Below are 115343 nucleotides of genomic sequence, written 5' to 3' on the forward strand. Positions count from 1 at the left end.
ATGTCTAAACCAATGAATATCTTTGGAATAGTTAAGGCATCTTGTAATTGCATAATCTTCGTTTTTAGTAACTCTAAGTTATGCTTTTACATAGATGCTACAACGGATTTGGGCAATAGGCTTAATGGAAAGTTGGTTTTGTATTTGGGATGATTTTCAAATCCGAAAATAGGCCTTAATTTAGTCCCAAACCTGCTGTAGTAACAGAACGTTAGCTCTCCGAAGTCTCCCGACTTCGGAATCGTCATGAGAAAATCCAAATAAGAAATATCTGCAGACTATTTAAAACCAACCAAAAAAACAGAATAATACATGAAAAAAATAATGCTACTCCTTGCCTATTTTACTTTTAGTAATTTTACTTATTCCCAAGTTGACAAAGTGGATAATGCTATTAAAGACTTGATGCAAAAAAACAAAATTGTTGGTTTGCAATTAGCAGTAATTAAAGATAATGTGATTGTTAAAACAAGTCATTACGGCTTAGCATCAGTCGAAGATTCAATTGCGGTTGATAGCCAGACTGTTTTTAGCATTAATTCTATTACTAAGGCATTTACTGGAGTTGCGGTTATGCAATTAGTAGAAAATGGCACATTAAATCTGGACGAACCTATTTCAAAATATTTGGATAAGCTTCCTAAAACTTGGCAAAATATTACCGTAAAACAAATAGTAACTCATCAATCAGGACTACCTGAAATTTGGGATTCACAAGGAAATATGTTGTCTGAAAATAGTGAGACTTTATTTCAAAAAATAAAAGAATTACCTCTTGTTTTTAAACCTGGTAAAGAATTTAGAGACAGTCAAGCAAATTATCTGCTGCTTGGAATGCTTATTGAAAAAATAAGTGGACAGCCATTTGAACAATTCATTACAGAAAACCAGTATAAAAAAGCGAGAATGAAGAACTCCATCAAAGCTGGAATAGGCGATTTTTACAACATAATTAAGCACTCCGCAAAGCCGTATTCTTATTTTAGAAATAATATTCTAACCAATGTGTATCAACCAATGCCTTCAAATTTATTTCCTGCAGGTGGAATCTATTCAACAGCAACTGAAATGGCACAATGGGTAATCGCATTACAAAGTAATCAATTAATTAATGCTGAAAATCTAAATACGCTTTGGACTCCAATTCGATTAGAAAATGGAGAAATATATCAAGAAGACGGTTTTCTGAATCAAAGTTCGATTGGTTTTTACTCCTCTTCAAGAGTTAAAAACCCTGTAATTGCCTCTCTCGGTGGAAATAGAAATGCTTTGTACATTTATCCAAAAGATAATGTTTCAGTAGTGATTTTGACGAATTTAGTAGGTTCTCGTCCAGAAAATTTCATCGAAGAAATAGCAAATTTATACCTAACAGAATAGAAATAACAATACTGCCAAGCGTCCCGCTCGTGAACACGAACATAAGCAAGCAGCTTATTGAGAAATATCAAAAAGGGCTCTAACTATTATAATTTCAACACAATAAAGATGAGAATATTTAAACCAACCCATAAATTGCTGACTGTAATATTCACTTTATTTACACTTTCCTTTAGCACAAATACTGTGGCTCAGAAAAAAATTCAAATGGTAAGATTGGCAAAAATTAAAGTTGATCCGTTGCAATTGGACAATTATAATATTGCGTTAAAAGAACAAATGACTAATGCAGTTCGTCTTGAACCAGGAGTGTTAACGTATTACGCCGTTGCTGACAAAACCGAACCATCACACATCACAATACCTGAAATATATGCTGATACAACGGCATACAAATCTCATATAGAAACAACTCATTTTAAGAAATATAAGGAGACAGTTAAAGATATGGTTAAATCTTTGGAACTTGTAGATGTAACTCTAATTGGCTCGGCTAATAAGATGAAAAAATGACCTTCCCAAATAATTAAAGAATATACACTAAAACAACTTGTATATTCTGTGAATTGGAATCATCACACCTTGTTTTAACATCACATTTTTGTCTGTAACGCCCCAAACGGTAGTATCTACTATTTTTTTGGATTCATCATCTTCAAAGAAAATTTTAATTTTTGAATGTTCTAAATTTCCCAATGATAAAGCCCTATTGATATCGCTTATTCTGGTTTTTATTTCGTCAACATCGTCAAGAACATCTGTTGTCGGAAATTTAAGAAGAGCGATGTCTTCTTTATCGATGATTGTGAATTCATCTGTCATAATGGTGAAAATTTAATGAATACTAAATTACTTGTATTGTAGTAAAACTTAACCCGTTTTATTAGCCATAATACCTATACAAAAATAAAACCTCCTTGACTTTGTTAATGCCAATTTTATATTAATTTTTTCTTTGGCTTAATTCCTAAAAATTCAATACAATGAACCTACAGACAATTTAAAACCTAAAAAACGCATTGCCTCTATTTTCTACTCTTTATAAAATTCACTATTTTTGCAATCTAAAATTTTAGTCATGCCAAACAAAAAATACAAAATAGCGGTCATTCAATTGAATCTTAATGATATTGCCGAAAACAACTTAAAAAAATGTATCAGTTGGGTTCGTGATGCCGCCAACCTTGGTGCCGAAGTGATTTCGTTGCCGGAATTATACAGCAGTCATTATTTTTGTCAAAGCGAAGATGTAGATAATTTTGCTTTGGCAGAACCATTGTACAGTACTTCGTTTATTGCTTTTAGCGCTTTGGCAAAAGAGTTAGGCGTGGTGATTATTGTTCCTTTCTTCGAAAAAAGAATGGCAGGAATTTACCATAATAGTGCGTACATCATTGACACAGACGGTTCAGAAGCAGGATTGTACCGCAAAATGCACATTCCGGACGATCCACATTTTTATGAAAAATTCTATTTCACGCCTGGCGATTTAGGTTTTAAAACAATACCAACCAAAAAAGGAAAAGTAGGAACTTTAATTTGTTGGGATCAATGGTATCCTGAAGCAGCACGTTTGACTGCTTTACAAGGTGCTGAAGTGTTGTTTTACCCAACAGCAATTGGATGGCATCCACAAGAAAAAGAGCAGTACGGTGAAAACCAACATGGTGCTTGGATGAGTGTTATGAAAGGTCACGCAGTTGCAAATGGCGTATATGTTGCTGCAGCAAACAGAATTGGTTTAGAGCAATATTTACCTGATACGGCGGGAATTCAGTTTTGGGGATCTTCGTTTATAGCGGGACCACAAGGTGAAATTTTGGCGCAAGCCTCACACGACAAAGAAGAAATCCTGATTGCCGAAGTAGATTTAGACTTACAAGAAAATGTGCGTCAAAACTGGCCGTTTTTTAGAGATAGAAGAATAGACGCTTTTGGTGATATTACCAAAAGGGCGATTGACTAAATCGTCTTTCGATAATAAAAAAATCCCTGCTGAGAAATAATTCTAAGCAGGGATTTTTATTTAAAGTAAACTTCTAAATCTAATTCAAATCCGGTTGAAATATTTTAACGACACCATCGCCTTCGCTACTTACCACAACTAAACTTCTTTTAGTAGGACTTTTTGAAGCTGGAATAAAAAGCAATCCTTCAGGCGCATCACCGGTTTTAAAAGTCTGTAAAAATTTTGGAGCAGCAGGATTCGAAACATCATACACCATAACGGCATCTACTCGTTCCAATCCAACAAAGAGAATCGTTTTATCGCCCATTTTAGTCACCACAACTGATTCTGGCTCTACTGATTTATCATCACTTCTGGCATCATCATAAATACCCAATTCTTGTGCTTTCTTGTCTAATTCATTTTTACTGTCGAATACTATTTCTCCTGTGTTTCCATTCCAAATTGAGAAAGAACGTGCTCCAAAAGAAACTAATTCATCAAAATCACCATCGCCGTCCGTATCACCCATTTTAGTATTGATATTCAATCTTCCCATGCTAGCTTCTGCTTTTAAAGATGCAGCATTAGGAAATACAATTGGATCCAAAATAACAGACGAACTGCTGATTCTTTTTACATCTACAAAAGCAGAATATTCTCTGGCATCTCCTTCATTTGCAGTAACAAAATAAGGGGTTTTATTGATTTCAAAATTAGTTTATAGCATCCGGTTGAAACATTCCTTTTAGTTTCCATGTATTAGCCAAAACGCCACCATCTTTATCACTGATATCGATAGCATTTTCGGCAAGATTGTAATCTTTGTAGCCTAAAGGAAATACATTCGTGATTGTTTTAGTAGCCAAATCAATTTTAGCCACTCCGTTATTTTCCTGTAAAGTCACCCAAGCCGTTTTTGAATCAGCAGAAATCGTGATGTATTCCGGTTCTATATCAGAGGCAAAATTATTTGTTGGACTTGCAATTCTGAATCCTTTAGTTTTCAGTGTACTCAATTGAGTGCTAAAACTTCCGAAATTTAAAGTCGTAACCGCATAATTAGCATTAACGGCAATAATAGATACAGAACCGTCCGGATCTATTGAATATGTATCATTTGGTTCTCCTTCATTAGCAGTCATGATATAATTCCCGTCAGGAGAAAATGTAATCATGTCCGGCAAAGCACCAACCGTAATTTCTTTGATTACACTGTAATTAGCGGTATCAAAAACAACCACTTTTCCGGCATCTTGCTTATTTGGCTTTGCTTCTAATGCCACTGCTAACTTTCCATTATAGGTAGCAACACTATTTGAAGCTCCATTAAACGGAGTTAAATCGATACTTGTTAGAAAAACCGGACTGGATGGATTAGACAAATCAATAACATCAATCCTGTTCGTATTACTGTTGTTTACAGTAAATAATTTTTTAGAAACTTCATCATAAGCACTTATTTCAGCAGCTCCGGCGCCTCCAATAGTTATCGAACCAATTTCTTTGAAAGTTGCTACATTTTCATTTACAACCAACTCAGGAGATTCTTCCTTATTAGAGTCATTTTCGCAACTTGACAAAACCATAATTGCCGCTAATAGTGTAATACCATATTTTTTCATAACTGTATTTTTAATTTTTTCAAAAATAACTAGCTGAAGCCCGACAAGAATTAACTCAATATTATATAATCATTACCAAAACTATTCTTATAAAATTTATGAAATGTCCGAAATGAATGGTTACCAACTATTTTAAAATCCTATTGAATGTTTATATTTGTAGTCTTTAAAATTAGAAACGCTGTATGACTACAAATAATAGAAGATTCCCTGCCGAATGGGAAAAGCAACAAGGGATTTTACTGTGTTTTCCTCACAACGGAAAAGACTGGCCAGGAAAATACGATGCGGTTCAATGGGCTTTTGTCGAATTCATTAAAAAAGTGGCTACTTTCGAAACTGTATTTTTAGTGGTTGCCGATGAAAACCAAAAAGAAAAAGTCAATACGATGCTGGAAACGGCTCATGTTACGCTAACAAATATTTCTTACATCATTCATAAAACCAATAGAAGTTGGATGCGTGATTCGGGTCCGATTATTGTAAAAAACGGAACCGAAAGAGAAGCTTTGAACTTTAATTTTAATGGTTGGGCCAAGTATAAAAACATTCAATTAGACAAATTTGTACCTGCGAAAGTGGGTGAATTCTTGAATATTCCTTTGACTCAAGTTATGTACAAAGGAAAACCGGTAATTGTAGAAGGCGGAGCGATTGACAGTAACGGTCGTGGAACTTTATTGACATCAGAAGAATGTTTGATGCATCCCGATATTCAGGTTCGGAATCCAAATTTCACCAAAGCAGATTACGAAGCGGTTTTCAAGGAATACCTTGGAATTACAAATGTGATTTGGCTAGGTGACGGAATTGAAGGAGATGATACTCACGGTCATATTGATGATTTATGCCGATTTGTAAATGAAGATACGATTGTGACAATTGTAGAAACTGATCCAACAGATAACAACTACAAACCATTACAAGACAATTTAAAACGCTTGCAAAACGCAAAACTGGAAAATGGAAAATCACCTGTAATTGTAGTTTTACCGATGCCAAAACGTTTGGAATTTGATGGTTTGCGATTACCAGCGAGTTACGCTAATTTCCTAATTTTGAACAATTGTGTTTTGGTTCCTACTTTTAACGACAGTAATGACCGAAAAGCGTTGAACATCCTTGCAGAATGTTTTCCTGACAGAGAAATCATCGGGATTAGCGCTACAGATTTTATTTGGGGTTTTGGAACATTACATTGCCTAAGCCAACAAATTCCGGAGTAGCTTTAGAAAAAAAATAGATCACATAAAAAAAGACTTGTAACAATAATTGCTACAAGTCTTTTTTATTTTATTATGCCAAAATACTATTTATCTCTGGTAAAGGGTATTTTTTGTCCTTCAGGTATAATCATATCAAATCCGTTTAGGCTGTCATTAAATTCAAATTTAAGCCCAGCTTGTTTCGATTCAAAACTGTTTTTTCCTGTTGATTCTACTGTGAAACTCGGATAATTTGTTATCAAAACATTTAACACACCATTTTTCTCTGAAAAAGTAATTTTAAGTGGCGCCATTTTAGTTGAAAACGTTCCTAAATAGCCATCCAGAATTACATCTTTTTCAATCAAACCTTTATCTGCAGTCCAAGTGTTATTTGCTGTATTGGTATCCGGTAAAACATGATCAGGATCTATTGTAATGCTCTCAATTTCTTCTGTAGAATTGTGTTTAAATGACCAAGCTTTGTTTCTTTGCCAAACTTCAACTGGTAACTTAACACGAGTTAGTTGCCCGCTTTTCGTTTTTACGTCTAAACTTACCGGCATTGCCATTTTTTCTAAGTTTTCAATCGAAATTACAACTCCTTGTTTTGGATCATTTTTAACGTATTTTATCGAATTAATTCCTTGGTCTAATCGCCAATTGTATTGGAACCAACCTCTCCAAAACCAACTCAAATCTTCTCCAGCAACATTTTCGATTGTCCTAAAGAAATCGTCCGGTTGCGGATGTTTGTATGCCCAACGCTCTACATAGGTTTTCAAAGCTAAATCAAAACGCTCCGGTCCAAGAACTTGTTCACGCAAAATCACTAATCCAGAACTTGGTTTAGAATACGCCAAAAGACCAATGTTGCGCTCCTTCATGTTATCTGGAGAACTCATAATAGTCTCTAGATTTGGGCTAGTGTACACTTCTGCTCTTTGCTGCATATCCACTGGCTTTTCTTTGTATTCGCCATTATTAAAATCTACTGAGCTCAATGAATTAATAAAAGTATTAAAACCTTCATCCATCCAAGCAAACATTCTTTCGTTTGACCCAACAATCATAGGAAACCAAATGTGTCCAAATTCATGATCTGTAACGCCCCATAAATCCTCGCCTTTAGACTCCCAGCTACAAAAAACAATTCCTGGATATTCCATCCCACCTTCGTTTCCGGCAACATTCGTAGCCGCTGGGTACGGATATTCTAACCATCTTTTAGAATAATTTTCTATAGAGGCTTTCGTGTATTCAGTTGAACGTCCCCAAGCTAAGTCTCCTGCACTTTCAACCGGATAAACGGAAACAGCTAATGATTTTTTACCGCTTGGCAAATTGATTTTTGCTGCGTCTAAAATAAATGCCGCTGATGATGACCAAGAAAAATCACGGGCATTTTTAATTTTATAATTCCATGTTTTAGTAGTTGCGGAAACAATTTTTGATGAATTTTCAACTTCGGCAGCTGTACGGATAAAAACCGTTTTATCACTTTGTTTTGCTTGTGCTAATCTACTTTGCTCCACAGTAGAATAAACTGCTGTAGGATTTAGTAATTCGCCTGATGCAACCACAATATGATTCGATGGCGCTGTAATGCTCACATCAAATTCACCATATTCTAAGTAAAATTCCGAAGCTCCTAAATACGGATTCGTATTCCAACCTCGTACATCATCATACACACACATACGCGGATACCATTGTGCTATCGTGAAAATCTTACCATTTTTAGTTTCTAAAACTCCCATTCTATCTGATCCTTCAAATGGTGCTATAAACGAAAAGTCGATTTTTATTTTAACAGAACCACCTTTTGCATTTAATCCCTGCGGAAGAAAAACCTGCATTCTAGTATCAGTAATAACATATTTTGCAGTAGTTTCAGTAGCGACTCCTTTTAAAGTTGTGATAACTTTCACCGATTTTATCTTATGACCGCCATCAAAAACTTGGCCTTGAGCCCCATTTCGGCTTCCTGTCAAAGGTACAACTGCATTTCCACGGGAATCTGCTTTGAATAAATTCTGATCTAAATTCATCCAAACAAAAGCCAATTTATCAGGACTGTTGTTCGTGTAGGTGATGATTCCTGTTCCAGAAATTTCGTTGTTTTTATCATCCAGTTTTGCCGTTAATTTATAATCGGCACTGTTTTGCCAATATTCAGCTCCAGGTTGCCCACTTGCTGAACGTGTACTTGTTCCATTTTTAGAGTAAAAATGTGGAGCAAAAGCATCATGATAATCGTATTTTGAAACTGCATTACCGGATGCATTTGTTGGGGTTTGTTGCGCCGAAACGGACGTAACTCCCAATAATAAAGTCAGATGTAAGATGACTCCGAAGCGAATATTTTTCATTTTCTTATGATTTATATCACAAATTAATGAAAAAAAAGAGGATTTTAAACTATTAAGAAAGAATTGATTCCATTTAATTTAAATAAAATCAAGCTTAAACCTAATTAGAATTAAAAATTATAAAATATATTTACCATACAAAATCAATTTTTTAAATTAACGAAGACCAATTTTGACAACTACAATAAAAAACTCAATACTAACCGCTGAAATCAAACATTTTGGCGCTGAATTAATTTCCTTAAAAACAAATCAAAATAAAGAATACATCTGGGAAGGAAATTCAGACTTTTGGGGTAAGCACTCTCCTATTTTGTTCCCAATTGTTGGGACTTTAAAAGATAATTCCTTTGATTATAATGGAATGGAATATCATTTATCGCGACATGGATTTGCCAGAGATATGGAATTTGAGTTAATTGATTCGACAGAAAATAGTGCAACTTTCTCGATACAATCTTCTGAAGAAACAGTAAAAGTATATCCTTTTGAATTTGAATTACAGCTGATTTATACATTAGAGGAAAATAATTTATCAATTGCATATAAAGTAATTAATAAAGGAAAATCTACGATGCCGTTTTCTATTGGTGCGCATCCTGCTTTTGCTTTGCCAAATCACTTTGAGAATTATGCAATAGCTTTCGAAAAAGAAGAATCTTTAGAATATTATCTTTTGGAAGATGATTTAATTTCAAATAAAACGAAGAAATTAGACGTTACTAATAAAAAGATTCCGTTGACCTATGAATTGTTCGAAAATGACGCTTTGATATTCAAAACATTACAATCCAATTCGTTGACTATTTTAGAAAATGAAAATTCAATTTTAAGAGTACATTTTGAGGATTTTCCAAGTTTAGGAATTTGGACAAAAATGAATGCGCCTTTTCTTTGTATTGAACCTTGGTTTGGTTATTCGGATACCAATGAAAATTCTGGAAATCTATTCGAAAAAGAAGGTATTCAAGTTTTAGAATCCAATGCAACTTTCCATTCAAAATTCAGTATTGAAATCCTTTAATTAAAAAATGTAAATATGTTAACTATAAATTTCAGTCCATTTCCAAATTTAGAAACCGAACGCTTGCTTTTAAGAAGATTAGATTCTAATGATATAAAGGAGATTTTCGCGTTGCGATCCAATCCGGAAACGATGAAATATATTCCAAGACCTTTAGTAAAAACAGATGAAGACGCCTTGGAACATATCGCCATGATTGACAGCAAAATAGATAGTAATGAAGGTATCAATTGGGCGATTACGTTGAAAAACAATTCCAAACTGATTGGAATCATTGGTCATTACAGAATAAAACCCGAACATTATCGCGCAGAATTAGGTTATATGCTACTTCCGGAATATCATGGAAAAGGAATTGTTTCCGAAGCGGTCAAAGAAGCTATAAAGTATGGATTTCAAGTAATGAAATTACATTCACTAGAAGCAATAATTGACCCGGACAACCATGCTTCAGCAAAAGTTTTAGAAAAAAATGGCTTTGTTAAAGAGGCTCATTTAAAAGAAAATGAATTTTATGAAGGGCGATTTTTAGATACAATAATTTATTCTATTTTAAACAAATAGTGTTTATTCCTGTCTTCCTCCATAATGTTAAAATACGTTTAAACTGACAATATTGACTTTAAACATAAAAGGCAATCAAACATTAATAGCTATATTTGCGCCTGTTTTTAGTCAATATTTGACTAAAAAAGTAGAAACCATTCTTTATGAAAAAATTATTTATCGCCACATTTTTGTTCTTTTCTTTTTTATCACAAAGTCAAACTTATATAAAAGCAAATGTATTTACTACTTTATTAACCGTTCCAAATGTTGGTGTTGAAACCAGTATTGGAGAAAAATCTACATTACAATTTGATGTTTTGGGTTCTTTTTGGAAATCAATAAATGGCAACCCTCGAGAATTTTATACTTTCACCTCTGAATATAGATATCATTTTAAAGAAAAACACAATGGTTTTTATGCAGGTGCGCATATTGGTTCTAGTGCTTTTAATTTTCAAAAATGGAACTACATAAATACTGATAAATATGAAAAAGGTTTTGGATATTTCATAGGTTCAACTATTGGATATCAAGTAAAAATCAATGACAAATTTATGTTGGATTGTTTCTTAGGTGGCGGTTGGCATCAAGGTTTTTATAAAGGCTATAGTGTAACTACAGGCGAGCGTTATGACGTGGCTAAAGAGTATAACAAAAGTGGTGAATGGTTTCCTTATAGAGGCGGTGTAATGGTTTCTTATAAGTTAAACTAGATTTATTTGGGTAATTTAGCTGCTGTTTTTATATACAAATCTTCCACTTGCTTTCTTGCCCAATCCGTTTTTCTTAAAAAAGTCAAACTAGATTTTATGCTTGGATTATCTGTAAAACATTTAATTTTTATCAATTCTCCTAATGTATCAAATCCGTAATGATCTACTAATCGTTCAACGATTCTTTGAAGCGTAATTCCGTGAAGCGGATCTTTCGATTTTGAGTTTTCCATTTTGCAAATATATTAAAATCGTAAATACTAATTTTTAAATTTATTAAAATGAAAAAGTATCTAATAATAATCGCTTTATTTGTTTTACAAATTAGTTTTGGACAACAAAGTACAACCACATATTACTTCATACGTCACGCTGAAAAAGTAGATAATTCTCAAAATCCTGATTTATCTGAAATTGGTCTTGAAAGAGCTAATCTTTGGAATAAAATATTCTCTGAAATTAGTTTTGATGAAATATACTCAACAGATTATAAAAGAACAATCCAAACTGCAACTCCTACTGCTACAACTAAGAAGATTCAAATTAAACTATATAACCCAAAGACTATAGCAATTGAATCTTTCCAAAAAGAAACGCTCGGTAAAAAAGTTTTAATCATTGGTCATAGTAATACCACACCTAATTTTGTTAATCAAATTATTAATCAAAAGATATATGCAGATATTGAAGATACTACTTTTGGTAATCTTTATATAGTAACTATAAATGGTGAAACAATTACACACCAACTTCTGAAATTGCCATAAGTTATTGCTAAACCTTTAATTTTTGCTACATTTGCATTATGCTAAAAACAATAAACATATTAAACAAAAGAGCTCGATTTGACTATGAAATAATCGAGACTTTCACTGCTGGAATTGTTTTAGCCGGTACCGAGATTAAATCTATTCGATTAGGGAAAGCAAATATTACAGAAAGTTTTTGTGAATTCAGTAATAATGAACTTTTTGCAATAAATACTTACATTGAAGAATACACTTTTGGTAATCAATTTAACCACAAGGCTAGAAGTGAACGTAAATTACTTTTAAATAAAAGAGAGCTAAAAAGCTTAGCAAGAAGCGTTCAAGCGAAAGGATTGACAATAGTCCCTTTGAAATTATTTACCAATGAAAAAGGAATAGCTAAACTTCAGATTGGCCTTTGTAAAGGAAAGAAAACCTATGATAAGCGCGAATCTCTTAAAGAACAGGATACCAAACGCGATCTAGACAGAATCAAAAAATCATTTTAAATTAAAAGAAAATTGAAATAAATTATTTTTTACATTAAAAAAATGACTAAATTTGTCAAGACAATTACAAACATTTTTTAAAAATGAAAACACTACTCAAAAATGCAAGAGAACAAAAAGGACTCAAAACTAGAGAAGTGGCACAACTTTTAGGAATTGACCAAGCCTTAATCAGTAAGTTTGAAAGTGGAACCAGAAAACCCACTAGAGAGCAAATTATAAAATTAGCATCTCTACTAGAAATAGATTTAGAGACAATAATGGTTGCTTGGCTTAAAGAAAAAATTCTTTATGAAATTGGTCAGGATGAATTTGCTTTAAAAGCATTATTAGTTGCGGAGCAAGAATTAAGATATCAAAGCAAACCATCCAAGAAAAAACTATCTACTACACTTCAAAAAATTCTTGATGAAATAGATATTTTAAAAACAAAACTGGATAGTTTTCGTCAGTTTGATAGTTACCGCATTGCTCAGGCTCTAGAACTGGAATATACTTTTGAAAGTAACCGTATCGAAGGCAATACTATGACGTTGCGTGAAACTGATTTGGTTATCAACGAAGGTTTAACGATTTCCGGAAAAAGTATGCGGGAACATCTTGAAGTGATTAATCATCAAGAAGCGATTGCCTACATCAAAGATTTAATGCAAAGAAATAGTTCCATAAATGAACGCGAAGTACTGTCTATTCATAATCTTATTTTGAGGGGTATCCACCCTGAAGATGCGGGTCGTTATAGAAAAGTACAAGTGATGATTCAAGGAAGTAGCCACATGCCACCACAACCTTTTTTAGTAGCTAAGGAAATGGAAGATTTTTTTATTTGGTACGAAAGTAATAAATCAACGCTTCACCCGATAATTTTAGCTGCTGAAATGCACGAACGTTTAGTGACAATCCACCCATTTATTGATGGAAACGGCAGAACTTCACGTTTAGTAATGAATCTAGTTTTGTTGCAACATGGCTATATCATCGCTAATATAAAAGGTGACTATGAAAATAGAATGCGCTATTATCAATCGCTGGAAACAGCGCAAACTAAAAATAATAAAGAAGATTTTTTGTTATTCATTGCTCAAATAGAAAAAGAAAGCCTAGAACGGTATTTAAATATTATTGGTCAATAAAAAACCCGTCTCGTTATTTTAAGCGAGACGGGTTTTATTTAATTTTTATCTTCTAATAAAGGAACGAATCGAAACTCACCAAACTCATGTTTTTCGAATTGAGTTTCATTTTTCCTGATTAGCAAAGTCATGATTTGTACCTCTTCGCCTAATGGAATGACTAACCTTCCTCCTATTTTTAGCTGCGCCATCAATGGCTGTGGAATAAATGGAGCTCCTGCAGTTACGATAATACTATCAAAAGGAGCATAACCTTGCAATCCTTTGTATCCATCTCCAAAAGAAAGATGTTTGGGACGAATATTCAGTTTTGGAAATAAAATAGAAGTTTGCTTAAACAATTCTTTTTGTCTTTCAACGCTAAATACTTTGGCTCCTAACAAACATAAAACAGCTGTTTGATATCCAGAGCCTGTTCCTATTTCTAAAATTTTATGCTCTTTTTTTACTTCTAATAATTGAGATTGAAAAGCTACAGTGTATGGTTGCGATATCGTTTGACCTGCACCAATGGGAAATGCTTTATCTTGATAGGCATAATCTTCAAAACTGGAATTCAAAAATAAATGTCTTGGAATCTTTTTTATCGCCTCCAAAACACTTTTATCAGTAATCCCCTTTTGCTCTAAAACGCTTACTAATTGATTCCGAAGTCCTTGATGCTTGGCTGTGTCTTTCAAAATTTACTATTTTATTTTGGTAAAAATAGAAAAGAATTTCTGAATTCAAATGTTGGATTTTAAATTTTAAATTAACTGAATAATTGTCTCATATCAATAATAGATTAATCATTTTATTGCTATTTTTGTAAAAATTACATCGTTATGCTGAAAATTGGAGTATTAGGTGCTGGTCATCTAGGAAAAATACATTTGCGTTTATTACAACAATCTGATAAATATGAATTAGTTGGTTTTTATGACCCAAATCAAGAGAATGCCGAGAAGGTTTCTAAAGAATTTGGTTATAAACATTTTAGCACAATTGCAACTCTTATTCATGCAGTTGACGTAATTGATATTGTAACACCAACTCTCTCTCACTACAAATGTGCCAAAGTAGCCATCAAATCCGGCAAGCATGTTTTTATTGAAAAACCCATTTCAAATACGGTAGAAGAAGCCGAAGAAATTATTGCTTTGGCCAAAGAATATAATGTAAAAGGTCAAGTTGGGCATGTAGAACGTTTCAATCCGGCATTCATCGCTACTAAAAACATGATTGAAAACCCTATGTTTATTGAAACCCATCGTCTTGCTGAATTCAATCCTCGTGGAACAGATGTTCCTGTAGTCTTGGATTTGATGATTCATGACATTGATGCTATTTTGAGCGTAGTAAAATCCAAAGTAAAAAATATTAGTGCAAGCGGGGTTTCAGTAATTAGTGATACACCGGATATTGCCAATGCCAGAATAGAATTCGAAAATGGTTGCGTTGCCAATTTAACTGCAAGCCGAATCTCGATGAAAAATATGCGTAAGTCTCGTTTTTTTCAGAAAGACGCATACATTTCAGTAGATTTCTTAGAAAAGAAATGTGAAGTGGTAAAAATGAAAGATGCTCCGGAAGTTCCTGGTGACTTTGATATGATTTTACAAAATGCCGAAGGTGTAAAAAAACAAATTTACTTCTCCAATCCAGATGTAGAACAAAATAACGCAATTCTTGACGAATTGGAATCTTTTGCAGATGCAATAATCAATGATAAAGAACCTGTTGTTACATTGGAACAAGCAACTGAAGCACTAAGAGTAGCGTATCAAATTATTGATTGCTTCAAAAAGTAATCTTTAAATCATAAAAATCAAAATATTTTAATCCAAAATAAGAATGAAAACAATAGCCGTAATCGGAGCAGGAACAATGGGAAATGGAATCGCCCATACCTTTGCACAAAGTGGTTTTACCGTAAAATTAATAGATGTTTCAGAGAAATCATTAGATAAAGGAATGGCAACCATCGCAGCTAATTTAGACCGAATGATTGCAAAAGGGAGCATCACACAAGAAGACAAAGCTAAAACGATCACCAATATTATCACTTATACAGATATTAAAGATGGTGTTGTAGGTGTTGATTTAGTAGTTGAAGCTGCGACTGAAAATGTAGAATTAAAACTAAACATTTTCAAGCAATTGAATGAAGCTTGTTCTCATAATACGATTTTGGCAACCAATACTTCTTCCATTTCAATTACTCAAATTGGAGCTGTTGTGGCACATCCAGAACGTGTTATCGGTATGCATTTTATGAATCCGGTGCCAATTATGAAATTAGTAGAAATCATTCGTGGTTACAACACAAGCGACGAAGTGACGAAAACAATCATGACTCTTTCGGAGAAATTAGGAAAAACGCCTGTTGAAGTCAACGATTATCCTGGTTTTGTTGCCAATAGAATTTTGATGCCAATGATCAACGAAGCTATCGAAACCTTATACAACAAAGTAGCTGGTGTTTATGAAATTGACACTGTTATGAAACTTGGTATGGGACACCCAATGGGGCCTTTACAATTAGCAGATTTCATTGGTCTTGACGTATGTTTAGCTATTTTAAATGTAATGCATGACGGTTTCAAAAATCCAAAATATGCTCCTTGCCCGTTATTGGTAAATATGGTTCGTGCAGGAAAAATGGGGGTTAAATCAGGTGAAGGTTTCTATGATTATTCTGAAAGCAAAAAAGCAGAGAAGATTTCTAAACAATTTATATAGTCATAATAGTCAAAAGTCGAGAGTATAAAGTTAATTACTTTAAACTCTCGACTTTTGGCTTTTAACTTTTGACATAATTATGGCTAAAATAGTTCCTTTCAAAGCAGTTCGTCCTACTCGTGATAAGGTTTGTCTCGTCACTTGTCGTTCTTATGAAGAATATGTAAATGCTGAATTAGCAGCACAATTGGATTTCAATCCATTATCTTTTTTGCATATTCTAAAACCAGCTTATACCAATCAGGAAAGCGTTTCTTTTGAAAAAAGATATCGACAAGTACATCAAAAATACGAGGATTTCAAAAATGAAATCATTTTAGTAAAAGATAAAAAACCTGCTATTTATATTCATAAAATTGTTACTAAAACACATTCATTCACAGGGATTATTGCAGGAACAAGTGTAGCAGATTATTGTAATGATATCATCAAAAAGCATGAAGATATTATTGCTTTTAGAGTCCGATTACTCAAAGACTACATGAAATATTCAGAGTTCAATACTGAACCTGTTTTAATGACATATCCAGATAATAAAACCATAGAAAACTGGATTTTTAATTGTACCCAAAAATTAGCTGATTTTGAATTTTCAACCACAAAAAAAGAGATTCATTATCTATGGAAAATTGAAGATGGATTAGAAATCAATTGGCTTCAAAATATATTTGAAAAAACAAACAATCTTTATATCGCTGACGGTCATCATCGTACCGAAGCACTCAGATTATTATCTGAGGAAAATGATGATCCAGAAAACACTGCAAAAAATCATATTCTGAGCTATTTAATTTCTGAAAATAACGTCAAAATATATGAATTCAATCGTTTAGTAAAAGATTTAAACGGTTTATCAAAAGAAGATTTCATCAAAGAATTAGAAAAGGATTTTATTCTTGAAAACAAATTCCAACAACCTTTTCAGCCTTCTCAAAAGCACCAATTCGGAATGTATCTGGATAATGCCTTTTATAGCTTAATTTTACGAAAAGAAAATGAAGTTTTCAAAACTGCTTTGGATAGTTTAGACACACAAATTTTATACAAAAAAGTGTTACTGCCTATTCTTGCCATTGAAGATTTACGTAATGATGAGCGAATAGAATACCTTTCAGGAAAACAATCCGTATTGGAAGTAAAAAACAAAATTGATCAAGGAGAATTTGAAATCGGTTTTATTCTATTTCCATCAAATATTGGAGAAATAAAAGCCTTGGCTGATGCCAATTTGATAATGCCTCCAAAAAGTACGTATATTGAACCAAAGTTTAGAAGCGGATTAGTCGTTTATGAACTTTAGGTATTGATAACGATTTAAAATCAAAACATTAAAATGTCAATAAAAAATAATTTACTCAATATAAAAGCTACATTACCGGAACATGTAACCCTAGTTGCGGTTTCTAAAACCAAACCTGTTTCAGATTTAATGGAAGCTTATGAAGCTGGTCAACGCATTTTTGGAGAAAACAAAATCCAGGAAATGTCGGAGAAATGGGAACAAATGCCCAAAGACATTCAATGGCACATGATAGGTCACGTTCAGACTAATAAAGTCAAATTTATGGCACCATTTGTGAGCTTGATTCACGGTGTAGATAGTTTGAAATTATTACAGGAAATCAATAAGCAAGCACTAAAAAACAATAGAATTATCGATTGCTTACTACAAATTTATATTGCGGATGAGGAAACTAAATTTGGATTAGATGATGAAGAACTTGCTTCACTCCTATCCTCGAGTGAATTTCATGAAATGAAAAACATTAGAATCGTTGGATTAATGGGAATGGCTACTTTTACAGACAATAAAGATCAAATCAAGAAAGAATTCCTGCATTTGAAAACAGTTTTCGAAAAAACAAAAGAACTGAAAACTGAAAATTGCCAACTAGAAATTATCTCAATGGGAATGTCCGGAGATTATCAACTTGCAATTGAATGCGGAAGCACTATGGTTCGAATAGGAAGTAGTATCTTTGGGGGACGAAATTAATTATCGATTAACGCTTTTAACCCGAGCGATAGCGGACTGGCGAAGCATTTTAGATGTTTCTTAACTTGAAACATTAAACATTAAACAAAAAATTTGTACGCAATACTCGACATAGAAACCACTGGAGGACAATTCAACGAAGAAGGAATAACTGAAATCGCCATCTATAAATTTGATGGACATGAAGTTGTAGATCAATTCATCAGTTTAGTAAATCCAGAAATTCCAATACAGCCCTTTGTAGTAAAACTTACTGGGATTAATAATGCCATGTTAAGTTCTGCTCCAAAGTTTTTTGAAGTTGCAAAACGCATCATCGAAATGACAAATGACTGTGTTATCGTAGCTCATAATGCCTCGTTTGATTACCGAATATTAAGAACTGAATTCCGCCGATTAGGATATGATTTTGAAGCCAGAACACTTTGTACGGTTGAATTATCAAAAAAATTATTACCAGAGCAACCTTCCCATAGTTTAGGGAAACTCGTTCGTGCCCTTGGAATCCCAATGGCTGATAGACACCGAGCCAGTGGTGATGCTTTGGCAACTGTCAAATTATTCAAAATTCTTTTAGAAAAAGATTTAGAGAAAGAAATTGTAAAAGATTTTATAAAGCTAGAAATCGAAAAAGGAATTGCCCCAAAATTACTGGATATTGTGGCTAGCTTACCTTCAAAAACTGGTGTTTATTATATCCACAATGAAAAAGGGAATTTGGTTTACATTGGCAAAAGCCGAAACATAAAAAAACGTATCAACCAGCATTTTACTGGGACTTCCACAAAATGCAAAAAAATACAAGCGGAAGTTTTCACAGTTACGTATGATGAAACTGGAAGTGAATTGATTGCATTATTGAAAGAAAGTGAGGAAATAAAAATCAACAAACCCATTTATAACAGAGCACAACGAAAAAGTATTTTTCAACTGGCTTTGTATGCTGAAAAAGATAAAAATGGGTATCTCAACCTAAAGCTTCAAAAAGCTGATGGTCGAAAAAAAGAAATCACCTCCTTTACTTCCCTGCAAGAAGGCAAAAATGCCTTGTTCAGAATCACTTCCCATTATAACTTGTGCCAAAAACTTACCGGTTTATATGTTTCTAAAACAAACTGTTTTCAATACAACATAAAAGAATGTGATGGAGCTTGTGTTGGTGAGATTTCACCTGAAGAATATAACGCAAGAGTTCAAGAATTTATAGATAAAAATAGTTTCGAAAATCAAAATATGGTACTTGTTGACCGAGGTAGAACCATCAATGAGCGAAGCGCCGTTTTGATTGAAAACGGAATTTATAAGGGCTATGCTTTCTATGATTTAAACTATCAAATCAACAATATCGAAATTCTTAAAAATATTATCATCCCCATGCAAAATAATAGGGATACTCGTAATATTATTCAAAGTCATGTTCGAAAAAGTAAAACATTGAAGATTGTTAAATTCTAATGGTATGCTAATAATTACAAAATAATTATGCAAAAGTCAAAATTTGACGCTTTTAGACACAGAACTAATGTCGTAATTTACGGAACCAACACAGCTTCCGGACGATTATTTGATCTTATTCTTTTAGGCGTCATTGTAGTTAGTGTCGTTATAGTTATGCTAGAAACGGTAAAAGGTTTTGATACAAAGTACCATTATGAACTTATTGTATTGGAATGGATTATTACAATTTTCTTTACTTTAGAATACATTCTTAGAATAATTTCTATAAAAAAACCCTTAAAATACATTTTCAGTTTCTATGGTATAATTGATTTGATAGCGACATTACCCATGTATTTTTCCCTATTTTTTGTTGGAACCAGCGTTTTAACAGTTGTTAGAGCTTTACGATTGTTGCGATTATTCAAAATTTTGAAACACCCACAATTCTCCAGCCAATCCACGCATCTAAAAGAAGCGTTGATTGCCAGCAGAGGAAAAATACTTATTTTCATTTACTTCATGTTAATCAGCAGTGTAATCATTGGCTCAGTAATGTACGTCGTTGAAGGAGAAGAAGGTGGTTTTACCAGCATTCCCATCAGTATTTATTGGACAATCGTGACACTTACAACAGTAGGTTATGGAGATATTTCTCCTATAACCCCGCTAGGACAAGCCATCGCCTCGGTAGTTATGATAATGGGTTACGGCATTATTGCTGTTCCCACAGGAATTGTTTCAGCGGAATTTGCCACTAGCAACCGCAAAAAACCAAGGTCTGAGAGAATCAATCCTTGTAATGTATGCGGTACTGAGGGACATGAATTTAATGCAAAATACTGTTTCCATTGCGGAGCAGAACTATAATTTATTAATTGGAAGCAATTCCAGCTGTACACTGCAACTCCTCGTTATTTCAGTTGTTTTTCTAAGGCATAAAAGGAGCTTCCTCCAGTCGCTCTTTTACACCAAGAAAAACTAACTTCCATAACTCCGGGGTTTCCGTTTCCATCTGGGCTAAAAAAATATGAAATACTTAATCACTATCGTCGGACCTACAGCTATCGGGAAAACTTCCCTAAGCATTGTTTTAGCTAATTATTTCAAATGTGATATTGTTTCCTGCGATAGCCGGCAGTTTTTCAAGGAAATGACCATTGGAACTGCTGTACCAAACAAAGCCGAGTTAGCAGCAGCTACCCATCATTTTATCCAAAACAAATCCATATTCGAAAATTATACCGTTGGTGATTTCGAGAAAGAAGCTATTGCTAAACTTGATGAATTATTTTTGACAAATGATTACGCCATTTTAGTTGGCGGTTCCGGATTGTATGTTGATGCAATTCTAAAAGGTTTTGATGAATTTCCAGAAATAGACGCTGCAGTCCGTGCTGAGATAACTACTAATTATGAAAAATTAGGAATCGGATATTTACAGCAAAAACTCGAAGTTTTAGATCCAGATTATTACAAAGTTTTGACCGCCGAAAATCCTCAAACGCTACAAAACCCGCAACGAATGATGCGTTTCGTCGAAGTTTGTATTGGTGCTGGAAAACCGTATTCTTCTTTTTTAAACCAGAAAAAAAACAGCCGAAACTTCACTTCTATTTTAATTGGTCTGGAAGCTGACAGAAAAATCATTTACAACCGAATCAATCAACGCGTTGATATAATGATGAATGAAGGACTTCTTGCTGAAGCAAAAACGTTATTCCCAAATAAAGAATTGAATGCACTGCAAACTGTGGGTTACAGAGAGTTATTTAGTTATTTTGACAGAGAAATTTCACTAGAATTTGCCATCGAAGAAATAAAGAAAAATACCAGACGATTTTCTAAACGCCAATTGACCTGGTTCAAAAGAAATGAAAACATTAAATGGTTTGATTTTGAAACTCCGTATGAAGCTGCTGTGGATTATATCAATTCAAAAAAAGTAAAACAATAAATCTTATATTTAAAAATACAAATTCATAATTATTTATATGCCTATCTCTCCAAATTTCACTTCCGTATTAAGCAAAGACTGGGAAATCAATTTTACACAATGCGCACCAAACGGTTTTTTAAAATACACTGATTTATGTAATATTTTACAATTAACGGCTGCTGCACATTCAGAGATTGGCGGAATCAGTTTTACGGACATGCAGGAATTTGACCAAGCATGGGTTTTAAGCAGAATGCGTGTCGAAATAACCAAGTTGCCAAAATGGGGTGATACGGTAATTGTAAAAACATGGATCAATTCGTTAGAAAACTCCCGTTCCGTTCGGGCGCTCGAAATGCACGTAAATGGAGAAAAAATTGTGGGTTCAGAGACTTTTTGGGCAGTTTTTAATACTAAAAAGCGTCGACCGGAAGGATTGGCTTTACCGTTTCAACATTTTGAATTATATCCCGAAAAAAGAGCTACTCTTGAAGGTTTTTCTAAAATTAACTTCAATCATGAGAAAGAAATTGTTTTTGAAAAAAGTGTGTTTTTATCCGATTTAGACATTGTAAATCATGTTAATAATGTCAAATATTTGGAATGGTGTATGGATCTTGTTGATGAGAAATTAATTCTAAATCAAAAAATTAAAAGTTTTGAGATGAATTTCTTAAAGGAGCTATCACTAAAAGATAAAGTCATCATTCATGAAAGTATCTCCGAAAAAGAAACAGTTTTTAGTATTACAAAAGAAGATAAAACAAGTTTTGCTTTACAATTGAACTGGAAATAAATATCTTTTTAATCCGTAAAAAAAGCCTCAATTTCTTGAGGCTTATATCTATTTATTCTGCTACTTTATTCTTAACAACTAATCTGAATCCTTCTCCGTGGATGTTTAAAATTTCTACATCTTCATCAAGTTTCAAATACTTTCTCAATTTAGCGATGTATACATCCATACTTCTTGAAGTAAAATAGTTGTCATCTCTCCAGATTTTTGTCAATGCTAATTCTCTTGGCATTAAATCATTTTCGTGAAGAATCAACATTTTCAATAATTCATTCTCTTTTGGAGATAGTTTTATTGGTTCATCATTATTAAAAGTTAAAAAACGAAGTTTTGAATTCAAATGAAATTTACCAATATTAAATTCAAATTTTACTTGCTCTGCTTTAGTATCAGATGATTTTCTTTGGATTATTGCTTTGATTTTCATCAACAATACTTCAGAATCAAAAGGTTTATTCAAGTAATCGTCAGCGCCTGCTTTATATCCTTTCAACACATCTTCTTTCATAGATTTTGCTGTTAAAAATATAATTGGCACTTCATTATTTTTTTCTCTGATTTCTTTAGCCAAAGTATAACCATCTTTGTAAGGCATCATTACATCCAGAATACATAAATCATAAGTATCCTTTTTGAATTTTTCGAATCCTTCCATTCCATTTTTGGCCAAAGTAACATCAAAATCATTTAGCATTAAATAATCTTTCAAAACTGCACCAAAATTAAGGTCATCTTCGACTAGAAGTATTTTTTTATTTACATTTTCCATATTCTAATTTATTAATGGTAATTTTATTATGAAGGTACTCCCTTTTCCCTTTTCACTTTCTACATATACTTGACCGTTATGGTCGTCAACAATTCTTTTTACGTAAGCTAATCCTAACCCGTGACCTTTAACATTATGAATGTCTCCAGTATGCTCTCTGTAGAATTTTTCAAAAATTCTTTTTTGAGCTATTTTACTCATTCCAAGACCACTATCCTTTACTTTGATAATGACCATATCTTTGATATTTTCAGTAAAAATTTCAATTTCTGGAACATTAGGTGAGTATTTTATTGCGTTTTCTAAAATATTTACAATGACATTGGTAAAATGAACATCATTGATTAAAACTGTGGTTCTAATAGCTTTAAAATAACAGGTAATTGTTCCTTGTCTGTCTTCTAAAATCAAATTCACATGATCTATTGCATCTTCAATAATCTCATGAATATTATTTGATTCTTTAGTAATATCTAATTCTTTCTTTTCTAATTTAGAAATTCGAAGTACATTTTCTACCTGCGCATGCATGCGTTTATTCTCATCTTTAATCATTTGAAGATATCGCAAAACCTTCTCTTTATCATCTATTATTTTTGGATTTCTAATCGCATCCAAAGCTAAATTTATAGTTGCAATTGGAGTTTTAAACTCGTGCGTCATATTATTAATGAAATCGTTTTTGATTTCAGAAATTTGACGTTGACGAATTAATTGATTCAATGCACTCGTGTAAGCAATTAAAATAATCAGTGTAAAAACAATAGAAAGAACTGTTATACTAACGAGTTCTGACAATAAAAATTTCTTCTTTAGAGGAAATGTTACTAACAATTGATATTTACTATTCCCTTCATTATCAGTGAAAATAGGAATTGAATAGGTAGCATCTTTATCATATTTAAAATCATTTGATTTAATTTTGGTAGCTAAATTATTGCTGTAAATACCAAATTCAAATCTTGTTTCAATACCATATTCTCCTAATTCTTTTTTAATCAGTTTCTGTAAAACATCACTGGAAACACGTTCTTCAAGTGGCATTGCAGACAAAACATCCTTAGAGGAAATTTCAAAAAGAGCATTGTCTAAAATATCCAGATTGCCTGATTTTTCAATTCTAACATCAGGAATCAAACTTTGGCTCACTCCTGATTTATCTATTGAATTATTGTTATAAACTTCAGTTACCCGTTTGGAACTAAAGCTCTTAAATTTTTCACTATCAAATTTTTTATCAAAGAACGTTGGTGAAATATTATAATCTTCAGAAATTATACTGTTTGAATATATAATCGTTTTATTTGTTCTTGGATTTTTTTGAACATAATAAAACTCTAATATATCATCCTTTTCAGGTACTTTTCCTGTACTGTCTTTATAATGATTTATTTTATCATAAAAACTATATGTTTCTTGCTTCTGTATCTTATCTGCTACATTACCAATAACTTGCTTAACATGAAATTTAAACTGCTCATCATTGTTTTTGAATGAAGTATTAAACCAATACACTTGAACAAGAATTATCCCTATTAAGGACAGACTCATCAATAAAACAAGTAATCTAAAAAAAAGTTTATTCATCGAAACAAATTTAGTATTTTAACAATATATTAAATAATAGATTAACCAAACATTAACACCTATAGCACATTTTGTTTAATCTTTAAAATTTTAAGAATTTTAACAACTTCTAATTTTGTAGTTTCTATAGAAGTATTTTCTATGATGAAATCGCTTTTTGAGATGCGTTGTTCATCAGTCCATTGTGCATTTATTCTTTTTAAAACAAGTTCTCGTGTCGTTTTATCACGCTCAATAACTCTCTGAATCCTTGATTCTACTGGTGCTGTGACAGTTATAACCAAATCGCAATTTTTATAACTACCACTTTCAAATAAAATAGCAGCTTCATAAATAACATAAGAAGCTGCAGTATGTTGCAAAAGCCATTGTTCAAAATGTTTTTTTACTGCAGGATGAACAATTTTATTAAGTTTTTCTAATTTTTCAGGGTTATTAAAAACAATTTTGGCTAATTCTTCTCTGTTTAACTTCTCATTTTCAAAAACTGTATCACCAAATACATTTTTAATAGCTTCAGTAATTTCTGCAGATTGCATGATTTTTCTGGCTTCGTCATCAGCAATGTACAATGGAATGCCAAATGATTTAAAATAATTTGCAATGGTGGTTTTCCCACTTCCAATACCGCCAGTTAAACCAATTATTTTTGTCATATTAAACTTTGAAAAATAATTCAGGGAAAGCCTCTTGAGGATTTTGTTTCAAAATAATAATTTTATAAAAGGATTTTAGAAAACCGGTTCCGTAACCATAAAATTGTTTCCAAACGGCTATCAATGATAAATATCCAATTTTCAAGCTTTTATTTTGATAAGAAGACACCAAAAACAGGACCGAAAAGTAAACAAAATACAATTGAAGAAGCAAATCAAAATTAAAAAATAGCATCAATAAAAATGAAGTGAAAAACCCAACTATGAATACCGAAGGAAAGAAAAAAGTTAGTTTATTGTATTTTGGATACCAACTATTCAAAATTGGTCGTGCTTTCCCAAATTTATTTACCTGAATAGAAAACTTATCCCAATCAATTCTTCTTTTGTGATATACGAATGCATTAGGAAAAAGTTTAGTCTCAAAACCTAAATTCCACAAACGAATTGATAAATCCGGGTCTTCACCAGGATGAATATTTCCAAAACCTTTCGATGCTTCAAAAGCTTTTCTGGACAATCCCATATTAAAACTTCTAGGCTGAAATTTATCTATTTTTTCTGAACCACCTCTAATTCCACCAGTGGTTAAAAAGGAGGTCATTGCAAAATTAATTGCTTTCTGAATATCTGAAAAACTATCTAAAGCTTTATCAGGTCCTCCAAAACAATCTACATAATTCTGTTTTAAAGCTTTATCAACTTCTGATAAATACTCCTTTGGAATAATACAATCTGAATCAAAAATGATAAAATAATCTCCTCTGGCTTTTTTCATACCGTAATTTCGGGAATCCCCAGGTCCTGAATTTTCCTTGTAATAGTAAGATATATCAAGTCTGTCCCCATATTTCTGAGCTACATCTTTACAAGCTATGGAGGAACCATCTTCAATAATAACAATTTCAAAAATTTCGTTATACGTTGAATGAGATAAACTCTCTAAAAGTTCATCAACTTCATCCGGACGATTGTAAACTGGTATAATTAGGGAAAATAACATAAATTATGAATGTGGTATTAAAGATGTTTTTTTAGGCTCAAAAAATTTTAACAAATATAATCTTTATCCATAAAAAAACCATCAACTATTAATTGATGGTTATATAAATAATTTGTTGCTTTTATTCAAACATTTCCATCACTTCCTGACTTACTCCCATGTTTGAGAAACCGCCATCATGCAATAAGTTTTGCAACGTTACTTTTCTGGTCAAATCAGAAAATAGTGTCAGGGTATAATTAGCACAATCTAAAGCAGATGCGTTTCCTAAAGGAGACATTTTTTCGGCAAAATTTATAAATCCGCCAAATCCTTTTACGCCCTGTCCAGCAGTTGTAGGCGTTGGGGATTGCGAAATGGTATTGACTCTGACTTTTTTATCTCTACCAAAGAAATAACCAAAACTTCTTGCAATAGATTCTAAAAATGCTTTGTTATCTGCCATGTCGTTATAATCTGGAAACACGCGTTGTGCTGCCATATAAGATAGAGCAACAATACTTCCCCACTCATTCATGGCATCTTTTTTATACAAAACCTGCATTACTTTATGAAAAGAAACGGCTGATACATTCCAGCCTTTCTCGGTATAATCGTAATTCTGATTGGTATAATGATTGCCTTTTCGAACATTTACTGACATGCCTATAGAGTGTAAAACAAAATCTATTTTACCGCCCAGAATTTCCATAGCTTGATCTACTAAATTTTCTAAATCAGCCACAGATGTAGCATCTGCAGGGATAATTTGAGAGTTAGTTTTTTGCGCCAGCTCATCAATCGTTCCCATTCGTATAGAAGCCGGAGCATTAGTAAGTACAAAAGTTCCTCCTTCTTCAAACACTCTTTCAGCCGTTTTCCATGCAATTGAATTTTCATCCAAAGCGCCAAAAATGATTCCTCGTTTTCCTTTTAATAAGTTATACATAATACAAGTAATTTAAGTCTGTTCTTTAAAAAAAAAAATAATGCACCTTAATTTCGAAATGAATAAAACCATTGTGAAATTAAGATGCATTACAGAAACTAAATATTTAATTTAGTAATTATTAGGATTAAGCAATACTTTCGATGTTTACCACTTCGTTTGCATCTGCTTTATAATCAACGCCTTCTACGTCAAAACCAAATAGATTGTAGAAATCTTTTCTGTATCCTTCTAAATCTCCTATTTCAGATAAATTTTCAGTTACAGCTTCAACCCATAATTTAGCTACTTTTTCTTGAACATCAGGACGCATTTCTAAATCATCAATACGGATTCTTCCTTTTTCATCAACTGGAATTTCATTTCCAGTATACAATCTTTCTTGGTACAAACGTTGAATTTGTTCGATACAACCTTCGTGAATTCCTTCTTCTTTCATTATTTTATACAACAAAGAAATATACAATGGAATAACCGGAATTGCAGAACTTGCTTGTGTTACCAATGCTTTATTTACCGAAACAAATGCTTTCCCATCAATGTCAGCTAAACTGTCAGTAATAGCAAATGCAGTCGCTTCAAGATGATCTTTCGCACGACCTATTGTTCCTTTTCTATAAACCGCTTCGGTCAATGATGGTCCAATATAAGAATAAGCAACAGTTGTAGCGCCTGGAGCCAATAGATTTTGAGCTTTTAAAGCATCAATCCACATTGACCAATCTTCACCGCCCATTACAGCAACTGTATTTTCAATATCCTCACCACTACAAGGCTCAATTGAAATCTCTGAAACTTTACCAGAATGAAAATCAACTGTTTTATTGGTAAAAGTACTTCCTATAGGTTTCAAAACAGAACGATGCAAAACACCGGTAACCGGATGCATACGAACAGGAGATGCTAAACTATAGATTACTAAGTCCACTTGCCCTAAATCCGCTTTTATAAGATCTAATGTTTGTTGTTTTACTTCATTCGAAAAAGCATCTCCATTGATACTTTTTGCATATAAACCAGCAGCATGAGCTTCATTTTCAAAAGCTGCAGAATTATACCAACCTGGTGAAGCTGTTTTACCTTCTGTTGGAGGTTTTTCAAAAAATACACCAATAGTTCCTGCTGCAGATCCAAAAGCACTTGTAATTCTCGAAGCTAAACCAAATCCGGTTGAAGCTCCAATTACTAATACTTTTTTAGCCCCGTTTATAGGTCCTTTTGATTTAATATATTCAATTTGATTTTTAACATTTTGTTCGCATCCTTTTGGGTGAGATGTCGTACAAATAAATCCTCTCATTCTAGGTTCTATAATCATACTCTTGGTTATTCGTTTTTTTATTTATTCGTGTAATAGTTTTATCGCTGATGCAAAAATCTTGCTTTTATAAGGAAACAAATATAAAGTAAAAAATTAGTTCAGCAAGGCTTTAGCGTGATTTAAGGCCGAATCAGAAACTACAGTTCCTGATAACATTTGAGCAATTTCTACGACTCTTTCTTCTCCATTTAATAACTTCAGTTCAGAGAGAGTATCTTCGCCAACAGTTGATTTAAATACTTTGAAATGTGCATTTCCTTTAGCAGCGATTTGTGGTAAATGGGTAATGGCAAAAATTTGCATTTCCTGACTCATTTCCTTCATAATTTCTCCCATTCTAATAGCAATTTCTCCAGAAACACCGGTGTCGATTTCATCAAAAATCAATGTTGGCAATTTGGAGTATTGTGCTAATATCGCTTTAACAGCAAGCATAATTCTTGACATTTCTCCACCGGAAGCTACTTTTTTCAATAAACCAAAATCAGTGCCTTTATTAGCCGAGAATAAAAACTGAAGCTCATCTTTTCCATTTTGGAAATATGTTTCAGTAGTCTTAATATCAATATTAAAGCGAACATTTGGCATACCCAAAGTTTCTAAAATGGTAATCAACTTTTGAGATAAAACCGGAATCGAATCCAATCTATTGTTATGAATTGTGGTCGAAAAAGCATCTAATTCGATTGTTTTTTGTTCAATAGAAACAATCAGCGCCGCAATTTCTTCTTCCATATTGCCTAATTCTAAAACTGAATTTTCCAGATTAGCTTGAATTTCCAATAATTCATCCACAGAGGAAACCTGATGTTTCTTTTGCAAATTAAAAATCACCTGAAGCTTTTGACTAATGAAATCCAATTGTTCCGGATCATTAATAAGTTTTTCAGAGCAACGATTCATTTCATCCGAAATATCATCAAACTCAATTGTTACGCTTGTAATTCTTTCTAATAAAGAATGATATTCAGTCGAAAAAGAGGCGATTTTTTGTAATGAAACCTTAATTTCATTCAAATTATGCATCACACCTATTTGTTCTTCATTGGCTATAGCCAAAGACCTATCAATAGATTCTTTTATAATCTCAACATTATTTAATTTTTCAAAATCAGCCTCAAGAGTTTCTTGCTCGCCAGATTTTAATTGAGCAGCAACTAATTCATCCAGTAAAAAAGTATTGTATTCCTGCTCTTTCTTAGATTCGCTTTGTTTTTTAAGCAACGAATTCAATTTGGATTTATCCGATTTATAGCTTTTTAAAAGCGCCTGATATTCCAGAATTGTTTCTTTATTATTTGCAATTGCATCAATAATTTCGAACTGTACATTTTCATCTGAAAGTTCTTGGGTTTGCTGTTGCGAATGAATATCAATTAAGAACAAACTCAATTCCTGCAATTCCTGAAGATTAACAGGACTATCATTGATAAAAGCTCTGGATTTTCCCGAAGGCAGAATTTCACGTCTAATTATGGTATCATTTTCATAGTCCAAATCATTTGCTTCAAAAAAAGAAAGCAAATTATACTTAGAAATTTCAAAATGAGCCTCAATGATACACTTTTCTTCTTTGTTTTTTAAAGAAGTCAAGTCGGCTCTTTTCCCTAAAAGCAGTCCTAATGCTCCTAAAATTATTGATTTTCCTGCACCCGTTTCTCCTGTGATTGTTGAGAAACCTTTTGAAAAATCGATAGACAATTTTTCTATTAAGGCATAGTTTTTTATCGAAAGTGACGTTATCATTTACTATATTTTTTTGTGATGTGAAGCTGGATTAATCTAAAAATTGGAAATCAATTAATATTTCATCAGCATCCATTTACTTGAATTCAAAGGAGAGATTTTATTCAGATTATCGACTAAATCTGAGATGGTAATACTAGGTCCGCCAGAAAATACAGAAACGATTTCATCTGATTTAGCATCGAAAAAGACACGAGTTAAGAATGCGTTGGGTCTGGAAGCATTTAGTTTGGCCAAATCGATTAGTGATCCTTTTACTTTTTCTTTGGACGCTTTTAAATCCTGATTCATTAAATCTAAACCTACATGATAATCGAGCATGGTTTGACGTATTTGTTTGAATGCCGGAGATAAAATATCATTTATCAAAAAGTAGCGATTTTGATTTCCATCAGCTTGACTCCATCCTTTAGAACCGCCTTGTTGTGCTATATTTGAAATATTTTGAGCAATTTCAAAATACGAATTTCCAGATTCAGAAACAAAAGTATCTGCATCCATTCCTAAAATCATATAACTGTAAAAAGCCAATACAGAAACTAAATTAGAATCGAATGTAGTAGGACTAAAAATTAGATTTTCAAACTCTATATACCTAAAATTAAAGTCTTTATCATTATAATTTAATACCGAAGATGAATATGAGGAATTAAAAATAGGTCTTGAAGATTGCACTTGAATGGTTGCCGTAAATTGATCTGAGTTGTTTGAGGAAACAGTAATATACATCGAACAATTAATTTTCTCATTTTGCTTAACCGTTTGCCCAGTCCAATCCGTTTTATTTACAAACTCACTTATGGAAGTTTGTAATGTTTTAAAAACTTGCTGATTTGTAACACTCAATTTTTGTGCATCAACCGTTACCGTACAGTTTAATTGTTGCGCTTGTAAAAGCCCAAAAGAAAAAAGCAGAAAAAAAATAATTATTTTATTCATCTGTAGATTCGTATTATTTCTTAACGGTTAACAATAGTTCAAACACTAATATTGTCTATGTATCATCCGCAACCCTATTTCATAAAATGCACTTTTACCTTTTCTAGAATATCATCAGCAACAGCTTCTTTTGATTTCAATTCCATTGGCTCAATATTGAAGTTTTTATCAATAAAGGTAACTTTATTCGTTGCTTTACCAAAACCAGCACCTTTATCTTGAAGCGAATTTAAAACAATCAAATCTAAGTTTTTTTTCTGAATTTTCAAGGTTGCATTTTCAATTTCATTTTCTGTTTCTAAAGCAAAACCTATCAAAAACTGGCTTTTCTTTTGTTCGCCTAAAGAAGCTAAAATATCCTTCGTTTTTTCGAGTTCAATTGTAAAATTATCAGCTGCTTTTTTTATTTTTTGTTGTGCAACATTTTTTGGTTTGTAATCTGCAACGGCAGCTGCTGCAATCGCAACATCCACATCTGGATAAAACTGATGACAAGCCACGTACATTTCTTCTGCAGATACAACAGGAATAACATTAATTAATGGATTTGAAACTTTACAATTTGTAGGTCCCGAAACCAAAATCACCGAAGCACCTAGATTTGCAGCGCTTATTGCTATATCAAAACCCATTTTTCCCGAAGAATGATTTCCTATAAAACGCACAGGATCTATTGCTTCGTATGTGGGACCGGCAGTAATTAATATTTTTTTTCCTTTAAGAGGTAATTTGCTATTTAAATCAGCTTCAATAAAAGCAATAATATTTTCAGGTTCAGCCATTCTTCCTTCACCGGATAATCCGCTTGCAAGTTCACCGCTTTCCGCAGGAATTATGACATTGCCAAATTGAGTCAGAGAAGAGAAATTAGCAATAGTAGAAGGATGTTTGTACATGTCTAAATCCATTGCAGGAGCAAAATAAACCGGACATTTTGCTGATAAATAAGCTGCAATCAAAAGATTGTCACAAGTACCATTTGTCATTTTAGACAAAGTATTTGCAGTTGCTGGAGCAATAACCATCAAATCAGCCCAAAGAGCTAATTCAACATGATTATTCCATTTTTCATTCTCGTCGTCTTGATTATAAAAACTGGAATGTACGGGGTTTTTGGATAACGTAGATAACGTAAGAGGAGTTACAAAATCCTTAGAAGCAGGTGTCATTATCACTTGGACATGTGCACCTGCTTTTATGAAAAGTCGTACTAATGTGGCTGTTTTATAGGCTGCAATTCCACCAGAAACTCCAAGTAGAATTTTCTTACCGCTTAAAACTGACATAGTAACTATTATTTATTTGAATCTCTGTGGTAAATTTTACCATCTAACCATTCTTGAACTGCTAAAGCGTGTGGCTTAGGTAGTTTTTCGTAAAACTTTGAAACCTCAATTTGCTCTTTGTTTTCAAAAACTTCTTCAAGACTGTCATTATATGTAGCAAATTCTTCCAATTTCTCTGTCAATTCTTTTTTAATTTCAGAATTGATTTGGTTTGCTCTTTTAGCCATAATGGTTATCGCTTCATACACATTACCAGTAGGTTCTTCAATAACAGTTTTGTTGTATGTTATTGTATTTACTGGAGCATTCGTCTTTTTTAAATCCATGACTTTATTTATTTAGTAAATTTTTGTAAATCTTTATCTATTCGAGCTAACATTTCGCTTGCTTCTTGCTTGTATTTAGTATCCGCTTTAAACTTAATCAAATTCAATTGTGCCGCTTTTGCAACATTTAATCGCTCTTCCATTTTTGATGGAATACTATTAATTGCTAATTGATACGCTGAATCTAACTTGTAATATAAAGCATCTTCTTTAAACGGTGTTCCAGGATAATCTGCTACAAAATTGTCTAAAGCAACAATTGCTGATTTATAATCAGAAATTGTATTGTATCCTTTAGCATTTTCGAAAACCTTTTGCTCTATTTTCTCACTCAGTACTTTTACAGTTGCATTCGCTTCTGTCAAGTACGTTGAATTAGGATAATTATCAATAAATGCTTGTAATTTATCTAATGCTTTAGTAGTATCTGTTTGATCTAAACTATAAACTGGTGACAACATAGAATAGCTTTTTGCTCCCAAATATGCTGCTTCTTCCAGTTTTTCACTTTTTGGATATCCTGAAACAAAACTCTCAAATTGGTATCCTGCCAAGTAATATTGTTGCGTTTTGTAATATGATTGAGAAAACATATAAAACAATTTTTCAGCTTGAGGTTTCCCTCTGTACGCTGGAGCAATTTGTTCAAAAATACGAATCGCTTTAGAATATTTCCCCGCATCGTATAATTTAGTGGCCATTTCAAATTTAACAGCTACATCTTCGGTTTTTAATGCTTTTTGGTATTCGTTACAAGAACTGAATAAAACTACAAGAAGCAATAGAGATATTATTTTTTTCATTTTTTTACTTTTTTTATGATTTCTTGGTTGAAACAACCCATAAAATCATACCGAAGTTTCGGTGGCAAATTTAGTTATTAATTTAGCGACTTCAAAATATATTTTTTGTTTAAAAAAAGACTCTTTTTTTATCCTTGTTTATTGACTTTTTTAACAAATTGATCAATTCTTTCTGCTAAGGAATCGTCTACTTTTACTAATGGTAAACGCACGGTGTTTTCTGAAATTCCCAGTGATAGAAACACTTGTTTGATTCCTGCTGGATTTCCTTGCTCAAAAATCATATCAATACAATCTGCTAAAAGGTATTGTGATTTGAATGCTTCATCCACTTTACGATTCAATCCTAATCGAATCATTTCAGAAAATTCCTTAGGAAAACCTTGCCCAATTACAGATATAACGCCTGATCCTCCTGCCAAAACCATTGGCAAAGCAATCATATCATCTCCTGAAATTACCAGAAAATCTTTTGGTTTGTTTTTTAACAATTGCATGGCTTGAACGATATCACCTGCAGCTTCTTTTATGGCTACGACATTTTCAAAATCATTAGCCAAACGTATAACCGTTGAAGGCAACATATTGCTGGCCGTTCTTCCTGGTACATTGTATAAAATAACTGGAATTGGAGATGCTTCAGCAACTGCTTTAAAATGCTGGTAAATACCTTCTTGTGTAGGTTTATTGTAATAAGGAGAAACCGATAATATTGCTGCAAATGAAGACAAATCTCTTGTTTTCAACTCTTCTACAACTTTTAAAGTATTGTTTCCTCCTACTCCAAGAACTAATGGCAAAGCACCATTATTAGCTTCGATTACGGTACTAATAACTAATTCTTTTTCGTCTTGAGACAATGTTGCATTTTCGGCAGTTGTACCTAAAACCACAAGATATTCAATTCCTCCGTCGATTGAAAAATTTACAATTCTTTTTAATGCTTCGGTGTCAATTGAAAAATCTTCTTTAAAAGGGGTTACAAGAGCAACACCAGTACCTATTAATGATTGCATATTAGTTTTATATTTTGTTTAATAATTTTAAATATTTGAATAGCTCACTTACAAAAAGTGTATAATTATCAACATCTGTTTTAATCATAAAATGATTTAATCTTTTGTCTATTGATGAAAAACCAACTTTAAATTGCGCTTTTGAATTATGAGTGATTTTTAATAAAATTGCTTTTTCTATGTCGTAATAACTGATTAACAAATCAAAATTTTCATTGATAAAATCATTTACTTCCAGAGAAGAAATTTCTCCATTCCATTTTAAATCTCCTGAAGTAAATACAGGATATGTTTTCTCTGCTGTTTTCTTAAATTTATCTCCGTAAACAATTGTTGTTATATTTTCTGACGCAATTCTGTTTGCTGTTAACTGTTTAATCAATAATTCAGTTTTGGCAAAATGAGTGGCATCAACCAGTAAACCAATTGTTTTTACAACATTAACTGACTCAATATTTTTTAAATTTTGAAAGCTTTTTTTTAATGTTTTTTTTACAAAAAAATCCTTTATATAATTCAAAAACATATTACTTTTACTTGATTACAAAATTAATTAATTAAGTCGCATTTAAAATGGTAAATCTAAAAAAGTATAACGATGTTTCTAAACTTTTTGTTATATTCTTAACATTTTTTTTTGTTGCTTCCTGCAGCAAACAAAATTACTACGTTACTAAGATAGAAGGCAAACGAATTCCAATCACCGAAAAGGAAATTCAAGTCCCTCAAATTGAAAATTTTATCAAACCTTACAGAGAACACATCAATAAAGATTTAGACAGCGTTCTTGCTTATTGCCCAGAAACATTAGATAAAAGTACAGGCAAATGGCAAACTACAATTGGTAATTTGATGGCAGACGTTACTTTAATGAGAGGAAACATTGTATTTCAAGCCAGAGAGAAAAAGAATATTGATATTTGTTTACTCAATAGCGGGGGAATTCGTTCTATACTCCCAAAGGGAAATGTAACTGCAAGAACGGCTTTTGAAATTATGCCTTTTGAAAATAGTTTAGTTGTGATTGCTTTAAAAGGAGAACAAATTCTTGAAATGGTCGATTATTTTATCGCAGAAAAAAAACCACATCCACTGGCTGGACTAACATTTACCATTGGCAAAAACAACCTTCCTAAAAACATATTAGTACAAGGAAAGCCTGTGGAAAAAGAGACTATTTATTACGTAGGAACAAATGATTATTTATCTAATGGCGGTGACAATATGAATTTCTTTAAAAAAGGGGTTCAGAAATTTGATTTAGAATATAAACTCCGAAATATTCTTATTGATTATTTCAAAGCAGTAGATACAATTCCTGTAATAAATGATGTTAGAATTACTGTTGAATAAGGAATTCGAATTTAGAGAACAAAATAGTTTTAGAAAACGTAAAACCCAAGCCCCGATTACTTCACCTAACTTTTATTCTCATAGGAGTTCAGTGAATTTCATTTGAAGTGAAAATCATTTTTTATCGTTTTTCACGATAAAAAATATTGCAACGAAAAGCGGGAAATAGCTCCAAAAAAATATAAAATGAAAAGAAGAGAATTTATAGAAAAAACAGCTGCAGGTTCAGCTTTACTGAGTTTAGGTTTATCATTAAGCAGCTTTGAATCTTCACAGAAAAAACATCTTACTATTTTACATACAAATGATGTACACAGTTACATTGATCCTTTTCCTGCAGATCATCCCAGAAATGCAAATATGGGTGGCGTGGCGCGAAGAGCAGCCTTGATTGAAACGATTCGAAAAGAGAATCCAAATGTATTATTACTGGATGCAGGCGATATTTTTCAGGGAACGCCTTATTTTAATTATTATGGCGGAGAATTAGAATTCAAATTGATGAGCATGATGCAATATGATGCTTCTACGATAGGAAATCATGATTTTGATAACGGTGTTGAAGGCCTGCACGCACAAATGCCGCATGCCAAGTTTGAGTTCCTATCAGCCAATTACGATTTTAAAAATACCGTAATGGACGGTTTTGTAAAACCGTATAAAATATTCAACAAAAACGGCATTAAAGTAGGTGTTTTTGGACTTGGAATTGAGCTTGAAGGATTAGTTGATAAAGGAATGTACAAAGAAACCGTTTACAACAATCCAGTTGAAACGGCTCAAGACATGGTTCGGATTTTAAAGAAAGAACAGAAGTGCGATTTAGTAGTTTGCTTGTCTCATTTAGGATATAAATATAGAGATGAGCCTAATAAAATATGTGATTTAAAATTAGCGGAACTAACGCAAGACATTGATTTAATTATTGGCGGACACACACACACTTTTCTAGATAAACCTACCGTTGTAAAAAACCTTGCCGGTAAAGAAGTACTGGTAAATCAAGTGGGTTGTTACGGGATAAATCTGGGCAGAATTGATTTTTATCTGGATAATGACAAAGCAAAAGCTTTTGAAGGAAAATCGATTATTGTATAACAGTAATCGATTCTTTTATAAAATCAAAATATCGTTTCACACTAATGATTTTTTGAAAGGACTAAAAAAGTTTGTTGCGCTATTCGTTATTTGCTGCTAACTCGGCATTCAAACTTTCAGTATCAATAACAAATTTGTAAAAAGCATAATAACTTGTTACATGCAAAACCATTCCCAACGGTTTAAAATAAGTTGGCGGCAGGTTGTTTAAAAAAAGTTTCTCGATAAAAACAGTAAAATAAAATCCTATAGATAGCACTCCAAAGATTGACAGCCAAGGTGTATTTGTAGTTTCATTCATAAAATAATTCGACAAAATAACTCCTCCAAGAATGGAAACTAATATATTTTGGAGTAGCAAAGGGTAATAACTTCCCTGAGGAATTCCATCCGAAATAGATAGCATATATGAAAAAATAAATATAAAAGGAATTACTGCTATTAGTATTGGAATAATATCTTTGACTTTATTTAACTTTATAATATAAAAAATAAGTACTATTCTGTGAACTATAATTCCGGCTACTCCCAATCTTAAAAAAAGTGTTGATTCTGAAAGAATGAAAATACCGGTAAGGAACAAAAAAAATAACGTCATAAAAAAAAACATATTTCTTTCCTTAGAAGTAACCCAATAAAGATAGATTAGTAGTAAGGCTACCAAGGGTCTGAATGCAAACATAATTGCTTTGAATGAACATAATTCTGCTAGAACTTCAATAAATGAAAAAGAAAAAAGCAAAGCAATGATTACTTTTTCCTGTGAAAAATTATACTTTTTTATCTGTAGCCACATTAGCGTTATTAATTAGATTCATAAAATCATCCTCGGAGATTATTGATATGTTTAACTTCGTTGCTTTATCGAGTTTAGCAGGTCCCATATTATCTCCTGCAACAACATAATCCGTCTTTGCCGAAATAGAGCTTCCCACTTTTCCACCATTATCTTCGATTGCCTTTTTCAAATCGTCTCTTGAAAATTTCTCAAAGACTCCTGAAACAACAAATATTTTTCCGGAAAGTTTATCTGTAGCATTTGGGTTTATCTTTTCAACAATTTCAAATTGAACACCAAAACTTTTCAGCCTTTCAATTATAATTCTATTTTCTTGGTTTTCGAAAAAGTCAAGTACACTTTGCGCAATTCGTTCTCCAATTTCGTCCACCAAAATCAAATCCATCAATGTGGCCTGACTCAATGCATCAATACTTTTATAATGTTTGGCTAGCTTTTTGGCAACAGTTTCACCGACAAATCTAATTCCAATAGCAAACAAAACGCGCTCAAAAGGAATACTTTTTGAATTTTCTACACCTTTAACCAAATTTTCAGCAGATTTTTGAGCCATACGCTCCAAAGGAAGAATTTGCTCTACTGTCAATTCATATAAATCAGCATAATTGTGAACCAATCCGTTATTGAAAAGCAAAGCTACCGTTTCTCCTCCTAAACCTTCAATATCCATTGCTTTTCTGGAAATAAAATGCTGGATTCTCCCAATAATCTGCGGTGGACAGCCATAAAAGTTAGGACAATAATGATTGGCTTCGCCTTCGGTTCTCACCAAAGCCGTATTACATTCTGGGCAATGTGTAATGTATTTTGTTGGCTCTGTATTTTCTGGACGTTTAGTAAAATCAACAGCAATAATTTTTGGAATAATCTCTCCTCCTTTTTCTACAAAAACAGTATCTCCTACACGAATATCTAGTTTCTCAATTTGATCTGCATTGTGCAAAGAAGCACGTTTCACGATGGTTCCTGCTAGTTGTACCGGCTCTAGATTGGCAACTGGCGTAATGGAACCCGTTCGTCCTACTTGATACGAAATTGAATTTAATAATGTTGAAACTTGTTCTGATTTGAACTTGTAGGCAATTGCCCAACGAGGTGATTTCGCAGTAAAGCCCAATTCATCCTGATAATGAAAAGAATTTACTTTCACCACCACACCATCTGTTTCATACGGAAGGTCATGTCTGTGAATGTCCCAATAATCTATAAACTCGAAAACCTCGGCTAAATTATTGGCTAACTTTGCTTCTTTCGGTACTTTGAAACCCCAATTTCTGGCCGTTTCTAATCCTTCGAATTGCGATTTGAAAGGAAGATTATTTCCAATTAAAAAATACAACAGGCAATCTAACGGTCGTTTTGCTACTTCAGCACTATCTTGCAATTTTAAACTTCCTGAGGCTGTATTTCTGGGATTTGAATACGGTAATTCACCTATTTCGATTAAATCCTGATTCATTTTTTCGAAACCGGCAAAAGGCAAAATGATTTCACCGCGAACATCAAATGTAGCCGGAAAATTTCCTTTTAATTGTAACGGAATTGACTTTATGGTTTTGATATTATTAGTCACGTCATCTCCTTGAAAACCGTCTCCACGCGTAACAGCACGCTTTAGTTTTCCATTTTCATAAGTAATGCTGATGGATGCGCCATCGTATTTTAGTTCGCAGGTATATTCTAACGGAACATCTCCTAAAACTTTTTGAACACGTTTTTCCCAGTCCATTAATTCTTCCTTAGAATAGGAATTATCAAGGGAATACATTCTGTGTTCGTGAGTAACGGTTTGGAAATTTTTGGTAATTGCACCTCCAACTCGTTGAGAAGGGGAATTTTCATCAAAAAATTCTGGATATTTATTTTCTAAATCCTGAAGTTGTTTTAATTTTAAATCAAATTCAAAATCGGAAATTGTGGGTGTATCTAGCACATAATAATTATAGTTGTGTTGATTTAATTCTTCCCTTAATTTTTGAATCGTATTTTGAATATCCATAGAAAATAAAATTGGCTATTTTAGTTTTGAAAAAGTGTACTAAAATAACCAATTTAAAAGAAATAGCAATACAATTATGAAGTCATAATTGTATTTATTTGTTGGTATAAAAGACCATCGCTTAAAAACGAACCTTGTTGTATCAATTCAAAAATAGAAGTATTACGATCTTCGGTAAACTCTTTTTTTCCAACTTTCATTTCAATAGTTTCTGTAAACATATTATCGCTAAGCCATTGCAATCCATCTTTGGTTAAAAAATCAACTTCAGGAACTAATGATTTTAAAACTATCGATTGAACATAAGTATCAAAACAATGAAAAAGAAAAATATGGTTTTTAGAAAAATGTTCTAAATACGTTGCTTTTGAAAGAACACCTTCCCAAATCAAATCAGAAAAAACGTCTAATTCTTGTTCCGCAACTTCTGGTTTTTCAGCTTTTATTTTATCCCACTCGGCTTTATCAATTGCTTGGGTAGCTAAAAAAGTGCTGAATTCCTGATTCAATTCTTCAAATTGTTCTTTTGTTAGTCTGGAGTATTTCATTATTGTATTTTAATATTTAACTTTTACCTTAACTCTCTTTTAAAATTATTAAATCAAAAAAAAGCCCTCTCAAATGAGAGGGCAAATTTAATCTATTTTTATGTGTTTTTAGAAAATATATCTAACTCCAAACTGTGCTTGCCATCTTGACAATAAACTTGCATCATAATTGAACGTTTTAGTTTGAGTTCCATTAAAAGTGTATGTTGGTATTTTTGTAGTTTGATTTACAGATACACCAATTGGTTGAACACTTGTTGGTACTTGAACTAATCCCCAATCAGAATTAATCAAATTCCCTAAATTCAATACATCAATACTAAATTGGATTGTATTCGTTTTAGTAGCAGCAGAAGAAACTTTAAAATTATAATCTTGCATTACTTTAAGATCCCATTTTCCTCTCCATGGAGATAAAGCTCCGTAACGCTCTGCATACTGACCTCTTCTTTCACTCAAATAATCATCTTGACTGATAAACGCATCAAAAGCTGCTCCTTGTCCAACTCCAGAAAAAGCCATAGAACTAATCTCTGCAGTTGTAGGAATATAAATCAAATCGTTAGTTCCTGAACCGTCATTATTGATGTCACCACCATAAATATAATTAAAACGACCACCTTGAGCATACTCAAAGAAAGTAGAAATTGTAGTCGCCCATTTGTCATTACCATATTTCCATTTTTTTGAAGCTACACCTATAAAACGGTGTGTATCTCCATATTTAGAATTAGATAAAACAGCGTTATTTACGTTTCCTAAAGCTGGGTTAAATGCGAAAGCATCACCTGTAATTTCTGCTTCAATAGAATTCACATCTTGAGATTTCAAATAGTTATAGGCAACACTAGCAAACAATCCATTATCAAATGTCTTTTGTACTTTGATAGAAGAGTTAAACGCACTTCCTTTATCAGAATTTGTCATTACGTAAGCATTATTACTTTGCTTATCAGTAGCATTGTTATAAATTAACCTGTTATCAACACCTGCAAGAGTTGCTGAAGGCGTTCTTAAACCCCAATTTTGTACATGAACTCCATTGATATCTTTATTATATGACATGTCAACCGTAACTATGTAGTTGCTTTCAAATTTATGATCAACACCTAAACTTGTTCTCCATACTTGTGGCCATTTATAATCTGGATCCATAATTTGGAAAAAACCATCATCAGCACCGCTCACTTGATTCCCTAACCAAACAAAAGGAATTCTTCCTGTAAAAATACCGGTTCCTCCGCGAAGTTGTGTTGTTTTGTTTCCATTTACATCCCAATTAAATCCAAGTCTTGGAGACCATAGTAATTTATCACTTGGCAATTTTGTTGAAATTAAAGGAACTTGATTTCCTGTTTCTGGGTCATAATACTGAGTAGCATTATTTCTGGTAGAACCATTTTCTGTATCTATATACTTTTGAATCAAATCAGCTGTGTTGAAATATAAAGGTTTGTCAGCTCTTAAACCAAATGAAAATTTAAAATTATCATTTACACTCCAGTCGTCCTGCATATAAAATGCAACTTGACCTACATTTAACTCTGATAATTTCCATCCATTATCTTCTCCCACACCAAAAGAGTTTTTAGCTGTAAATTGATTTTGTGCATAAAGTAAATTCTGAGCAATTATACTTGTTGCAAAAGGCTTAGCAGCATCAGCTAAAAATGCTGTAACATTTGAGTACGGTGTATAGAAAGTTCCCGCATAACCATTAGGATTACCAAAATTATCATATCCGGCTAAATTAAATGAATTTTGAAACTGAAATTTTTCAAATGAACCACCAAAAGTAAAAGAGTGATTTCCAACCGTATAATTTAAGTTATCTGTAACTTGAAAAACTTTTTGATCCAATGTATTATTGATAGAAAATGGCTCGTGACCTGCAATAATATAATTTGATCCTGCTCCGTCTTGAATATTAATTACTGGAGCTGGTGAAGAAAATGGGTTTCTAAAATCATCAAAATGCGTATAACCAGCCTGTAGTTTATTGGATACCTTTTCATTGATCTTAGAGTTCAGCTCTAACAAGAAAGAACTCAATTTATTATTGATTTGATATCCAGAATTTTGAAATTGTAAAATAGAAGCATTTGGACCTCTAAATCCTAAAGCTGATGGGTGAGCCGGTTTATCTTTGGAGGCATCCAAAAAGTTATAAATAACAGCTAATTTATTATTATCATCGATATTCCAATCTAATTTTACAATCCCTTTTCTTGAGTTTGAATTATGAGAAAAACCTTGATAAGCACCCGTATTATATCCTAATGAAGATAACGCATTTGAAACATTAATCAAATCTGTTTCTAAAACTCTAGATTCATTAACGCCTGTTACAGCATCACCGTTATTAGCAACAAAGTTCGATCCTAAGTCACTTCTTTCGTCAATTTCAAAATTAGTAAAGAAGAATAATTTATTTTTAACAATTGGTCCACCAATACTAAAACCAGCTTGAGTTTGCTCTAATGAAGGAACAAAAATCTTTTCACCTTTAATTTTACTTCCAGTCATATCTTGGTTTCTAAAGAAGCCGTACACTGTACCATGAAATTCATTTGTTCCTGACTTCGTAACTGCATTCACCGATGCTCCTGTAAAACCTGATAAAGTCACATCATAAGGAGCCGTAGCTACCTGGATTTGCTCAATTGCATCTAATGAAATTGGCTGAGCTCCGGTTTGTCCACCAGGAGTTGCAGCATCTAAACCAAAAGGATTATTAAATACAGCTCCATTCAAAGAGAAATTATTGAATTTCTCATTTCTACCACCAAAAGAACCGCCACTTGCAGTAGGCTCTAGTCTAGTAAAATCCGAAGCTGATCTTGATATTGACGGTAATGTAGTCAATTCCCTGCGACCAATAGTTGTTTCAGCACCAGTTCGTCCACTGGAAAAAACTTTATTCTTTGCACCAGTAACTTTCACTTCATCTAATTTCTGACTTTCATCTTTCAAAAGAACATCCAGACTAAAAACCTTCCCTAAATCAAGATAAACATCATTGAATTCTTCGCTTTGATAACCTACAAAAGTTACTACAATTTTGTAAGGACCACCAATTCTCATATTCAACATACTGAACCTTCCGTCTGCATTTGACAAAGCGGAATACTTAGACCCTGTAGGGGTATGAATAGCTAAAATAGTTGCAGCTGGAAGTGTTTCACCTGCTGTACTTTTTACAATTCCTTTAATACTTGATGTAGTAGTTTGTCCCATCATGGCAACAGAACTACAAAAAATCAGAAGTAATGTAATAATTTTTTTCATTTGCTTAATTGTGTGTTATTTGTGGGGCAAAATTAGGCAAAAAAAAATCACTCCTAAGAGTGATTTTTATATTTTATTAACAAAATGTTAATGAAATGTTATTTTTCAGCAACAATTTCGTAATCTAATTCAACGATAACATCTCTGTGTAAACGAACGCTAGCAGTATATTTACCAGTACGTTTAACGATTCCGCTTGTGATGAATTTTCTTTCGATTTGTTGTCCACCTTTAGCTAAAGCTTCAGCGATATCAATATTCGTGATTGAACCGAATAATTTTTCACCACCTGCTTTTGCAAAGATTTTAATTTCGATAGCTTTTAAAGCTTCAGCTAATGCTTTTGCATCTGCTACAACTTTAGCTTCTTTGTGAGCTCTTTGTTTTAGGTTTTCAGCTAACACTTTCTTTGCAGAAGAAGTTGCTAAATGAGCGTGACCTTGTGGGATCAAAAAGTTACGACCGTAACCATTTTTTACCGTTACAATATCATCTTTAAATCCTAAATTTTGAACGTCTTGTCTTAATATAAGTTCCATGTTGTTGTCCTTTGTTATAGAAGTTAGGTTTCATGTTTCAGAAAACCAACAACTGAGTTAAATTATTATTTTAGTAAATCCGCCACATATGGCATTAAAGCTAAGTGACGCGCTCTTTTTACAGCAACTGAAACTTTTCTTTGGTATTTTAATGAAGTTCCTGTTAAACGACGAGGAAGTATTTTCCCTTGCTCATTAACAAATTTCAATAAGAAATCAGCATCTTTATAGTCAATATATTTGATACCTGATTTTTTGAAACGACAATACTTTTTAGTTTTGTTAGTTTCTATGTTTAAAGGAGTAAGATATCTGATATCTCCGTCTTTTTTTCCTGAAGCCGATTGTTGTAATGTTGCCATGATAATTAAGCTTTTGTAGATTTTAATTTAGTTCTTCTTCTTTCAGCCCAAGAAATAGCGTGTTTGTCAAGACTTACAGTCAAGAAACGCATTACTCTTTCGTCACGTCTAAATTCAGTTTCAAAAGCAATAAGAACTTCTCCAGCTACTTTGAATTCGAATAAGTGGTAAAAACCACTTTTTTTGTTTTGAATTTCGTAAGCCATTTTTTTAAGGCCCCAGTCTTCTTTCGACACCATTTCTGCTCCTCTACTAGTAAGAAAATCTTCAAATTTGCTTACTGTTTCCTTTACCTGAACTTCAGATAAAACGGGATTTAAAATGAAAACAGTTTCATAATGATTCATAAATATATATTTATTTGTTATTTTGGGTGCAAAAGTAATCAATTAATCTGATTAAACAAGTGTTATTTCATTTTATTCGACGTAAGGCAAAAAAATCCGCTCAATTAGTTTTTTTTTTTAAAAAAAGTAATATATTTACTCTGCCAAATCTAAAATACTAAATTATGAAACTAAACTGTGTTGTAGTAGATGATAGTTCTATTCAAAGAATGATTATCGCAAAGTTAGTTAATAATCATCAAAATTTACACTTAATCGGTGATTTTTCTAATGCAATAGAAGCTAGAAGTTGTATGTCAATACACAATGTGGACCTTATCTTTTTAGATATCGAAATGCCCGTGATTAGCGGCTTTGATTTCTTAGATGGTTTAAAAGTAAAACCTCAAATTATTTTCATAACCTCAAAAGCTGAGTATGCTATGAAAGCCTTTGATTATGATGCTACGGACTATCTTCAAAAACCAATTGCAATCGACAGATTCAACGCTTCGGTTAAAAGAGCCATTGATTTACATCTACTAAAAAAAGAAAATAAAGAAGAAGAAGGAGAGCATATTTTCATTAAAAGCAATTTGAAAAAATTGAAAATATTCACTTCAAAAATAAAATGGATTGAAGCTTTTGGTGATTATGTGAGAGTAGTTACCGAAGAAGACAGTAATCTGGTACTTTCTACCATGAAAGCTTTTGAAAATGATTTATCAAAAGAGAAATTTGTACGCGTACACAAATCCTACATTATCAATATCGACAAAGTAGAACGTTTCAATAGTAAATTTGCTGAAATTGGGGTAACTAAAATTCCTTTGAGCAGACACAAAAAGGAAGATTTAGTAAAAGCACTTGCCTTTTCATAGACAACTAAATTTTAATAAAAATCGACGTTAGACGTAACTTTTATAGCTCTGTATTGAGCGACAGCTTCAAAACTATTCAACATTTTCTGGATAGTTTTTTTTGTGTTTACAATTGATGTATTCTGAGGAATCTTAATTATAATCGTACGAATATATTCATTCCTAATTCTACTTATAGCAGGCTCTTCAGGTCCAAGTACCGGCATATTCAGGTTCTGACTCATCACTTGATACAACCACATAGAACCTTCTTTTAATTTATTAAAATCACGTTGTTTCAAAGTAAGTTTTATAATCCTGAAATACGGTGGGTATTTATATATTTGTCTGTCATACAACTGTTCTTTATACATGCCCAAATAATCATTATTAGTAACTTGCTGTATTGTATTATGATTTGGTTTATACGTTTGAATAACTACTTTTCCTTGCTTCTCTGAACGTCCAGCCCTTCCTGCAACTTGAGTCATCATTTGAAAACTTCTTTCGAAAGCCCTAAAATCAGGATGATACAACATATTATCCGCATTCATGATTCCTACCAAACTCACGTTATCAAAATCCAACCCTTTGGCAAGCATTTGCGTTCCTACTAAAATATCCATTTCTCTATTCTTGAAACTATCGATAATTTTTTCGAATCCAAATTTTCCCCGAGTCGTATCCTGATCCATTCTTCCAATTTTTGAATTTGGAAAAATAGACACTAGTTCTTGTTCTATTTGCTCCGTCCCAAAGCCTTTTGTAGTCAAATCAACACTGGAACAGGAATGACAATGCGTAGGTTTTGCCATTGTATATCCACAATAATGACAACGCAACTGGTTTTTATGTTTATGATACGTCAAACTCACATCACACTGCTGACATTGCGGTACGTGACCGCAGGTGATACATTCTATTACAGGAGAATATCCACGTCTGTTTTGGAATAAAATAACCTGCTCACCTAATGATAAAGCGATATTGATTTCCTCAATCAAAACATCACTAAAATGTCCTGTCATTTTTTTACGAAAGTATTTATCTTTCAAATCCACCAATTCAATATTCGGCATCATGACATTTCCAAATCGTTCCGAAATCTCAACAAGTCCAAATTTATCCGATTTGGCATTGAAATACGTTTCAATACTTGGCGTAGCCGAACCCAAAAGTACTTTTGCTTTATGCGAATGAGCCAAAACTATGGCTGCATCGCGAGCATGATAACGCGGTGCAGGATCTACTTGCTTAAAAGTCTGTTCGTGTTCTTCATCGACAATTATGAATCCGAGGTTATAGAATGGTAAAAACAAGGATGACCTAGCTCCTATCACCACTTGTGCTTTCTCAGAATTTACCAAAACTTGATTCCAAACTTCGATGCGTTCATTATTATTATATTTCGAATGAAAAACAGCTACTTTATTACCAAAATAAGTTCGCAATCTACCAACCAATTGAGTAGTCAAAGCAATTTCCGGCAATAAATACAAGATTTGTTTTCCAGTTTCTAAATATTCTTCGATGAGCTTAATATAGATTTCTGTTTTCCCGCTTGAAGTGACACCATGCAATAAACACACTTCTTTTTGAATGAAACTCTCTTTTATTTCCTCAAAAGCTTTTTGCTGAGCTGAACTCAACTGCAATTGATCCTCGCGTATTTTTCCTGTGAAATTTACTCGGTCTTCCTGAAGAAAATAATCTTCGAATATTTCTTTTTCTATTAATGCCTTAACAATTGCCGATGAAGAATTGGCCGCTTCTACCAGTTTTTTAACGGTAATTGGCTTCTTCTCCACAGCACTCAATTGAAAATAATTCAATACGATTTCTTTTTGCTTGTTGGCACTTTTGAGTGTTTCTAATAATTCGCTCAACCCTTCGTTTGATTCATATTTAGGATGCAAACGAACATAACGGACTAACTTCGGTTTGTAGTTTTCCTGTATTTCTTCCTGAAGCACTAATATGTTTTTGTCAATCAATTTTTGAATTACAGGAAAAATATTCTTCTTATTCAAAATAGACATTATATCCTGTACTTTCAAGGAACTTTGCTGTTGCAAAGCTTCGTAAACCAGAAATTCATCATCCGAAAGTAGACTTGTATCAACAACCAAATCCGTTTTTTGAGAAATAACGGTTTCGCTTTCCAGCAAAAGCGCACTTGGCATGGCACCACGATACACGTCACCAATGGCGCACATATAATAGGAAGCAATCCATTGCCAGTGTGCAATTTGGATTTCAGTTACAATGGGTTTTTCATCCAGAATTTGATGAATTTCCTTTGCTTCATATAAAGTGGGTTTGTTTTGATGGATTTCAATTACTAATGCCGTGTAAATTTTACTTTTTCCAAAAGGAACTGCCAACCGCATCCCAATTTTTATATAATGGAACTCCGCTTCAGAGACGCTATAGGTAAAGGTTTTGGCTAGAGAAAGTGGTAAAATTACTTCGACGAAATGCATTTCTATTTTATTATGAGTTTTGAGTTATGCTAATTCTTTACTTTGAACTCATAACTCACAATTTAAAATTATTTTACTCTATTCCAGGTTTGTGTTCTTCCAAATAATGCTACGCCGATATATCCGCGAACTTTTAATTTGTCATTTCCTTCAAGAGCCAAAAAGCATTTGTACAATTTTCCAGATGTTGGGTCAAGAATTTTTCCAGAGTTGTATTCATTACCATCTTTTGTAAGTCCTTTAATTATAACAAGACCTAGAACTGGTTTATTTTTTTCATCACCTGAACAATTTACACACAAGCTTTTTTTCTTTTCAGCATCTAAAATGTCGATGATTTTTCCATATATCTTTCCGGAACGCTCGTAGATTTCCACAATTGATTTGGCTTTTCCTGTTTGATCATCAATAGTCTTCCATTTCCCGATAACGGTATGATTTTGACCATAGAAAACCATCGAAATAAATAATGCGAGTATTGTTATGCTTTTTTTCATTTTAGTATTTTTTTTAGCCTTTATAGCAATTACCAATTGTAACGAATAACTGGAAACTGCTCTTAAATTAAAACTATTTTGATTTGAAAAATTATTCTTTTTTTGCTTTCAATTTATTTACTGTTGCATTCAATTCGAAACCCAACAGCAATATCATGCAGTTAATCCAAATGTAAAACATCAAAATCAATAATGTTCCTATCGACCCGTATAATTCATTGTATTTAGAAAACTTTATGACCCATATACCAAAAGCATAAGAATCCAAAAGAATCAATATGGTAGTAAACACGGAACCTATTGATATAAATGCTCTGTTTTTGTCATGTTTTGTACCAAACTTAAAAAGTATAGATGTTGTTCCTAAAATCATTAAAACAACAAATGCATATCTTCCCAAAACAATTAACGCAATTTGATCACTCAGTATTGTTTTTTGAATAAAAACTTCAAAAACTACTATTGTTGCAACGGTCACAATCAATAAAAAAGACAATAATAAGGACATTCCCAAAGCAACTATATATTGCCTGATAAATCCTCTTTTTATGAGAACATGACGGGAAGATTCAAATCCTCCAAGGATTCCATTTAAACCGTTTGCCATCAACAAAATCGACAATAAAAACCCATAAGACACTAATCCCGAGTGACTATTATTAAGAATATCATTGATGATTTTATAAATAGCATCATACGTATTAGGCGGTACTCCTTCCTTTACAAACAGTAAAAAATCATCCTGAAAACCCTCAATAGGAATGTACGGAATAAGGTTTAATATGAATAAAGCAAAAGGAAATAATGCCATAAAGAAACTAAATGCAATCGCACTGGCATGATACGTTAATGCGCTTTCGACAATTCCTAACCCGTATAATTCCAACAAGTCATATAACGACAATCCTTGTAACCAAGGAAGCTTGATTTTTTTTAGCACATTAACCAGATTCCGTAGTATGGGAATTCTTTGTAATTTAACTTCTATTTCTTTACTCATATCGCTTTTAAGCTCAAATCCATGTTATAAATAGAATGTGTCAAGGCCCCAGATGAAATATAATCTACGCCACATTCTGCATAATGCCGAATGGTGTTTTCGTTAATATTTCCCGAAGATTCTGTTTGGCATTTATCACCAATCAAAGCTACTGCTTTTTTAGTATCGTCATAATTAAAATTGTCTATTAAAATTCTAAAAACACCTTCACTTTCCAGTATTTCTTTTATTTCATCCAGATTTCTGGCTTCAACAATAATTTTTAAATCCAGATTATTTTCTTTTAAAAAAGCTTTGGTTTTGGCTATAGCCAAAGTAATTCCGCCAGCAAAATCATTATGATTGTCTTTGAGCATAATCATATCATACAAAGCAAAACGATGGTTTTCCCCTCCACCTATTTTTACAGCCCATTTCTCACAGGCTCTGAATCCTGGCGTGGTTTTACGCGTATCGAGGATTTTAGTGTTAGTTCCTTCTAATAAGCGAACGTATTCTTTGGTTTTAGTGGCAATCGCTGACATTCTTTGCATTGAATTCAAAACTACACGTTCAGATTTCAAAATAGATTGTGAACTTCCCGACACATGAAAAACAATATCCCCTTTTTTTACTGGAGTTCCATCCTCGATAAAAGTTTCTATTTGTAAATTAGGATCTACATACTCAAAAATCATTTTGGCAAAAGCCACACCTGCAATTATGCCATCTTCTTTTACAAGCAACTTCGCTTTTCCAGTTGCAGTAGTTGGAATACAAGCTAAAGAACTATAGTCGCCAGGACCTACATCTTCCCGAATGGCATTTTGTATCAGTATGTCTAACTCATTTTTAAACTGTATATCGCTAATCATTTTATAGGAAATTTATGGAATGCTAAAGTAAGATTTATTTCGTGGATTTAAAAACATGTACACTGCGTTCTTTGAAAAAAAGAGATAAACAAATGTGTTTTAACAAAGTATTACATCTAAATTAAGATAAGAATACCATTCTCTTTTAGCATTGCTAATATCTAATTTGTTAATTTCATCCAATAAAATCAATTCTTTTATACTGTAGTGTATTATTTAAAATCTTATATTTGAAGTAGTAACTAAAAAACTGATTATGAAATCTTTTTTAAGCCTTCTTTTTGTATCCTCGATACTATTGACCTCTTGCAAAAAAGAAGTTGAACCACAAAATACCGCAACTCCTACAAATGTAGTTCCCTTTACTGAAGTTGGTAAACAAATGAAGACTGAAGCTTCAACATCAACTCAGGTTCAACAAACTACCAATACGGTAAATCCAAATAATGCTGTAGCAAATGGTGGTCAAGTAGCTGCCGGAATGAACCCAGCCCATGGTCAGCCATCACATCGTTGTGATATTCCCGTAGGTGCTCCATTGAATTCTCCACCAGCATCAACTGCAAGTAAACCTGTAGTTCAGCAACAAAATCAACCAGTTCCTACATCTTCTTCTGTTACAACATCAACACCTGTTGCATCAACACCAACTCCTGAAGGAATGAACCCGCCACATGGTCAAACGAATCACCGATGTGATATTGCCGTTGGTGCAGCATTGCCTAAATCATAATTGAATTAATTATCAAAATAAAACTGGCGTAAATTCTAAAGAGTTTACGCCTGTTTTAGTTTTTTGAATTAATCTATTTAAAAAAATAAAACAAGAACTTTTCTAGAAAAAAATAATTTACAAACCCCACAAAAATGAATGCCATAAAAATTTTTGATTTTAATTTAGAAAGCGACCTTGCAAATTGGAAAGTTGTAAATGACGTAGTAATGGGCGGAGTATCAGAAAGTAAATTCTATCTGAGTCCTAATGCAGAGGGAACTTTTGAAGGCACAGTATCTTTAGAAAATAATGGCGGATTTTGTGCTGTAAAATATACTTTTGAATCATTAATTTTAAAAAGCACTACATTTTTTTGTATTCGGATTAAAGGAGACGGTAAACAATATCAATTTAGAGTAAAGACCAATCGAACTGATTCACATTCGTATGTATTTCCTTTTCAAACCATCACAGATTGGCAAACAATTGAAATTCCAATAACCGAATTGTATCCCGCTTTTAGAGGACAAAAATTAAATCAGCCTAATTATGATGGTTCTAATTTAGAAGAAATCACTTTCCTGATAGGTAATAAAAAAGAAGAAACATTTCGATTGCTAATTGATAGCATTGAGGTAAAATAAATCTTATTAAAGCTTTTTTTGTACAAACTTAAAGTCAGATTGTTAATTTCTACCAAAGAAAAAGACAAATTGAAACTGTTAATTTCTCTATCTTTGCGCCTCTGAAATCCAGCAAAAATGAACATCAAATTGATTGCTATCGGTAAAACTGATAACAAAGCCTTACAATCTTTAATAGACGATTATACCAAACGTTTATCTTTTTACATTAAGTTTGATTTAGATATTATTCCTGATATCAAGAACGTGAAAAACTTATCTGAAAGTCAACAAAAAGAAAAAGAAGGCGAATTGATTTTGGCTAAAATTACGCCTACGGACCAACTTATTTTGTTGGACGAAAACGGAAAAAACTTTTCCAGTGTAGGATTTTCAGAAGAATTACAAAAGAAAATGAACTCCGGAGTAAAGACTTTAGTTTTTGTTATTGGCGGACCTTATGGTTTTTCGGATACCGTTTATGCCAAAGCACAAGGAAAAATATCGCTGTCTTTAATGACATTCTCCCATCAAATGGTGCGGTTGTTTTTTATCGAGCAATTGTATCGCGGCTTCACGATTTTAAGAAACGAACCGTATCATCACCAGTGATTATTTTGTTTAAAATTTTCTTTGTTTGATGTTTAGTAAATAAATTCTTCCTGTTTTATATTAAATTCTGACGATGGCAGTTTTATACTATTTATAAAAATTTTGTTTTGAATGTAACTTCCAAAATTCAAGTTTTTATCAAAACAAAAAACATACTGGTTCGATTTACTACTTGGAAGTTTATTCAAATAGGTTTGCAAATCTTCTTGTTTTACCACGATATCATCTACTAAAATTTCATTGTTTTTAGTAAAAAAGACCGCAACTCCTGACTTTGGTTTTTCCATTTTGTAATACACATCGGTAAAAGGAATAAAAGCCAAATTTTTTCCAATCGTATCTGCGTACGAATAATAATTTTCGGCCTTTTCATTCTTGTGTGCTTTTTCTTCGCGCTTTTTTTGTTGCAACTTCATGATTTCCGGAATGGCAAGTCGTAACGGCAATCGTTTGTCAACATTTAGAATCCAATTAGTCGAAATAATACTGTTTTTTCGGTTTACTTCTACCAGTGTATCTTTTCCTTTTGTTCTAAAAAAAATATAGATTGGCGAAAGATCATCCACATTTTTAACAATTGAACTATTTGCTTTTGGCAACAAAATATCTTCCTTGTTTCCACAAGAAAACAGAGTAAAAAGAACAATCAGCGTAAAATATTTCATGATTATAAATTGATTTTATTAAATAATGTAACGCATTCCATAGCTTCTTTTACTTCGTGAACACGGAGGATTTTAGCCCCTTTGGTCATTGCCAAAGTATTCAAAACCGTAGTTCCATTTAACGAATTTTCAATTGTGGTTTCGAGCGTTTTATAAATCATTGATTTTCTGGAAATCCCAACAAGAAGTGGTAATTCCATGATATTAAACAATTCCATTTTTTGAAAAACTTCATAATTTTGAGTTGTTGTTTTGGCAAAGCCAAAGCCCGGATCGATAATCAAATCATTGATTCCAAAACTTCTGGCAACAGCTATTTTCTCCGAAAAATAGAACAACATTTCTTTTACAATATCATCATACTCCGTGAGTGTTTGCATCGTTTGCGGATTGCCTCGCATGTGCATCATAATATAAGGAACATTGTATTTTGCAATTATCTCAAACATTTTTTCGTCCAGACTTCCTGCTGCTATATCATTGATGATAGCCGCGCCATTTTCTATCGAAGTTTTTGCCACTTCACTTCTAAAGGTGTCAATCGAAATTATGGTTTCTGGAAAATGCTTTAGAACCAAATCAACAATAGGAACAATTCTCGAAATTTCTTCTTGTTCCGAAACAAATTCAGCGTTTGGTTTGCTAGAATAAGCGCCGATATCTATAAAAGTTGCGCCATCAAGTAGCATTTTTTCGACTTGAGAAAGTATTTCTATTTCATTTTTATACTTTCCACCATCAAAAAAAGAGTTGGGTGTCACGTTCAAAATCCCCATTACTTTGGGAGTTGATAAGTCAACAAGTAATCCTTTGCAGTTAATAGTCATTCGTTTACAGTTTTAAAGACTTCAAAATTCGACATTCAAAAAAATTATCTTATTTTTGAAAAAATTTCAAGACAAATATACACCAATAATGAAGAATACTTCAAAGGAATATGATACTGTGATTGCGACTTGTCGCGCGCTGTTTATCAACAAAATGAAAGATTACGGTTGTGCTTGGCGCATTTTAAGATTGCCTTCATTGACGGATCAAATCTACATTAAGGCCCAAAGAATTAGAAGCCTACAGGAAAATGAAGTTCGCAAAATTGATGAAGATGAAACGGGCGAATTCATCGGGATTATCAATTATTCTATCATGGCATTGATTCAATTGGAATTAGGCGTTGTGGATCAACCCGATTTAGACGTTGCAAAAGCAACTGAATTATACGATGCCAAAGTCAAATTGACCAAAGATTTAATGGAAGACAAAAATCATGATTACGGGGAAGCTTGGCGCGAAATGCGTGTAAGTTCACTAACCGATTTGATCTTACAAAAACTACTTCGTGTCAAACAAATTGAAGACAATAAAGGAAAAACATTAGTTTCTGAAGGAATCGACGCTAATTATCAGGATATGATAAATTATTCGGTTTTTGCTTTGATTCTAATGGGTTTTGGAAATTAATAATAAAAAGCAATCGCAAAAAATGAAAAATATAATTACTCAATTTTCTAGAATTTTCGTTGGAATCTTATTTATTATCTCCGGATTAATCAAGCTGAATGACCCTATTGGTTTCTCCTATAAATTAGCTGAATATTTCAGTGAACCTGTTTTCAACATGCCGTTTTTTGTTCCGTTTGCACTAGGAATCGCTTTATTTTTAGTCATTTTGGAAGTGGTTTTGGGTATTATGTTGCTCATTGGTTACAAAACCAAATTCACTATTTGGAGCTTATTAATCCTGATTGTACTGTTTACTTTCCTAACTTTTTATTCGGCTTATTTTAATGTAGTAAAGGATTGCGGTTGTTTTGGAGACGCTTTAAAACTAACTCCTTGGCAATCGTTTACGAAAGATATTGTTTTACTTTTCTTTATTCTGATATTATTTTTCAATCAAAAATTAGTAAAACCTTTGTTTACCAATAATGTACAAAACATAGTTATTTACGCCAGTATCGTTTTGTCTTCATTGATGGGAGTTTGGGTTTTAAACCATTTACCATTAATCGATTTCAGACCTTATAAAGTAGGAAACAATATTCAAAAAGGAATGCGAATTCCTGACGGAGCAGAAAAATCTGTGGTAGAAATGGTCTTTATTTACAAAGTTGGTGGTGTCGATAAAGAATTTACTGAAAAAGATTTGATGGCAACTCCTGAAGGCGCCGTATTTGTAGACAGAAAAGACAAAGTTATCACAGAAGGTTACGTTCCTCCTATTCATGATTTTACAATGGAAAAAGACGGATCTGATTATAAAGAAGAATTTTTAGAAGCACCAAAATTGATGTTGATAACTGCTTATGATTTAACAAAAGCGGATCACAGTGGAATGGCAAAATTAGAAAAACTGAATCAAGATGCTAAAGCAAAAGGATATCAGGTGACTGCAATGACAGCTTCTTCACCAGAAGAAATAGCTGCTGCAAAAAAACAATTCGGATTGACATTTGACTTCTATTTTTGTGATGCCATAACGGTAAAAACGATTGAAAGAGCCAATCCAAGTATCGTACTAATTGAAAAAGGAACAATAAAACAAAAAGTTCATCATAACGATATTGCAGATTTAAAATTCTAAATAAACCATAAAAACTATAAAGTCGTAAAGTCCGAAACAGGAAACTTTACGGCTTTTTTGTTGAAAAGTATGGCAAGTGCTATTCCTAAAAAACCACTAAATCAAAATCATTCAATTATTTTTAAACTACAACGATATTGCTTTGTCATTTTCGAATAATGCTTTCAAAATTTCTTATTCTGTATAACGCATTCAAATTGTTTGATTAACTTTGTTTAAAAACTATACTATAATGAAAAAAATAATAGCATTACTACTTGCGTTTGTCACCTTCTCTTGCACATCTACTGCGCAAAAAACTAAGTTCTCAAAAGAAGCTTTATCTGAAACTCTTTTAGCTACTGACGGAAGTCAAGTTGCTTTTAAGGATATTTTGAAACAGTACAAAGGAAAAACACTCGTAATTGAAGTTTGGGCTTCATGGTGTGGTGATTGCGTAAAAGCAATGCCTAAACTAAAAGAATTACAAGCTAATAATCCTGATGTTGCTTATTTGTTTATTTCAATGGATAAAACTGCTGATAAATGGAAAGCTGGAATTGAAAAGCATCAATTAAATGGTGGGCATTTCATGGCAAATGACCAAATGAAAGGTGTATTTGCAAAAGCTGTGGATGTGGATTGGATTCCAAGATACATCATCGTAGACAAAACTGGAAAAATAGTATTATACCGCGCTATTGAAACAGATTTTGAAAAAATCAATGAAACCTTAAAAAGTTTGAAATAATCGTTATAGAATTATTTTACAAACCATTATAAAATTAAAACCAAAAACTAAATATAACACAACGAAAATGAGAAAGAAGATTGTTGCAGGAAATTGGAAAATGCATAAAAATGCAGAACAAACTGAAGATTTATTGAATGAACTAATAGCAAAAATACCAACAGACACTACTGTTCAAGTTATTGTAGCTCCTACTTTTGTGAACTTAGCGTCTGCTGTAGATCATTTAGAGTTTACTAATATTGATGTTGCTGCACAAAACGTTCATCAAGCCGAAGGTGGCGCTTTTACGGGCGAAATCTCAGCAGATATGTTAAAAAGTGTTGGTGTAGATATCGTAATTTTAGGACACTCAGAGCGCAGAGCCATATTTCATGAAACAGACGCTTTGATTGCTAGTAAGGTAAATACAGCTTTAGAACATGATATGATGGTTATTTTTTGCTTCGGAGAAGAATTAAAAGACCGTCAATCAAAAAATCATTTTAATGTGGTAGAAAACCAATTGCGAGATGGTTTATTCCATATTGAATCAAAAGACTGGGACAGTATTGTTTTGGCCTATGAGCCAGTTTGGGCAATAGGAACTGGAGAAACAGCTTCTCCGGAACAAGCGCAAGAAATGCATGAATTCATCAGAGAAACAGTTCGTAAAGCTTTTGGAAGTGATATCGCTGAAAGCGTATCTATCCTTTATGGAGGTAGCGTGAAGCCTGATAATGCAAAAGAAATATTCTCAAAACCAGATGTAGACGGAGGTCTTATTGGTGGTGCTGCACTAAAAGCAGATGATTTTGTAGCAATTGTGAATGCTATCTAAATTTATATTTAAACTTCATAAAAAAAGCGGTGATTTATTTCACCGCTTTTTGTTTAAATCCCTATTTCTATCTGAAAACGTACATACCAATTGTTCTTTGTACTTCCGTCGAAATAATTTAAAGTGTCAAAAGTCAATTCGCTTTGTAATTTAAAAGTATGTTCCCAAATATATTTGGTCAAACCAACAGTATATTGTTTAGAATTTGGAGCCAAAGTCCTAATATCCTCTCCTACTTTTTGAGTCGAATACCTCCCGATAATTTCATAGTTTGAAGGAAAATTATAACTCAACTGATGATCAAATCCGTTACCTACATAAGCATAATTAGATTGTGAAATGTCGTTTGGGTTTAAAATAACAGCATTCCTAGAAGTAGTTCTCGACATGTAACTTGACATTGCTGCCCAGCCATTATATTTCAGCATAGCATCAAGCATAACTGATTTCATAGTGCGGGCTTCGAATAAATCATTACCTAATTGTCCTTGTGTTCTTTTAGCATGATTATTTTGCTGAAAAGCTCCAGAGAGCATCAATTTTGGCTTTTTTTCTCTTACAATATCCCCTTCAAAATAGGTCCCGTCCCTAGAAAAAGCCCCAAAAGGCAACAGCTCCACTTTACCGGTTAAGGCAACTCCTGCATCTGCATTTCCTGTTATATTACGTCCTTCACCTGTTGAAACAGCAGTTTTAAAATTATAGGAAAATTTATCTTTAAACTCGTTCATGTTATGCACTTGAAAACCAAAATCCCTGTCTATTGTAAATCGGGCATTATTAATTGATCGATCGGTTAGCTGTAATCCGCCTGAAGAATTTACACGCTGACGGTTTCCCGGTAATTTTGTTTGCCCAAAACTGATATTCCAGTTTTTATTAGGTCTGTAAAAAACAACCGCATCACGAATAATATTAATATTTTCTCCTTCTTGAATTTCTCCCACATCGCCCGGGGCAAATGATAATTGGACTGCATATAAAAACTTTGGTGAACCTACATAACCGTCAAATCGCAAACGCAAACGTCTGATTTGTCCATCATAAACCCCATCTTCGCCTTCATTTTCAGTATAAGTAACTCTGTTTTGCATTCGAAACCTAATATTTAATTGGTATAAACTGTCAGGAGAAGTAATTCCAATCCCTTTACCAAAGCTATAATAAGGAAGTGCAGATAATTTTAAGTCATTATCTTGTTTATTTTGCTTTATAGTAACTTGAGCATTGCTAGCAATACTTAGTAGAAAAACAAAAAATAAAATGATTTTTTTCATTGTACAGTTGTGTATTAATGGTGCAAATGTAAAATAAAATTTGATTTACAAATGCCGTTTAAATAGTGATTACTACCTTTGCAAAAAAAATAAGCATGTCAAACATATATATTGGGTATCATTTTACTATTGAGCCTAAAGAACTAGGTTCTGAAATATTAATTGCAGAATTAGGAGAAAGAGCATTTGAGAGTTTTACAGAAACTGAAACCGGTATTTCTGCTTTTGTACAAAAGGATTTATGGGATGAAATGATTCTTGATGATATTCATATTTTACAGTCGGAAGAATTTACGATTGATTATACATTCGAAGAAATCGAGCAAGTAAACTGGAATGAAGAATGGGAAAAGAATTTTGAAGCTATAGATGTTGATGGAAATTGTCATGTCCGTGCGCCTTTTCACCCAAAAACAGATGCTGAATTCGATATTGTTATCGAACCAAAAATGAGTTTTGGAACAGGTCACCACGAGACAACCCACATGATGATACAGCATTTATTAGAAATGGATGTTACTGGAATGAAAACACTGGATATGGGATGCGGAACTGCTATTTTAGCAATACTTGCCGAGATGAAAGGAGCGCAACCAATTGATGCCATTGATATTGATAATTGGTGTTATTTAAATTCTATAGAGAATGCACAGCGTAATAATTGTAAACACATTACAGTTTATGAAGGTGAAGCAGCATTATTAGTTGGTAAAAAATACGATTTGATTATTGCCAATATCAACAGAAACATCTTGTTGAACGATATGCAAAGTTATGTTGACAGTTTAAACCCTAGTGGCACACTACTTTTAAGTGGCTTTTATCAGGAAGATATACCATTTATAGATGCTTCTTGTACTGAAAAAGGACTAACTTATGTTAAAAAATTTGAAAGAAACAATTGGGTATCTTTAAAATATGTAAATTAGAAGTATTATTTTTTTATTAATTACGAAAGTACAAAAACCTACAAAATGAGTACTAAAGAAAAAGTAAGAGAAAGAGTTAGTATTAAGGAAGCTATAAGTTTAGACAATGAAATAGTGGTTTACAACGATGATGTAAATACTTTTGACCATGTCATTGAAACTTTAATTCGTGTTTGTAATCACACTCCCGAACAAGCAGAACAATGTTCATTAATTGTACATTATAATGGAAAGTGTACGGTAAAAACAGGCCCATACGATAAATTAAAACCACAATGCACTCAATTATTAGAAGCAGGATTAAATGCGGAGATAATTTAAGAATAGTAAAACTTCCCTTTGAAAAATAAAATACTGTGAATAATTCATAAACATTCTCTTTTATTCTATATTTGAATAAAAAAAAGTGTTTTTATGGAAGAATATGGTAAAATTTTAGTTTTTGTAATGCCCGTCTTTTTGATATTGATTATCATCGAGAAAGTTTATGGGCATTACAAAGGGGAAGACACCGCTCCAAATATGGATTCTGTTTCAAGCGTAAGTTCTGGAATGGTTAACTCCTTGAAAGATGTTTTGGGGCTTAGTATAACTCTGGTTTCTTACGATTGGATTGTATCTAAAATAGCCTTATTCAATCTTGAAGCTAACTTTTTAACCTATTTTATTGGATTTATAGCTATTGATTTTTATGGCTATTGGAGCCATCGTTTGTCACATCAAATTAATTTTTTATGGAACAAACATGCCATTCACCACAGTAGTGAGGAATTCAATTTGGCTTGTGCCCTACGCCAACCTGTTTCCAGTTTCGTCAATTTGTTTACCTTTTTATTAATTCCGGCAGCTCTTTTAGGTGTTCCCTCCAAAGTGATTGCAATAACCCTACCGATTCATTTATTTCTTCAATTTTGGTACCACACCAAACACATTAAAAAGATTGGTTTTCTAGAAAACATACTGGTTTCTCCCTCCCATCATAGGGTACATCATGCTATCAACCCTGAATATATGGACAAAAACCATTCACAAATATTCATTATTTGGGATAAATTGTTTGGTACTTTTCAAGCGGAATTAGAAAGTGTTCCACCTGTTTTTGGAATCACAAGACCAGCTAGAACTTGGAATCCAATTCGGATTAATTTTCAGCATTTATGGTTACTAATTACCGATGCTTGGCGCGCCGAAAACTGGAAAGATAAGTTTACCATTTGGTTCAAACCAACGGGCTGGCGTCCAGAAAATTTTGAAGAAAAATATCCAGTAACTAAAATCACCAATGTCTATGATTTTGAAAAATATAGCCTTCAACATTCTAAAAAACTGATGTACTGGTCCTTGTTTCAAGCTATTATTACGTTGTTACTTATTAGTTATATGTATAATTCTATCGCCATAATAGGTTTGCCAAATGTATTTATTTACGGAGCATTCATTTTTCTTACGGTTTACAGTTATACGGAACTTATGGACACGCGAAAAATTTCTGTGTTTTGGGAAAGTATCCGGTTTGTATTTGGAATTGGACTGATTTTCTATTTTGGAGATTGGTTTGGCATGGATCAACTCTTTCCTTTTGCGAGTTATATTATTGGCGGTTACCTCCTTTTATCCTTAGCTGTAACGATATATTTTGTCAGCATTAATTTTGAAAAAGAAACAATGATTGTAGCTCAATCTTAAAAAGATAAAATGAAAAGTAACTTAATATTAAATAGGTTCATCGGGTTTAGTCTAGTCTATCTTTTGATAATTCTTTTTGGAAGAGAAGAAATTGCCTGGTTTTTGAAACCATTTTTATTGCCGTTTCTAATTCTGGCTGTTTATATACACGAAAGATTTATTACCAAAAAAGTTCTTTTGACATCTTTGACTTTGTCGTGGATAGGCGATATTATTTTGATGTTTGCTGACAAAGGAGAATTATATTTTATTGCCGGATTGATTGCTTTTTTACTTTCGCATATTTCTTATATTATACTGTTCAGCAAACAATTAAAGATTTATTTAAAGAAAAGCAAAATCATTTTCTGGGTGGGATTTACAGCAATTGCCTTTTATTTAATCGTAATGATGCTGATTTTATTACCAAGTTTGGGAGATTTAAAAATCCCTGTTTTTGTTTATGCTCTGACAATTTCCATCATGTTGTTATTTGCGCTCAAAGGGTTCTTAAACTGGCAAAAACCTGCAAGTATATATATTTTAATTGGTGCTATCGTTTTTGTAGCTTCAGACAGTATTTTAGCCTTTGATAAATTTTACGCACCATTGCAATACAGTTCCTTCTTGATTATGGCAACTTATTTAATTGCACAATACTTGATTGTTATTGGTATTTTGAAATTAAACAAAAAAAAAGTAGCATTCCCTCACGAGAATGCTACTTTGCTATGAAATTTCTAACGATTAATGAGGGAATTTATTTTTCAATAACCCATATAAATAAGTTCCCAAAAGAGCCCCGAAAAGCACTATCAGAACGGTCCAAAAACCTGCTCCAAGCAAGATGAATATTGGACCCGGACAAGAACCTACCAATGCCCAACCCAATCCAAAAAACAATCCGCCAATCCAGTATCGAGCAGATCCTTTTTCTTTATCTGGAATTTCTATAGATTCTCCTTTTATGTCTTTTATGTTATTTCTTTTTATGATTTGAATCCCAATAATTCCTGTCAAGATAGCCACCGAAATAATTCCGAACATGTGAAACGACTGAAATTGAAACATTTCATAAATGCGATACCAAGAAACGGCTTCTGATTTAGTCAGTACAATTCCGAAAACAAATCCAACTAATAAATATTTTAGTATATTTTTCATGCTTTTTATTTTAAATTTTAAATGATGATTGCTTAACTACTTTACAATTAATGGCAATAAGAAATGCGCCATTATCAAACCGCCGATGAAAAATCCAATAACTGCTTTCAAAGAGGGAATTTGTAAATTACTTAATCCTGAAATGGCATGTCCAGAAGTACAACCACCGGCATAACGAGAGCCAAAACCAATCAAAACGCCACCAATAAGCAATATGAAAATACTTTTTGGAGATTCCAAAATAGCTGTTCCAAAAAGTGCATCCGGCATTAATTTTCCGTTTGGAGCTTCAATACTAAGTTGTGCTAATTGTGCAATTGTTTTAGGGTTAATGTCTACATTTGAAGCATCACTCATAAAATGAACGGCAACAAAACCGCCTAACATAGCACCAAGAACGACTACTAAATTCCAGCGTTGTGCTTTCCAATCAAAATCAAAAAAAGCGACTCGTTTTCCTAAACCAGCCATCGAACAAAGCGAACGCAAATTAGAAGACATTCCGAAAGACTTCCCAAAATAAATAAGTGTTAACATAATCAAGCCGATTAAAAAACCGGAAACATACCAAGACCACGTTTGAAAAATAATATCCATATTGTTTTTTTGTGCAAAGATAAGATGCATTTTACGAGATTTTGGAAGAAATGCTAAATCAGGTGAAAAAGTGTGTATCCAAATTATTACGGGAACACGCAATAAGGTCTAAAGTTCTGTTTATATTTGTATTATTTAAATTACATGGTATTGTAATTGCTATTTAAATTTTACCTAATAAATTTACACTAAACATGAACAAATCAATCTTTTTTATTGCGTTACTAATTAGTATGGCTTCTTGCTCCAGTACACAATCTACATTGAAAAATACGGATGATAATGCACCAAACCTTACACTTTCTAAAGACAACACTTTTGTAATTACGGAATACAGTAAAGACAAAAAATATGGTTATGATAAAGATTATCCCATCAATATTTTCTTTAATAACACTAAAAACGAGACAATCAATCAAGGTCGGTTTTTGAACGCATTAGCAGGACCTAATGGTGAGAAAATCACGTTTACTAAATTAGAAAGCTGTTGTCCGTTTCCAACAAAAAGAAGTGAAATGGGTGCTGGATTTCTGGATGTTTATGAATTAAAATGGATTGGTCAGAAAAAACCAGTACTACTCTATTTGAACATCTATGAAAAAGGAATTTTGATGGTTCCAACGGGACTTTCATTGAAAAAATAATAGACTTAAAATCCCAAAACATCCTTACAAACCAAATCCCTAACTCTTATGGTCCCGAAGCCTCGGGAGAAATCCTCCCGTTTTTCAGGGAAATTGCAATCTCGTCCTAATGACGAGACAGGAAAAAGCTCCTAATAAAACGTTAATCCAATAAATTATTTGAAAATCATAAATCGGAAATCGTAAATCATAACTACCTTTGCACTTTCTAAAAAATTCATATTATGAACCTACAACATATTCCACAAATTAAATATACTGACAGCGGTAATTTCTTCCTACTTGCTGGTCCTTGCGCCATTGAAGGTGAAGAAATGGCGATGCGAATTGCCGAAAAACTAGTTGGAATTACTGATACTTTACAAATTCCTTTCGTTTTTAAGGGCTCTTTTAAGAAAGCAAACCGTTCTAGAATTGATAGTTTTTCAGGAATTGGAGATGAAAAAGCATTAAAAATCCTTAGAAAAGTTTCGGAAACATTTAAAGTTCCTACTGTTACGGATATTCATACGAATGAAGATGCGGATATGGCTGCTCAATATGTTGATGTGTTGCAAATCCCTGCTTTTTTAGTGCGTCAAACCGATTTAGTCGTGGCTGCTGCCAATACCGGAAAAGTAGTCAACTTGAAAAAAGGACAGTTTATGAGTCCGGAAAGCATGAAACATGCGGTTCAAAAAGTATTGGATTGTCACAATGAAAACGTGATGGTTACGGATAGAGGAACAATGTTTGGTTACCAAGACATGATCGTTGATTTTAGAGGAATTCCTACGATGCAACAATATGCTACTACTGTTCTTGATGTTACTCACTCACTACAACAACCCAACCAAACGGCTGGTGTAACTGGTGGAAGACCAGATATGATTGAAACTATTGCCAAAGCTGGTATTGCTGTAGGTGTAGATGGAATCTTTATTGAAACCCATTTTGATCCTGCTAATGCAAAAAGCGATGGAGCAAATATGTTGCATTTAGATTACTTTGAATCCTTAATGACCAAGTTAGTTGCCATTAGAAAAACAATAAATACATTTTAAATTTAGGACCCAAATACAGTGAAGCATTTTTTTTTATTTTCAGCATTCCTAATTATACTATTTACTAATACTACAATTGCACAGGAAAAAAAAATAATACAAGATCGATATACCAGTCATAACAAAGGTAAATTTTTTGTTTCATGGGGTGGAAATAGAGACAGTTATTCTAAATCTGATGTGACTTTTCGAGGTAAAGACTACAACTTTACTCTGGAGAACATTCAAGCACATGACAAACCAAAAGGATGGCATGTTGATTATATTAATCCATCTAGAATGACTATTCCTCAAACTAATTTTAGATTGGGATATTTTATAAATGATCATTACAGTGTTGCTATAGGAGTGGATCACATGAAATATGTGATGACGCAAGATAAAGCCGTAAACATTGATGGTTACTATCCTAATCCCGGATCATATAATGAGTTATTGCCAAATAATCAGGTGCTTTTGACCGAAGAGTTTCTACTTTATGAACACACCGATGGTTTAAATTATGTCAACAGTGAATTTTCAAGACACGATGATATTTCCTCTATTTTTAAAATCGAAAATACCGACAAAATTCAAGTTAATTTAACTGAAGGAGTTGGTTTTGGTTTATTGTATCCAAAAACAAATACAACATTATTAGGAAAAGAACGTCATGATGATTTTCATGTTTCAGGGTATGGTACTTCTTTGAAAGCAGGTTTAAATGTTACTTTTTTCAAGCACTTTTATATACAAGGAGAACTTAAAGGAGGCTACATCAATATGCAGGATATTAGAACAACGCAAAGTTCTGAGGATAGTGCTTCACAAGATTTTTTCTTTTTTCAGAGAATCATTGCAGTAGGAGGAATATTCAAAATATAATTCATCCTCAATCAAAAATTAAATAAGCTGTCATATATGATGGCTTTTTTTATGAATTTGATTTAAAAAAAACTAAAATATATAAAATTAATATCTGTTTGATTATTTGATTTTTTTTCTTTTTTTTAAATTTTAATTAGTTAAATTTAACCATCGGATTTGCTTGTTTCAAGTTGGGTAATTTTAATACAATATAATTCTTTAAAATTATAAATGATCAAAAATAACACCTCCACTTCTTCTTTAAAAACAGACTATCACTTTGATAATTTTTTTAATATATCAGCTGATTTTATATGTATCGCAGGATTTGATGGCTATTTCAAGAGAATAAATCCGGCTGTTTCAAAATTATTAGGCTTTACGGAAGAGGAATTATATTCTCGACCAATCAGCAGTTTTGTATATACTGCCGACCTCCAAATTACTTTAGAAACCAGAGAACAAGTATATAAAAATAAGCCTCTTTTGAATTTTGAAAACCGCTATTTAACTAAAAGCGGGGAAATTGTATGGTTATCATGGACATCAATGCCTGTTGATTCCGAGAAATTAGTGTATGCAATTGCCAAAAACATTACCCATAAAAAAAGAATGGAAGAAGAGCGCAATTTGCTCATTGCAAATTTGACGCAAATCAACAAAGAACTAACAGTTTTGTCTCATAAAACTTCGCATGATTTAAAGTCACCGATAAATAACATGCTTTCTGTTTTCAGTCTCATTGATGTTTCAAAAATCAATGATCCAGAAACGTTGGAGTTAGTAGAAATTCTTAAATTAACTAGTGAAAATTTAAAACAAACTTTAAATGATTCTATTGATCAATTAGTAGAAAACGAGAGTATTAATACTCAAATTGAAGAAATAAATTTAAATGAATCCCTTAGTGAAGTGCTTACTTCCATAAATTCTTTAGTTTGCGATTCAAAAGCAATTGTTAATGTTGACTTTTCCGCATTTGAGAATATTACTTTTAACAAAGCATACATCAAAAGTATATTTTTGAATTTACTTACTAATTCCATTAAATATGCAAAACCACATCATGTACCCGTTATTACTATCCAAACCAGAAAATTAAATGGAGTAAATCAATTAATTTTTTCTGATAATGGACTTGGTTTTGATATGGATAAGGTGAAGGATAAGATTTTTGGATTGTATGAAAAATTCCACAATAACATAGACAGCAATGGTATAGGATTATATTTAGTGTATAATCACATTACTAGTTTAGGCGGGAGAATCGCCGTGGAGAGTAAAATAAATGAAGGTGCTACATTCACAATTTCCTTCAAATATTGAAAAAAAACAGCATGTAGCATCTTCAAAAATTAGGGTGTTTTTATTTTACAATTCCATTCTGATCTATCAAATACATAAGTGAAGCCATAGTTGCCGCTCCTAGTTCCAACTCTCTTTTATTGACAGCATCAAAAGTGTCATTTGCAGCATGATGATAATCAAAATAACGCTGTGAATCCGGCTGTAATCCTACCTTTACGATGTGACTGGATTGTAACGGACCAATATCAACACCAGAATGCCCTTTTACAAATTTGTGGATTAAATAGGGTTCGAATAACGAGGCCCAACTACTAATTTTATTGAAATTAGCTTCATCAGCTTCAATTGAAAAACCTCTTGGAGAAAACCCGCCCGAATCACTTTCTAAAGCGAAAATATGGTTCTCGTTGTTTTTATTGGACTGTGTTTCATATTCTTTTCCGCCTCGAACACCGTTTTCCTCGTTCATAAACAAAACCACACGCAACGTGTTTTTAGGTTTGTAACCAATATTTTTGAAGATATTCAACACTTCCATACTTTGGACACATCCTGCTCCATCGTCATGAGAACCATCTCCAAGATCCCAAGAATCCAGGTGACCTCCAACAACCATTATTCTTTCAGGATGTTCAGATCCCGTCATTTCACCAACCACATTATAGGATAAAACATCCTCAAATGTTTGACATGATTGTTTCAAGTAAAAAGTTGCATTGGGATTCGATTTCAAACTTTTACTCAAAAGTTCGGCACCGTTGGTACTAATAGCAGTTGCTGGAATCCGTTGCTCTTTTGCAATGTCGCCGTAATTAGTTGCACCGGTATGCGGGAAATCATCTAATCTTAAGTTCATAGAACGTACAATCACTGCCAAAGCACCTAATTTTCCTGCCTCTCTGGCTCCTGATGATCTCTGGTCCACGCAACCACTGTAAGCTTTAAATGTTTCTACAAACTCAGGATTCATGGGTCTGTTAAAGAAAATGATTTTACCTTTAACTTTTGCTTCGCCAAGCGCTGCTAGTTCTTCTAAACTTTTTACTTCTATCACATTGGCATTCAATCCAGCTTTTGGTGTCGCTACAGAACCTCCTAAGGCACAAATGGGGAACGTTATTTTTTGTTTCCCTACCTGTAAATAAGCGATTTCTTTTTCGCCTCTCACCCATTTTGGCACCATTACTTCTTGAAGGTACACTTTATCTAAACCCAAAGTTTCTAATTGTGCTTTAGTATACAAAACGGCTTTTTCTGCTCCTGTGGAACCTGATAATCGGGATCCGATGGTATTGGACAAATGATCCAGCCAAGGATAACATTTGGCATTGGTTAAGGAAGATTTGTAAATTTCCTTTAAAGTTTGTTCCTCTTTAGTTTGCGCAAATACGGTGATTCCACCAAATAAAAGTGCGGCTAAAACAATTGATTTTTTCATAATAAATTTGGAGCTTTTTTTGGTATTCTTCTTTATAATTTTGGTTTTGGTTGCTGTTGCAATTTCGTAATTCTTTACGAATATATAAGGTGAGATTCAAAAAAAAAATCCTGCAAGTTTTAAAGCTCTTGCAGGATATCCTATTTAATTTATCAGTTCGAAACTGATTGCTGTTCCTCCTCCTGGAGCTAAATTCAACTTAATTTTTGATTTGCTGGACACTGTCATCGTGCTAATTTTATAAGCAATTGGATTATTTTTCCAATCGGCATTTTTAGCATCTTCATAAATGATCGCTTTGTATTTTTTTCCTTTGGTTAAGAAGTCTAACTTTATTTCTGATGTTCTGGCATTCTCATCGGTGATTGCTCCTAAAAACCACGTTTCCTTTCCTTTGGTTTTTCGGGCAACCGTAACATAATCACCCGGCTCCGCTTCTAAATATTTGCTTTCATCCCAATCCGTTTCAACATCTTTGATAAACTGAAAAGCATCTGGATATTTATCGTAATTTTCTAATAAATCAGCCGCCATTTGCAACGGCGAATACATGGTTACGTATAAGGCCAGTTGCTTGGCTAAAGTGGTATGAACCTGCTCCGTTTTATTTTTATCATAATAACTCATTTTGATTTCAAAAATTCCTGGCGTGTAATCCATAGGTCCGCCCAGTTGTCTTGTAAAAGGCAAAATAGTTTCGTGCATCGGTGGATTTCCAACGCTCCAAGCATTGAATTCATTTCCACGAGCTGCTTCGGCAGCGATATAATTAGGATACGTTCTTCCAAAACCAGTTGGTCTTGACGATTCATGAGAGTTAATCATAACCTTATAATCGGCAGCGCGTCTTACCACAAAATTAAAATGATTCACCATTGATTGTCCATCATGAAACTCGCCACGCGGAATAATTTTACCCACATAACCTGATTTTACTGCTGGATATTCGTATTTTTTCATCAAATCAAAAGCACGATCTAAATGTCTTTCGTAATTACTGACAGAACCCGATGTTTCATGATGCATAATCATTTTGACATTTTTTTCTTTGGCGTAAGCCGAAAGAGAAGCAATATCAAAATCCGGATACGGCGTTGTAAAATCAAAAACTTCCTCTTTCCAGTTTCCGTTCCAATCTTCCCAACCTACATTCCAGCCTTCTACCAATACGCCATCAAAACCATTTTTTGCAGCAAAATCAATGTATCGTTTCGTATTTTCGGTAGTAGCACCGTGCTTTCCTGACGCTTTTGGTGCATCTGCAAAATTAGTGGCATTTTGAGAACCTGCATAATCCCAAGTCGATTTCCCTACGTGCATTTCCCACCAAATTCCAACATATTTCATAGGTTTTATCCAAGACGTATCTTCTAATTTCGATGGTTCGTTTAGGTTTAAAATCATTTTAGAAGCCACAATATCTCTGGCATCATCGCTAATCATGATAGTTCTCCAAGGCGACACACAAGGCGTTTGCAAATAGGCTTTGTCACCAATGGCATTCGGAACTAATTCGGCTTTTAATTTATAATTTGTCACATCAGCATTCAAATGCATGACCGGATAATTAACGACAGCCGCTTCAAAAATATTGAGATACAAACCTGATGGCGCTTTCATCATCAACGGTGTTTGAACCATGTATTTCCCTGGAATCGATTTCACTCCAATTCCGTTGTTCATATTAATTTTGCTATTATCAATTTCAGAAAACTTAGTTTCGTTGTATTCGTATTCATTGCTGTCGAAATCGCCTGGAAGCCAAAATACCTTATTATTTTCGGTTAAATTGAATTGGGTAACCTCATCAGAGATGATGAAATAATTCAGCTCCGCTTGTTTTGGAAAATCATATCTGAAAGCTACTCCTTCATCAAATACTCTAAAAATGATATTCATTTTTACCTTAGTTTCCTTGTTGATCAGCGAAACATTAAGTTCATTATAGTGATTAAGAATACTAGCTTGTTCTCCCAAAACTGGTTTCCATGATTCGTTGAAGCTGGAAGTTTTTGAAGTCAGGATATCAAAATTAGCGTCTAAAGCTGGTTTATCTTTTAATTTTATACCTAAAGCGCTTTCTAAAACGACCGCTTTGTTTTTGTAATTTACGGAATAGAAAGGTTGCCCATTTGTTCCTAATTTGAAATTTAAGGCGATTTTACCTGATGGCGATTGAACGCTTTGGGCATTCCCAAAACTGAACAAAGCGATTAGAAAAAGAGAAAATAAATATTTCATTTTTGAATGATTTTATTGAATGGATAAAAGTAAATAAAATAGCTGTTTTTCATAGTATGACTTTTAACAAATACTGCATTTTTATTTAAAAAAACCCTTCAGTACTACTACTGAAGGGCCGATCATAAATAAACAAACCAAACATTTACTTAATCAACACAAAATCAACTTTATTATTAGTGCTAGAATCCGTACCTATAAAAACCTGAAAAGTACCAGGTTCTGCGATAAACTGTAAATCCGAATTATAAAATTTTAATTCTTCAAGAGAGATTTCAAAAGTTACTGTTTGTTTTTCTCCTTTTTTAAGAGCAATTTTCTGGAATCCTTTTAACTCTTTTAAAGGCCTTGTAACAGATCCTACTAGATCTCTTATGTACAACTGAACTACTTCTTTACCATCATAATTTCCTGTATTGGTCACATCAACAGTCACTTTTACTTTTTCATTGAAGTTCATTTTATCGGATGAAATTTTCAAATTCGAGTAATCGAATGTGGTATAACTCAATCCAAAACCAAACGGATATAGAGGTTCATTTCTTTCGTCGATATAATTCGATCTAAATTTTTCGAACTTCCCTTCTTTATTACCTAACGGTCTTCCCGTATTTTTTTGATTGTAATAAATCGGCACTTGACCAACACTCCTTGGAAAAGTAGCCGTTAATTTTCCTGAAGGGTTTTCATCTCCAAACAAAACATCCGCAATAGCACTTCCTGCTTCACTTCCTGCAAACCAAGTATTCAAAATAGCCGGAACTGTTTCGTTTTCCTGTACCAATACTAATGGACGACCTGTAAATAAAACTAACACAACCGGTTTTCCTGTTTTCAATAAGGCTTGCAATAAGTCTTTTTGCGCTTGTGGAATCTCTAAGTTCGTTCTGCTACTGCTTTCTCCGGACATTTCTGCTGATTCACCTAAAGCCGCTACAATTACATCAGATTGATTGGCAATTTTCAAGGCTTCAGCCAATAATTCTTGGGAAGTTCTGTTGTCGCGGTGTAAGGTTTTACCAAACATGGTTGCTTTTTCTTCGAAAGCTGCATCATAATCCAGATTGCTTCCTTTGGCGTAAAGCACTTTAGTATCCTTCCCTGCCACTTCTTTGATTCCTGCTACTAATGAAATGGATTTATCCATATTAGTAGCCACACTCCAAGTACCTGCCATATTTTCTTTGGCATCAGCCAATGGTCCGATTAAAGCAATCGTACCTGATTTTTTCAAAGGAAGTAACTGATTGTTATTTTTTAATAATACTAACGATTGTGCTGAAATTGCTCGTGCTTCGGCTCTGTGGTTTTTTGTGAAAATTTCTGTTTTCGCTCTATTTTCATCACAATATTTATACGGATCATGGAACAAACCCAAATCATATTTCGCATTCAAAATAAGACGCGTTGCATTATCGATTTGTTCGATCGTTACTTTTCCTTCCTCCAATGATTTTTTTAAAGTCGTCAGGAAACCTTCGCCCACCATATCCATTTCAATTCCGGCATTCAAAGCCAAAGCAGAAACAGTTTGTAAATCTCCCATTCCGTGTTCAATCATTTCCGGAATTCCGGTAAAATCAGTAACTACAAATCCGTCAAATCCCCATTGTTTTCTTAAAACATCTGTCATCAACCACTTATTTCCAGTAGCAGGAATTCCATCAATTTCATTGAAAGACGCCATTACCGAACCAACGCCGGCATCAATAGCGGCTTTGTAAGGCGGAAAATAATCGTTATACATTTTTATTCGGCTCATATCAACCGTGTTGTAATCACGTCCTGCTTCTGGCGCACCATACAAAGCAAAATGTTTCACACATGATAAAATGGTATTGTTCTTAGACAAATCATTTTGTTGATACCCATTGACCATTGCTTTTGCAATTTGGCTTCCCAAAAATGGATCTTCACCCGAACCTTCTGAAACTCTTCCCCAGCGTGGATCACGAGAAATGTCTACCATAGGCGAAAACGTCCAGTTGATTCCATCAGCACTTGCTTCTTTGGCAGCGATTTGGGCAGAGCGCTCAATTAATTTCATATCCCAAGTAGCTGACAATCCCAGCGGAATAGGAAAAGTCGTTTCGTAACCGTGAATAACATCCATCCCAAAAAGTAACGGAATTTTCAAGCGGCTTTTTTCGACAGCAATTTTCTGTACTTCTTTTATTTTCTGAACTGATTTGATGTTGAATAACCCACCTACTTTTCCGTCTTCGATATTCTTAGCCACATTAGAACTACTGGCTGCACCGGTAGTAATATCACCCGAAGTTGGCAAATTCAATTGTCCAATTTTCTCTTCCAAAGTCATTTTCGAAAGTAACTCTGCAACGAACTCTGTTTTCGGTTTAATTTTAACCTCCTTTTTAGATGTCTTTTTTTGGCTATAGCCAAAAAGCGAAATTCCAAAAAGTAGTATGATCAATTTAATTTTCATTTTGTCTGTTTTTTATTTGTTTGAACATCCAATCATAAATTTCTTGGTTGTCATATACTCGTGACCAACTGTCGTGATTGGCATCATCAAAAATTGTCAGCGTCACATTAGTATTACAGGTTTTTAATTTTTTATACATCGCAATAGAATACTCTACATTCACGACATCATCCAGTAATCCATGAAAAATCCGGGTAGGAATGGATGCAATTTTACAGTTTTCAATCATTGGAATTCTATCTACGTAACCTGCAATAGGCACCAAAGCGGCAAAGATTTCAGGATGTGCAACAACTAGATTCCAAGCGCCCCAAGCTCCCATACTAAGACCTGTGAGATAAATTCTGCTACTATCAATATTGTTCTCTTTTTGGATTTTTAAAATCAAACGATACAATACTTCCTCATTCCAATATTCATTTTCCGGACATTGCGGTGACAATACATACGCGTCTAATTCGTGACTTTTCAAATACTTGAATGGTCCATGCTCTTTTACTTTTTGGATATCTGTTCCTTTTTCACCAGAACCGTGAAGAAAAACAATCAGTGGCTTTTTATCTTTAGTATCCTTTGGAATATGTAAAGCATACGCTAATTCGCGTTTTTGAACGATTTCGGTTTTTATTGTACCAATTTCATCCTTTTGGGCAAGAGAAACAATGGAAAATAATAACGCGACTATTGCTAATTTATATTTCATCTAAAAATTTATTTTAAAATCCATATTGAGTGGACGAAAAACCTAATGTTTTCAACCCCACTTTTACCTCAGGTGCCTGCATAAATAATTTCCAAATCAATCCGGTACGATGATTCTCAATCATAGGAACAATTGCTCCTTGATCAATAGCTAAATAACGTGGTGTTACCCAATTATAATGAGGCGAAAAGGCATCATAAGGTCCGGCAACTCCAACTAAAGTGCTCTTTTTTTCATCGTATAAATAATGTAAAAACTTCATGCTTTCCGCAGGTGTAAATGGAAAAGAAGATAAAGCTGCTGTAGGTGAAATTACTCCCGTATCATTCAATGGTTGGTGCGCTGTATATCCTGTAGTACCGTCGGGATTTCTGGTGTAACTAGCAGTAAGTCCCCAACATTTATCGGAATAACCCGCCCATTGTTTTGGATTGGCAATACAATATTGATTGATGATTTTAGAATGATTTTGTGTCACTGTCCAATAATTGGCATAGGCATCCGTTAATCCTCGTGGATCCATTCCCAAATAGGAATATTGCGCCCAAAACAAAGGCCCAACATTTCCTGTAGCACCATTATAATTAAAAATTACCGGTATTCCATATTGAGAATTTCCGTTTGTGATTGCACCGTTACGAGCCCAAGCTTGATGATACGCTGCAGCTGGAATTGGATGTGTTGGAGAAGCAGCACCCATTACGTAAGTAATTAAACATTCGTTATAACCTTCTAGTTTGAAATTCATTTCCCAACCATAATTAGGAGACCAGTGCCAATACATGGCATTTTCTCCTTTTGTGTACCAATCCCACTCTACGCCTTTCCACAACTCATCTGCTTTGTTGGCTAAGACTTTTTCAGCAGTGTTTCCGTTTTTAAAATATTCTCTAACGGTTAATAATCCTTGACATAAAAAAGAAGTTTCAACAATATCTCCACCATTATCTTTTGTTCCAAAAGGGATTACTTTTCCTGTCGTCCCATTTATCCAGTGCGGCCATGCACCATGAAAACGTTCTGCGTTTTCCAAAAAGGTCATTGCTGTAGTAAGGCGAGAAACTGCTTCGGCTCTTGGTACAAAACCTCGTTCCACACCTACAATAAGTGTCATCAACCCAAATCCTGAACCTCCAGTTGTAATAATATTAGCTTCAAAACTAGGATCTTCAGTAAGGTAACGTTCCCGTGCCAATTTTGAATTGGTTTCGGCATATTCCCAAAAATATTTGATAGCATCTTTTTGTACTTGATCCATCGCTTCGGTATCAGTTAAAGGAACTGAAGGCACAGTCGGACTCGTTGGTAATGGAGTACCGCCGCCTTTTCCTTCAGGAGACGATGATGAACAAGAAATAAAAAGATTTAAAAAAATTAGTCCGTATAAGTACTTTTTCATTTTTATAAAATAAAAGTATTAATAATTGAAAAAACACCTAGTTTATAGAAAACTAGGTGAATAAGAGTGCTTTTATCTGTTGTCTTTTTCTAATTTATATAAAGCAACAACTTCATTATCTGAAAGAGCAGCATTGTATATCCTGAACTCATCCATCATGCCTGTATAATTCAACATCCAGCCATCAGCAGCTCCCCATGGAGCACCTAAATGCTGTTGAAATCCTCCAATAATGAATTTTGAGACATTCGAATTGGCAAGATCACCATAACCAACTCCACCGGTAAGAGGATCACTTGCGTATCTCTTACTTATTGATGTAGGCAAATCAAGCTTTTGTCCATCAATATAGATGCTGTAAGTAGAACTAGCTCCGCTGTATGTCCATACAACATGTTTCCATGTTCCAAACATATTTGTTAGAACATTTGCACCACCATGCTCTATAAACTGACCTGACCAAGCAATACTAGGAGTTACATCTTTTTGAATGTGATTTTTTACTAACATCGTTGTTGCAGGACCTGTACCTTCAACTAATGAGAAAATATTACCCCAAAAATCTGTAGTTTTTGGCAACATAAATAATGACTGTGCTCCTCCTGTATGTGGATTTGTATTAATCCACATAGAAACGGTAATACTTTTTACATCAACCAAAGAACTTGCCACTGCGCTGTAAGCAATAAAAGAACTTGAAGATCCTTTATAAGCCATTCCTTTAATCCCGTTTCCATAAGTTACATTTTTACCTACTCCACCTGTTATTCCATTTTTTGAATCAGCAATACTGTTCTCAAAACTAAATTTAGTAATTAAGTTTGCTGCAGCAACATCATCTGAACTTTCATACCCACCAATTGCTTCATAAGCAATTGGTGCATTAACTTTATCTATACTATCCTCGTTACAGCTCACAAAAAATTGTGAAACTAAAACAGAAGCAAATAAGAAAATATATTTATTTTTTTTCATTTTACTTTTTTTTAAAATTAATAACCAGGATTCTGTGTTGATAATCCACCTGCTTGTGTAATGAAAGCTTGTGGCAATGGAAACAATTCATGTTTACCTGCAACAAATGTTTTTCCATGAATAGCAAATGCAGCGACAGCTTGTCCTGTTCGCACTAAATCAAAGAATCTATCGTGCTCAAATGCCATTTCTACTCTTCTTTCTTTCCAAATCGCAGTTTTTACATCGCCTTGAGAAACAGCAGTTGTATTCCCTAATCCAGCTCTTGTTCTAATTTGGTTCAACAAAAGAATCGCAGCAGGAGTTTGATTCAATTCATTTAGCGCTTCGGCTTTCATTAATAAAACCTCAGCGTATCTCAAATATTTGATATTCACATCGGTTTCCCAACCATCTGTAAAAGCAGAAGAATATGCTTTATAATTGTATCTTGGATTTTCAACCGTCAATGGTACTACCCTGCCATCATATAATGTAGTTCCTGCAAAAATGATTGTTGCATTTTTTCTTACATCACCCGTTTCATAAGCATTTACTAAACTTTGAGATGGTGTGTTGAAACCCCAACCCCAACCACCGGCACCACGAGCACCTTGTGTGTTAGAATAACCTGAAATTCCTTTGGCTGGTACAGAACCTGTTCCTTGGATTTCAAAAATAGATTCGGCATCATTCTCTCCTGCCAATTTATACATAGAAGCATAATCCGAAACAATAGCATATCCTGTAACCAAATTACAGTTGTCCACAACTTTCTGCCAGTTCTTTTGGTATAAATTTATTTTTGCCAATAAAGCGTAGGCAGCTCCTTTTGAAGCTCTTCCTTTTTCAGATGCAGCATATTCTGATTTATTTGGCAATACCGCAATAGCATCATTCAAATCACTTTCGATATAAGCATATACTTCGGCACTTGATTTACGCGTTAACTGCATGATTCTGTCTTCTTCAGAAGAAGGATTTGGTAAATGATCAATAATAGGAACACCACCATAGGTTTTCACCAAAGTAAAATACATAAAAGCTCTTAAAAACTTAGCTTCACCCAATAATCTTGCTCGTAAAGCAGGATTAGCTTTGTCTAATTGCGGAATAATACTTAATGCTTGATTGCATCTGTTAATTCCTTCGTAATTAGCTGCGAAAATCTCACTTGTTGATGGCGTTGAAGCATTATAGGTCAAGGCATCCATTAAATCTTTATCTGAGCCTGTATCTCCTGGAGACGATCCTTTGTCAGCATCATCAGAAGCAATACTTGACAACCCAATCCAAGAAAATGAAGTCATGTTCCAATCTAAAAACTTACTGTAGATTGCCGTTACAAAAGTGGCTGCTCCTGCATCGTTATTGAATAATTCAATATCTTTTGTAGAAATAGATTCTGTTTGATCTACATCTAAATAGTCGTTTGAACATCCCGAGAAAAAGTATGCGGATAGCGCAAAAATTGATATATATATCTTTTTCATTGTATTAAAATTTTAAATTAGCACCAATAACAATTGATCTTAATGTTGGGTAGGCATCCAACTCAATACCTTGTGTTCCATAAGGATCTCCATTACCATTTAGTTCCGGAGAGAAACCTGAGAATTTTTGAGTGATAAATGGATTTATAGCATTTACATATATTCTGCAAGAATTTAAAAATTCTCCTTTCATAGGAATTTTATATCCTAAAGTAATATTGTTGATTCTAAAGAAATCGCCTGATTCTAAATAATAAGTTGATGCTACCGGAACTTGATTAAACGGACCAGGTTTTGAAGCAGTTGTATTGTTTACTGTCCAAAAATCTGTTGCTAATGAATCTTCAATATTTTCTCCTGTAAAACGTTGTGCTTTTTTACCATTGTACACTTTAGCACCAGAAGTACCGTATCCGTCCACTGAGAAATCAAAGTTTTTATAGTTCATCCCTAAAGTAACGCCATACGTTGATGTTGGTAAAATCGAACCTACATACTTTTTATCTGCATTAGCATCTAAAGCATCTTGAGTTACTTGTGTACCTACGGCAGTATTGTATAACATTTTACCATTTGTAGCATCAAAACCAGCATATTCATACATATAGAAACTACCTAATGGTTTCCCTACAGAAGTATTATCTAATAATTTTGTCCATTGTCCATTTCCTAAATCTCCTCCGGTAATTGGCGCAAGCGTAGCATCTTTTAAACCTGTCAATTCATTTTTATTGTTAGAAAAATTTCCTCCAACCCAGTAACTTAAATTATCGGTTAATTTATCGTCCCAACGCAAAGCAACTTCATATCCTTTATTAGACACTTCTCCAACATGTGCCGGTGAAGAATTACTTATTCCTGAAGTAATGTAAGGTCTTGTGTTCAAAATAACATTTGTTGTTGTTTTATCATAAACATCAAACGATCCTTTCAATCTGTTGTTCAATAATTCAAAATCTATACCTGCAGACGTTTCTTCGGTAATTTCCCATGACAAACTTGGATCTACTTGAGAATTGATTGTAGTTCCTTCATTCAATAGAGAACCTCCTAAATAATACGTAAGACCAGAGCTGTATGCTTGGTTATTAAGAGGTACATTTTGGTTTCCTAGTTTACCCCAACCTCCTCTTAATTTCAATAAGTCTATTCCTTTTACATTAGCCATAAACTCTTCTTTGGTGATAACCCATCCTAAACCAAAGGCTGGAAAAGTTCCCCAACGATACTCTTTACCAAAATTTGATGAACCATCACGTCTGATTGTACCTGTAAATAAATATCGGTCCATTAATTTGTATTGGAAACGACCAAAATAAGAAGCTATTTTATTTTCATTAAAAACCTCATCTCTGTAATTAACAACTGTTCCTACATAATCAACACCTGCTAATGACCAGTAATTTGAATCTGCATTTACATTTTTTCTGGCAACAGTCAATTGTTCTCTAGCTCCTCTAACCGAAGTTTCGATACCTGCTGTTAATTCGACATCATGTATCTCTGCAAAAACTTTATTGTACGTCAAATAATTAGACAGGTTCCAATTGAAATATTGATTTCTGCCTTTTGTCAATAAATTAATATTTTTATCCGCTGGATAAATAATACTGCTTAACTGACCCGGATTATTATTAGATTGCCAAATTGTTTTAGTGTCTTCGTAATTATAATTTTTCCAAGAATAATATTCCCCGTTAAATTGTGACGTGAATTTTAATGATTTTACAACATCATAATCTAATTTCAAACCACCTTGTAACGTTATGCTTCTTTGCTCTTCATCAAAATAGTCTAATTGAGCAACTGGATTTCCAACATTGTTAAAAGAAGAACCGGCAGTACCGGCAAAACCATCAGTACCAACATAAGAAACACCGTATTGTCCATTTGAAAAACGAACGGGAACAATAGGAGATTGTTTGTAAGCGTTAGTAAAAGCACTTAATGGTTTTGGAGTTGAATTTGCTGAACCAAAACTGAAGTTTTGATTTAAAGTCAGTTTTTTAGAAATTTTGAATTCGTTATTGTTTCTAAAAGTGGTACGACTGTAATCCAATCCGTTAAGAATTGCTTTCTCTTGATAATTTCCTAAACTAAAGAAGTATTTAATATTCTCCGTTGCACCAGAAACCGAAACGTTATTTTGAGTATAGGAACCTGTTCTCGTAATAGCATCAAACCAATCTGTATTTACGGGTTGATCCTGTGAAAAAGTAGTGGTTTGCAAAGCTGAATTTGAATAATGTGAGTACTTATTACTTCCTGCCATTTTTACTTTTTTCAAAGGTGCTCTAAAACCGGCAAAGCTTTCAAATTCTACAGAAACCTTGTCTCCTTTACCTTTTTTGGTTGTAATAATGATTACACCATTAGCAGCTCTGGTTCCATAAATTGCTAATGCTGATGCATCTTTTAAAATTTCGTACGAAGTAATATCATTCGTATTTATGTTATTGATATTCTCCGTAGGCATTCCATCAACAATATATAAAGGAGTTCGTCCACCTAAAGCGGTACCTAAACCTCTAATAATTACTGAAGGCGTACTTCCCGGTAAGTCCGAAGAAATTACCTGAACACCCGCCGCTTTACCTTGTATGGCTTGCGAAGCATTCAATACCTTGGTTTTAGATATTTCCTCTGCTTTTAATGAAGTAATTGCCGTAGTGTTATCAATCTTTTTTCTGGTTCCGTAACCAATGATAACTACTTCTTTTAATTCAGTGTCTTTGGATTCTTGTAATTTTATGCTCATGGATGATGCTGTTGCAGGAACTGATAAAGCTTCAAAACCTACCATGCTAATTTTTAATACCTCGCCTACTTTGGCATTGATACTAAAATTACCGTCAAAATCGGTATCAGTTGAAGTTTTAGGATCAGCCGCAACTATCATGGCTCCCGGAATCCCAATTCCATCCTTATCTAATACTTTTCCCTTAATTACTTGTCCAGACATGTAGGCCGGTAGTAAAATGAGTGCTAAAAAGCTAAAAATAATATTTCTCATATAGTAATGATTTGTTAAAGTTAGTGGAGCCAAAGTAAATAATTACAACGTTATAGTAAGCAAAACGGCGATACTACACGAATACATCAAAACAGCAAAACAAGATCCTAAATCTATGTTTTACTGCGGATAAGAGCGGTTATGAGACACTGCACTACATCTACATGATGTAGTAATGATGTGTTGCAATTCCATAATAAATACACTGAAATAATATATTATCTATAAAAAATAAAGCTTATTTATACAGTTAATAAAAATTTAGAGAGGTTTTCATCCTGAACAAGGTTTAACTTCTTTCTTAAGCGATAACGATGAAGCTCTACGCCTCTGAAAGAAATATTCATCATGGGTGCAATTTCCTTGGAGGAAAGATTCATTTTTAAGTAAATGCAAAGCTTAATATCCTTTGAAGTCAGGTTTGGATATTTTTTTGAAAGGTTAATTATAAATTCATTGTGGATTTGATTCAAATTTGTTTCAAACGTTTCCCATTCATGTTTGTTAACGGCATTGATTTTTATGGCTTTTTTAATTTCACTTTTTAGCTTATTAAAATCCATATCTGAATCCAGAATACTTTGAATATTTTCAATCATTTCACTTTGTTTCGCAATCGAAAGTGATTTGCCTGCAACCTCAGAAGATTTGGTTTGCAGTTCCAGTTCTAAAATGTGTTTTTCATACTCCTGAATGTTCAACTCATTTTCGGCTTTTAATTCCATCTCCAGAATTTTCTTTTGATGTTTCAACTCTTCATCACGCAACTCCAGTTTTTGTATGTATCGCATTTTATTCCACTTGTAATACAGATAAAATATACCTCCAATCACAACTAGATATAATAAAATCATCCAAAAAGAAAAATACCATGGTTTAGCCATAACAAATTGGAAATTGGAAATTTTATCATACGTAAGGCCGTCGTGAAGGTAAACGGTAATCTCATTGGAACCACTATTTAAATTGTTCAAAACAATCAAACCTTCATTTACAGGAATAAATTCTTTGGCTCCATTTATTTTATAAAACAAGTTAGGTCTTGTTGCGCCAAAAGCACCTGATATCACATGTAAGCGGAGCTCAGAATTGTACGGAATCTTTGAATTGTTTTTAACCAAATCATCATTAACAAAGGCTTCTACACTTATATTTGATGCTTTCTTGTTTGCATATTTTAATTGTAACGAAATAAAACCATCATCAAGGTTTAACAGATAATTATCTTTGTTTTTAAATACTTTTAGATTGTCATTAATGATTTTACCTTTGTAATATTTCTCTTGAATAATATTGCGGATAAACTTATTTTCATGCGCATAAATATGATACAAAAGTCCATCTTGAAGTATCAGAAAATGATTTTCATCAATAGAAACAATGTTTGATACGTTTTTAAAATTAGTATTAAACAATTCATTTTCTTCTAATTGATTGGTGATTGAGTTATAGGTATACCACGATTTATTTATTAAAAAAAGGATTTCATTTCTGAACTCAAATATTTTTACTCCAAAATCATTACTTATTTTACTGTGTTGGGTAACATTCTTGATATCGGTTGTTTCATATGCATCATTATAAAGAATTCGATACAAGCCTCTATTATTATCCGCAGCCCAAATTTCATTTTTTCTATTTTGCGCGACATATTTAATCGGTTTCAATATTCCTTTTATAACTATCTTTTGATTCAAATCATTAATATCATTATAAATAATTACGCCACTGTATGTTGCTTGTAAATAGGAATTATTAATATTGCTTTTGACTAAATTCCAACCTCCGTTTATAGTACTTAACTTAGAAAACAATCCATTCTCGTATACAAAAGTGCCTTCGTTATGGCCTATGAGGTATTTGCTATTTATTTTACTGATGTTCCATGCTTGTCCTTGCGTGTTAGGGATCAACGAAAGTAGTTTGTCTTCATATTTAAAAACACCATGATTAGAAGCCATTAAATAACCTTTTGAAGTACTCGCAACAGAATAAACGGAACCTAAAATACCTGAATTATCATAAAAAATAGAAATCGGAGAATTAACCTCAATATGAGCAATTCCGTTGTCTAACCCTAACCATAAATCATTCTCTTTGTCGAGACCAATGCTCAAAATGGAGTTGTTCATCAATACATTATTTCGATTGATGTTTTTGTAAGTGCCAGAATTCAAATCAAAAATATAAACTCCTTTATTTGCAGTTCCTATAATCAATTTATTGTTTTTAATGAATTTGGCGACATTGATATTTGCGGCTTTTAAAATGGTATTTAAAGGACTTTGCCATTCTTTCAAAATACCGTTTTCTTCCACATAAATTCCATTTTTTTTAGTGAAGAAATACGTTTTATTTTGGTGTTTTTCAATAGCATGAATGACGTTGTTCTCTAAAACGGACCAGCCTTGAATCTTTTCAAACTTGGAATTCTTCATTTTATAAATTCCTTTTTCTACCGATGCCACTAATAAATCATTGCCAACGGGAAAACAATAGGAAACCAGAAAATCAAATTTACTTTTCTTGATTGTTTTTCCATCATACTGAAAAAGACCGTTAAAAGACTGGAAATAAATTTTACCTTTAAATTTAAATATCTTCCAAACCTCCTCATTATCACTTTCATCAAAAACCTTAGAGGTATCAGAAATAGAAACATAAATCATCTTCCCATTTTTTCGATACCAAAAGCCAAATTCTTTATACGAACCGGAATAAATCCTGTCGCCATCCACCATTATAGAACGAATTATAGTTTTATTAGGCAGCGAATATTTTTCCCATTTTACACCATCATACCGCAATAAATAATAATTATTGGCAAAATACATCGCATTATCATTGCCCTGCGCTACATTCCAAATTTGATTATCTCCTTGATAATCAGATTTATTATAATTTTCCACAAAAGGAAGTAACTCCTGCGAATACAATTGAAATGAGATAAGATAGAGTAGGATTATTGCTGTAATTCTTGCTTTCAAAATGTGGTGTTTAGTATCCAAATATAATTAGATTTATTCAATAAAAAGTATAAAAAAAGCCTCTGAATTCAGAAGCTTCTTTGGGTTTTTTATTTTCTTACTTTATCAGTAATTCAAAGACTTGATTGGCAATTTCAATCTCTTCATTGGTAGGAATAACTACTATTTTAGACTTGGAATCTGGTGTATTGATTTCCCGAATTTCTTTCGAACGCATATCATTTTTAGAATCATCAAGTTCAATTCCAAAATACTCCATATCTGTACAAACTAATTTTCGCATATAAGAAGAATTTTCTCCAATTCCAGCTGTAAAAATAATCGCATCTAAACCATTTAAAGCAGCTGTATAAGAACCTATATATTTCTTGATTCGATACGCATTCATTGCCAATGCCATTTGACAATCTTTATTTCCTTGTCCTGCTTGAGATTCAATATCTCTTAAATCACTATAACCTGTAAGTCCAAGCATTCCGCTTTGTTTTTGCAACATGGTGTTGACATCGGCAAGGGAATAACCCAATGAATTGACCATATAAAATATCACTGATTGATCGACATCTCCACTACGAGTTCCCATAATCAAACCATTCATTGGTCCAAAACCGAGTGTAGTATCGATACTTTTCCCATCTTTTATAGCCGCCATACTGCATCCATTACCTAAATGTATGGTGATAATTTTGGAGCTATTTTGTAAAAACTTAATCGCTTTTTCAGAAACATATTTGTGGCTTGTACCGTGAAAACCGTAAACTCGAATTTTATTTTCGGTCAAAAGATAATTAGGCAGGGCATATTTATAGGCCACAACTGGAATTGTTTGGTGAAATGCAGTGTCAAAAACAGCTACTTGTTTAGCAGTGCCAAAGATTTCTTCCGCTACAATTATTCCTTCAAAATTAGCAGGATTGTGCAATGGTGCCAATTCGAAAAGTTGTTTTATTTTGTCTTTTACCTTTTTGTTGATGATGGTGGTATCTGAAAAACCCGCACCTCCGTGAACCACACGATGACCTACAGCATCAATTTCGAGCGTGCTTTTAATCACACCTACTTTTTCATCCATCAATAAGCGAGCGATTTTTTCTAACCCTATTTTATGATTGGGAATTGGCATAGATTCATCAATTTTATTTTGATGGGTTTCATAGCTCAAATTTGACGTCTCTAATCCTATTCTGTCAATCATCCCAGAGCAAATAACTTCGCAAGAAGGCATGTCAATTAACTGGTATTTTATAGAAGAACTCCCTGAGTTTATAATTACTATTTTCATTTTATAATCCTTGTGCTTGAATCGCTGTAATCACGACTGTGTTTATAATATCATCAACAGTACAACCGCGGCTTAAATCATTAACCGGTTTGTTCAATCCTTGTAACATCGGACCAATTGCAAGAGCTCCTGTTTCCCTTTGCACTGCCTTGTAGGTATTATTTCCTGTATTTAAATCTGGAAAAATCAAAACGCTGGCTTGTCCTGCCACTTCTGAATTTGGCATTTTACTTTTTCCAACAGCCATATCAACCGCAGCATCGTATTGAATGGGGCCTTCGATTTTTAAATCGGGGCGTTTTTTTCTCACTATTTCAGTTGCAGTTCTTACTTTATCCACTTCATCTCCTTTTCCGGAAGAACCCGAAGAATATGAAAGCATGGCGATTTTTGGTTCAATACCAAAAGCCAAACTGGAATCGGCAGAGGAAATGGCAATTTCTGCCAGTTGTTCTGCAGTAGGATTTGGATTAATGGCACAATCTCCAAAAACTGAAACTCTATCCTCTAAACACATGAAAAATATGGATGAAACCACCGATGAATTGGGTTTTGTTTTAATGAATTGCAATGCTGGCAAAATAGTATGTTGCGTGGTATGAGCCGCTCCGGAAACCATTCCGTCAGCGTGGCCTTTGTACACCATCATCGTTCCAAAATACGAAACATCTTCCATTAAATCCTTAGCCATTCCTATGGTTACGTTTTTTGCTTTTCGCAACTCATAATAGGTGTTTACATAATCATCATAATGTTCCGATTCTATCGGATTAATGATTTGCACTTTGGAAAAATCAAAAAACAACCCTAATTCAGCAACTTTACTTTCTATTTGTTTCTTGTTGCCAATGATCGAAATATCTACAACATCCATTTCTAATAAGCGTGAAGCTGCCATGATAATTCTATCGTCATTTCCTTCTGGTAACACAATATGTTTTCTGTGTTTTCTTGCTCTTTTTACCAAATTATATTGAAACATTTTTGGCGTCATTCCTTCAGCTTCAAAAGTAATCAGCTTTTCAGCCAAGTTGTCTAAGTCCACATATTTTTCGAAAGTAGTAATCGAAATTTCAATCTTCTGCTTGTTATTCGCGTAAATTTTAGATTTTATAGATCCTATTTTATTGGTGATAAAATAAGTCCCTTCTTCCACGGCAATAATCGGAACAATCGTCGAAAGTCCTTCTATCAATTTCAAAATACTGATTTCAGGCAAAATGTTACCTGTCAAAACTATGCCTGATATTGTAGGGTAATTTACGGATTCATTAGCTTGAAGCGCGCCAAGAATAATATCGGCGCGGTCTCCGGGTGTTATTACCAGACTGTTTTCTTTCAAATGCAATAAATAATTACACAATTGCATGGCACCCACACTAAAATTTCCAGTTTGATTGTTCAAGTGAGCCGAGCCAAATAAAACTTTGGCATCTAACTCATTTACAATTTCCTGTACCGTTGGATTATTTAGATTATGAATCAAAGGAATGGAATTCACCAATATACTTTTGGGCAAGCTTTTCCTTAAGCCATTCGTAACCAATTCAATATTTTCAGGCTGCACTTTATTGGCGATTACAGCCAAAACTTCAACATCTTTAACTTTGAATGAATCGTATGCCAAATAAAGACTATCTATTAATTCCTCTAATGTTTTCCCAACTCCGGAACCAACAATAATTGTTGGAATACCAAGATTTTTAGCAATCAGAACATTCATATCTAATTCGATGACAGTTCCTTCTCCTGTAAAACTGGTTCCTTCTACCAAAACAAAATCGAAACGCTCTTCTAATTTCTTGTATTTTTCAATAATCAAGTCGAGAACCTCTCCTATTTTTCCCTTGTTCTTCTTTTTGATTAATTTACTTTTTGTAATGGCATACGCATCTTCAAATTCAATATCCATTCCAAAATGACCAATCACGGTTTCAATATGATTATCAAATCCTCCTTCTTCAAAATCTTCAACAATGGGCCTAAAATAACCTACTTTGGCCATTTTGCCAATGAGCATACTCATCAATCCCAACGTAATAATCGACTTTCCGCTATTTTGCTCGCTTGTTGCAATGTATATGGCCTTGTTCATCTTTTTATTTTTAAATTTAAATCCAAATGAATTGGATGCAATCCTTTTTTATCCCTAAAACCAACGGCGTTTTTTAAAATAAATAATCATTCCAACTACTATTAAAGACATAGCACCCATTACGGTATGATAGCCATAATGACGCTTGAGTTCCGGCATATATTCAAAATTCATTCCATAAACCCCTACAATAAAAGTAAGCGGAATAAATATTGCTGATACTATGGTTAGCGTTTTCATAATCTCATTCATCTTATGTGTTTGTGCTGAGAAAAAGAAATTAGAGGCGCTTTCCAAAGAACTCATATCGGATTCAATTTGTTCTAGAAGTTCTAAACTCTTTTGATGCAATCGGGAAAAAAAGCTGAAACTATCTGCTTCCATCGCATTAAATATAGTATCGTCTTTTATGCTTTTTATATCATACAACGAATCCCGAAGCGGTATGATAGAGCGTTTTAGAAAGTTTAAATTATCCCTGTGTTTCTCTATTTTTTCTAAAATTACTGGATCAACACTTTCCTTAGTAAGATTAATCAATTCCTCTATATTGTCTTCTTCATTTTCTAAAGTGATGTAGAAATTCCCCATAATGGCATCCAGAAGAACATACAACAAATAATCCGCTTTCTTAGTTCTGACAATTCCTGAATGCGTTCGAATGCGCTCTCGAATGTGCGTAAAAAAATCACTTCGCTTTTCCTGAAAAGAAATTAAAATCCCATCTTTTAACAAAAAACTAATTTGTTCTACACTAATATTATCCGAATGTTCCGAAGGCAAAAGTGATTTTATGTTAAAAAACAGAAAGTCATGAGACTCTTCCAGTTTAGTTCTTCGGGAGGTGTTCAAAATATCGGCCAACATAAAATTATCGATTTCAAAATAATCTCCAATTGATTTTAACCACTCTACATTATTTAAACCATGTATATTAATCCAATTTGTTTTTTGCTCATCAATATATTTATCTAAATCCGAAACCTTAAAATCCTCATATTCGGTAAGATTCAAATCATCATAAACAAACAACTGCAGTTCTGACTCCTTACTTTTATGAATTCCCGTATATTCTAAATTATAGGGTTGCATTTTCTTTCCTTTCTTGTACTTAATTTTTCTCATGCCAACTGATTTACGTAGTAATATTACAAAAAACTTTTACAAAAAAATCGTTTCTTGATACTTTTGACATTCCTAAAAATGAAAAAAACGGGTTTAATTTAGTATTTAAAACGACAAAAGTAACTCGAAATATTTATTCCTTTCATGAGAAAAATCATATTCCGTTATAGAAAAAGCCATTAATCAACGATTGTTAAATATTGTTAATTATTTAAAATAGCACCTCGAAATAGCCTTTTTATAAAAAATATATCAATAAATTTGAGCTTATGTCGTAACAAAACACAATAAAATGCGACTTATTGACCATAACCAATTATAAACTTTATTAAATACATTAACTAAATGGTAAAAAAAAAACTAACCCTAATCATTACCTGTTTGTTATTTTGTTTTGCGCAAGGCACATTTGCACAAAGCAAAAAAAAGAAAAGAGCAGACAAAAATGCCCCTGCTAAAGTAGAAGCTAAAGCACCAGAATCCAAAGACGGTAAAAAAGAACCAAAACCGTACAAAAAAGTTATTGACTCAACCGCAGTAACACAAAAAGGATTAATTGACATTCATAAAATTAATGACAAATATCTTTTTGAAATTCCAGACTCCCTTTTAGGAAGTGAAATAATGACAATTACCAGATATTCTAAAACTCCTGCTGGAGGAGGAATTTTTGGTGGAGAAGAAATCAACAGACAAGTAGTTCGTTGGGAAAAAGGACTGAACAACAACATTCTTCTTAGATCTGTTACCTACGTTATTATGTCTCCGGACGATGATAAACCAATGGCTCAAGCAGTTAAAAATTCAACTTCTGATCCAATTATTGGAAACTATGATATCTTGGCATTCAAAAAAGATTCTACTGGTAAAAATAATGCTGGATATGTAATCGATTTAACGAGCACTTTCGATGGTGATATTCAGACTTTTTCATTAGATCCAATTAAAAAACAATTGTTAAACATTGTAGCTTTTCAAAAGGATAAATCATTCATCTCAAAAATAAGCAGTTATCCTATAAATACTGAGATTAGAACTGTAAAAACTTTTACAACTACTCCGCCTCGTATTTCAATTACTCCAACACCACAAATTGGAGTTAATTTACCTTCTGCATTAGATGCAGGTGTAATCACGGTAGAGATGAATACTTCTATGATTTTATTGCCAAAAACACCTATGCGCAAAAGAGAATTTGACGCACGTGTAGGATATTTTGCAAACGAATACGGAGTTTTTGAAGAAGAATCTCAAAAATCAGACACTAAAACTTTTGCTGTAAGATGGCGCTTAGAGCCAAAATCTGCCGAAGATGCTGCAAAGCAAAAAAAAGGTGAATTAATTGAGCCACTAAAACCAATTGTATACTACATTGACCCAGCGACACCTGACAAATGGAAAAAATTCATCAAACAAGGTATTGATGATTGGCAAATTGCCTTTGAAGCTGCAGGATGGAAAAATGCAATTCGTGGCGAATATTGGCCAGAAAATGATCCAACAATGAGCTTGGAAGATGCCCGTTTTTCAGTATTACGATATTTTGCGGCTGAAATTCAAAACGCATACGGACCTAATGTTCATGATCCTAGAAGTGGTGAAATTTTGGAAAGCCACATCGGATGGTACCACAATATCATGAGTCTTTTAAGAAACTGGTACTTGATTCAAACTGCAGCTGTAGATCCTGCAGCAAGAACAAAAAAGTTTGATGATAAATTAATGGGAGAATTAATCCGTTTTGTATCTTCTCATGAAGTAGGACATACACTAGGATTGCGTCATAACATGGGAGCAAGCTCTGCAACTCCGGTTGAAAAACTAAGAGATAAAGCCTACCAAGATAAAAACGGCCATACTTCTTCTATCATGGATTATGCTCGTTTTAATTATGTAGCACAACCAGAAGATGGCGTTACTTCCTTATTTCCTAGAATTGGGGATTATGACAAATGGGCTATTAAATGGGGTTATTCCTATTTTGACGGAGCTAAAACTGAAACTGAGGAAAAAGCGAAGTTGAATGAAATGACTAAGGAAGCATACAAAAACAATCGTTTGTGGTTTGGTTCTGAAACAAGTCCTTATGACCCAAGATACCAAACAGAGGATATTGGAGATAATGCCATGAGAGCTTCTGAGTACGGAATCAAAAACTTAAAAAGAATTTTGCCTAATTTATTAGAGTGGACTAAAGAAAATGGAGAAAGCTATGCTGAACTAGACGAACTTTACGGCGCACTTACTGGACAATTCAGAAGATATATGGGACATGTTACTAAAAACGTAGGTGGAATCTATGATTCTCCAAAAACGTATGACATGACAGGAAATCAATTTGAAGTAGTTCCAAAAGCTATCCAAAAAGATGCCGTTTTATTCTTGAACACTCAATTGTTCACTACACCAAAATGGTTATTGGATCAAAATATACTTTCAAAAATAAACCCAGAAAGTGGTGTTGAAGCAATCAAAGGAATGCAAGATGCTACCTTATCAAGTTTATTAGCTGGAGACAGAATGGTTCGCCTTATAGAAACTTCTTCTATGAGTAAAAGTAACTATACTGTTGATGAATTAGTAAGCGACCTAAAAAATGGAATCTTTTCTGAATTGAAAGGAAGTGGTTCAATTGATGTGTATCGCAGAAACATTCAAAAATTATATGTTGACAAAATGATTGAATTACTTAAACCAGGTACAGCCATGGTAAGAGCGGTTCCTGTAGGAGTTACTTACGGTTTCACGACAAGAAGAGTAAATCTTGCTCAAACTGATTTACCTTCTATTGCAAGAGGTCAATTGAATAGTTTGAAAAACGAGATGAAATTAGCCTCATCGAGAATGACTGATCGAATGAGTAGATATCACTTACAAGATTTAATTTCTAGAATAGGAGAAGCTTTAGATCCTAAATAATGAATTAAAAAGGGAAAATGTTTAACAACATTTTCCCTTTTTTTTGCTTTGTAATGAATGTTATTTCATCGTAGGAATATGCGAAATGTACTAACGCATTTCGAGGTTCTTATGACGTTTTTAAACGCTCCTTGAAAAGAAGCATTTCATATAGACCAACTTTATATAGACGACGTACTACAGTGATCTCTACGTGATAAATAATAATAGAATTAAAACACCCGACTTGCTTCAAAAACAGGTCGGGTGTTTTATTTCATTAAGTGACACAAAAAAACCGGACTATCGCTAGTCCGGTTTTCCAATCAAATATTAAAAAAAATAAAAAAAGGAATTAATCTTTTTGGGATTTTACTGCTAAACTATAGATTACTAAACCAAATCCAATTTTATTGATTGCATCAGCAATGTTGTACACCACATCAATATTACCGGCAGGAATTAATCCATTGTACCATCCTGTGGTTCCCATCATGTATCCTAATGGATATATGGACCATCCAACAAGTACAAACCAACATAAAATCTTGTGTGCTTTTTGAATTTCTCCTCCAGCTGCAGCAGCTAATTTTGAAGCTTCTCCCAACCAAATTTCATATACAATAGCAAAATAAGCAACTCCGGAAATGAATCCCCATAGTGCAGCACTATCAGTAAATACAACTTCTCCGAAATAACCTGTAACTAACATTACTATCGAATAAACAATCATTTTCCAAAGCAACGATTGCTTTGCTCCTGCTACTTTAAGTATCAGATAAAACTCTAAACACATCAATGGCACTGTAAGTACCCAGTCTACATAACGAAAGAAGGTAGGCGATTCACCAAATGATGCCCAATAATCTCTCATGTAGAAATAATGTACTGCAGCAATAAAGGTAATTAAACCGGATACTAAAACTGAAGTACGCCACTTTTTATCAAACTGGCTCAAGGATAAAAAGAAAAATGCTGAAGCGGCCATCATAGCCATACAGCCTACAAAGAAAGTAAACCCTACGTAATCGGTTGGGGATAATTTTCCGACTAATCCTGAAATAAACATAAAATTTGTCATAAATAAATAATTTTAATGGTTTTTTTGTTTAACCAAATGTAATAAAAATTAAACAATAAAAAATCATTTTTGTTTAATATTTTTTAACTAATTTTAAACAATAATCAAAATTCATGAAAAATTATTCAAATATTGTAATTGTAGCAAGCTTTTTCGGGCTTTGGATGGATTCCTTTCTCTCGACAAAAATCCAAATAATGTTGGGCTTCTTCTTAATTTTTACCTTTGGAATATTACATGGTGCAAACGATTTACTTTTAATTAAAAATATTAAAGCCACAAAACAGTCCAATTCCTGGTTTAAAATACTAGGATATTATGTCGTAGTCGTTTTAATAGGCGCCTTGTTGTTTTATATAATTCCCCAACTGGCGCTACTATTATTCATACTTATAAGCGCTTATCATTTTGGCGAACAGCAATGGCAAGATTTATTGGACGCCTTTCCGAAATGGTTCCAAATGGTATTTCAGTTTTTATACGGGTTCATTATCTTACAATTACTTTTTGTTTTTCACTCCAGTGAAGTACAAAGTATTATTTTAAAGATCGCAAATATCAAAATACCAAGTCTATACTTTGATTTACTTTTACAAATTTCATCAGCCACTTTTATTGGTTTAAGTGCCTATTTATATTGGAAATTAGAAAAAATTAGAAGAAAACTGCTTTTAGAATTCTTTTATTTAGTTCTCTTTGCAATCCTTTTTAAGTCTTCCAGTCTGATTTGGGGATTTGCTATTTATTTTGTTTTATGGCACAGTATCCCTTCTATAATTGACCAGATTAAGTTTTTAAATGGTTCGTTTTCAATAAAATATTTTATCGCCTATTGCAAGACCGCAGGGATTTATTGGTTGCTATCTATAGTAGGAATTACACTAATCTATTATATGTGTAAAGAGGAACAACTTTTTAACGCTTTGTTTTTCTCCTTTTTGGCAGCCATAACCTTTCCGCATGCGCTAGTGATTACTAACATGTTTGGCACAAAACAAACTAAAAAATAGAAACATAAAAAAAACCGTTCACCAATGGTGAACGGTTTTCTAAATCTATAGTAGCGATACACCGCAGTGCATCGTTACAAGAATTTATTATTTTACTTCTTCGAATTCAACGTCTTCAACATTGTCTCCTTGAGCAGCATCCCCTTGAGGTTGTGCTTCACCTTGACCTTGTTCTCCTTGAGCGTACATTGCTTCAGTAGCTGTTTTCCAAGCTGCGTTGATGTTATCCAGCGCCGTTTGAATTGCAGGAACATCTTGAGATTGGTGTGCCATTCTCAATTCAGTTAATGCATATTCTACAGCAACTTTATGATCATCAGCTAATTTAGCTCCAAGTTCTTTCAATTGAGTTTCAGTTTGGAAAATCATTGAGTCAGCCTCATTAATTTTCTCCGCTTTAGCTCTTAAAACTTTGTCAGACTCAGCGTTAGCTTCAGCATCTTGTTTCATTCTTTCGATTTCTTCAGAAGTTAATCCAGAAGAAGCTTCGATACGGATATCGTGAGATTTTCCAGTTCCTTTGTCAGTTGCAGAAACTTTGATGATACCATTAGCATCGATATCAAAAGTTACTTCAATTTGAGGAACTCCTCTTGGTGCTGGTGGAATACCATCTAAGTTGAAACGACCAATAGTTTTGTTATCAGCAGCCATTGCTCTAGCTCCTTGAAGAACGTGTAGTTCAACAGTTGGTTGAGAATCAGCAGCAGTTGAGAAAACTTGAGATTTTTTAGTTGGAATAGTTGTGTTAGACTCAATTAATGTAGTCATAACTCCACCCATAGTTTCTATACCTAAAGATAAAGGTGTAACGTCTAATAACAATACATCTTTTACATCTCCAGAAAGAACTCCACCTTGAATAGCTGCTCCAATAGCAACAACCTCATCAGGGTTAACTCCTTTAGACGCTTTTTTACCAAAGAATTTTTCTACTTCGTCAGCAATTCTTGGCATACGAGTTGAACCTCCTACAAGGATAACTTCATCAATATCAGAAACAGTTAAACCTGCATCTTTCAAAGCTCTAGCAACTGGTGCCATAGAACGTTTTACTAAATCGTCAGTTAATTTTTCAAATTGAGAACGAGATAATTTTTTCACTAAGTGTTTAGGTCCTGAAGCAGTAGCCGTAACGTATGGCAAGTTGATTTCAGTTTCTGCAGAAGAAGACAATTCAATTTTTGCTTTCTCAGCAGCTTCTTTCAAACGTTGCAATGACATTGGATCTAAACGTAAATCAATACCTTCTTCAGCTAAAAATGCATCTGCTAACCAGTCAATAATTTGGTGGTCAAAATCATCTCCACCTAAGTGAGTATCTCCATTAGTTGACAATACTTCGAAAACTCCGTCTCCTAATTCAAGAACAGAAATATCAAATGTACCTCCACCTAAATCGTAAACAGCAATTTTTTGATCAGTTCCTTTTTTATCCAATCCGTAAGCTAGTGCAGCAGCAGTAGGCTCATTGATTATACGCATAACTTTAAGACCTGCAATTTCACCAGCTTCTTTAGTCGCTTGACGTTGTGCATCATTAAAGTAAGCAGGAACAGTAATAACTGCTTCAGTAACTGTTTGACCTAAATAGTCTTCAGCAGTTTTTTTCATTTTTTGAAGAGTCATTGCTGACAATTCTTGAGCAGAGTATAAACGACCATCAATATCCACGCGTGGTGTATTGTTGTCCCCTTTTACAATTTTGTATGAAACTCTTTTTGCTTCAGCCGAAACTTCACCAAAACCTTGTCCCATAAAACGTTTGATAGAAGCAATAGTCTTAGTTGGATTAGTTACCGCTTGTCTTTTAGCAGGATCTCCTACTTTGATCTCTCCACCTTCAACAAAAGCGATGATAGATGGTGTTGTTCTTTTTCCTTCTGCATTAGGAATAACAACTGCTTCATTACCTTCCATTACAGAAACACAAGAGTTGGTCGTACCTAAATCAATTCCGATTATTTTACCCATTTTTAATATATTTAATTTTATTGTATATTCAATTATATTACTCGTGGTCGATAAGTCAATCTTTATGCCAATACAAAATGGCCTATTAAATTGTCAGTTTATGTTAAAATTGGCGGAAAAAAATCTGACAAGATGACATTTTAGAGCGTTTGTCATTTTGGCGGAGGTTGTAATTTAGGAGCTATTCCCGCTCTCCGCTGTATCTTTTCTTTTTTAAAGAAAAAAAGAAAAGGATGCCGCTACTATCGGGGCTAGGAAATTTGATTCCTAAGTTTATTTGTTATTATCCAATTAAGTTTAGAATTTCAATACCAATAATTCGTAATAAATGAACTACATTAGCGGAACGATAAAATGCTATTTGTAGCGCTAAGCAACCTGATTTTGGGTGGATATGCGCTAGTTTGTAGCGAGTATATACAAGTTATAGGCAAGTTTAAACGAATGCTAAAAACAACAACTCAGATGAATAAATATTTTTTACTTTTTCTTTGTTTAATAGCAAATTCTAGTTTTGTTCAATCTCAAGAAAAGTTAATAAATCAACAACAAGATTCTATTAATTTTAATGACAAAATTTATAAGACCATTTATCAAATTAAATTATCGAGTTCTCCTCTAACAATAGAGCTTATTGAAAAATTAGATGGTGATTTTTTTGGTACAGTAAACATTGTGATTGACAGAGATTTTGAAAACAAAAGTGAACTTTTTGTAGGTAAAATGCAGATTGAAAAATCAAAAGTTGAAAAGCTAATTTCTGAATTCAAAAAGATTGCGCTTGAAACTGTTAAAAATTGTACCGAAAATGATGATTGTGTAATGGGGCTTGACGGTGTTCACACAGAGTTTAATATTAAATCTAATAATGTAATTAAAGAATATAGTTTTTGGGAATTAACCCCCAATCAAAAAAATGAAAAAGACACACCTGAAAACCGAAAAAAAGCACAAAAAGTATTAGATTTTTTGGACAAGGAACTTAATCTAAAAGTAAAGTATCGTGAATTGCTACAAAAACTACCGAAAGGCAGATATAGTTATTGGATTGGAAATGGAGATGCTATTTTTACAAAAAAATAAATAAAACCTGCCTATAACAGCTACTACAACGGATTTGGGCAATTGGCTTAATGGAAAGTTGGTTTTGTATTTGGATGTTTAGTGATAACCGCAAAATAAATCTTACTTTAGTCCCAAACCCGCATTAATACAAGAACGTTATATGCCATTTAAAACAACACAAATGAAAAAATTTCTTTTAATAACACTTTTAATTACAAACTTTTGTTTCGGACAAAAAAATGATTCGAAGATTTTCGAAGATAAATACAACCTCTTAATAGAAAATCTATCTAACGAAGATTGGGTAAAATCTGAAAAATTATCAAAAGAATTATTGAATTTTATAGAACCAAATGATTCTATGCAAACTGAAAAAAAAGTTTTACGATACATTTATATTTATTCCATTGCAGGGCTTTTAAATGAAAAAAAATTAACCAAAAATCAAGCTTTAGTAAAAGTGAAGTTTTTGAAGTCAAAAGAAATGATTATGCCTACTCATCCATTTAATAGTAAAAGTTATATCAACAGTACCCACTTAAAAGAAGATGAAGCTAATACATTTTTTACAGGAGTAAATAATGCAGAAGGAACTCGAATTTTTTCATTTGAATATGTAAAAATTGAAAATGGAATTAAAGAATCTCAGAGCGAATTAGAAGGCAAGAACATAACATTGAGAGGGGAATTAAATGAAATTACTGTTGAAGGAAATATGCTTCCAAGATTTAAGCTTAAATTTATCAAAGGTGAATATATTATAGAAAACAAATAAAAAACGGCACATAGCACACGTCTGTAGCCCTTTGCAAATCTAAAGGAATTACCGTTTTTAATCGTATTTTCGTTAAGTTGAAAACACTTAATTTTCCTCAGCTCGCGCGAGCGTCCCGCTCGTGACCTGAAAAATTTAGATTTTTTTTAATTACAAATACTCTATCAAAAGCTCACGTCCCGACTAACCCAAATAAATAACAAATGAACAATTTAGATTTAAAAGAAATCAAAGAAAGGGCGTTAAAAATCAGAGAACAATACCATCAACTGGAAAAAACGCACCACGGCAGTGAATGGACGGTAGAAGAAGATGCTTTGGCTTTTCTTACGGATGCGGGATTAGTAGGACGTCACACCATGTCACAACAAGGTCGCTGGCCAAAAGGAGATACAAACCCTGAACTGCAGCATAAATTAGGTGAATGTATTTGGTGGCTCACAGTACTTGCTGACCGAATGGACATAGATATTAATGAATCAATAGAATCTTTTTTGACAAAAACCGAAAAATTATTAGAGGAATAAAATTATAAAAAACATCAATCACTAAAACCAACAATCATCATGAAACAACGTTCCAAGCATTTTGCAGTAAAGACAATCCTAATTGGTCTATTCATCCAGCTAATTACAATAACGGTTTCCTTTGGCCAAACTAAAGTAGAACAAATCGATAAGTTGATGAATCTATACTCGGACTACGGGCAATTTAATGGTTCTATCCTTGTCGCTGATGCAGGTAAGGTAATTTATAAAAAGGGATTTGGAATGGCAAACATGGAATGGAATATTCCGAATCAGCCAGACACTAAACACCGATTGGGTTCAGTTACCAAACAGTTTACCGCTGTACTAATTGTTCAATTAGTGGAGCAAGGAAAATTAAAATTGGATGCTCCTATCTCAACCTATCTTCCTGATTATCCTAAAACATTGGGCGATAAAATCACTATTCATCATTTACTGACGCACACCTCTGGAATTCCTAATTACACTTCGTTTCCTAATTTCGTGAAAGATTTAAGCATCAATCCGTATAGTCCAGAAGCTTTTGTGAAAAAATTCGCTGACCTACCGCTGGAGTTTACACCAGGTGAAAAATTTGCGTATAGCAATTCCGGTTATTTTTTATTGGGATACATTATAGAGAAAGTTTCCGGCAAAACCTATGAGCAGAGTTTACAAGACAATATTCTTGCGCCACTCAAAATGAACAATACTGGATTCGATCACCATGAAACGATTCTAAAAAACAGAGCTTCCGGGTATGAGAAAAACGGTAAAAACTTCAGCAATGCCGGCTACCTTGATTTGTCTATCCCTTACGCTGCTGGTTCTTTGTATTCCACTGTAGACGATTTATTTCTATGGAATGAAGCACTTTACACTGAACAATTACTTTCGACAAAATATAAAGAACTACTATTTAATTCCTATATCCCTGCAGGACCGGGACATTATGGTTATGGATGGTTTATCAACAAGGCTTTCAATGGAGAAAAGAATGACAGCATAACAGTTATTGAACATGGCGGTGGAATAAATGGATTTAACACTTTATTTTCTCAAATTCCATCTGACAAAAATCTGGTGGTTTTATTAAATAATACGGGCGGTACTAACTTAAACGAGATGAATAAAGCGATAAGAAATATCCTTTACAATAAACCTTATAGTTTGCCTAAAAAATCATTAGCGAATGCTTTCGTAGATGTTATTCTGGAAAAAGGAATTGCTTCTGGAATCGAGTATTTTAAAGAAAATAAAAATTCAAATACTTATGCTATCAACGAAAATGAAATGAACAGCGCAGGATATCAATTGTTACAAACCGGAAAAGTAAAAGAAGCGATAGAAGTTTTCAAACTAAATGTTGAAGCGTTTCCTAAATCAGGAAATGCATATGACAGTTTAGGAGAAGCCTATTTAAAAAACGGAGATAAAAAGCTGGCGATTATCAACTATAAAAAATCCATAGAACTGGATCCAAATAATGAAAATGGAAAAAAAGTATTGGAAGAACTTTCAAAATCCTAAATTATTTAGACCTATTAAAAAAAAACCGCACGCATCATGTTTCATAGTAAAAGCATGAACGTGCGGATAATAAAAATCACACTCTTAAATTGACTTTTTAATTTACAGCCTTAGTAGATTTCCCTACCGTCAAATAAATGTGATTATTGGGATACAGGAATTCAATTTTTGTATGCTGCTGGTTTACCCTCATTTCTACCTGTTCGTTTTCATTTTCTAAAGTATAAAAGGTGTAATTTCTATCCTGAGATACAATCCCAGAGTCTACAATTTTATATTTCATTTTTGTAGCTGTGAGAAAGAAAACCACATCGCGCTTTTGAGTATCCAAGAACACAAAAGAGTATTCATTTCCTGCAATATTACATTCTCCTTGTCTAAAAGGTTTCTCATCGATGCAATAACGCTGCACGTTAAACACTTGTTCTTGAGCATACATCCCACCTGACAGCAACAGCAGTACAATTATTTTTTTCATACACATTGGGTTATTTCTATTATCCGGAATTGGACAATCTTTTTTTCATATGCAAAAGACACGCCACAATATTTTTTGAGATAAAATAATCTACAAACACCCTATTTAATTTTGGTCGTTTATCATAAAAAAGCCTTAAAAAGCAACGTGTATCATAATTACATTACGTTTTTATTTGTATTTTAGATTTTTTAAAACTTACCTGCTTTCGTTAAAATGTAATCCTGAAAGTTTCCTAAAAAATAATTTTAAAACACAACAGCAACAATGACTTCATTTATAAAAGAATTATCTTTCCGTTGGTCTGATCTTGACCCTAATTTTCATGTCCGACATAGTGCTTATTATGACTTTGGAGCACAGCACCGTATTGAGCTTTTAGAAAGCTTGGGTTTAACAATGAAGGTTTTGCGATCACAGAATTTTGGTCCCATATTATTCAGAGAAGAATGTGTTTTTAGAAAAGAAATACTGCTTTCGGATAAAATTGTAATGCATACAAAAATTTCTAAAATGAGACCCGATGCTTCGCGCTGGTCAATAGTCCACGAATTCCTGAATGACGAAAATAAACTTTGTGCCGTAATAACCGTAGATGGAGCTTGGATGGACACCAAACTGCGCAAAATAGCCGACCCAACACCCGAAATAGCGACGGACGCTATTCGTAATTTCCCAAAAACTAATGATTTTCTAGAACTTTAAATTTATGAAACAATTTTTAAAAATTGCCAGCTGCTTACTAATTGTATTGGCGCTTGCTGTAAGTTGCAGTCCGTTGCTAAACGCAAACACCACTGAATTCACCACCGGAAAAGTGCAGGAAATCGTTGTGGGTAAAGACGGCTATACCGCCAAATTATCAACAACAGAAAATTCAATTTATTTAGTGACTATAAGTCGCGCCAATTTATTAGAACCAACACAATACAGACAGGTTTCAACTGGAGAAACTATACAAGTGAAAGGAGATATTTTTAAAATTTCAGGTGTTAATCATATGACCGTGCGAGTGCTGAAATAGCAAAAATGATTCAGAAAGATAAATCCAAATTACGAAATAAAAGAGCTTGCCAAACTATTTCTTAAATTGGATTTACAGCTTTTATTAGTCCCGCGTCGCACACTGAGATTATTCATGAAAAAGTCGTTTAGAAGTGATGGCTTTCAAAACAACATTTTTAAGATCTCACATACCACCTAATTTTATTTTGTGGCTCTTCAGCAATCGTAATTTCTGTTTGCTACGCAACGAAAAATGACACCTCTAAGTACAGGTGCACCAGCATAGTAGGAATAATGTGCCTTACTAACACTTTTGGTTTCAAAGAAATAAACAGTGCATTTATAGTTTTGGGTAACTCTATTTAGTGATATTTACTGATACTTTATTTTAAATAAAAAGTAATTCGCTCCTGTAGTAATTGAAAACCTAAAAGTTACATTTTTTTTATACTTTTATAAATGAATTATTAATAACCCCAAACTAAAAAACTAAAAATGAAATTAACCAAATTACTTTTAATAGTAGTTATTATCTTAAGCATGAGTAGCTTTAAAAAAATAACTACTGATTATAAAACCACAGAAAAAAATGTAGCGCAATCAAGAGAATTCTACCAAATTAAAACCTATGTTTTCAAAACGGATCAACAAGTTGAAAACACCGAAAAATATTTGAAAGAAGCATTTCTTCCGGGTTTGAAAAAACTTGGAATTAAAAATATTGGTGTGTTCAAACCAAGACCAAATGCTACTGACACGATAAAAAAAGTGCTGGTAGTAATTCCGTTCTCATCCATGACTCAATTTCTGGGATTAGAAGATAAACTGGCTAAAGACAAAACCTATTTAGCTGCAGGAGCAGATTACTTAAATGCTTCCTATAAACAAGCACCATATTTACGTATCGAATCTATTTTATTAAAAGCTTTTTCAGATCATCCTATTTTGTCTACTCCCGTTTTGAATAGTCCAAGAGCAAACAGAGTGTATGAATTAAGAAGCTATGAATCAGCAACAGAAGCGATTTATAAAAACAAAGTCGATATGTTTAATGCCGGCGGAGAAATAAAACTCTTTGACCGACTTGCTTTTAATGCGGTTTTTTATGGCGAAGTTATTTCGGGAGCCAAAATGCCAAACTTGATGTACATGACCACTTTTGCAGATCAGGAAAGCAGAGATTCGCATTGGAAAGCCTTTGTAGATTCTCCGGAATGGAAAGGATTAATAGCTATGGAAAAATACAAAAACAATATTTCCCATATAGACATTACTTTTTTGTATCCAACTGATTATTCCGATTATTAGTTTTACAAATTCAAATTTCAATCCTAAACTACAACCCTAAAAAGCTGTAGTTTTTTTTATTTAAAACCTTAAAATCTTTACTATTTTTCGAATCCAGATAAGCGTAAATACGCCGTTAAGAAAAGATTAAATCATTATTTTTAAGTATCTTTAATCCTATTTTTAACTATGGAAACACTCAATACAATATTAAAACTTTCCGCTGGTGTTGGACTGTTTCTCTTTGCCATGTATCTTGTGGAGGAATCCCTAAAGAATCTTTCCGGGAGAAACTTCAAACTGTTTCTGCAGCGAATCACAAAAAACAACATAGGTGCAGTGGCAGGCGGAACAATAGTAACTGGTATTCTCCAGAGCAGTTCTATGGTTTCATTGATGGTTTTAGCATTTGTTGGCGCAGGAGTTTTTACCATGAAAAATGCTATGGCCATTATTCTGGGAGCAAATTTGGGTACAACACTTGCCAGTTGGCTGGTAGCAACACTTGGTTTTAAAACTAATATAGAAGTAATTGCTTATCCGGCAGTTTGTTTGGGAGGTTTTCTCTTAATCCTTCTTGGAAATCGGAAAACCATAAAATATGTTTCCTATTTTCTTTTGGGTTTTGGTTTAATGTTCATCGGCCTTTCCTTCATGAAAACTGCTATGGAAACGCAGGTTCAATATTTTGATTTTTCACAATATGCTTCGGAGCCATTAGTGATTTTTCTGATAATTGGTTTTTTGATTACGCTGGTTGTTCAATCTAGTTCTGTAACTATGGCACTAACATTGAGTGCTCTCAACGCCGGAGCAATAGGATTTCCCATGGCTGCAGCAATCGTTCTGGGAAGCGAGACTGGCACCATTATTAAAATAGTGTTGAGCGCTATTGGCGGAAATGCTTCCAAGAAACGAGTGGCACTAGGCAATTTATTGTTTAATATTTTCATTACCGCCATTGCTTTTGTATTGCTAAGACCTATTATCCTGCTGATAACCGATATCATAAAAATCAAAGATCCACTCATTGGGTTGGTAACTTTTTCGAGTTTAATAAATCTATTGGCCATAGTTTTGTTTCTTCCTGTTTTGGATTTATTCACTACCTTTTTGGAACGTTTTTTCAAAAATACCGATGGTTCTGCAGCAGCATTTATAAACCACGCATCAATTGCAGAACCGGAAACAGCGCTGGATTTATTTAGAAGAGAAACGAGATATTTTATTCATAACTCGATGCTTTTCAATTTGGAATTATTCAAAATTCAGACTAATGAACTTGACCAACAAACAAATTACAACGAAATCAATGATAAAAGAAATTTTGATTCAAAAACTCCAGAAGAGAAATATGAATTCCTAAAACAATTGCAAGGAGAATTACAGGCTTTTTATTTAAAATTAAGAGCTAAATTAAATAGTGAAGGAAATTCGGAGTTAAACCAATTGATTTCTGCCGTGCGAAGTTCTATGCATGCAGTAAAAAGTATAAAAGATATTGGAAGCAACATTACAAACCTCAGCAGTTCATCAAAAGAAATTAAATATCAGTTTTTCCTGCATCACAAAAAAGAAACCGAAGAACTGTACCTAAAATTAAATATGTTTTTGAACACCGAAAAAAGCTCGGGTTTTGAAGAACTGAGAATTCAATTTGATACGATTCAAAAAAATTACACAACAGCACTCAATACATTTTATACCGAGGCACAACTTGCTACTATTGAAGATATTGACATCACAACAGTAATAAACTTCAATAGAGAACTTTTTACATCAAACAAGGCAATGTTAATGGCTGTAAAAGATATTTTATTAGATGAAAAAGAAGCTCAAAATTTTAATGAAATCCCAATCTATAAAACATAAAAAACGCTTCATTAGCATGTGATGCATTCCAATAATTTTACAACATTATTTTTAAATTTTGTAAAGTATTTTGTTTTCAATTTTTAATCTTTGTAAGTAATCCCATTTGCATACAAGATTGCAATTCTGATTTAAATTGGTTAATTTTAACCAAAAAATACACCTCATTTGAAAACATATTTAAAGAAAAGTTTAAAAATTTTCCTTTGGATAATAGGATCTATAATCCTATTGTTCTTAATTCTGTTTGTAGTTATTCAAATTCCTTCCGTTCAGAATTATGCCAAAGAAAAAGCGGTAACTTATCTGGAAGGGAAAATCAAAACAAAAGTGAGGGTTGATAGTCTTGCCATTGAGTTTCCAAAAAAAGTAATTCTCCAAGGCGTTTATTTTGAAGACCAAAAGAAAGACACTCTTTTTGCGGGTGAAAAGCTAGCTGCCGATATCAGCCTGTTTCAATTGATAAACAATAAAGTAGAAATCAATTCCTTAGAATTAGTAGGGATTTCAGCTAATTTAAATAGAGATTCCAAAGCTATTTTTAATTTTGATTACATCATAAAAGCATTTGCTTCGCCAGAAAAACAAAAGAGCGATTCGCCACCCATGCAGTTTTCGGTAGAAGAAATAATGCTAGACCGTATCAAGTTTAACTATACGGATGCCGTTACAAAAAATGATATTTATGCCAATCTAAAGCATTTTGAAACGAAAATTAAAACCTTCGATTTAAACGAAATGAACTTTGAAATTCCTAAAGCTAAAATCAATGGATTACAATTCAAATTAAAGCAAGGATTGGTTCAAATTTCCAATGCGACTAAAGTGGCAGCAATAAAAAATGAACCGGAATCCATCTTAAAATTAAAATTAGGTGAAATTGATTTGGCCAAAATTGATTTCGATTATAAAAGTGACGAAACCAAGTTATCCACTAATTTTTATTTAAAAAAACTGCTCGCAAAAATTGATAAAATTGACCTTAACAATCAATTCGCAATTATTGAAAGTCTAGATTTAACTGGTGTAGAAGGTGCTTTGGCTTTTGATAAATTAGATATAATCAGACCTAAAAAAGAAGCTGTAAATTCCGAATCTAACAACTGGGATGTCAAAATAAAGAAAACGGAATTCAAACGGGTAAATTTCCGTTATGACAATAATAATGTTGCTGCAGTTCAAAAAGGAATTGACCACAACCATTTGAATTTTACAAATTTAAACTTACAAGTAGATATGCTGCATTACAATCCCGAAAATATTTCGGGAATTGCCAATTCATTAACCGTTAAAGACAAAAGCGGCTTGAACATTCAGTCCTTTAATGCGGAATTTTTCTACGGTAAAAAAAATGCATTTGTTAAAAAATTATATTTAAAAACACCTCAAACGGAACTGAAAGACGAAATTAGAATTGGATATCCTTCTATTGCATCTTTAGCCAAAAATCCAGGAGAATTAGGACTTATTGCCAATCTAAAAAAGAGCAAATTGGGCATTAAAGATATTTTACTTTTTGCTCCGACTTTGAATAATACCAATCCGTTTATGAGCAATCCCAATGCGATATTGCTAATCAATGGAACTGTAAAAGGAAAATTAAAAAATATTGAGTTTCCTAGTATGGAAATTAGTGGCATTGGAACTACAAAAGTAGCGGCAAGCGGCAGAATCATTGGTTTACCAGATGTCAACAAAGCCTATTTTGATTTAAATATTAAAGATTTACAATCTGGTTCCAAAGATTTTGTTGGCTTTTTGCCAAAAGGTACCATTCCAAATTCGATTCAGTTGCCGTCAAAATTCAGCGCTAAAGGATTTTTTAAAGGAACCATTGCTAATTTCAACACTAATATGAATATCGCAAGTAGTTTTGGAAATGCAAAAATCAAAGCTACATTCGACCAAAGCAGAAAAAATTACGAGAAATACGATGCCCAAACGGAACTTACTAATTTTGATTTAGGGAAATTTATCAAGAACGACTCCATTGGAAAAGTAACTTTAAAAGCTAACATTAAAGGAACTGGATTTGATCCAAAAACGGCGACAGCATCATTAAACGGGAATATTCTAAAAGCGTATTATAATAAATATACGTACCAAAATGTAGCGGTAAAAGGAACTATTCGAAACGGAAATTTCAATGCAACCGCTTTTGCAAAAGATCCTAATCTGACTTTTGATTTGGTAAGCAGCGGCAGTTTTAAAGACAAATACCCTACCGGAAAACTAAAACTGAATGTAGATATCGCTGATTTGGAAAAACTGAATCTGCACGCTGGTCCATTAAAAATAAGAGGCGTTGTAGATGCTGATATACAATCGGCAAATCTTGATTACCTCAACGGAACGGTTTATGCGCACAACATTACCATCGTAAATGCTAAAGAGGAATTTGTAATTGATTCTGTTAGCGCAGTGGCAACATCTACCTCTGAAAAGAATACATTTGTATTGAAATCACCTTTTTTGGATGTGGAAGCTGATGGAAAATACAAGTTGTCAAAAATAGCGACTGCTTTGACAAATTCTATTGCAAAGTATTATGACAGCAAACCAAGTTCCAGAAAAATAGCAGTTGAGAAACAAGAATTTGTTTTTAAAATTGGTGTAAAAGACAGTCCAATTCTATTAAAGCTTATTCCTGAATTGAAAAGTCTGGAACCTATTAATATACAAGGAAGATATAACTCTGTTAACGATTCTATTGCTTTGAATGGTACAATTCCAAAATTAATTTATGGAGAAAACACTATTACAAATGCAGTCCTTAAAGTAGATACTAAAGACAATTCACTTGTTTACAATTTTGTTGTTGATGACATTCAAAACAAACAAATTCAATTGCCCCACACTAGCATTTCAGGTAAAGTTCAAAATAATATTGTGAATTATACGGTGCAATTAAAAGATTCAAAAGACAAAGAAAGATACTTAATTGCGGGAACATTAAAAGCTAGCAACGGAAACAACGACATCAATCTTGATCCAAATAATTTGTTATTGAACTATGAATCTTGGAAAATAACACAAGATAATTTAATTCGCTTTGGCAAAAAAGGAATTTATGCTGATAATTTTGAATTGAGTAAAGACGGAAGTAAAATCCTCATTCAATCACAATCTCAGGATGCCAATGCACCAATCGCAATAGATTTCAAAGATTTTGACATAAAAACCATTACTAGCATCGTTGAGAAAGATGATTTGCAAATGAGCGGTAAAATCAATGGAAATGCATTGGTCAAAAACATAAGCACCACACCTCTTTTTACTTCAGACTTAAACATTGAAAATTTTACTTTCAAAAAAGATACGATTGGAAACATTAGCATCAAAGTAAATAATGCAATTGCTAACCAATATGACGCCGTAATTGCCATTACGGGTCAAGGAAATCAAGTTAATCTGGAAGGAAATTACAAGACGACTGACAACAGTTTTGATATGAATCTCGACATTGATAAATTGAACTTAAAAAGTATTCAGGGCTTTACATTGGATAACATTACGGAAAGCACAGGATTCTTGACAGGAGATTTTAAAATAACTGGAAATACTTCGCAGCCGAACGTAATTGGAGAATTGAAATTCAATGAAATTGGTTTCAAAGTGAAGCAGCTTAATGCAAAATTCAAATCTTTAAATGATAAAATTGTATTTACACCAAATGCGATTCTTTTTGACAATTTTATTATAAAGGATGAAAAAGACAATGATTTAGCCATCAATGGAAAGATTGACAGTGCCAATTTCAGCAATTTTGGTTTTGACTTAGCCATTGATGCTGATAATTTCAAAGCCGTCAATTCTAAAGCAAAAGACAATGATTTGTATTATGGCGAATTGTACTTAGACAATCATTTGAAACTATCCGGAAATTTAGACAATCCTATTGTAGAAGGAAATATCAAAATTAATAAAGACACTAAATTCACTATTGTTTTACCACAATCAGATCCGTCAATTGCCGACAGAGAAGGAATTGTAGAATTCATTGACCAAGACAATCCGAAATTATTCGAGACGATCGTTATGGATGAATTGAATAGCGAAATGTACATAAAAGGAATCAATGCTTCGGTAAATATTGAAGTAGATAAAGACGCCGAATTATCATTGGTGATTGATAAAGCCAACGGAGATTACCTAAAATTAAAAGGAGAGGCACAATTGAACGGCGGTATTGATCCATCAGGAAAAACGACTTTGACCGGAAGATATGAATTATCTGAAGGTAATTATGAAATGAATTTTAATGCCATCAAAAGAAAATTTGACATCAAAAAAGGAAGTTATATCCTGTGGACTGGAGAGCCCACAACGGCTGACATCAATATCACTGCAGTTTACAAAACTGAGGCTGCTCCGATTGATTTGGTAAACGACCAGTTAGGAGATGTCACTGCCGAAGTGAGAAATACTTACAAACAAAAAATTCCTTTTGAAACCGAACTAAAAATGAATGGTGAATTGATGAAGCCAAACATTTCTTTTGATATCATTTTGCCAGATGGAAACAATAGTGTTTCAACAGAAATTATCAATGCAACACAAGCTAAACTGACTCAACTGCGTCAGCAACCGGATGAATTAAACAAACAGGTATTTGCCTTACTCCTACTGAATCGTTTTATTGGAGAAAACCCATTTGCCAGTGAAACCGGAGGAACAAGCGTTTCGTCAATAGCAAGAGAAAGTGCCAGTAAAATTTTGTCGCAACAACTTAATAATTTGGCGGGTGATTTAATTGAAGGTGTTGAACTTAATTTTGATTTGAATACTTCTGATGATTATACTACAGGTCAACGAGAAAACAAAACTGATTTAAGCGTAGGAATTTCCAAGAAATTATTAAATGACCGATTGAAAGTTACTGTAGGAAGCAGTTTTGGAATTGAAGGTCCGCAACAAGTGAATCAGAACGCTAATAATATTGCAGGCGATGTATCGATTGATTACCAACTTTCAAAAGACGGTAGATATAAAATACGAGCATACCGAATTAATAAATACCAAGTAGCGCTTCAAGGTGAAGTTGTGGAAACCGGAATTGCTTTTATCATCACTATGGATTACAATAAATTCAGTGAATTGTTTCGCAAAAGTGAAGCGAAAAAAGCAAAACAAAAAAACAAATAAAGGTTTTTACATCATTAAAAAAATAGACTAATCGATTTTTCCTGATGAAACTTAATACCTTAAATGATTTATTTTTTTTAATAAATAATAAAATTGATGAACAAGAGCCATTTATTATATTTTCTTTTTTTAGGATTGTTAGTTTCCTCCTGTAGCAATACTAGATTTCTTCCCGAAGGAGAACTGCTGTACACCGGCGGAAAAGTTACTGTTGAAGAAAAGGAAATGTCTAAAAAAGAAAAAAAAGCATTAAAAACGGCATTAAAAGAAGTTCTTAGACCAAAGCCTAATTCCTCGATTTTAGGATTAAGACCAAAATTATACATCTATAATTTGGCTGGGACGCCAAAGAAAGAAAAAGGGTGGCGCTACTGGCTGAGAACTAAAGTAGGCGAAGCTCCTGTTCTATACAGCCAAGTAGATTTAGAATACAACAAAAGTGTTTTGCAAAACTTTGCAGAAAACAGTGGCTATTTCAATACAAGAACATCGGCAGATTCAACCCGACATGGTAAAAAAGCGACCGCAGAATATATCGTTAAACCAGGAAAACAATATAAAATTAAAGAAGTAAAGTTCCCTACAGACTCCTCCATAATTTCGACTGCCGTTCGCAATACCAGACGAAGAAGTCTGTTAAAAAAAGAGGAAGGTTACAGTCTTGCTGTTATTAAAGAAGAAAGAATTCGTATTGATGCAAGACTAAAAGAAAAAGGATTCTTTTATTTTAACCCTGATTATCTCAAAGTACAAGTAGATACAACTGTGGCTGATCATAAGGTGGATCTTATTGTAAAAGTAAAAGACGAAGCTCCAAAACTGGCTGAGACACCATACAAAATCAATAAAATTATCGTTTATCCAAACTATTCAATAGGTTCTGACAGTGTGAAAACAAATGTGGATTCCATCAAAAAATACAATGACTTAACTATTATTGATCCGGAGAATTTGTTTAAACCCCGCATTTTTGATCGAGCCTTATATTTCAAAAAAAATGATTTATACAACCGTAACGATCATAATTTATCCTTGAATCGGTTAGTAAATCTGGGGACTTTTAAATTTGTGAAAAATCAATTCAGAGTTTCTGATACAACAGGAAATTATCTGGATGCTTATTATTATCTGACTCCATTACCCAAAAAATCAATCCGACTGGAATTATTAGCCAAAACAAACTCCGCTAATTATACAGGAACGGAACTCAATTTAAACTGGAGCAACAGAAATACTTTTAGAGGTGCAGAATTGCTTACTATCTCTGCTTTTGGCGGAGTTGAAGTACAAGTTTCCGGTCAGAATAATGGATTTAATGTATACCGCATTGGAACTGAGGCCAATTTAGTTTGGCCAAGATTAGTCGCGCCTTTTAAACTAAATTCTCCAAGTGGTTTTGTTCCAAAAACAAAGGCTACATTAGGATATGAATTCCAAAACAGAACTAAATTATATTCCCTGCAAACCTTCAAAGGTTCGTTTGGTTACTTATGGAAAGAAAATGAACGAAAAGAACATTTATTGAATGTTACTGAGATTACATACGCCAGTCCTGAAAACGTTACAGCTTTGTACCAAGAACAAATTCTGAAAAATGAATCTTTGGGAAAAGTCATTGAAAAGCAATTGATTTTTGGACCAACCTATTCTTATACTTACACCAATACACTACAAAAAAGAAAGAAAAACACCTTTTACTATAAAGGAACAATCGACTTAGCAGGAAACGTGGCAGGTTTAGTTTCAGGTGCAAATATTCGAAAAGGTGATACTATTAAATTATTCGATGTTCCGTTTAGTCAATTTATCAAAATAGAAAATGATTTTAGACATTATTATAAGTTAGGTCCAGATTCTCAACTGGCAAGCCGAGTTATTGTAGGCGCAGGATATGCTTACGGAAACTCCCGTGAAATGCCCTTTATCAAACAGTTCTTCATTGGTGGAACCAATAGTTTACGAGCCTTTAGAGCACGTTCTATAGGTCCGGGAAGTTTTGATGGCGCATCAACGAATACCAATGCTTTTTTGCCCGATCAATCTGGTGATATAAAATTGGAATTTAATACGGAATACAGAGCTAAAATTTACGGATTGGTGAAAGGAGCCTTATTTATAGATGCCGGAAACATTTGGCTATTGAATGAGAATCCTGATAAACCAGGAGCCAAATTTTCAAAAAAATTCCTGAATGAAATAGCCGTTGGTGCTGGAGCAGGATTGCGTTTCGATTTCTCTTTTCTTATCTTGAGAACAGATCTTGCATTTCCTTTAAGAAAACCATATTTACCTGATGGCGATCGTTGGGTTTTAGATAAAATTGATTTTGGAAGCGGTGCTTGGCGAAAAGAAAATTTGATTTTCAACTTGGCTATTGGCTATCCATTTTAAAACAATACAATCTGGATAAAAAAAAGAGCACGATGATTTCGTGCTCTTTTTGTATAATAACTAATCAAGGCGTAAAATCTTTTTTTGTGCCGTTAGGCACTAAATATTGGTAGTAATTGGGTTTAAAATTCGTTAGCGTGCCGTAAGTACGCAACATTTATGGTTTTGTTGCGTACCTACGGCACGCTAAATTCGCTTCAAATGTTGTGTTTTTTTTTACCAATATTTAGTGCCTAACGGCACAATTTAACTATTAATTCCCATAATAAATTATCAAGTTTTAGTCTACCAAGAATAAAGCATTGCTAAACAGTAAAATTCCATTTTCCCAGAATCCCCTGAATAATGGATTGTCTACCATATAAATTACTGATCCGTCTCCTTTACTTTCTACCGCAAAACTTACGGTATTATTCAATTTCTTTTTGATCTCATTACCAACAAAACCATAGCTTTTATAATCTTTAGGAACATAAACAACATTGGTTGCTTTCTTCAACAAAGAATAATGTCTGTCATCTGTTTTTAGACTGAAATATTTATCGCCTAAACCAAACGACATTGGATGTGTTTTATTCAGAAGATTTTCAATGATGGCTCCTGGAATTGATTTAGAAATATACCTGCGCTCTGAATCCTGAAAATCCAGAAAACGTTCTTTCAATTCTTCTTCTTCAGCCTCTTTTTCGGAACTTAATTTGTCTTCTTCTGTTGCAAAAGGACTCAACGCATATCCTTCTTTAGCCTCAAAAAGAGTAAGTGCGCTGTTCATCGCTATCACTTTTCCGCCATTTTTAATCCATTCTCCTATTTTCTTTTGTTGGTCTTCTGAAAAATCATAATATCCATCCGCCATAATAAGCGTGTTGTAATTGAATAGGTTTAATCTGTTAAAATTACTTACCTCAACCACACTCACTGGATATCCAATAGTTTCTTCCATATAATACCAAGTAGCGCCAAACTCTGTAGAACCGACTCCTTTTCCTGATAATAATACAACTTTTGGAGCTTTTAATAAATTGAAATTTTCTCCACCAACATCTTTCGAATTAGACGAAAATCCCGTAGCTATATAATTGTAATCGGTTTTTATTTTAATCTGTTCTCCAATCGTTTTTTCAAAATCTACAACTTTTGGATTATCTGCTTTGGTCACAATCAAACCACCCGGCTCCACTATTACATCGCCAAAAACAGCTTTTTTCATCGCAGATCGAACTTTGATATTATTTTGGTGCAACAACGAAAGAACCTGAGCAGAAATTCTGTTATTCCAAGGAATATGGAACGCATATACATTTTGTGGAATTCCTTTCTCTTGCACTTCAATGGACGCTTTTGTTTTGATAGCCAAACTGTTTTTCAACGCATAGCCTTCAACTCCATACGCCAAGGGCAAAGCCCAAGAAGTAATATCATAGGATAAACTGTCATTCAACTTTTGATTTGGTTCAAAAAGTACCTGCGCAAAAACAGCTTTTTGTTGGTCTACTTTTACAATTAAATCATTCGGTTCAATCGTAAAACCTTTCTCTGTTTTAGTATTATAATTAAATCCAGATGCTTTTTGACTGGCATCAGCGTAACTGAATTCCACATTATTCTTTTTCAACAAATCCGCCATTTGAATCAACTTTGGATTGTTTTTCATCACGTACATTTTATAATTTCCCTTTACTGTTTTTCGGGAATTATTCATAAAACCTCTGAATCCTTTCAGCAAAACATCCGCTTGTGCCGCCGCTGATTCTACTACGGTCAAGACTGCCGTTGCGTGATGTGTCAATCGATCTTGTATCGTAAGGGTGATTCCGTTGCTCATTGTAACAGCTCTCCCCGCTCCTATTCCACCTTGTTCCATCGTCATTCCTACCGCACCATTGTATGTAGGATAGGTATCGCCATAACTTGGATAAAACAAATCAAAACGTTCGCCGGTATTGTACATCCAGTTTTGAGCATCAAATTTTTTAGAAATATTTTTACCTAAAGTGTAATGAAAATCTTTCTGGTACTTCTCAATGTATTCGTGCAAAGGTTCCGCTGATGGTGGAAAAAAATAGGGTGAATCGTATCCCATTTCGTGAACATCCGTATGAACTTGTGGCATCCATTGGTTGTATAATGCAATTCGCTGCTGGGTTTCAGGTTGTGTTTGCCAAGCCCAATCTCTATTTAAATCAAAAATATAATGGTTGTATCTCCCGCCTGGCCAAACTTCCATGTGCTCTCTGTCTGATAAATCCGGATGCGTTTTTTTACCTGAAATTTCTCGTAACCAATTCCCGTATCTGGAATATCCATCAGGGTTAATGCATGGATCAAGAATAACAATCGTATTTTCTAACCACTTTTTAGTTTCTGCATTCGAAGGATTTACTAATTCGTATGCTACGGTCATAGCACTTTCGGTTCCGGCAAATTCATTTCCGTGAACATTAAAACTCAACCATACAATTAATTTATCGCCAATCATTTGCGATTTATTTTGGGACAAACCAATAGCTGCTAAATTGTTATTCCTAATTTGTTCCAAATTAGCTAAATTCTCCGGGCTAGAAATAAAATACACATTCAAATCCCTTTGTTCAGGTGTTACACCATATTTCTGGTGTTTGATAAAAGTAGATTTTTCTGTAAGATGTTTAAAATAATTTTCAGCCTGATGATAATAGGTAATTTGTTTCCCGTAATTGGGTAAAAACTGAGAAGGACTTTGCACTTGCGAATGAACACTCAGCACCAAAGTTAGCATTAGATAAAAAGAAAAAACAGTCTTTTTCATATTATTTTGGGTTAGTTATGCTTCAAAAATAGCCATTTACGAACTATTGCACAAGCTAAATTTCGGATTAGTGAAATATTGATTTTCGTAAACCTCAAGTTTTTATTAATTCATTTTTTGTTGAAGAATAATAACAATACGGCAACATTCATTATTAAATAAACAATATTATTCTCTTTTAGATTAGTATCATTGCTACATTCTATTATATTTGCAGACAACAAAATTCACACTACAGATGGAAGAATGTATCTCAGTTTTTGACATGTTAAAAATTGGTGTTGGACCTTCGAGTTCGCACACACTTGGACCTTGGAGAGCAGCCGAACGCTTTCTTAGTGAATTGAGAAATGAAAATTTACTTCCTGATATAAATCGGGTAAAAATAGATTTATACGGTTCCCTTTCCTTGACTGGAAAAGGTCACGCCACAGATTTAGCCGTAATGCTAGGTTTAAGCGGACAAGATCCGGAATACATTCCTGTCGAAAATATTGATGGGATTATCAAATCAATTGAATCAAAAAACGAAATCAATTTAGGAAACGAAAAACCAATTCCTTTTTATTTCCTTCAAGACATCGTCTTCAATAAAAACTTCCTTCCTTTTCATGCCAATGGAATGACTTTTACGGCTTACATGACAGATGACAGTGAGTATGTTTCTACCTTTTATTCTATTGGAGGTGGATTTGTGGTCAAAGAAGAACGCATCAACGCCAAGAAGAAAATAGAAATAAAATGTACTTTTCCTTATCCAATTGAGATAGCAGCTGAACTATTAGATTTTTGCAAAAAAGAGAATAAATCCATCTCAGAAATCGTTTATGAAAATGAAAAATCGATGCGTACCGAAGCGGTTATCGATCATGAATTGATACGCATTTGGAAAACAATGCTCGAATGCATGTACATTGGTTGTCATTCAGAAGGGATTCTTCCAGGAGGTTTGAACGTACGCCGCAGAGCTTTTGATATGCACCAAAACCTCATCGGTTTAGCCAATTATGATTCGCCACAAAGCTGGCTCGAAGAAATCCGTAAAACCGAAGTGAAGTTTCGCCAAATCTTACAATGGGTAAGTTGTTTTGCCTTATCTGTTAATGAAGTCAATGCAGCTTTAGGTCGCGTGGTTACAGCACCAACTAATGGAAGCGCTGGAGTCATTCCAGCCGTTTTAATGTATTATTTAGTCATTGAAAACCACAATGCTGGTGAAAAAGAAATCAAACAATTCCTTATGGTCGCTGGTGAGATAGGTAGTATTTTCAAGAAAGGTTCTACCATATCTGCCGCTATGGGTGGTTGTCAAGCCGAAATAGGTGTATCATCTGCTATGGCAGCAGCGGCTTTGTGCGAATTGATGGGCGGAACTCCCGAACAAGTTTTAATGGCTGCCGAAATTGCAATGGAACATCACTTAGGATTGACTTGTGATCCTATTGGTGGTTTAGTTCAGATTCCTTGTATTGAAAGAAACACAATGGGCGCGATAAAAGCCATCAATGCTGCTGAACTTGCACTACAAACCGATCCAAAAAATGCAAAAGTACCTTTGGACAAAGTGGTAGATACGATGTGGCAAACGGCCAAAGACATGAATAATAAATACAAAGAAACTTCAGAAGGCGGATTAGCCATTGCCGTGAATATGGCGG

The 115343-nt window shown here is 33.4% G+C and carries 100 protein-coding genes (1 of these 100 running past the window's edge); 49 read left to right on the forward strand and 51 right to left on the reverse strand.

From position 1 onward, the window contains the following. The first annotated feature begins 312 nt into the window (after nt 1-312). Nucleotides 313-1380, forward strand: coding sequence for a serine hydrolase domain-containing protein (locus ACNQF8_RS14095; RefSeq protein WP_417953850.1), 1068 nt, complete (start codon nt 313-315; stop codon nt 1378-1380). Between the two features lie 207 nt (nt 1381-1587). Then, complete coding sequence (locus ACNQF8_RS14100) at nt 1588-1893, forward strand: putative quinol monooxygenase (protein WP_417953849.1); 306 nt, start codon at nt 1588-1590, stop codon at nt 1891-1893. 27 nt (nt 1894-1920) lie between these two features. Here the strand turns inward: ACNQF8_RS14100 and ACNQF8_RS14105 are convergent, their stop codons facing one another. Next, complete coding sequence (locus ACNQF8_RS14105; protein ID WP_417951432.1) at nt 1921-2202, reverse strand: hypothetical protein; 282 nt, start codon at nt 2200-2202, stop codon at nt 1921-1923. A 256-nt stretch (nt 2203-2458) separates the two neighbouring features. On the opposite strand from ACNQF8_RS14105, the gene ACNQF8_RS14110 reads away from it, so the two are divergent. Further along, nucleotides 2459-3346, forward strand: a complete 888-nt coding sequence (locus tag ACNQF8_RS14110) for a carbon-nitrogen hydrolase (protein WP_039110633.1) — start codon at nt 2459-2461, stop codon at nt 3344-3346. Between the two features lie 79 nt (nt 3347-3425). Here the strand turns inward: ACNQF8_RS14110 and ACNQF8_RS14115 are convergent, their stop codons facing one another. Together ACNQF8_RS14115 and ACNQF8_RS14120 are read right to left on the reverse strand one after the other, a co-directional pair. Continuing rightward, entirely contained in the window at nt 3426-4037 is a 612-nt protein-coding gene (locus ACNQF8_RS14115; protein WP_417953853.1) for a choice-of-anchor I domain-containing protein, read from the reverse strand. A gap of 7 nt (nt 4038-4044) precedes the next feature. Beyond that, nucleotides 4045-4953, reverse strand: coding sequence for a choice-of-anchor I domain-containing protein (locus ACNQF8_RS14120; protein WP_417953848.1), 909 nt, complete (start codon nt 4951-4953; stop codon nt 4045-4047). Between the two features lie 185 nt (nt 4954-5138). Here ACNQF8_RS14120 and ACNQF8_RS14125 point away from each other — a divergent pair, with 185 nt between their 5' ends. Next, the gene (locus ACNQF8_RS14125) at nt 5139-6179 is read left to right on the forward strand and encodes an agmatine deiminase family protein (protein ID WP_417953847.1); all 1041 of its coding nucleotides are present in this window, start codon (nt 5139-5141) and stop codon (nt 6177-6179) included. A gap of 83 nt (nt 6180-6262) precedes the next feature. On the opposite strand, the gene ACNQF8_RS14130 is transcribed toward ACNQF8_RS14125, so the two are convergent. Beyond that, nucleotides 6263-8530: a M1 family metallopeptidase gene (locus ACNQF8_RS14130; protein WP_417951429.1), complete on the reverse strand. Its 2268-nt coding sequence runs from the start codon at nt 8528-8530 to the stop codon at nt 6263-6265. A gap of 172 nt (nt 8531-8702) precedes the next feature. Here ACNQF8_RS14130 and ACNQF8_RS14135 point away from each other — a divergent pair, with 172 nt between their 5' ends. The 3 genes from ACNQF8_RS14135 to ACNQF8_RS14145 all read left to right on the forward strand — a co-directional run bounded on the left by ACNQF8_RS14135 (nt 8703) and on the right by ACNQF8_RS14145 (nt 10816). After that, on the forward strand, nt 8703-9554 hold the full coding sequence (locus tag ACNQF8_RS14135) for an aldose 1-epimerase family protein (protein WP_417953846.1): 852 nt from the start codon (nt 8703-8705) through the stop codon (nt 9552-9554). Nucleotides 9555-9569: 15 nt separating this feature from the next. Then, nucleotides 9570-10118 (forward strand): GNAT family N-acetyltransferase, encoded by a 549-nt coding sequence (locus ACNQF8_RS14140; RefSeq protein WP_417953845.1) that lies wholly within the window; start codon nt 9570-9572, stop codon nt 10116-10118. A gap of 146 nt (nt 10119-10264) precedes the next feature. Next, nucleotides 10265-10816 (forward strand): DUF3575 domain-containing protein, encoded by a 552-nt coding sequence (locus ACNQF8_RS14145; protein WP_417951426.1) that lies wholly within the window; start codon nt 10265-10267, stop codon nt 10814-10816. A 2-nt stretch (nt 10817-10818) separates the two neighbouring features. Here ACNQF8_RS14145 and ACNQF8_RS14150 read toward each other — a convergent pair whose 3' ends face one another. Then, nucleotides 10819-11049, reverse strand: coding sequence for a VF530 family protein (locus ACNQF8_RS14150; protein ID WP_417951425.1), 231 nt, complete (start codon nt 11047-11049; stop codon nt 10819-10821). Between the two features lie 48 nt (nt 11050-11097). Between ACNQF8_RS14150 and ACNQF8_RS14155 the strand changes: the two genes are divergently transcribed. From ACNQF8_RS14155 to ACNQF8_RS14165, 3 genes are all read left to right on the forward strand, one after another. Continuing rightward, the gene (locus ACNQF8_RS14155; protein ID WP_315210581.1) at nt 11098-11583 is read left to right on the forward strand and encodes a histidine phosphatase family protein; all 486 of its coding nucleotides are present in this window, start codon (nt 11098-11100) and stop codon (nt 11581-11583) included. 38 nt (nt 11584-11621) lie between these two features. After that, on the forward strand, nt 11622-12074 hold the full coding sequence (gene smpB, locus ACNQF8_RS14160; protein WP_417953844.1) for an SsrA-binding protein SmpB: 453 nt from the start codon (nt 11622-11624) through the stop codon (nt 12072-12074). An 83-nt stretch (nt 12075-12157) separates the two neighbouring features. Beyond that, nucleotides 12158-13207 carry a Fic family protein gene (locus tag ACNQF8_RS14165; RefSeq protein WP_417951423.1) on the forward strand — a complete coding sequence of 350 codons (1050 nt, stop codon included), beginning with the start codon at nt 12158-12160 and terminating at the stop codon, nt 13205-13207. 38 nt (nt 13208-13245) lie between these two features. On the opposite strand, the gene ACNQF8_RS14170 is transcribed toward ACNQF8_RS14165, so the two are convergent. After that, nucleotides 13246-13887, reverse strand: coding sequence for a protein-L-isoaspartate(D-aspartate) O-methyltransferase (locus tag ACNQF8_RS14170; protein ID WP_417951422.1), 642 nt, complete (start codon nt 13885-13887; stop codon nt 13246-13248). A 144-nt stretch (nt 13888-14031) separates the two neighbouring features. Between ACNQF8_RS14170 and ACNQF8_RS14175 the strand changes: the two genes are divergently transcribed. The 8 genes from ACNQF8_RS14175 (at nt 14032) to ACNQF8_RS14210 (ending at nt 22096) form a co-directional block, all read left to right on the forward strand. After that, nucleotides 14032-14997: a Gfo/Idh/MocA family protein gene (locus ACNQF8_RS14175; RefSeq protein WP_417951421.1), complete on the forward strand. Its 966-nt coding sequence runs from the start codon at nt 14032-14034 to the stop codon at nt 14995-14997. Between the two features lie 43 nt (nt 14998-15040). Beyond that, nucleotides 15041-15928, forward strand: a complete 888-nt coding sequence (locus ACNQF8_RS14180; RefSeq protein ID WP_417951420.1) for a 3-hydroxyacyl-CoA dehydrogenase family protein — start codon at nt 15041-15043, stop codon at nt 15926-15928. Nucleotides 15929-16007: 79 nt separating this feature from the next. Continuing rightward, nucleotides 16008-17228 (forward strand): DUF1015 domain-containing protein, encoded by a 1221-nt coding sequence (locus tag ACNQF8_RS14185; RefSeq protein WP_417951419.1) that lies wholly within the window; start codon nt 16008-16010, stop codon nt 17226-17228. Between the two features lie 33 nt (nt 17229-17261). Further along, a complete protein-coding gene (locus ACNQF8_RS14190) occupies nt 17262-17924 on the forward strand; it encodes a YggS family pyridoxal phosphate-dependent enzyme (RefSeq protein WP_417951418.1) in 663 nt (220 codons plus the stop codon). A gap of 93 nt (nt 17925-18017) precedes the next feature. Beyond that, nucleotides 18018-19379, forward strand: a complete 1362-nt coding sequence (locus ACNQF8_RS14195; RefSeq protein WP_417953843.1) for an exonuclease domain-containing protein — start codon at nt 18018-18020, stop codon at nt 19377-19379. Nucleotides 19380-19406: 27 nt separating this feature from the next. Then, nucleotides 19407-20231: an ion transporter gene (locus ACNQF8_RS14200; protein ID WP_417951416.1), complete on the forward strand. Its 825-nt coding sequence runs from the start codon at nt 19407-19409 to the stop codon at nt 20229-20231. A 160-nt stretch (nt 20232-20391) separates the two neighbouring features. Beyond that, the gene (gene miaA, locus ACNQF8_RS14205) at nt 20392-21318 is read left to right on the forward strand and encodes a tRNA (adenosine(37)-N6)-dimethylallyltransferase MiaA (protein WP_417951415.1); all 927 of its coding nucleotides are present in this window, start codon (nt 20392-20394) and stop codon (nt 21316-21318) included. A 37-nt stretch (nt 21319-21355) separates the two neighbouring features. Beyond that, nucleotides 21356-22096: an acyl-[acyl-carrier-protein] thioesterase gene (locus ACNQF8_RS14210; RefSeq protein WP_417951414.1), complete on the forward strand. Its 741-nt coding sequence runs from the start codon at nt 21356-21358 to the stop codon at nt 22094-22096. Between the two features lie 52 nt (nt 22097-22148). On the opposite strand, the gene ACNQF8_RS14215 is transcribed toward ACNQF8_RS14210, so the two are convergent. The 13 genes from ACNQF8_RS14215 to ACNQF8_RS14275 all read right to left on the reverse strand — a co-directional run bounded on the left by ACNQF8_RS14215 (nt 22149) and on the right by ACNQF8_RS14275 (nt 35002). Then, a complete protein-coding gene (locus ACNQF8_RS14215; protein ID WP_417953842.1) occupies nt 22149-22865 on the reverse strand; it encodes a response regulator transcription factor in 717 nt (238 codons plus the stop codon). Nucleotides 22866-22868: 3 nt separating this feature from the next. Next, the gene (locus tag ACNQF8_RS14220) at nt 22869-24452 is read right to left on the reverse strand and encodes a sensor histidine kinase (RefSeq protein ID WP_417953841.1); all 1584 of its coding nucleotides are present in this window, start codon (nt 24450-24452) and stop codon (nt 22869-22871) included. A gap of 59 nt (nt 24453-24511) precedes the next feature. Continuing rightward, nucleotides 24512-25108 (reverse strand): dephospho-CoA kinase, encoded by a 597-nt coding sequence (coaE, locus tag ACNQF8_RS14225; RefSeq protein ID WP_417953840.1) that lies wholly within the window; start codon nt 25106-25108, stop codon nt 24512-24514. A 1-nt stretch (nt 25109) separates the two neighbouring features. Further along, a complete protein-coding gene (locus ACNQF8_RS14230) occupies nt 25110-26111 on the reverse strand; it encodes a glycosyltransferase family 2 protein (protein WP_417953839.1) in 1002 nt (333 codons plus the stop codon). A 121-nt stretch (nt 26112-26232) separates the two neighbouring features. Next, nucleotides 26233-27042: an enoyl-ACP reductase FabI gene (locus ACNQF8_RS14235; protein ID WP_282728666.1), complete on the reverse strand. Its 810-nt coding sequence runs from the start codon at nt 27040-27042 to the stop codon at nt 26233-26235. Between the two features lie 124 nt (nt 27043-27166). Further along, nucleotides 27167-28357, reverse strand: a complete 1191-nt coding sequence (fabV, locus tag ACNQF8_RS14240) for an enoyl-ACP reductase FabV (RefSeq protein WP_417953838.1) — start codon at nt 28355-28357, stop codon at nt 27167-27169. A gap of 96 nt (nt 28358-28453) precedes the next feature. Further along, complete coding sequence (gene recN / locus ACNQF8_RS14245) at nt 28454-30106, reverse strand: DNA repair protein RecN (protein WP_417953837.1); 1653 nt, start codon at nt 30104-30106, stop codon at nt 28454-28456. Nucleotides 30107-30160: 54 nt separating this feature from the next. Further along, on the reverse strand, nt 30161-31045 hold the full coding sequence (porD, locus tag ACNQF8_RS14250; protein ID WP_417953836.1) for a type IX secretion system protein PorD: 885 nt from the start codon (nt 31043-31045) through the stop codon (nt 30161-30163). Between the two features lie 74 nt (nt 31046-31119). Further along, nucleotides 31120-32331 (reverse strand): bifunctional phosphopantothenoylcysteine decarboxylase/phosphopantothenate--cysteine ligase CoaBC, encoded by a 1212-nt coding sequence (coaBC, locus tag ACNQF8_RS14255; RefSeq protein WP_315210527.1) that lies wholly within the window; start codon nt 32329-32331, stop codon nt 31120-31122. A gap of 8 nt (nt 32332-32339) precedes the next feature. Next, nucleotides 32340-32657 (reverse strand): DNA-directed RNA polymerase subunit omega, encoded by a 318-nt coding sequence (locus ACNQF8_RS14260; protein ID WP_026709525.1) that lies wholly within the window; start codon nt 32655-32657, stop codon nt 32340-32342. 8 nt (nt 32658-32665) lie between these two features. Further along, a complete protein-coding gene (locus tag ACNQF8_RS14265; protein WP_417951406.1) occupies nt 32666-33460 on the reverse strand; it encodes an outer membrane protein assembly factor BamD in 795 nt (264 codons plus the stop codon). A gap of 128 nt (nt 33461-33588) precedes the next feature. After that, a complete protein-coding gene (gene dapA / locus ACNQF8_RS14270) occupies nt 33589-34476 on the reverse strand; it encodes a 4-hydroxy-tetrahydrodipicolinate synthase (protein ID WP_315210521.1) in 888 nt (295 codons plus the stop codon). 7 nt (nt 34477-34483) lie between these two features. After that, nucleotides 34484-35002, reverse strand: a complete 519-nt coding sequence (locus tag ACNQF8_RS14275) for a DUF6913 domain-containing protein (RefSeq protein ID WP_417951405.1) — start codon at nt 35000-35002, stop codon at nt 34484-34486. Nucleotides 35003-35049: 47 nt separating this feature from the next. Here ACNQF8_RS14275 and ACNQF8_RS14280 point away from each other — a divergent pair, with 47 nt between their 5' ends. Beyond that, a complete protein-coding gene (locus tag ACNQF8_RS14280) occupies nt 35050-35829 on the forward strand; it encodes a 5'-nucleotidase C-terminal domain-containing protein (protein ID WP_417951404.1) in 780 nt (259 codons plus the stop codon). 186 nt (nt 35830-36015) lie between these two features. Next, on the forward strand, nt 36016-36927 hold the full coding sequence (locus tag ACNQF8_RS14285; protein ID WP_417953834.1) for a bifunctional metallophosphatase/5'-nucleotidase: 912 nt from the start codon (nt 36016-36018) through the stop codon (nt 36925-36927). A 79-nt stretch (nt 36928-37006) separates the two neighbouring features. On the opposite strand, the gene ACNQF8_RS14290 is transcribed toward ACNQF8_RS14285, so the two are convergent. From ACNQF8_RS14290 to rpsF, 7 genes are all read right to left on the reverse strand, one after another. After that, complete coding sequence (locus ACNQF8_RS14290; RefSeq protein WP_417951402.1) at nt 37007-37723, reverse strand: hypothetical protein; 717 nt, start codon at nt 37721-37723, stop codon at nt 37007-37009. Then, nucleotides 37698-39725 carry an NAD-dependent DNA ligase LigA gene (gene ligA / locus ACNQF8_RS14295; protein WP_417951401.1) on the reverse strand — a complete coding sequence of 676 codons (2028 nt, stop codon included), beginning with the start codon at nt 39723-39725 and terminating at the stop codon, nt 37698-37700. The genes ACNQF8_RS14290 and ligA overlap by 26 nt, the downstream gene beginning before the upstream one ends. A 74-nt stretch (nt 39726-39799) precedes the next feature. Further along, the gene (locus ACNQF8_RS14300; RefSeq protein WP_417953833.1) at nt 39800-40273 is read right to left on the reverse strand and encodes a DUF6495 family protein; all 474 of its coding nucleotides are present in this window, start codon (nt 40271-40273) and stop codon (nt 39800-39802) included. A gap of 108 nt (nt 40274-40381) precedes the next feature. Further along, nucleotides 40382-43561: a TonB-dependent receptor gene (locus ACNQF8_RS14305; protein ID WP_417953832.1), complete on the reverse strand. Its 3180-nt coding sequence runs from the start codon at nt 43559-43561 to the stop codon at nt 40382-40384. Between the two features lie 98 nt (nt 43562-43659). Continuing rightward, entirely contained in the window at nt 43660-44100 is a 441-nt protein-coding gene (gene rplI / locus ACNQF8_RS14310) for a 50S ribosomal protein L9 (RefSeq protein ID WP_417951398.1), read from the reverse strand. Nucleotides 44101-44165: 65 nt separating this feature from the next. Further along, the gene (gene rpsR, locus ACNQF8_RS14315; RefSeq protein ID WP_007138295.1) at nt 44166-44462 is read right to left on the reverse strand and encodes a 30S ribosomal protein S18; all 297 of its coding nucleotides are present in this window, start codon (nt 44460-44462) and stop codon (nt 44166-44168) included. A gap of 5 nt (nt 44463-44467) precedes the next feature. Then, the gene (gene rpsF, locus ACNQF8_RS14320; RefSeq protein ID WP_035671622.1) at nt 44468-44809 is read right to left on the reverse strand and encodes a 30S ribosomal protein S6; all 342 of its coding nucleotides are present in this window, start codon (nt 44807-44809) and stop codon (nt 44468-44470) included. 164 nt (nt 44810-44973) lie between these two features. On the opposite strand from rpsF, the gene ACNQF8_RS14325 reads away from it, so the two are divergent. After that, the gene (locus tag ACNQF8_RS14325) at nt 44974-45669 is read left to right on the forward strand and encodes a LytR/AlgR family response regulator transcription factor (protein WP_315210482.1); all 696 of its coding nucleotides are present in this window, start codon (nt 44974-44976) and stop codon (nt 45667-45669) included. 11 nt (nt 45670-45680) lie between these two features. Here the strand turns inward: ACNQF8_RS14325 and priA are convergent, their stop codons facing one another. The 4 genes from priA to nadC all read right to left on the reverse strand — a co-directional run bounded on the left by priA (nt 45681) and on the right by nadC (nt 50482). Continuing rightward, nucleotides 45681-48131, reverse strand: a complete 2451-nt coding sequence (gene priA, locus ACNQF8_RS14330; protein ID WP_417953831.1) for a replication restart helicase PriA — start codon at nt 48129-48131, stop codon at nt 45681-45683. A gap of 68 nt (nt 48132-48199) precedes the next feature. Next, nucleotides 48200-48628 carry a DUF2147 domain-containing protein gene (locus ACNQF8_RS14335; protein WP_417951395.1) on the reverse strand — a complete coding sequence of 143 codons (429 nt, stop codon included), beginning with the start codon at nt 48626-48628 and terminating at the stop codon, nt 48200-48202. A gap of 91 nt (nt 48629-48719) precedes the next feature. Further along, on the reverse strand, nt 48720-49628 hold the full coding sequence (locus ACNQF8_RS14340; RefSeq protein ID WP_315210473.1) for a YihY/virulence factor BrkB family protein: 909 nt from the start codon (nt 49626-49628) through the stop codon (nt 48720-48722). Beyond that, a complete protein-coding gene (nadC, locus tag ACNQF8_RS14345) occupies nt 49625-50482 on the reverse strand; it encodes a carboxylating nicotinate-nucleotide diphosphorylase (protein ID WP_417953830.1) in 858 nt (285 codons plus the stop codon). The genes ACNQF8_RS14340 and nadC overlap by 4 nt, the downstream gene beginning before the upstream one ends. 256 nt (nt 50483-50738) lie before the next feature. Between nadC and ACNQF8_RS14350 the strand changes: the two genes are divergently transcribed. From ACNQF8_RS14350 to rlmH, 3 genes are all read left to right on the forward strand, one after another. Continuing rightward, entirely contained in the window at nt 50739-51215 is a 477-nt protein-coding gene (locus ACNQF8_RS14350) for a hypothetical protein (RefSeq protein WP_417953829.1), read from the forward strand. A gap of 134 nt (nt 51216-51349) precedes the next feature. Continuing rightward, a complete protein-coding gene (locus ACNQF8_RS14355) occupies nt 51350-51841 on the forward strand; it encodes a CIA30 family protein (protein ID WP_417953828.1) in 492 nt (163 codons plus the stop codon). Between the two features lie 117 nt (nt 51842-51958). Beyond that, on the forward strand, nt 51959-52432 hold the full coding sequence (gene rlmH / locus ACNQF8_RS14360) for a 23S rRNA (pseudouridine(1915)-N(3))-methyltransferase RlmH (protein WP_114753979.1): 474 nt from the start codon (nt 51959-51961) through the stop codon (nt 52430-52432). Nucleotides 52433-52464: 32 nt separating this feature from the next. On the opposite strand, the gene ACNQF8_RS14365 is transcribed toward rlmH, so the two are convergent. Further along, on the reverse strand, nt 52465-53097 hold the full coding sequence (locus tag ACNQF8_RS14365; RefSeq protein ID WP_417951391.1) for a hypothetical protein: 633 nt from the start codon (nt 53095-53097) through the stop codon (nt 52465-52467). Nucleotides 53098-53099: 2 nt separating this feature from the next. Beyond that, nucleotides 53100-53924 (reverse strand): dihydropteroate synthase, encoded by an 825-nt coding sequence (gene folP / locus ACNQF8_RS14370; RefSeq protein ID WP_417953827.1) that lies wholly within the window; start codon nt 53922-53924, stop codon nt 53100-53102. An 88-nt stretch (nt 53925-54012) separates the two neighbouring features. Between folP and ACNQF8_RS14375 the strand changes: the two genes are divergently transcribed. The 4 genes from ACNQF8_RS14375 to tpiA all read left to right on the forward strand — a co-directional run bounded on the left by ACNQF8_RS14375 (nt 54013) and on the right by tpiA (nt 57228). Further along, on the forward strand, nt 54013-54555 hold the full coding sequence (locus ACNQF8_RS14375; RefSeq protein ID WP_417951389.1) for a DUF1599 domain-containing protein: 543 nt from the start codon (nt 54013-54015) through the stop codon (nt 54553-54555). A gap of 22 nt (nt 54556-54577) precedes the next feature. Then, on the forward strand, nt 54578-55678 hold the full coding sequence (locus tag ACNQF8_RS14380; RefSeq protein ID WP_417953826.1) for a BT_3928 family protein: 1101 nt from the start codon (nt 54578-54580) through the stop codon (nt 55676-55678). Nucleotides 55679-55910: 232 nt separating this feature from the next. Then, a complete protein-coding gene (locus tag ACNQF8_RS14385; protein WP_417951387.1) occupies nt 55911-56408 on the forward strand; it encodes a TlpA family protein disulfide reductase in 498 nt (165 codons plus the stop codon). A gap of 67 nt (nt 56409-56475) precedes the next feature. Further along, nucleotides 56476-57228, forward strand: a complete 753-nt coding sequence (tpiA, locus tag ACNQF8_RS14390; RefSeq protein ID WP_417951386.1) for a triose-phosphate isomerase — start codon at nt 56476-56478, stop codon at nt 57226-57228. 53 nt (nt 57229-57281) lie between these two features. Here the strand turns inward: tpiA and ACNQF8_RS14395 are convergent, their stop codons facing one another. Continuing rightward, complete coding sequence (locus tag ACNQF8_RS14395) at nt 57282-58505, reverse strand: porin (protein WP_417953825.1); 1224 nt, start codon at nt 58503-58505, stop codon at nt 57282-57284. A gap of 95 nt (nt 58506-58600) precedes the next feature. On the opposite strand from ACNQF8_RS14395, the gene prmA reads away from it, so the two are divergent. The 4 genes from prmA (at nt 58601) to ACNQF8_RS14415 (ending at nt 61834) form a co-directional block, all read left to right on the forward strand. Further along, complete coding sequence (gene prmA / locus ACNQF8_RS14400; protein ID WP_417951384.1) at nt 58601-59434, forward strand: 50S ribosomal protein L11 methyltransferase; 834 nt, start codon at nt 58601-58603, stop codon at nt 59432-59434. Nucleotides 59435-59479: 45 nt separating this feature from the next. Further along, nucleotides 59480-59755 (forward strand): ATP-dependent Clp protease adaptor ClpS, encoded by a 276-nt coding sequence (locus ACNQF8_RS14405; protein ID WP_315210431.1) that lies wholly within the window; start codon nt 59480-59482, stop codon nt 59753-59755. Between the two features lie 93 nt (nt 59756-59848). Then, a complete protein-coding gene (locus ACNQF8_RS14410) occupies nt 59849-61120 on the forward strand; it encodes a sterol desaturase family protein (protein WP_417953824.1) in 1272 nt (423 codons plus the stop codon). Nucleotides 61121-61129: 9 nt separating this feature from the next. Continuing rightward, nucleotides 61130-61834 carry a lysoplasmalogenase gene (locus ACNQF8_RS14415; RefSeq protein WP_417953823.1) on the forward strand — a complete coding sequence of 235 codons (705 nt, stop codon included), beginning with the start codon at nt 61130-61132 and terminating at the stop codon, nt 61832-61834. Nucleotides 61835-61846: 12 nt separating this feature from the next. On the opposite strand, the gene ACNQF8_RS14420 is transcribed toward ACNQF8_RS14415, so the two are convergent. Both ACNQF8_RS14420 and ACNQF8_RS14425 read right to left on the reverse strand, forming a co-directional pair. Further along, the gene (locus ACNQF8_RS14420; protein ID WP_417953822.1) at nt 61847-62263 is read right to left on the reverse strand and encodes a DUF6691 family protein; all 417 of its coding nucleotides are present in this window, start codon (nt 62261-62263) and stop codon (nt 61847-61849) included. Nucleotides 62264-62299: 36 nt separating this feature from the next. Next, nucleotides 62300-62860: a YeeE/YedE family protein gene (locus ACNQF8_RS14425; protein WP_417953852.1), complete on the reverse strand. Its 561-nt coding sequence runs from the start codon at nt 62858-62860 to the stop codon at nt 62300-62302. A gap of 194 nt (nt 62861-63054) precedes the next feature. Here ACNQF8_RS14425 and ACNQF8_RS14430 point away from each other — a divergent pair, with 194 nt between their 5' ends. The 4 genes from ACNQF8_RS14430 (at nt 63055) to ACNQF8_RS14445 (ending at nt 66719) form a co-directional block, all read left to right on the forward strand. Then, a complete protein-coding gene (locus tag ACNQF8_RS14430) occupies nt 63055-63504 on the forward strand; it encodes a 2-dehydro-3-deoxyphosphooctonate aldolase (protein WP_417953821.1) in 450 nt (149 codons plus the stop codon). 224 nt (nt 63505-63728) lie between these two features. Beyond that, nucleotides 63729-64547 (forward strand): 3-deoxy-8-phosphooctulonate synthase, encoded by an 819-nt coding sequence (kdsA, locus tag ACNQF8_RS14435; RefSeq protein WP_315210417.1) that lies wholly within the window; start codon nt 63729-63731, stop codon nt 64545-64547. A gap of 18 nt (nt 64548-64565) precedes the next feature. Next, nucleotides 64566-65411: a hypothetical protein gene (locus ACNQF8_RS14440; protein WP_315210414.1), complete on the forward strand. Its 846-nt coding sequence runs from the start codon at nt 64566-64568 to the stop codon at nt 65409-65411. 213 nt (nt 65412-65624) lie between these two features. After that, on the forward strand, nt 65625-66719 hold the full coding sequence (locus tag ACNQF8_RS14445) for a PAS domain-containing sensor histidine kinase (RefSeq protein ID WP_417953820.1): 1095 nt from the start codon (nt 65625-65627) through the stop codon (nt 66717-66719). Nucleotides 66720-66759: 40 nt separating this feature from the next. Here the strand turns inward: ACNQF8_RS14445 and ACNQF8_RS14450 are convergent, their stop codons facing one another. The 12 genes from ACNQF8_RS14450 to corA all read right to left on the reverse strand — a co-directional run bounded on the left by ACNQF8_RS14450 (nt 66760) and on the right by corA (nt 87877). Continuing rightward, nucleotides 66760-68139, reverse strand: coding sequence for a M28 family peptidase (locus ACNQF8_RS14450; RefSeq protein WP_417953819.1), 1380 nt, complete (start codon nt 68137-68139; stop codon nt 66760-66762). A 144-nt stretch (nt 68140-68283) separates the two neighbouring features. Continuing rightward, nucleotides 68284-70380 (reverse strand): glycoside hydrolase family 97 protein, encoded by a 2097-nt coding sequence (locus ACNQF8_RS14455; RefSeq protein WP_417953818.1) that lies wholly within the window; start codon nt 70378-70380, stop codon nt 68284-68286. A 145-nt stretch (nt 70381-70525) separates the two neighbouring features. After that, nucleotides 70526-72826, reverse strand: coding sequence for a beta-glucosidase BglX (bglX, locus tag ACNQF8_RS14460; RefSeq protein ID WP_417953817.1), 2301 nt, complete (start codon nt 72824-72826; stop codon nt 70526-70528). Continuing rightward, nucleotides 72816-73529 (reverse strand): carboxylesterase family protein, encoded by a 714-nt coding sequence (locus ACNQF8_RS14465; protein ID WP_417953816.1) that lies wholly within the window; start codon nt 73527-73529, stop codon nt 72816-72818. Before ACNQF8_RS14465 ends, bglX begins: the two co-directional genes overlap by 11 nt. A 13-nt stretch (nt 73530-73542) precedes the next feature. After that, nucleotides 73543-74928 (reverse strand): glucoamylase family protein, encoded by a 1386-nt coding sequence (locus tag ACNQF8_RS14470; protein WP_417953815.1) that lies wholly within the window; start codon nt 74926-74928, stop codon nt 73543-73545. Nucleotides 74929-75000: 72 nt separating this feature from the next. After that, nucleotides 75001-75903 (reverse strand): LamG domain-containing protein, encoded by a 903-nt coding sequence (locus ACNQF8_RS14475; protein WP_315210395.1) that lies wholly within the window; start codon nt 75901-75903, stop codon nt 75001-75003. A gap of 17 nt (nt 75904-75920) precedes the next feature. Next, nucleotides 75921-77375: a RagB/SusD family nutrient uptake outer membrane protein gene (locus tag ACNQF8_RS14480; RefSeq protein ID WP_315210392.1), complete on the reverse strand. Its 1455-nt coding sequence runs from the start codon at nt 77373-77375 to the stop codon at nt 75921-75923. 4 nt (nt 77376-77379) lie between these two features. After that, complete coding sequence (locus ACNQF8_RS14485; protein ID WP_417953814.1) at nt 77380-80388, reverse strand: SusC/RagA family TonB-linked outer membrane protein; 3009 nt, start codon at nt 80386-80388, stop codon at nt 77380-77382. A gap of 242 nt (nt 80389-80630) precedes the next feature. Next, nucleotides 80631-83375: a helix-turn-helix and ligand-binding sensor domain-containing protein gene (locus ACNQF8_RS14490; protein WP_417953813.1), complete on the reverse strand. Its 2745-nt coding sequence runs from the start codon at nt 83373-83375 to the stop codon at nt 80631-80633. 97 nt (nt 83376-83472) lie between these two features. After that, nucleotides 83473-84657 (reverse strand): acetate/propionate family kinase, encoded by a 1185-nt coding sequence (locus ACNQF8_RS14495; protein ID WP_417953812.1) that lies wholly within the window; start codon nt 84655-84657, stop codon nt 83473-83475. Nucleotide 84658: 1 nt separating this feature from the next. Further along, a complete protein-coding gene (gene pta / locus ACNQF8_RS14500) occupies nt 84659-86752 on the reverse strand; it encodes a phosphate acetyltransferase (protein WP_417953811.1) in 2094 nt (697 codons plus the stop codon). Nucleotides 86753-86806: 54 nt separating this feature from the next. Further along, complete coding sequence (corA, locus tag ACNQF8_RS14505) at nt 86807-87877, reverse strand: magnesium/cobalt transporter CorA (protein ID WP_417953810.1); 1071 nt, start codon at nt 87875-87877, stop codon at nt 86807-86809. Between the two features lie 345 nt (nt 87878-88222). Between corA and ACNQF8_RS14510 the strand changes: the two genes are divergently transcribed. Beyond that, entirely contained in the window at nt 88223-90796 is a 2574-nt protein-coding gene (locus tag ACNQF8_RS14510; RefSeq protein WP_417953809.1) for a zinc-dependent metalloprotease, read from the forward strand. 334 nt (nt 90797-91130) lie between these two features. Here ACNQF8_RS14510 and ACNQF8_RS14515 read toward each other — a convergent pair whose 3' ends face one another. After that, nucleotides 91131-91856, reverse strand: coding sequence for a bacteriorhodopsin-like (locus ACNQF8_RS14515; protein WP_417951364.1), 726 nt, complete (start codon nt 91854-91856; stop codon nt 91131-91133). Nucleotides 91857-91969: 113 nt separating this feature from the next. Between ACNQF8_RS14515 and ACNQF8_RS14520 the strand changes: the two genes are divergently transcribed. Then, a complete protein-coding gene (locus ACNQF8_RS14520; protein ID WP_417953808.1) occupies nt 91970-92866 on the forward strand; it encodes a Brp/Blh family beta-carotene 15,15'-dioxygenase in 897 nt (298 codons plus the stop codon). An 87-nt stretch (nt 92867-92953) separates the two neighbouring features. On the opposite strand, the gene dnaK is transcribed toward ACNQF8_RS14520, so the two are convergent. Continuing rightward, nucleotides 92954-94840 (reverse strand): molecular chaperone DnaK, encoded by a 1887-nt coding sequence (gene dnaK, locus ACNQF8_RS14525; RefSeq protein ID WP_417951362.1) that lies wholly within the window; start codon nt 94838-94840, stop codon nt 92954-92956. Between the two features lie 444 nt (nt 94841-95284). On the opposite strand from dnaK, the gene ACNQF8_RS14530 reads away from it, so the two are divergent. The 4 genes from ACNQF8_RS14530 (at nt 95285) to ACNQF8_RS14545 (ending at nt 98719) form a co-directional block, all read left to right on the forward strand. After that, nucleotides 95285-95923 carry a hypothetical protein gene (locus ACNQF8_RS14530; RefSeq protein ID WP_417951361.1) on the forward strand — a complete coding sequence of 213 codons (639 nt, stop codon included), beginning with the start codon at nt 95285-95287 and terminating at the stop codon, nt 95921-95923. Between the two features lie 163 nt (nt 95924-96086). Then, on the forward strand, nt 96087-96680 hold the full coding sequence (locus tag ACNQF8_RS14535; RefSeq protein WP_417951360.1) for a hypothetical protein: 594 nt from the start codon (nt 96087-96089) through the stop codon (nt 96678-96680). Nucleotides 96681-96883: 203 nt separating this feature from the next. Next, on the forward strand, nt 96884-97207 hold the full coding sequence (locus tag ACNQF8_RS14540) for a nucleoside triphosphate pyrophosphohydrolase family protein (RefSeq protein WP_417951359.1): 324 nt from the start codon (nt 96884-96886) through the stop codon (nt 97205-97207). 39 nt (nt 97208-97246) lie between these two features. Continuing rightward, nucleotides 97247-98719, forward strand: coding sequence for a serine hydrolase (locus ACNQF8_RS14545; protein WP_417953807.1), 1473 nt, complete (start codon nt 97247-97249; stop codon nt 98717-98719). A 97-nt stretch (nt 98720-98816) separates the two neighbouring features. On the opposite strand, the gene ACNQF8_RS14550 is transcribed toward ACNQF8_RS14545, so the two are convergent. Then, nucleotides 98817-99197: a hypothetical protein gene (locus tag ACNQF8_RS14550; protein ID WP_315211342.1), complete on the reverse strand. Its 381-nt coding sequence runs from the start codon at nt 99195-99197 to the stop codon at nt 98817-98819. 267 nt (nt 99198-99464) lie between these two features. Here ACNQF8_RS14550 and ACNQF8_RS14555 point away from each other — a divergent pair, with 267 nt between their 5' ends. The 6 genes from ACNQF8_RS14555 to tamL all read left to right on the forward strand — a co-directional run bounded on the left by ACNQF8_RS14555 (nt 99465) and on the right by tamL (nt 110897). Then, nucleotides 99465-99902, forward strand: coding sequence for an acyl-CoA thioesterase (locus ACNQF8_RS14555; protein WP_315211344.1), 438 nt, complete (start codon nt 99465-99467; stop codon nt 99900-99902). Nucleotides 99903-99906: 4 nt separating this feature from the next. Beyond that, the gene (locus ACNQF8_RS14560; protein ID WP_417951357.1) at nt 99907-100221 is read left to right on the forward strand and encodes a hypothetical protein; all 315 of its coding nucleotides are present in this window, start codon (nt 99907-99909) and stop codon (nt 100219-100221) included. Nucleotides 100222-100697: 476 nt separating this feature from the next. Further along, nucleotides 100698-101510, forward strand: coding sequence for an NIPSNAP family protein (locus ACNQF8_RS14565; RefSeq protein WP_417951356.1), 813 nt, complete (start codon nt 100698-100700; stop codon nt 101508-101510). 168 nt (nt 101511-101678) lie between these two features. Further along, a complete protein-coding gene (locus ACNQF8_RS14570; RefSeq protein WP_417953806.1) occupies nt 101679-103361 on the forward strand; it encodes a Na/Pi cotransporter family protein in 1683 nt (560 codons plus the stop codon). Between the two features lie 168 nt (nt 103362-103529). Further along, the gene (locus ACNQF8_RS14575; protein ID WP_417953805.1) at nt 103530-108506 is read left to right on the forward strand and encodes a translocation/assembly module TamB domain-containing protein; all 4977 of its coding nucleotides are present in this window, start codon (nt 103530-103532) and stop codon (nt 108504-108506) included. A gap of 96 nt (nt 108507-108602) precedes the next feature. Next, nucleotides 108603-110897: a translocation and assembly module lipoprotein TamL gene (tamL, locus tag ACNQF8_RS14580; protein ID WP_417953804.1), complete on the forward strand. Its 2295-nt coding sequence runs from the start codon at nt 108603-108605 to the stop codon at nt 110895-110897. A gap of 280 nt (nt 110898-111177) precedes the next feature. On the opposite strand, the gene ACNQF8_RS14585 is transcribed toward tamL, so the two are convergent. After that, nucleotides 111178-113685, reverse strand: a complete 2508-nt coding sequence (locus ACNQF8_RS14585; protein ID WP_417951352.1) for a M14 family metallopeptidase — start codon at nt 113683-113685, stop codon at nt 111178-111180. Between the two features lie 238 nt (nt 113686-113923). On the opposite strand from ACNQF8_RS14585, the gene ACNQF8_RS14590 reads away from it, so the two are divergent. After that, a protein-coding gene (locus ACNQF8_RS14590; protein WP_417951351.1) for an L-serine ammonia-lyase crosses the window boundary here: on the forward strand, nt 113924-115343 show its 5' portion. 8 nt of this gene lie beyond the right edge of the window; 1420 of the gene's 1428 nt are visible here — the first part of the coding sequence; it begins with the start codon at nt 113924-113926; its stop codon lies off the right edge, out of view.

It is taken from the genome of Flavobacterium labens (assembly GCF_048286755.1).
GTDB lineage: Bacteria > Bacteroidota > Bacteroidia > Flavobacteriales > Flavobacteriaceae > Flavobacterium.

Bases quoted from the DNA above. Each gene is read 5' to 3' on its own strand.
- ACNQF8_RS14095 (WP_417953850.1), top strand. From the start codon at position 313: ATGAAAAAAATAATGCTACTCCTTGCCTATTTTACTTTTAGTAATTTT.
- ACNQF8_RS14100 (WP_417953849.1), top strand. From the start codon at position 1,588: ATGGTAAGATTGGCAAAAATTAAAGTTGATCCGTTGCAATTGGACAAT.
- ACNQF8_RS14105 (WP_417951432.1), bottom strand. From the start codon at position 2,202: ATGACAGATGAATTCACAATCATCGATAAAGAAGACATCGCTCTTCTT.
- ACNQF8_RS14110 (WP_039110633.1), top strand. From the start codon at position 2,459: ATGCCAAACAAAAAATACAAAATAGCGGTCATTCAATTGAATCTTAAT.
- ACNQF8_RS14120 (WP_417953848.1), bottom strand. From the start codon at position 4,953: ATGAAAAAATATGGTATTACACTATTAGCGGCAATTATGGTTTTGTCA.
- ACNQF8_RS14125 (WP_417953847.1), top strand. From the start codon at position 5,139: ATGACTACAAATAATAGAAGATTCCCTGCCGAATGGGAAAAGCAACAA.
- ACNQF8_RS14130 (WP_417951429.1), bottom strand. From the start codon at position 8,530: ATGAAAAATATTCGCTTCGGAGTCATCTTACATCTGACTTTATTATTG.
- ACNQF8_RS14140 (WP_417953845.1), top strand. From the start codon at position 9,570: ATGTTAACTATAAATTTCAGTCCATTTCCAAATTTAGAAACCGAACGC.
- ACNQF8_RS14145 (WP_417951426.1), top strand. From the start codon at position 10,265: ATGAAAAAATTATTTATCGCCACATTTTTGTTCTTTTCTTTTTTATCA.
- ACNQF8_RS14150 (WP_417951425.1), bottom strand. From the start codon at position 11,049: ATGGAAAACTCAAAATCGAAAGATCCGCTTCACGGAATTACGCTTCAA.
- ACNQF8_RS14155 (WP_315210581.1), top strand. From the start codon at position 11,098: ATGAAAAAGTATCTAATAATAATCGCTTTATTTGTTTTACAAATTAGT.
- smpB (WP_417953844.1), top strand. From the start codon at position 11,622: ATGCTAAAAACAATAAACATATTAAACAAAAGAGCTCGATTTGACTAT.
- ACNQF8_RS14165 (WP_417951423.1), top strand. From the start codon at position 12,158: ATGAAAACACTACTCAAAAATGCAAGAGAACAAAAAGGACTCAAAACT.
- ACNQF8_RS14175 (WP_417951421.1), top strand. From the start codon at position 14,032: ATGCTGAAAATTGGAGTATTAGGTGCTGGTCATCTAGGAAAAATACAT.
- ACNQF8_RS14180 (WP_417951420.1), top strand. From the start codon at position 15,041: ATGAAAACAATAGCCGTAATCGGAGCAGGAACAATGGGAAATGGAATC.
- ACNQF8_RS14185 (WP_417951419.1), top strand. From the start codon at position 16,008: ATGGCTAAAATAGTTCCTTTCAAAGCAGTTCGTCCTACTCGTGATAAG.
- ACNQF8_RS14190 (WP_417951418.1), top strand. From the start codon at position 17,262: ATGTCAATAAAAAATAATTTACTCAATATAAAAGCTACATTACCGGAA.
- ACNQF8_RS14200 (WP_417951416.1), top strand. From the start codon at position 19,407: ATGCAAAAGTCAAAATTTGACGCTTTTAGACACAGAACTAATGTCGTA.
- miaA (WP_417951415.1), top strand. From the start codon at position 20,392: ATGAAATACTTAATCACTATCGTCGGACCTACAGCTATCGGGAAAACT.
- ACNQF8_RS14210 (WP_417951414.1), top strand. From the start codon at position 21,356: ATGCCTATCTCTCCAAATTTCACTTCCGTATTAAGCAAAGACTGGGAA.
- ACNQF8_RS14215 (WP_417953842.1), bottom strand. From the start codon at position 22,865: ATGGAAAATGTAAATAAAAAAATACTTCTAGTCGAAGATGACCTTAAT.
- ACNQF8_RS14220 (WP_417953841.1), bottom strand. From the start codon at position 24,452: ATGAATAAACTTTTTTTTAGATTACTTGTTTTATTGATGAGTCTGTCC.
- coaE (WP_417953840.1), bottom strand. From the start codon at position 25,108: ATGACAAAAATAATTGGTTTAACTGGCGGTATTGGAAGTGGGAAAACC.
- ACNQF8_RS14230 (WP_417953839.1), bottom strand. From the start codon at position 26,111: ATGTTATTTTCCCTAATTATACCAGTTTACAATCGTCCGGATGAAGTT.
- fabV (WP_417953838.1), bottom strand. From the start codon at position 28,357: ATGATTATAGAACCTAGAATGAGAGGATTTATTTGTACGACATCTCAC.
- recN (WP_417953837.1), bottom strand. From the start codon at position 30,106: ATGATAACGTCACTTTCGATAAAAAACTATGCCTTAATAGAAAAATTG.
- porD (WP_417953836.1), bottom strand. From the start codon at position 31,045: ATGAATAAAATAATTATTTTTTTTCTGCTTTTTTCTTTTGGGCTTTTA.
- coaBC (WP_315210527.1), bottom strand. From the start codon at position 32,331: ATGTCAGTTTTAAGCGGTAAGAAAATTCTACTTGGAGTTTCTGGTGGA.
- ACNQF8_RS14260 (WP_026709525.1), bottom strand. From the start codon at position 32,657: ATGGATTTAAAAAAGACGAATGCTCCAGTAAATACAATAACATACAAC.
- ACNQF8_RS14265 (WP_417951406.1), bottom strand. From the start codon at position 33,460: ATGAAAAAAATAATATCTCTATTGCTTCTTGTAGTTTTATTCAGTTCT.
- dapA (WP_315210521.1), bottom strand. From the start codon at position 34,476: ATGCAATCATTAATAGGTACTGGTGTTGCTCTTGTAACCCCTTTTAAA.
- ACNQF8_RS14275 (WP_417951405.1), bottom strand. From the start codon at position 35,002: ATGTTTTTGAATTATATAAAGGATTTTTTTGTAAAAAAAACATTAAAA.
- ACNQF8_RS14280 (WP_417951404.1), top strand. From the start codon at position 35,050: ATGGTAAATCTAAAAAAGTATAACGATGTTTCTAAACTTTTTGTTATA.
- ACNQF8_RS14285 (WP_417953834.1), top strand. From the start codon at position 36,016: ATGAAAAGAAGAGAATTTATAGAAAAAACAGCTGCAGGTTCAGCTTTA.
- ACNQF8_RS14290 (WP_417951402.1), bottom strand. From the start codon at position 37,723: ATGTGGCTACAGATAAAAAAGTATAATTTTTCACAGGAAAAAGTAATC.
- ligA (WP_417951401.1), bottom strand. From the start codon at position 39,725: ATGGATATTCAAAATACGATTCAAAAATTAAGGGAAGAATTAAATCAA.
- ACNQF8_RS14300 (WP_417953833.1), bottom strand. From the start codon at position 40,273: ATGAAATACTCCAGACTAACAAAAGAACAATTTGAAGAATTGAATCAG.
- ACNQF8_RS14305 (WP_417953832.1), bottom strand. From the start codon at position 43,561: ATGAAAAAAATTATTACATTACTTCTGATTTTTTGTAGTTCTGTTGCC.
- rplI (WP_417951398.1), bottom strand. From the start codon at position 44,100: ATGGAACTTATATTAAGACAAGACGTTCAAAATTTAGGATTTAAAGAT.
- rpsR (WP_007138295.1), bottom strand. From the start codon at position 44,462: ATGGCAACATTACAACAATCGGCTTCAGGAAAAAAAGACGGAGATATC.
- rpsF (WP_035671622.1), bottom strand. From the start codon at position 44,809: ATGAATCATTATGAAACTGTTTTCATTTTAAATCCCGTTTTATCTGAA.
- ACNQF8_RS14325 (WP_315210482.1), top strand. From the start codon at position 44,974: ATGAAACTAAACTGTGTTGTAGTAGATGATAGTTCTATTCAAAGAATG.
- priA (WP_417953831.1), bottom strand. From the start codon at position 48,131: ATGCATTTCGTCGAAGTAATTTTACCACTTTCTCTAGCCAAAACCTTT.
- ACNQF8_RS14335 (WP_417951395.1), bottom strand. From the start codon at position 48,628: ATGAAAAAAAGCATAACAATACTCGCATTATTTATTTCGATGGTTTTC.
- ACNQF8_RS14340 (WP_315210473.1), bottom strand. From the start codon at position 49,628: ATGAGTAAAGAAATAGAAGTTAAATTACAAAGAATTCCCATACTACGG.
- nadC (WP_417953830.1), bottom strand. From the start codon at position 50,482: ATGATTAGCGATATACAGTTTAAAAATGAGTTAGACATACTGATACAA.
- ACNQF8_RS14350 (WP_417953829.1), top strand. From the start codon at position 50,739: ATGAAATCTTTTTTAAGCCTTCTTTTTGTATCCTCGATACTATTGACC.
- ACNQF8_RS14355 (WP_417953828.1), top strand. From the start codon at position 51,350: ATGAATGCCATAAAAATTTTTGATTTTAATTTAGAAAGCGACCTTGCA.
- rlmH (WP_114753979.1), top strand. From the start codon at position 51,959: ATGAACATCAAATTGATTGCTATCGGTAAAACTGATAACAAAGCCTTA.
- ACNQF8_RS14365 (WP_417951391.1), bottom strand. From the start codon at position 53,097: ATGAAATATTTTACGCTGATTGTTCTTTTTACTCTGTTTTCTTGTGGA.
- folP (WP_417953827.1), bottom strand. From the start codon at position 53,924: ATGACTATTAACTGCAAAGGATTACTTGTTGACTTATCAACTCCCAAA.
- ACNQF8_RS14375 (WP_417951389.1), top strand. From the start codon at position 54,013: ATGAAGAATACTTCAAAGGAATATGATACTGTGATTGCGACTTGTCGC.
- ACNQF8_RS14380 (WP_417953826.1), top strand. From the start codon at position 54,578: ATGAAAAATATAATTACTCAATTTTCTAGAATTTTCGTTGGAATCTTA.
- ACNQF8_RS14385 (WP_417951387.1), top strand. From the start codon at position 55,911: ATGAAAAAAATAATAGCATTACTACTTGCGTTTGTCACCTTCTCTTGC.
- tpiA (WP_417951386.1), top strand. From the start codon at position 56,476: ATGAGAAAGAAGATTGTTGCAGGAAATTGGAAAATGCATAAAAATGCA.
- ACNQF8_RS14395 (WP_417953825.1), bottom strand. From the start codon at position 58,505: ATGAAAAAAATCATTTTATTTTTTGTTTTTCTACTAAGTATTGCTAGC.
- prmA (WP_417951384.1), top strand. From the start codon at position 58,601: ATGTCAAACATATATATTGGGTATCATTTTACTATTGAGCCTAAAGAA.
- ACNQF8_RS14405 (WP_315210431.1), top strand. From the start codon at position 59,480: ATGAGTACTAAAGAAAAAGTAAGAGAAAGAGTTAGTATTAAGGAAGCT.
- ACNQF8_RS14410 (WP_417953824.1), top strand. From the start codon at position 59,849: ATGGAAGAATATGGTAAAATTTTAGTTTTTGTAATGCCCGTCTTTTTG.
- ACNQF8_RS14415 (WP_417953823.1), top strand. From the start codon at position 61,130: ATGAAAAGTAACTTAATATTAAATAGGTTCATCGGGTTTAGTCTAGTC.
- ACNQF8_RS14420 (WP_417953822.1), bottom strand. From the start codon at position 62,263: ATGAAAAATATACTAAAATATTTATTAGTTGGATTTGTTTTCGGAATT.
- ACNQF8_RS14425 (WP_417953852.1), bottom strand. From the start codon at position 62,860: ATGGATATTATTTTTCAAACGTGGTCTTGGTATGTTTCCGGTTTTTTA.
- ACNQF8_RS14430 (WP_417953821.1), top strand. From the start codon at position 63,055: ATGAACAAATCAATCTTTTTTATTGCGTTACTAATTAGTATGGCTTCT.
- kdsA (WP_315210417.1), top strand. From the start codon at position 63,729: ATGAACCTACAACATATTCCACAAATTAAATATACTGACAGCGGTAAT.
- ACNQF8_RS14445 (WP_417953820.1), top strand. From the start codon at position 65,625: ATGATCAAAAATAACACCTCCACTTCTTCTTTAAAAACAGACTATCAC.
- ACNQF8_RS14450 (WP_417953819.1), bottom strand. From the start codon at position 68,139: ATGAAAAAATCAATTGTTTTAGCCGCACTTTTATTTGGTGGAATCACC.
- ACNQF8_RS14455 (WP_417953818.1), bottom strand. From the start codon at position 70,380: ATGAAATATTTATTTTCTCTTTTTCTAATCGCTTTGTTCAGTTTTGGG.
- bglX (WP_417953817.1), bottom strand. From the start codon at position 72,826: ATGAAAATTAAATTGATCATACTACTTTTTGGAATTTCGCTTTTTGGC.
- ACNQF8_RS14465 (WP_417953816.1), bottom strand. From the start codon at position 73,529: ATGAAATATAAATTAGCAATAGTCGCGTTATTATTTTCCATTGTTTCT.
- ACNQF8_RS14470 (WP_417953815.1), bottom strand. From the start codon at position 74,928: ATGAAAAAGTACTTATACGGACTAATTTTTTTAAATCTTTTTATTTCT.
- ACNQF8_RS14475 (WP_315210395.1), bottom strand. From the start codon at position 75,903: ATGAAAAAAAATAAATATATTTTCTTATTTGCTTCTGTTTTAGTTTCA.
- ACNQF8_RS14480 (WP_315210392.1), bottom strand. From the start codon at position 77,375: ATGAAAAAGATATATATATCAATTTTTGCGCTATCCGCATACTTTTTC.
- ACNQF8_RS14485 (WP_417953814.1), bottom strand. From the start codon at position 80,388: ATGAGAAATATTATTTTTAGCTTTTTAGCACTCATTTTACTACCGGCC.
- ACNQF8_RS14495 (WP_417953812.1), bottom strand. From the start codon at position 84,657: ATGAAAATAGTAATTATAAACTCAGGGAGTTCTTCTATAAAATACCAG.
- pta (WP_417953811.1), bottom strand. From the start codon at position 86,752: ATGAACAAGGCCATATACATTGCAACAAGCGAGCAAAATAGCGGAAAG.
- corA (WP_417953810.1), bottom strand. From the start codon at position 87,877: ATGAGAAAAATTAAGTACAAGAAAGGAAAGAAAATGCAACCCTATAAT.
- ACNQF8_RS14510 (WP_417953809.1), top strand. From the start codon at position 88,223: ATGGTAAAAAAAAAACTAACCCTAATCATTACCTGTTTGTTATTTTGT.
- ACNQF8_RS14515 (WP_417951364.1), bottom strand. From the start codon at position 91,856: ATGACAAATTTTATGTTTATTTCAGGATTAGTCGGAAAATTATCCCCA.
- ACNQF8_RS14520 (WP_417953808.1), top strand. From the start codon at position 91,970: ATGAAAAATTATTCAAATATTGTAATTGTAGCAAGCTTTTTCGGGCTT.
- dnaK (WP_417951362.1), bottom strand. From the start codon at position 94,840: ATGGGTAAAATAATCGGAATTGATTTAGGTACGACCAACTCTTGTGTT.
- ACNQF8_RS14530 (WP_417951361.1), top strand. From the start codon at position 95,285: ATGCTAAAAACAACAACTCAGATGAATAAATATTTTTTACTTTTTCTT.
- ACNQF8_RS14535 (WP_417951360.1), top strand. From the start codon at position 96,087: ATGAAAAAATTTCTTTTAATAACACTTTTAATTACAAACTTTTGTTTC.
- ACNQF8_RS14540 (WP_417951359.1), top strand. From the start codon at position 96,884: ATGAACAATTTAGATTTAAAAGAAATCAAAGAAAGGGCGTTAAAAATC.
- ACNQF8_RS14545 (WP_417953807.1), top strand. From the start codon at position 97,247: ATGAAACAACGTTCCAAGCATTTTGCAGTAAAGACAATCCTAATTGGT.
- ACNQF8_RS14550 (WP_315211342.1), bottom strand. From the start codon at position 99,197: ATGAAAAAAATAATTGTACTGCTGTTGCTGTCAGGTGGGATGTATGCT.
- ACNQF8_RS14555 (WP_315211344.1), top strand. From the start codon at position 99,465: ATGACTTCATTTATAAAAGAATTATCTTTCCGTTGGTCTGATCTTGAC.
- ACNQF8_RS14560 (WP_417951357.1), top strand. From the start codon at position 99,907: ATGAAACAATTTTTAAAAATTGCCAGCTGCTTACTAATTGTATTGGCG.
- ACNQF8_RS14565 (WP_417951356.1), top strand. From the start codon at position 100,698: ATGAAATTAACCAAATTACTTTTAATAGTAGTTATTATCTTAAGCATG.
- ACNQF8_RS14570 (WP_417953806.1), top strand. From the start codon at position 101,679: ATGGAAACACTCAATACAATATTAAAACTTTCCGCTGGTGTTGGACTG.
- tamL (WP_417953804.1), top strand. From the start codon at position 108,603: ATGAACAAGAGCCATTTATTATATTTTCTTTTTTTAGGATTGTTAGTT.
- ACNQF8_RS14585 (WP_417951352.1), bottom strand. From the start codon at position 113,685: ATGAAAAAGACTGTTTTTTCTTTTTATCTAATGCTAACTTTGGTGCTG.